The sequence below is a fragment of the Hungatella sp. L36 genome, from assembly GCF_014288035.1.
This window is the reverse complement of sequence record NZ_JACOPC010000015.1, coordinates 57672-173014: the sequence shown is the minus strand read 5'-3', so window position 1 is coordinate 173014 and position 115343 is coordinate 57672. Positions and strand designations below refer to the sequence as shown.

The 115343-nt window shown below is 48.6% G+C and carries 101 protein-coding genes and 1 tRNA gene (1 of these 102 only partly in view); 71 read left to right on the top strand and 31 right to left on the bottom strand.

What is annotated here, in order from left to right:
• Window positions 1-238 precede the first annotated feature (238 nt).
• A complete protein-coding gene (locus H8S80_RS27150) occupies window positions 239-1231 on the top strand; it encodes a 3'-5' exonuclease (protein WP_117633545.1) in 993 nt (330 codons plus the stop codon).
• Here the strand turns inward: H8S80_RS27150 and H8S80_RS27145 are convergent.
• From H8S80_RS27145 to H8S80_RS27125, 5 genes are all read right to left on the bottom strand, one after another.
• Window positions 1228-1938 carry a response regulator gene (locus H8S80_RS27145; RefSeq protein ID WP_002605366.1) on the bottom strand — a complete coding sequence of 237 codons (711 nt, stop codon included), beginning with the start codon at window positions 1936-1938 and terminating at the stop codon, window positions 1228-1230. The two genes, H8S80_RS27150 and H8S80_RS27145, sit on opposite strands and share 4 nt — an antisense overlap.
• Window positions 1931-2983: a sensor histidine kinase gene (locus H8S80_RS27140; RefSeq protein ID WP_243008040.1), complete on the bottom strand. Its 1053-nt coding sequence runs from the start codon at window positions 2981-2983 to the stop codon at window positions 1931-1933. Before H8S80_RS27140 ends, H8S80_RS27145 begins: the two co-directional genes overlap by 8 nt.
• Window positions 2984-3031: 48 nt before the next feature.
• On the bottom strand, window positions 3032-4693 hold the full coding sequence (locus H8S80_RS27135) for a D-alanyl-D-alanine carboxypeptidase family protein (RefSeq protein ID WP_243272855.1): 1662 nt from the start codon (window positions 4691-4693) through the stop codon (window positions 3032-3034).
• An 85-nt stretch (window positions 4694-4778) separates the two neighbouring features.
• Window positions 4779-5474, bottom strand: a complete 696-nt coding sequence (locus H8S80_RS27130; RefSeq protein WP_117633542.1) for a TIGR01906 family membrane protein — start codon at window positions 5472-5474, stop codon at window positions 4779-4781.
• Between the two features lie 29 nt (window positions 5475-5503).
• Complete coding sequence (locus tag H8S80_RS27125) at window positions 5504-6154, bottom strand: trimeric intracellular cation channel family protein (RefSeq protein ID WP_002605362.1); 651 nt, start codon at window positions 6152-6154, stop codon at window positions 5504-5506.
• Window positions 6155-6519: 365 nt separating this feature from the next.
• Here H8S80_RS27125 and H8S80_RS27120 point away from each other — a divergent pair, with 365 nt between their 5' ends.
• The 3 genes from H8S80_RS27120 (at window position 6520) to H8S80_RS27110 (ending at window position 12243) form a co-directional block, all read left to right on the top strand.
• Window positions 6520-7878, top strand: a complete 1359-nt coding sequence (locus H8S80_RS27120) for a citrate/2-methylcitrate synthase (protein ID WP_002605361.1) — start codon at window positions 6520-6522, stop codon at window positions 7876-7878.
• Window positions 7879-8074: 196 nt separating this feature from the next.
• A complete protein-coding gene (locus H8S80_RS27115; protein WP_002605360.1) occupies window positions 8075-8443 on the top strand; it encodes an Hpt domain-containing protein in 369 nt (122 codons plus the stop codon).
• Window positions 8440-12243 (top strand): diguanylate cyclase domain-containing protein, encoded by a 3804-nt coding sequence (locus H8S80_RS27110; protein ID WP_117633540.1) that lies wholly within the window; start codon window positions 8440-8442, stop codon window positions 12241-12243. Before H8S80_RS27115 ends, H8S80_RS27110 begins: the two co-directional genes overlap by 4 nt.
• 82 nt (window positions 12244-12325) lie before the next feature.
• Here H8S80_RS27110 and H8S80_RS27105 read toward each other — a convergent pair whose 3' ends face one another.
• The 10 genes from H8S80_RS27105 to H8S80_RS27060 all read right to left on the bottom strand — a co-directional run bounded on the left by H8S80_RS27105 (window position 12326) and on the right by H8S80_RS27060 (window position 22147).
• Window positions 12326-12946, bottom strand: a complete 621-nt coding sequence (locus tag H8S80_RS27105) for a V-type ATP synthase subunit D (RefSeq protein ID WP_117633539.1) — start codon at window positions 12944-12946, stop codon at window positions 12326-12328.
• 11 nt (window positions 12947-12957) lie between these two features.
• Window positions 12958-14361, bottom strand: a complete 1404-nt coding sequence (locus H8S80_RS27100) for a V-type ATP synthase subunit B (protein ID WP_117633538.1) — start codon at window positions 14359-14361, stop codon at window positions 12958-12960.
• A 14-nt stretch (window positions 14362-14375) separates the two neighbouring features.
• Window positions 14376-16142: a V-type ATP synthase subunit A gene (locus H8S80_RS27095; protein ID WP_002605356.1), complete on the bottom strand. Its 1767-nt coding sequence runs from the start codon at window positions 16140-16142 to the stop codon at window positions 14376-14378.
• A complete protein-coding gene (locus tag H8S80_RS27090; protein ID WP_055657679.1) occupies window positions 16135-16737 on the bottom strand; it encodes a V-type ATP synthase subunit E in 603 nt (200 codons plus the stop codon). The genes H8S80_RS27095 and H8S80_RS27090 overlap by 8 nt, the downstream gene beginning before the upstream one ends.
• A gap of 16 nt (window positions 16738-16753) precedes the next feature.
• Window positions 16754-17062, bottom strand: a complete 309-nt coding sequence (locus H8S80_RS27085) for a V-type ATP synthase subunit F (RefSeq protein WP_002605354.1) — start codon at window positions 17060-17062, stop codon at window positions 16754-16756.
• A 3-nt stretch (window positions 17063-17065) separates the two neighbouring features.
• On the bottom strand, window positions 17066-17494 hold the full coding sequence (locus H8S80_RS27080; RefSeq protein WP_002605353.1) for an ATP synthase subunit C: 429 nt from the start codon (window positions 17492-17494) through the stop codon (window positions 17066-17068).
• 27 nt (window positions 17495-17521) lie between these two features.
• Window positions 17522-19450 carry a V-type ATP synthase subunit I gene (locus H8S80_RS27075; RefSeq protein ID WP_117633537.1) on the bottom strand — a complete coding sequence of 643 codons (1929 nt, stop codon included), beginning with the start codon at window positions 19448-19450 and terminating at the stop codon, window positions 17522-17524.
• Window positions 19451-19465: 15 nt separating this feature from the next.
• Window positions 19466-20515: a V0D/AC39 family V-type ATPase subunit gene (locus H8S80_RS27070; protein ID WP_029467021.1), complete on the bottom strand. Its 1050-nt coding sequence runs from the start codon at window positions 20513-20515 to the stop codon at window positions 19466-19468.
• A gap of 4 nt (window positions 20516-20519) precedes the next feature.
• Window positions 20520-20831 carry a hypothetical protein gene (locus H8S80_RS27065; protein ID WP_002605350.1) on the bottom strand — a complete coding sequence of 104 codons (312 nt, stop codon included), beginning with the start codon at window positions 20829-20831 and terminating at the stop codon, window positions 20520-20522.
• 335 nt (window positions 20832-21166) lie between these two features.
• Window positions 21167-22147 carry an SH3 domain-containing protein gene (locus H8S80_RS27060; RefSeq protein ID WP_117633536.1) on the bottom strand — a complete coding sequence of 327 codons (981 nt, stop codon included), beginning with the start codon at window positions 22145-22147 and terminating at the stop codon, window positions 21167-21169.
• Between the two features lie 228 nt (window positions 22148-22375).
• Between H8S80_RS27060 and trmB the strand changes: the two genes are divergently transcribed.
• The 4 genes from trmB to H8S80_RS27040 all read left to right on the top strand — a co-directional run bounded on the left by trmB (window position 22376) and on the right by H8S80_RS27040 (window position 25930).
• Window positions 22376-23020 carry a tRNA (guanosine(46)-N7)-methyltransferase TrmB gene (trmB, locus tag H8S80_RS27055; RefSeq protein ID WP_117633535.1) on the top strand — a complete coding sequence of 215 codons (645 nt, stop codon included), beginning with the start codon at window positions 22376-22378 and terminating at the stop codon, window positions 23018-23020.
• Between the two features lie 77 nt (window positions 23021-23097).
• Window positions 23098-23250: a hypothetical protein gene (locus tag H8S80_RS27050; protein WP_002605347.1), complete on the top strand. Its 153-nt coding sequence runs from the start codon at window positions 23098-23100 to the stop codon at window positions 23248-23250.
• 107 nt (window positions 23251-23357) lie between these two features.
• A tRNA-Lys gene (locus H8S80_RS27045) sits at window positions 23358-23430 on the top strand.
• 217 nt (window positions 23431-23647) lie between these two features.
• Window positions 23648-25930, top strand: coding sequence for an nSTAND3 domain-containing NTPase (locus tag H8S80_RS27040; protein ID WP_117633534.1), 2283 nt, complete (start codon window positions 23648-23650; stop codon window positions 25928-25930).
• Window positions 25931-25947: 17 nt separating this feature from the next.
• Here H8S80_RS27040 and H8S80_RS27035 read toward each other — a convergent pair whose 3' ends face one another.
• The gene (locus H8S80_RS27035) at window positions 25948-26943 is read right to left on the bottom strand and encodes a LacI family DNA-binding transcriptional regulator (protein WP_002605346.1); all 996 of its coding nucleotides are present in this window, start codon (window positions 26941-26943) and stop codon (window positions 25948-25950) included.
• 502 nt (window positions 26944-27445) lie between these two features.
• Here H8S80_RS27035 and H8S80_RS27030 point away from each other — a divergent pair.
• The gene (locus H8S80_RS27030) at window positions 27446-28417 is read left to right on the top strand and encodes a dihydrodipicolinate synthase family protein (RefSeq protein ID WP_002605345.1); all 972 of its coding nucleotides are present in this window, start codon (window positions 27446-27448) and stop codon (window positions 28415-28417) included.
• A gap of 153 nt (window positions 28418-28570) precedes the next feature.
• Window positions 28571-29818: an Nramp family divalent metal transporter gene (locus H8S80_RS27025; RefSeq protein WP_118033229.1), complete on the top strand. Its 1248-nt coding sequence runs from the start codon at window positions 28571-28573 to the stop codon at window positions 29816-29818.
• Between the two features lie 105 nt (window positions 29819-29923).
• Here the strand turns inward: H8S80_RS27025 and H8S80_RS27020 are convergent, their stop codons facing one another.
• The gene (locus tag H8S80_RS27020; RefSeq protein WP_025531257.1) at window positions 29924-31234 is read right to left on the bottom strand and encodes a sensor histidine kinase; all 1311 of its coding nucleotides are present in this window, start codon (window positions 31232-31234) and stop codon (window positions 29924-29926) included.
• Entirely contained in the window at window positions 31231-31944 is a 714-nt protein-coding gene (locus tag H8S80_RS27015) for a LytR/AlgR family response regulator transcription factor (protein WP_002605342.1), read from the bottom strand. The genes H8S80_RS27020 and H8S80_RS27015 overlap by 4 nt, the downstream gene beginning before the upstream one ends.
• Before the next feature lie 179 nt (window positions 31945-32123).
• On the opposite strand from H8S80_RS27015, the gene H8S80_RS27010 reads away from it, so the two are divergent.
• Window positions 32124-33548: an APC family permease gene (locus tag H8S80_RS27010; RefSeq protein WP_117632933.1), complete on the top strand. Its 1425-nt coding sequence runs from the start codon at window positions 32124-32126 to the stop codon at window positions 33546-33548.
• Window positions 33549-33577: 29 nt separating this feature from the next.
• Entirely contained in the window at window positions 33578-34834 is a 1257-nt protein-coding gene (locus tag H8S80_RS27005) for a metal-dependent hydrolase family protein (protein WP_002605340.1), read from the top strand.
• A gap of 93 nt (window positions 34835-34927) precedes the next feature.
• On the opposite strand, the gene H8S80_RS27000 is transcribed toward H8S80_RS27005, so the two are convergent.
• Window positions 34928-35731, bottom strand: a complete 804-nt coding sequence (locus tag H8S80_RS27000) for an alpha/beta hydrolase (protein ID WP_117632934.1) — start codon at window positions 35729-35731, stop codon at window positions 34928-34930.
• Window positions 35732-36641: 910 nt separating this feature from the next.
• Between H8S80_RS27000 and H8S80_RS26995 the strand changes: the two genes are divergently transcribed.
• The 10 genes from H8S80_RS26995 to atpC all read left to right on the top strand — a co-directional run bounded on the left by H8S80_RS26995 (window position 36642) and on the right by atpC (window position 44865).
• Window positions 36642-36809 carry a hypothetical protein gene (locus H8S80_RS26995; protein WP_002605338.1) on the top strand — a complete coding sequence of 56 codons (168 nt, stop codon included), beginning with the start codon at window positions 36642-36644 and terminating at the stop codon, window positions 36807-36809.
• A 9-nt stretch (window positions 36810-36818) separates the two neighbouring features.
• Window positions 36819-38027 carry an RtcB family protein gene (locus H8S80_RS26990; RefSeq protein WP_117632935.1) on the top strand — a complete coding sequence of 403 codons (1209 nt, stop codon included), beginning with the start codon at window positions 36819-36821 and terminating at the stop codon, window positions 38025-38027.
• A gap of 512 nt (window positions 38028-38539) precedes the next feature.
• Entirely contained in the window at window positions 38540-39202 is a 663-nt protein-coding gene (locus H8S80_RS26985; protein ID WP_002605336.1) for a F0F1 ATP synthase subunit A, read from the top strand.
• Window positions 39203-39255: 53 nt separating this feature from the next.
• Window positions 39256-39474, top strand: a complete 219-nt coding sequence (gene atpE / locus H8S80_RS26980; protein WP_002605335.1) for an ATP synthase F0 subunit C — start codon at window positions 39256-39258, stop codon at window positions 39472-39474.
• A 51-nt stretch (window positions 39475-39525) separates the two neighbouring features.
• Window positions 39526-40026, top strand: a complete 501-nt coding sequence (gene atpF, locus H8S80_RS26975; RefSeq protein WP_025531730.1) for a F0F1 ATP synthase subunit B — start codon at window positions 39526-39528, stop codon at window positions 40024-40026.
• On the top strand, window positions 40007-40510 hold the full coding sequence (atpH, locus tag H8S80_RS26970; protein ID WP_117632936.1) for an ATP synthase F1 subunit delta: 504 nt from the start codon (window positions 40007-40009) through the stop codon (window positions 40508-40510). Before atpF ends, atpH begins: the two co-directional genes overlap by 20 nt.
• 5 nt (window positions 40511-40515) lie before the next feature.
• Window positions 40516-42033, top strand: a complete 1518-nt coding sequence (gene atpA, locus H8S80_RS26965; protein ID WP_002605332.1) for a F0F1 ATP synthase subunit alpha — start codon at window positions 40516-40518, stop codon at window positions 42031-42033.
• Between the two features lie 58 nt (window positions 42034-42091).
• Window positions 42092-42991 carry an ATP synthase F1 subunit gamma gene (gene atpG, locus H8S80_RS26960; RefSeq protein WP_025531734.1) on the top strand — a complete coding sequence of 300 codons (900 nt, stop codon included), beginning with the start codon at window positions 42092-42094 and terminating at the stop codon, window positions 42989-42991.
• A gap of 38 nt (window positions 42992-43029) precedes the next feature.
• Window positions 43030-44436: a F0F1 ATP synthase subunit beta gene (gene atpD / locus H8S80_RS26955; protein WP_002605330.1), complete on the top strand. Its 1407-nt coding sequence runs from the start codon at window positions 43030-43032 to the stop codon at window positions 44434-44436.
• 12 nt (window positions 44437-44448) lie between these two features.
• Window positions 44449-44865, top strand: coding sequence for an ATP synthase F1 subunit epsilon (atpC, locus tag H8S80_RS26950; RefSeq protein ID WP_002605329.1), 417 nt, complete (start codon window positions 44449-44451; stop codon window positions 44863-44865).
• 119 nt (window positions 44866-44984) lie between these two features.
• On the opposite strand, the gene H8S80_RS26945 is transcribed toward atpC, so the two are convergent.
• The 3 genes from H8S80_RS26945 to H8S80_RS26935 all read right to left on the bottom strand — a co-directional run bounded on the left by H8S80_RS26945 (window position 44985) and on the right by H8S80_RS26935 (window position 48771).
• Complete coding sequence (locus H8S80_RS26945) at window positions 44985-45809, bottom strand: GNAT family N-acetyltransferase (RefSeq protein WP_117632937.1); 825 nt, start codon at window positions 45807-45809, stop codon at window positions 44985-44987.
• A gap of 118 nt (window positions 45810-45927) precedes the next feature.
• Window positions 45928-46971, bottom strand: coding sequence for a response regulator transcription factor (locus tag H8S80_RS26940; protein WP_117632938.1), 1044 nt, complete (start codon window positions 46969-46971; stop codon window positions 45928-45930).
• 6 nt (window positions 46972-46977) lie between these two features.
• The gene (locus H8S80_RS26935) at window positions 46978-48771 is read right to left on the bottom strand and encodes a cache domain-containing sensor histidine kinase (RefSeq protein ID WP_117632939.1); all 1794 of its coding nucleotides are present in this window, start codon (window positions 48769-48771) and stop codon (window positions 46978-46980) included.
• A 208-nt stretch (window positions 48772-48979) separates the two neighbouring features.
• On the opposite strand from H8S80_RS26935, the gene H8S80_RS26930 reads away from it, so the two are divergent.
• Genes H8S80_RS26930 through H8S80_RS26915 form a run of 4 tightly spaced genes read left to right on the top strand, consistent with a single transcriptional unit; the run spans window position 48980 to window position 53251 of the window.
• A complete protein-coding gene (locus H8S80_RS26930) occupies window positions 48980-50314 on the top strand; it encodes an ABC transporter substrate-binding protein (RefSeq protein ID WP_117632940.1) in 1335 nt (444 codons plus the stop codon).
• A 36-nt stretch (window positions 50315-50350) separates the two neighbouring features.
• On the top strand, window positions 50351-51211 hold the full coding sequence (locus H8S80_RS26925; protein ID WP_002605324.1) for a carbohydrate ABC transporter permease: 861 nt from the start codon (window positions 50351-50353) through the stop codon (window positions 51209-51211).
• Window positions 51208-52035 (top strand): carbohydrate ABC transporter permease, encoded by an 828-nt coding sequence (locus H8S80_RS26920; protein ID WP_117632942.1) that lies wholly within the window; start codon window positions 51208-51210, stop codon window positions 52033-52035. Before H8S80_RS26925 ends, H8S80_RS26920 begins: the two co-directional genes overlap by 4 nt.
• Before the next feature lie 16 nt (window positions 52036-52051).
• Window positions 52052-53251, top strand: a complete 1200-nt coding sequence (locus H8S80_RS26915) for a M24 family metallopeptidase (protein ID WP_002605322.1) — start codon at window positions 52052-52054, stop codon at window positions 53249-53251.
• Between the two features lie 126 nt (window positions 53252-53377).
• Here H8S80_RS26915 and H8S80_RS26910 read toward each other — a convergent pair whose 3' ends face one another.
• Window positions 53378-54187 (bottom strand): ZIP family metal transporter, encoded by an 810-nt coding sequence (locus tag H8S80_RS26910; RefSeq protein WP_117632943.1) that lies wholly within the window; start codon window positions 54185-54187, stop codon window positions 53378-53380.
• Between the two features lie 209 nt (window positions 54188-54396).
• On the opposite strand from H8S80_RS26910, the gene H8S80_RS26905 reads away from it, so the two are divergent.
• The gene (locus tag H8S80_RS26905) at window positions 54397-55938 is read left to right on the top strand and encodes an NlpC/P60 family protein (protein WP_117632944.1); all 1542 of its coding nucleotides are present in this window, start codon (window positions 54397-54399) and stop codon (window positions 55936-55938) included.
• Between the two features lie 20 nt (window positions 55939-55958).
• The gene (locus H8S80_RS26900) at window positions 55959-57320 is read left to right on the top strand and encodes an MATE family efflux transporter (protein WP_181988019.1); all 1362 of its coding nucleotides are present in this window, start codon (window positions 55959-55961) and stop codon (window positions 57318-57320) included.
• 85 nt (window positions 57321-57405) lie between these two features.
• On the opposite strand, the gene H8S80_RS26895 is transcribed toward H8S80_RS26900, so the two are convergent.
• Complete coding sequence (locus tag H8S80_RS26895) at window positions 57406-59685, bottom strand: sensor histidine kinase (protein WP_117632945.1); 2280 nt, start codon at window positions 59683-59685, stop codon at window positions 57406-57408.
• Between the two features lie 8 nt (window positions 59686-59693).
• The gene (locus H8S80_RS26890; protein WP_002605317.1) at window positions 59694-60389 is read right to left on the bottom strand and encodes a response regulator transcription factor; all 696 of its coding nucleotides are present in this window, start codon (window positions 60387-60389) and stop codon (window positions 59694-59696) included.
• Window positions 60390-60555: 166 nt separating this feature from the next.
• On the opposite strand from H8S80_RS26890, the gene H8S80_RS26885 reads away from it, so the two are divergent.
• The gene (locus H8S80_RS26885) at window positions 60556-60903 is read left to right on the top strand and encodes a helix-turn-helix domain-containing protein (RefSeq protein ID WP_002605316.1); all 348 of its coding nucleotides are present in this window, start codon (window positions 60556-60558) and stop codon (window positions 60901-60903) included.
• A 13-nt stretch (window positions 60904-60916) separates the two neighbouring features.
• Here the strand turns inward: H8S80_RS26885 and H8S80_RS26880 are convergent, their stop codons facing one another.
• Complete coding sequence (locus H8S80_RS26880; protein WP_002605315.1) at window positions 60917-61780, bottom strand: helix-turn-helix domain-containing protein; 864 nt, start codon at window positions 61778-61780, stop codon at window positions 60917-60919.
• A 444-nt stretch (window positions 61781-62224) separates the two neighbouring features.
• Between H8S80_RS26880 and H8S80_RS26875 the strand changes: the two genes are divergently transcribed.
• The 9 genes from H8S80_RS26875 to H8S80_RS26835 all read left to right on the top strand — a co-directional run bounded on the left by H8S80_RS26875 (window position 62225) and on the right by H8S80_RS26835 (window position 73701).
• Complete coding sequence (locus H8S80_RS26875; RefSeq protein ID WP_117632946.1) at window positions 62225-64486, top strand: pyruvate formate lyase family protein; 2262 nt, start codon at window positions 62225-62227, stop codon at window positions 64484-64486.
• A complete protein-coding gene (locus H8S80_RS26870; protein WP_181988020.1) occupies window positions 64467-65405 on the top strand; it encodes a glycyl-radical enzyme activating protein in 939 nt (312 codons plus the stop codon). The genes H8S80_RS26875 and H8S80_RS26870 overlap by 20 nt, the downstream gene beginning before the upstream one ends.
• Window positions 65406-65436: 31 nt before the next feature.
• Window positions 65437-66753 (top strand): ABC transporter substrate-binding protein, encoded by a 1317-nt coding sequence (locus tag H8S80_RS26865; RefSeq protein ID WP_117632948.1) that lies wholly within the window; start codon window positions 65437-65439, stop codon window positions 66751-66753.
• A 29-nt stretch (window positions 66754-66782) separates the two neighbouring features.
• Entirely contained in the window at window positions 66783-67697 is a 915-nt protein-coding gene (locus H8S80_RS26860) for a carbohydrate ABC transporter permease (protein ID WP_243007974.1), read from the top strand.
• The gene (locus tag H8S80_RS26855; RefSeq protein ID WP_117632949.1) at window positions 67697-68518 is read left to right on the top strand and encodes a carbohydrate ABC transporter permease; all 822 of its coding nucleotides are present in this window, start codon (window positions 67697-67699) and stop codon (window positions 68516-68518) included. Before H8S80_RS26860 ends, H8S80_RS26855 begins: the two co-directional genes overlap by 1 nt.
• A 55-nt stretch (window positions 68519-68573) precedes the next feature.
• Entirely contained in the window at window positions 68574-70640 is a 2067-nt protein-coding gene (locus tag H8S80_RS26850; RefSeq protein WP_181988021.1) for a beta-galactosidase, read from the top strand.
• Window positions 70641-71621, top strand: coding sequence for a Gfo/Idh/MocA family protein (locus H8S80_RS26845; protein ID WP_117632951.1), 981 nt, complete (start codon window positions 70641-70643; stop codon window positions 71619-71621).
• 167 nt (window positions 71622-71788) lie between these two features.
• Window positions 71789-72934 (top strand): glycosyl hydrolase family 18 protein, encoded by a 1146-nt coding sequence (locus H8S80_RS26840; protein ID WP_117632952.1) that lies wholly within the window; start codon window positions 71789-71791, stop codon window positions 72932-72934.
• 101 nt (window positions 72935-73035) lie between these two features.
• Window positions 73036-73701: a hypothetical protein gene (locus tag H8S80_RS26835; RefSeq protein ID WP_117632953.1), complete on the top strand. Its 666-nt coding sequence runs from the start codon at window positions 73036-73038 to the stop codon at window positions 73699-73701.
• Between the two features lie 92 nt (window positions 73702-73793).
• Here the strand turns inward: H8S80_RS26835 and thrS are convergent, their stop codons facing one another.
• A complete protein-coding gene (gene thrS, locus H8S80_RS26830; RefSeq protein ID WP_117632954.1) occupies window positions 73794-75695 on the bottom strand; it encodes a threonine--tRNA ligase in 1902 nt (633 codons plus the stop codon).
• Between the two features lie 606 nt (window positions 75696-76301).
• Here thrS and H8S80_RS26825 point away from each other — a divergent pair.
• The 5 genes from H8S80_RS26825 (at window position 76302) to H8S80_RS26805 (ending at window position 82538) form a co-directional block, all read left to right on the top strand.
• Entirely contained in the window at window positions 76302-77336 is a 1035-nt protein-coding gene (locus H8S80_RS26825; protein WP_117632955.1) for a leucine-rich repeat protein, read from the top strand.
• A 124-nt stretch (window positions 77337-77460) separates the two neighbouring features.
• Window positions 77461-78780 (top strand): vWA domain-containing protein, encoded by a 1320-nt coding sequence (locus H8S80_RS26820; RefSeq protein ID WP_117632956.1) that lies wholly within the window; start codon window positions 77461-77463, stop codon window positions 78778-78780.
• A complete protein-coding gene (locus H8S80_RS26815; protein ID WP_117632957.1) occupies window positions 78777-80282 on the top strand; it encodes an ATP-binding protein in 1506 nt (501 codons plus the stop codon). Before H8S80_RS26820 ends, H8S80_RS26815 begins: the two co-directional genes overlap by 4 nt.
• A 184-nt stretch (window positions 80283-80466) precedes the next feature.
• On the top strand, window positions 80467-80679 hold the full coding sequence (locus H8S80_RS26810) for a DUF378 domain-containing protein (protein ID WP_002605301.1): 213 nt from the start codon (window positions 80467-80469) through the stop codon (window positions 80677-80679).
• Window positions 80680-81062: 383 nt separating this feature from the next.
• The gene (locus H8S80_RS26805) at window positions 81063-82538 is read left to right on the top strand and encodes an aldehyde dehydrogenase family protein (protein ID WP_117632958.1); all 1476 of its coding nucleotides are present in this window, start codon (window positions 81063-81065) and stop codon (window positions 82536-82538) included.
• Window positions 82539-82709: 171 nt separating this feature from the next.
• On the opposite strand, the gene H8S80_RS26800 is transcribed toward H8S80_RS26805, so the two are convergent.
• Window positions 82710-83294 carry a P-loop nucleotide/nucleoside kinase family protein gene (locus H8S80_RS26800; RefSeq protein ID WP_034533437.1) on the bottom strand — a complete coding sequence of 195 codons (585 nt, stop codon included), beginning with the start codon at window positions 83292-83294 and terminating at the stop codon, window positions 82710-82712.
• Between the two features lie 174 nt (window positions 83295-83468).
• Between H8S80_RS26800 and H8S80_RS26795 the strand changes: the two genes are divergently transcribed.
• From H8S80_RS26795 to H8S80_RS26750, 10 genes are all read left to right on the top strand, one after another.
• The gene (locus H8S80_RS26795; RefSeq protein ID WP_002605298.1) at window positions 83469-83849 is read left to right on the top strand and encodes a zinc ribbon domain-containing protein; all 381 of its coding nucleotides are present in this window, start codon (window positions 83469-83471) and stop codon (window positions 83847-83849) included.
• A 193-nt stretch (window positions 83850-84042) separates the two neighbouring features.
• The gene (locus tag H8S80_RS26790) at window positions 84043-84648 is read left to right on the top strand and encodes a DUF6064 family protein (RefSeq protein ID WP_117632959.1); all 606 of its coding nucleotides are present in this window, start codon (window positions 84043-84045) and stop codon (window positions 84646-84648) included.
• 471 nt (window positions 84649-85119) lie between these two features.
• Window positions 85120-85920: a CPBP family intramembrane glutamic endopeptidase gene (locus H8S80_RS26785; RefSeq protein WP_117632960.1), complete on the top strand. Its 801-nt coding sequence runs from the start codon at window positions 85120-85122 to the stop codon at window positions 85918-85920.
• 576 nt (window positions 85921-86496) lie between these two features.
• Window positions 86497-87681: a polysaccharide deacetylase family protein gene (locus tag H8S80_RS26780; protein ID WP_117632961.1), complete on the top strand. Its 1185-nt coding sequence runs from the start codon at window positions 86497-86499 to the stop codon at window positions 87679-87681.
• A 135-nt stretch (window positions 87682-87816) separates the two neighbouring features.
• On the top strand, window positions 87817-88158 hold the full coding sequence (locus H8S80_RS26775) for an MmcQ/YjbR family DNA-binding protein (protein WP_117632962.1): 342 nt from the start codon (window positions 87817-87819) through the stop codon (window positions 88156-88158).
• 457 nt (window positions 88159-88615) lie between these two features.
• The gene (locus H8S80_RS26770) at window positions 88616-89914 is read left to right on the top strand and encodes an ABC transporter substrate-binding protein (protein WP_117632963.1); all 1299 of its coding nucleotides are present in this window, start codon (window positions 88616-88618) and stop codon (window positions 89912-89914) included.
• 79 nt (window positions 89915-89993) lie between these two features.
• Window positions 89994-90911, top strand: coding sequence for a carbohydrate ABC transporter permease (locus H8S80_RS26765; RefSeq protein ID WP_117632964.1), 918 nt, complete (start codon window positions 89994-89996; stop codon window positions 90909-90911).
• Window positions 90908-91753 (top strand): carbohydrate ABC transporter permease, encoded by an 846-nt coding sequence (locus H8S80_RS26760; protein WP_117632965.1) that lies wholly within the window; start codon window positions 90908-90910, stop codon window positions 91751-91753. Before H8S80_RS26765 ends, H8S80_RS26760 begins: the two co-directional genes overlap by 4 nt.
• 108 nt (window positions 91754-91861) lie before the next feature.
• Window positions 91862-93670 (top strand): sensor histidine kinase, encoded by a 1809-nt coding sequence (locus H8S80_RS26755; RefSeq protein ID WP_117632966.1) that lies wholly within the window; start codon window positions 91862-91864, stop codon window positions 93668-93670.
• Window positions 93671-93788: 118 nt separating this feature from the next.
• A complete protein-coding gene (locus H8S80_RS26750; RefSeq protein WP_002605288.1) occupies window positions 93789-94523 on the top strand; it encodes a response regulator transcription factor in 735 nt (244 codons plus the stop codon).
• A 92-nt stretch (window positions 94524-94615) separates the two neighbouring features.
• Here the strand turns inward: H8S80_RS26750 and H8S80_RS26745 are convergent, their stop codons facing one another.
• Entirely contained in the window at window positions 94616-95878 is a 1263-nt protein-coding gene (locus H8S80_RS26745) for an ATP-binding protein (protein ID WP_117632967.1), read from the bottom strand.
• Between the two features lie 121 nt (window positions 95879-95999).
• Window positions 96000-96995 carry a LacI family DNA-binding transcriptional regulator gene (locus H8S80_RS26740; protein WP_117621919.1) on the bottom strand — a complete coding sequence of 332 codons (996 nt, stop codon included), beginning with the start codon at window positions 96993-96995 and terminating at the stop codon, window positions 96000-96002.
• Window positions 96996-97309: 314 nt separating this feature from the next.
• On the opposite strand from H8S80_RS26740, the gene H8S80_RS26735 reads away from it, so the two are divergent.
• From H8S80_RS26735 to H8S80_RS26650, 18 genes are all read left to right on the top strand, one after another.
• Window positions 97310-98671 carry an ABC transporter substrate-binding protein gene (locus H8S80_RS26735; protein WP_117632968.1) on the top strand — a complete coding sequence of 454 codons (1362 nt, stop codon included), beginning with the start codon at window positions 97310-97312 and terminating at the stop codon, window positions 98669-98671.
• A gap of 210 nt (window positions 98672-98881) precedes the next feature.
• Entirely contained in the window at window positions 98882-99604 is a 723-nt protein-coding gene (locus H8S80_RS26730; protein WP_333490855.1) for a carbohydrate ABC transporter permease, read from the top strand.
• Between the two features lie 14 nt (window positions 99605-99618).
• Window positions 99619-100458 carry a carbohydrate ABC transporter permease gene (locus tag H8S80_RS26725; protein WP_243007975.1) on the top strand — a complete coding sequence of 280 codons (840 nt, stop codon included), beginning with the start codon at window positions 99619-99621 and terminating at the stop codon, window positions 100456-100458.
• 20 nt (window positions 100459-100478) lie between these two features.
• On the top strand, window positions 100479-101957 hold the full coding sequence (locus H8S80_RS26720; protein WP_117632970.1) for a glycoside hydrolase family 32 protein: 1479 nt from the start codon (window positions 100479-100481) through the stop codon (window positions 101955-101957).
• Window positions 101958-102038: 81 nt separating this feature from the next.
• Window positions 102039-102782 carry a MerR family transcriptional regulator gene (locus H8S80_RS26715; protein WP_117632971.1) on the top strand — a complete coding sequence of 248 codons (744 nt, stop codon included), beginning with the start codon at window positions 102039-102041 and terminating at the stop codon, window positions 102780-102782.
• Window positions 102783-103173: 391 nt separating this feature from the next.
• Window positions 103174-103494: a hypothetical protein gene (locus H8S80_RS26710; RefSeq protein WP_117632972.1), complete on the top strand. Its 321-nt coding sequence runs from the start codon at window positions 103174-103176 to the stop codon at window positions 103492-103494.
• Window positions 103495-103642: 148 nt separating this feature from the next.
• Window positions 103643-104431, top strand: a complete 789-nt coding sequence (locus H8S80_RS26705; protein WP_117632973.1) for an MBL fold metallo-hydrolase — start codon at window positions 103643-103645, stop codon at window positions 104429-104431.
• Window positions 104415-105215, top strand: a complete 801-nt coding sequence (locus H8S80_RS26700) for a threonine/serine exporter family protein (RefSeq protein ID WP_025529767.1) — start codon at window positions 104415-104417, stop codon at window positions 105213-105215. The genes H8S80_RS26705 and H8S80_RS26700 overlap by 17 nt, the downstream gene beginning before the upstream one ends.
• A gap of 2 nt (window positions 105216-105217) precedes the next feature.
• Window positions 105218-105676, top strand: coding sequence for a threonine/serine exporter family protein (locus tag H8S80_RS26695; protein WP_025529766.1), 459 nt, complete (start codon window positions 105218-105220; stop codon window positions 105674-105676).
• A 43-nt stretch (window positions 105677-105719) separates the two neighbouring features.
• Window positions 105720-106991 (top strand): dihydroorotase, encoded by a 1272-nt coding sequence (locus H8S80_RS26690; RefSeq protein WP_117633002.1) that lies wholly within the window; start codon window positions 105720-105722, stop codon window positions 106989-106991.
• 20 nt (window positions 106992-107011) lie between these two features.
• Entirely contained in the window at window positions 107012-107704 is a 693-nt protein-coding gene (locus H8S80_RS26685) for a YjjG family noncanonical pyrimidine nucleotidase (RefSeq protein WP_117632974.1), read from the top strand.
• 55 nt (window positions 107705-107759) lie between these two features.
• A complete protein-coding gene (locus H8S80_RS26680) occupies window positions 107760-108881 on the top strand; it encodes an alkaline phosphatase family protein (RefSeq protein WP_117632975.1) in 1122 nt (373 codons plus the stop codon).
• Window positions 108882-108927: 46 nt separating this feature from the next.
• Window positions 108928-109398: a thioredoxin-dependent thiol peroxidase gene (gene bcp / locus H8S80_RS26675; RefSeq protein WP_002605279.1), complete on the top strand. Its 471-nt coding sequence runs from the start codon at window positions 108928-108930 to the stop codon at window positions 109396-109398.
• A gap of 161 nt (window positions 109399-109559) precedes the next feature.
• Complete coding sequence (locus H8S80_RS26670; RefSeq protein WP_117632976.1) at window positions 109560-110462, top strand: amino acid ABC transporter substrate-binding protein; 903 nt, start codon at window positions 109560-109562, stop codon at window positions 110460-110462.
• Window positions 110463-110477: 15 nt separating this feature from the next.
• Window positions 110478-111128 (top strand): amino acid ABC transporter permease, encoded by a 651-nt coding sequence (locus H8S80_RS26665; protein ID WP_025529760.1) that lies wholly within the window; start codon window positions 110478-110480, stop codon window positions 111126-111128.
• Window positions 111129-111144: 16 nt separating this feature from the next.
• Window positions 111145-111924: an amino acid ABC transporter ATP-binding protein gene (locus H8S80_RS26660; RefSeq protein WP_002605276.1), complete on the top strand. Its 780-nt coding sequence runs from the start codon at window positions 111145-111147 to the stop codon at window positions 111922-111924.
• Window positions 111925-112016: 92 nt separating this feature from the next.
• Window positions 112017-112667, top strand: a complete 651-nt coding sequence (locus tag H8S80_RS26655) for a hypothetical protein (RefSeq protein WP_117632977.1) — start codon at window positions 112017-112019, stop codon at window positions 112665-112667.
• 275 nt (window positions 112668-112942) lie between these two features.
• On the top strand, window positions 112943-114583 hold the full coding sequence (locus H8S80_RS26650) for an ABC-F family ATP-binding cassette domain-containing protein (RefSeq protein ID WP_002605274.1): 1641 nt from the start codon (window positions 112943-112945) through the stop codon (window positions 114581-114583).
• Between the two features lie 82 nt (window positions 114584-114665).
• Here H8S80_RS26650 and H8S80_RS26645 read toward each other — a convergent pair whose 3' ends face one another.
• A protein-coding gene (locus tag H8S80_RS26645) for a putative ABC transporter permease (RefSeq protein WP_117632978.1) crosses the window boundary here: on the bottom strand, window positions 114666-115343 show its 3' portion. Its footprint extends 666 nt past the window's final position; the window shows 678 of its 1344 coding nt (coding positions 667-1344); its start codon lies off the right edge, out of view; it ends in the stop codon at window positions 114666-114668.

Here is a 115343-nt window from a genome sequence, read left to right as displayed (position 1 = left end):
ACCTTTTTCATTGTGGTGCTCCTTTTTGTTACAATTACGTTATAGCACCATTTGTTAGCACTGTCAACAGAAGAGTGCTAATTTTATGCTTTTTTCACAGAAAATTCATATTGTAAATACAATTTAAAGGGCTTGTTCCATAATGACCGTTATTAAGCAAAAAATAATTGTTTGAAATAGGAGGCATGAACTTGTATGAATGGATAAACTATCATATAATAGCACAAAGGAGAATTTTATGAAGAATTATATTGTACTGGATTTGGAATGGAATCAGAGCCCTGACGGAAAAGAGGGGACGATTGACCATTTTCCTTTTGAAATTATAGAAATCGGAGCGGTCCGCCTGGATGAAGCGTTTCAGGAGACCGGGCAGTTTTGCCGTCTGATCCGGCCGCGGGTCTATCCGCAGATGCACTACCGGATCTCCGAGGTAACCCATATGGACATGGCCGAGCTGGAACGCAACGGTGAGACGTTTGTGGCTGTCATCAGGGACTTTCTCCAATGGTGCGGGGACGACTGCGTGTTCTGTACCTGGGGGTCCATGGACTTGACGGAGCTGCAGAGAAACATGGCGTATTACGGCGTGGAGATTCCTTTCGACAAGCCCCTTCTCTATTACGATGTCCAGAAGCTCTACAGCCTTCTTCAGGGAGACGGAAAACAGAAGCAGTCGCTGGATATTACGGCCCGGGAGCTGGGAATCAGGGAAGACCGTCCCTTCCACCGCGCGCTTGACGATGCCCATTACACGGGGCGTGTCATGGCAGCCATGGACTTTGAGCGGGTGATGGAATACTGGTCCACCGATTATTACCGGCTTCCGGAGAGTAAGGAAGAGGAGGTCTACCTCATATTTCCCGGATACTCCAAATATATTTCGAGGACATTTGAGACGAAAGAGGAGGCGATCGCGGACAAGACGGTCACCGATTTAATCTGTTACCGCTGCAACCGTATGCTCAGAAAGAAGGTCCGCTGGTTCTCCGTGAATCAGAAGTTTTACTTTGCCCTGGGCGTCTGCCCGGAGCACGGATACTTAAAGGGGAAGATCCGCATGAAGCGCAGTGACGACGGACGAGTCTACGCCGTAAAGACCATGAAGCTGGTAGACGAGGAGGGGGCACGCCAGATCAGCGAGAAGAAGGAAGAAGCGAAGAAAAAACGCATTGAAAAGACGAAGCACAGAAAACAGAAGACGAATATAAAAATGCGGGGAAGCGATTAATTTTCGCTTTCCCGCATTCTGTATCCAACGCCGATTTCTGTGTAAATATATTGAGGTTCTGCCGGATTGATCTCCAGCTTCCTGCGGATATGAGCCATGTTGACCCGCAGGATCTGATTGTTGCTGTCCGCAAATGGACCCCAGATTCTGCTGATGATGTAATCATAGGTGAGAACTTTCCCGGACTGCTCGGCCAGCAGGGAGACCAGCTTGTACTCAATCTGGGTTAAGTGGACTTCCTTATCCTTCAGCGTGACGAGGCGTTTGTCAAAATCGATAACCAGATCACCGCTGCGGTACGGCGGCTGAACGAGAGTCCCATCCCCGGTGCTGACGGTCGGCTTGCCGTGGCGAAGTGCGGTGCGGATGCGCGCCAGAAGCTCGCTGGTGCCGAAGGGCTTCGTAATGTAGTCGTCTGCGCCGAAGTCCAGGGCCGCGACCTTTTCCTGCTCCTGGGTTCTTGCGGATATGACGATGATCGGGATGTTGGACCAGCTGCGCACATTCTTGATGATGTCGATTCCATCCAGGTCGGGCAGCCCCAGATCCAGAAGGATCATGTCCGGGCAGCAGGCGTTGATCAGAGACAGGCCCTCTTTTCCGCTGACGGCGGTGAGTACCTTGTAATCATGGGTCTCCAGTGCCGCCTCGATAAAACTCAGTATGTTTTTCTCATCTTCTATAATAACGATCGTTAACTTACTCATAGATATCTTCTCCTAACGGTAACGTAAATGTGAACCGGGCTCCCTGTTTTTCATTTGCGGCTGTTATGGTGCCGCCGTGGGCGGTAATGATGGTCTTGCAGATAGACAGCCCGATCCCCATTCCTTTGTGGGAATCTCCGCTGCTGTTCGGGGATGGCGTGTAGCCGTCAAACAGTGTGTCCAGCCGCTCCGGCGGAATTCCGGTGCCGTGATCCGTGATGTCGAACCAGGCCAGACCGTCGTGAACGGTGATATTTAAATCGATGGGTTCATCCGAGTGCGAGTGATAGACCGCGTTTTCCAGCAGGTTTATGATAACCTGCTCGATCAGGGTGGCGTCCATGGGCACCATGATGAATTCATCCGGTACGGTGACATGAACGGTAGCGTCGGGAAGGCGCTTGTGGAACCGCTGTACCGCCTCTGAGGCCACCTCCTCCAGCGGTTCTGAGGATTTCGTCACCTGGGTCTCGGTATCGCGGATTCTGGTGACGCTGAGCAGATTCTCCACCATGTTGAGGAGCCAGTTGGCATCCTCGTTGATGTTAGACACCATGACGGTCTTTTCGTCCTCTGTCATATGGTCCCTGTTTTCCAGGTAGGCGCTGCTGGCGCCGATGATGCCGGTCAGCGGAGTCCGCAGGTCATGGGAGACAGCTCTCAGTAAGTTGGCCCGCATCGTCTCCTTCTCGGCCTCCATCAGGATGTGGTTCTGCTCTTTTAAATGGGTGGTGGTGGTGCTTGTAATACCGGAGATCAGAAGCATGGCAATGAAGGTTACCGGATAGCCATCCAGTGTAAAATCCAGTTCCATAAACGGATACGTAAACACGTAATTCACACAGATAACACCGAAAATGGAGGCTACGATTCCGGGTACATAGCCGTCGGTGTAGCGCGCCGTCAGCATGACCGCCAGCATGAAGACGATCCCCACATTCGTCCGGTTTCCCCCGATAAAGAGAAACAGGGCGGAGCAGGTAGTAGCGGCAAGCAGGAAAACTGATGTGACGACGATATTCCGGATCAGATCTTCTTTTGGCATCTTGCCTTGTCTTTTTATCCTCATTGTCTTTTACTGCCTTTCCGCGGATTATTTGAATTTTAAATGCCGGTTTCCGCGGCCTTTCTTTCGTTTGGACGTGTAGGCACTGCGCCTCTGTTCTATCAGGTTGTTGAATTCATCGGCGGATACGCCGGAATCCTGCAGACGTTTTAACCTCTGTTCATGACGGAAATGGTATTCCTGGGCCTCTCTGTTCTTTCTGAGGATCAGGAATGCGATGAGCGCGCCAAGGAGCACGACGCCGGCGACACTGCCGAGAATGATCCAGGCGATAACCGGTATCTCAAAGGGCCTTAATGCCTTTTCTCTGTAATCCTCCGTCTCTTTAGGAAGCTCTGTCTCGCCCTGAGGGTTCACTCCCTCCGGAGCACTGGTCCCGTCTGATGACGGTGCGGCGGCTCCGTCGTTCTCTCCGCTGCTGGCTGTATCGGGTGCAGCCGCTTCTGTCTGGGCACCGGAGTTCTCCGAACCGTCCGCAGTTTGCCCGGCTCCTGCCGCGGATTCGCCTTCCTTGAGGGCGGCCGGAACCTGATGGGAGGACGCGGCGCTTTCAAACAGCGCCTGGTTGGTCTCCAGATAGGTACAGCCGATCTGGCGTTCATTGTAACGGTAGCAGATTTTGGCAACTGCGTTATCGGGATCGCTGTCTGAGATATCGTAGCTGAGCGTCGCCTCGGCGTCGGAAAATTCGGCCGTTTTCGGAAGAATGATCCGTCCGTCAGGATCTAAAATGAGCGCCGCGGGCTTATCCAGGGTGAGGCCGCCGAAGGTTAAATCACTGCTTACAGGGCTGTATTTCGTCTCGTGATCCGCTGCGCGGACGGAGACAAAGTTCTGGAATCCAAAGTCCAGCAGATTCTTAGTATCGGTCCAGTACTGAGGCGTCGATCCCTTGAGGATGACGGCAATAAGCTTTAAACCGTTCTTTTTGGCACAGGTGACCAGTGTGTTGCCCGCCAGTGTGGTGTAGCCGGTTTTGCCGCCCACGATGCCGGGATAGTAGTACGGCGTACTCTTCTTAAGCATCTTATGGCCAGGATAGATGGTCAGACCTTCCGGGTTAATGGAATTCGGCGGAAGCTTATAATAGGTGGTGGAATCGATTTCCTCGAAGGTGGGATTTAAAAAGGCAGCTCTGGCGATTAACGCCATGTCGTATGTGGAAGTATAGTGTTCCGGGTTGTTTAAACCGCTGGGGTTGGCGAAATGGGTGTCGGTGCAGCCCAGTTCCTTCGCCTTTGCATTCATCATATCTGCAAACGCTTCCGTACTTCCGGCCACATGCTCCGCAAGGGCGTTGGCCGATTCGTTGGCCGATTTTAAAAGCAGGGCGTAGAGGCAGTCCTTGACGGACAGCTTGTCCCCCTCGTTGATCCCCGCGTTGCTGCTTCCCGCTTCCACGTTAAAGACCGCATTGTGGGAGAAGGTGACGGTTTCATCGAGGCTGCATTTTTCAATGACGATCAGTGCCGTCATAATCTTCGTAATACTGGCCGGAAAATACTGGTTGTGAATATTTTGTCCCCAAAGTACGGTTCCGGTGTCCGCGTCTATGACGATACCGCTTTCCGCCTGAACGGAAACACCGGAGGGCCAGTCAGGGGCCGCCAGTGCAGTTTCCGTATATGCGCCCATAAGGAGCATCAGACATAAGAGGAACGCCGACATTCGTTTTATCAATTGCGTCATATCGTGTAATCTCTCCGTATTTTCATTCGGTTTCATAAAAAGGTCCACTTTACAGTATAGGTTATTTCCTGTAACAAGTAAAGGTTCAAACGTTATTTTTCTTTGATTTTCTAAGGAAAAAGAGGGCCAGACCGAAGACAATGACGACACAGAGAAAGAAGGTGATTCCAATATGGAGCACCGTGTCGCTGAAAAATCCCTCCGGTACGATATTGATCAGCATATCCGTGGCGGGGTCCAGAATCCATAAATCGTTGCGGAAGAAGATATGGTGGAACATGATGAAATATTTCGAGAAATCCGTGGAAATGATGGCCGCGAGGATTGCGGTGATGCCGAAGAACAGACCGGTCCCCAGACAGACCGATTTCGGGAATACCCGCTTAAAGTCGGCTTTCAGCAGGAACAGGATGATGACGCAGAGAGCCATAAGAAGCAGGCAGCCGCGGCGGATGGCGAGCGCATCTAAGAAGAGTCCGCGGACATCCTCCATATGGGCGATTTCCCGCTCATTGAAAAATTCCCGTGAAACTCCGCCCATGGTGGTGTCTACATGGAGATCAGCCCGTTTTCCGCGCAGATAGGCCATCATCTGGTCCGTCACATCGAGTAAGTCTTCCATTGTCATGTCCACCGCTTCGGTGACGTTGTATTTCGCGTATTCCTTCTCAAAATAGCCGGGTGTCCAGTAGACGACCGCCTCCACCGAAGTGATTAAGAGCGTAACCATCAGGCAGAGTGAGAAGATGATGCCTGCGGCGTAATGGATCAGTGTTTTCATAGTAAGTCCTCCTGTAAATGGTGTAGCGGTTATTTTTTCGTGGCCGTCGGCAAATTCCAGCAGTAGCGGGTGGCCAGAACCCGGATCAGGATGACGGAGCCGGCGCCGATCAGCATGGCGGCGTCATTGTTCATGTAGTCCTGAAGATACGCGTAGAGAACCGCTCCTGTGATGGAAGCGGAGGCGTAGACGTGTTTCCTCAGTATATAAGGCGTCTCGCCGGCCATGATGTCTCTTAAGAGTCCGCCGCCCACCCCGGTGATCACACCGAGAAAGATAATCAGAAAATGGTAGCGGCCATAGCCGGCCAGCACCGCGGTGTCAATGCCTACCACAGTGAAGGCGCCCAGGCCGACGGCGTCGAAGATGTTCATGACTTTCTCATACATTTCGATGGAGCGGCTGGCCAGAATCATCTGGTTGCGTCGTACAATAACAAACAGTATCATGACCGTAATGAAGGCAAGTAATACATAAACCGGGTCCTTAAAGAGATTTGGCGGCACGTTTCCGATAATGATATCCCGCAGCATTCCGCCGCCTACGGCTGTGGTGACGCCGAGGACGATGACTCCCAGAAGATCCAGCTGCTTTTTGATGGCCACCATGGCTCCGGAAGAGGCAAAGGCGATCGTCCCGACCGCTTCCACGAAAAATAGTAACGACAACTGCAGTTCCATATTCAAAAACCCCCGAATGTTCTATATTAAGCATTTTGTACGGTGAATCAACAAAAGTATACGTTTCTGTTCGAATTTTGTCAATAAATATGAAGGAACGGAAAAAAGTATTTTCTTGTTTTTAACAAGGTAAAGTGGTATAGTGTTATTGGACTAAATGTAAAAAATTGATAAATTTAAAATATTTTGCTTGCATTTTTTCGGAAAATTATTTATTATTGAAAGTGAAACAGTTCAAAAGTGAACAATTGGGAGGTGACCATATCTAACGAAGGCCCAAGGGGGCCGAAGGCATGGGATCGTGCCGGAGGACTTCCGGGAAAGCGGCGGAACTTAATCATTAATTTTAAGAAAGAGGTGTTTGCATGATTGATCAGAAAGAGTTTGTAAAAAATGTTGATGAGTGGTCCAGTATCTGTTTAAATGATGAGAGGATCGACTTGGGGTTATATGAAAAATATGACGTAAAACGAGGGCTCAGAGATAAGAACGGCAACGGTGTTGTGGCAGGTCTTACGAAGGTGTCAAAGATTTTGTCCAGCAAGACTGTGGATGGCGTAAAGATGCCGTGTGAGGGCCAGTTATTCTACCGTGGTTATAATATCTATGACCTGGTAGGGGGCGTGGTGAAGGACAGCCGTTTTGGATATGAAGAGATCGCCTATCTGCTTCTGTTTGGCGAACTGCCGAATAAGGAACAGATGGAACGCTTTTCCCAGACACTCGCCTACAGCCGTACCCTGCCTACAAACTTTGTCAGGGACGTGGTCATGAAGGCTCCAAGCAAGGATATGATGTCCTGCCTGGCAAGAAGCATCTTAACGCTTTCCTCCTACGATGATATGGCCAGCGATATCTCCGTTCCAAACGTGCTGCGTCAGAGCCTGATGTTAATCAGCGTCATGCCGATGTTAGCCGTATACAGTTACCACGCGTATAATCATTATGAGTGTGACGAGAGCATGTATATCCACCGTCCGGATGAGAATCTGTCCACGGCTGAGAATCTGCTGCGTCTGCTCCGTCCGGATAAGAATTACTCCATGGTGGAGGCCCACGTGCTGGATCTGGCGCTGATTCTCCATATGGAACACGGCGGCGGCAACAACTCCACATTCACAACCCACGTCGTCACATCCTCCGGTACGGACACGTATTCGGTAGTAGCGGCGGCACTGGCTTCCTTAAAGGGACCGAAACACGGCGGCGCCAACATCAAGGTCGTTGAGATGATGGAAGACCTGCGGAAGGAAGTTCATGACTTAAAGGACGAGGAAGAAGTAGAATTCTATTTAAGAAGACTGTTACATAAAGAAGCATTTGATAAGAAGGGCTTAATCTACGGCATGGGTCACGCCGTCTATTCCAAGTCCGATCCGCGTGCCGAGATCTTTAAGGGCTTTGTACATCAGCTGTCCGAAGAGAAGGGACGCATGGATGACTTTAACTTATATTCCATGATCGAGCGTCTGGCGCCGCAGGTAATCGCCGATGAGAGAAAGATTTACAAGGGCGTCAGCGCCAATGTGGACTTCTACAGCGGCTTTGTTTACAGCATGCTGGATATTCCGAAGGAATTGTTCACTCCGATCTTCGCAATTGCCAGAATCGTCGGCTGGAGCGCTCACCGGATTGAGGAGCTGATCAACATGGATAAGATCATCCGTCCGGCCTATACCAGCGTGATGATGGAAGAAGAGTATTCACGCCTGGACGAGAGATAGGAATTGAATAATAAGATATGATATAAAACGGCTGCAGACTGCGGAGAGGATCCCGCTGGTCTGCGGCCGTTTTTAATTGCCTGCAGGACAGGATTTCATTGAGTTTTGGGCCTGAAAGCGCTATAATAAAACTACTATTGACCCGAAGGACCAGGACCCGGACGGCGGAACGGATATGGAAAGAGAGGTACAAAGGATGACAGAGGAAACATTGTCAAAGATACAGGAAGCAGAGATGGACGTGGAGGGAGCGCTGGCCCGTTTTTGCGGAAACAGCGCACTGTATGAGAAATTTCTGGGGAAGTTCCTTCAGGATGATAATTTTAAAAAGATCGGAGAGGCGGTCGAGGCGGGGGACAGCCAGGAGATGCTGATGGCAGCCCACACGTTAAAGGGAGTTGCGGGAAATCTGGGCCTTAACGGTTTGATGGAAGCCTGCGCCGAGATGGTCAGTCAGCTGAGAAGTAACAGTATGGAAGGCGCGTTAGCTGCGTACCCGGCGGTGAAGGAGAAATACGGGAAGGTCTGCGAAGCAATTAACAGTATGGAGGGAATCGGTGGATGAAAAAGCGTGATACCCTTCTGATTGTGGATGACATGGAGGTAAACCGCGCTATCCTGAGAAGCCTGTTTGAACGCCAGTATAATCTTCTGGAAGCAGAAAACGGTGAACAGGCTCTGCTTCTTCTTCATGAGTATGAGGAACACGTGGCAGCCATGCTGCTGGACCTGGTCATGCCGGTCAAAAACGGCTATGAGGTCATGGAGGAGATGGGAAAAAGCGGTCTTGTGTCGCGCATACCTGTAATTGTTATCACTTCTGATGATACGGCGGAAAGCGAGGTCCGGGCCTTTGACCTGGGAGCGGCCGATATTATCATGAAGCCATTTGAACCCCATGTAGTAAAGAGAAGGGTACAAAATGCAGTGGATCTGTGCCGCCACAAGCTCCATCTGGAAGAACTGGTGGAGGAGCAGTCGGCCAGTTTAAGGGAGTCCAACGCCATCATGATCGACGCCCTTTCCTCTATCATAGAGTACCGGAGTGTGGAATCGGGACAGCACATACGCAGAATCCGCATGTTTACCAAGATCCTTCTGGAGGATGTGGCGAAGGCCTACCAGGAGTATAATTTAGACAGCAGAACCATAGAGATTATCGCGGATGCCTCCTCGATGCACGACATCGGCAAGATTGCGATTCCCGACTCTATCTTAAACAAGCCGGGGCCTCTGACGAGGGAGGAGTTTGAAGTGATGAAGACTCACACCACAAAGGGGTGTGAGATGCTTTCCGGTCTGGAACGCATGAACGATAAGGAGTATATCGGCTATGCTTATAATATCTGCCGCTACCACCATGAGCGCTGGAATGGAAAAGGGTATCCGGATGGCTTAAAGGGCGACAATATCCCAATCTGCGCACAGGTCGTGGCCATCGCCGACTGTTACGATGCGCTGACGACGGACCGGGTCTATAAAAAGGCGCTTCCGGCGGAGCAGGCGTTCAACATGATTCTGAATGGGGAGTGCGGCGAGTTTTCCCCGCGGCTGCTGGAGTGCTTTAAGAATGTACGTGAGGACTTTGCGGCGCTGTCCAGGGCGTATGCGGACGGCGTCGGCCCGAAGTTTAAGCCGGAGAGAAAAGAACTGAGAAAGCCTGAGACGATCGATGCGGTCAATACTATGGAGCAGGGGCAGATGAAGTATTTAACGCTGCTGCGGTATGTGGATTCCACGGTCATGGAGGTGGATTTGAACACGGGGATCTACCACGTCGTCTACATGCCTAACCGCGATTTTGAACTGCTTCGCTCGGGGAGCCGGTTTGAAGATTCAGTGAGGGCGTTTGCGCAGGGATCGGTCTATCCCGATGACAGAGGCACCGTCCTGGGACTCCTGGGAGATTACATGACGCAGTTCTTCTCGGATGGCCTCATGAAGCGGACGAGGAAATATCGGGTGCTGGACCAGACGACGGGCGCTTATTACTGGTGCTATGCCACCCTTCTTCGGGTGGATATCGGCAATCCGGGTCAGAAAAAGGTGATGCTGGTCTGGCACCGGGCATCGGATGAGCAGCAGGAGGTATTGCTGCCGAGCACGGTGAAGGAAGGCATGTACCGGGGAACCGTTATCAGCCGCCTGGCCGGCGGTGTCATGAAGTGCAGGAATGATAAATGGTACACGCTGGCGGACAACGGAAAAGGGCTGTGTGACTTAATCTGCTGCACAGAGCAGGACCTCAGTGAAAAATACCATAACCGCTATCTGGAGATCATATTCCCGGCAGACAGGGACAGGGTGAGCCAGGAGATGGTGTCGCAGCTGGAGGAGGGCCGAATCACGGAGCTGGAATACCGGCTGGTCACCGAGGAAGGAAAGCTGATCTGGGTGATGGACCGGAGCATTCTCGTGACAGAAGAGGACGGGCTGGAATATATCTATACACTTCTGGTGGATGTTACCCAGTCACATAAGGCGATGGAAGAGCTGCAGATGTCGGCGGAACGCTACAAGATCATACTGGATCAGACGAAGGACGTGATCTTCGAGTGGAAGATTGCCACGGATGAGATCTCGTATTCCAGCAATTGGGAACATGAATACGGGTATCAGCCCATTATGGACGGAATCAGCCGCCGTCTGCCCTTTGCCTCCCATATTAACCCGGATGACATTCCGGATGTGCTTAAGTTTACCAATGATATGATGACAGGAAGGCCCTTCGGCGATGTGGAATTCCGTCTTGCAAACTCCGAGGGGCGGTACTGCTGGTGCAGAGTGCGGGCCACGACTCAGTTTGATACGGCCGGGAAACCGAGGACGGTCGTCGGCATCATTGCAGATATCGACGATGAGAAGCGGGCCACGGAGAAATTAATAGACCGGGCGGAGCGCGATGTTCTGACGAAGCTGTATAATAAACGGGCGGCCAGACATAAGATCAGCCGCTTTTTAGAGCTGAGCCAGGGAAGCGGCTGTTCGGCCATGCTTATGATAGATGTAGATAATTTTAAGCTGGTGAATGACCGGTACGGCCATATGTTTGGCGACGCTGTGCTGACGGAGATGGCTTCCAGGATATCATCGCATTTCCGGGACAGCGACATCGTATCGCGTATCGGCGGTGATGAGTTTATGGTATTTATGCCCGGGATTGGAAAGCATGAGATTGCAATGGAACGGGCGGAGCGTCTGATGGCTTCATTTCAGACCATGTTTAAAAATAATCTTAAGGATGTTCCATTTTCGTGCAGCATCGGTATCGCTTACAGCCCGGAGGACGGCAGTGATTTCCAGAGCCTCTTTCAGAACAGTGACGCAGCCTTATATCAGGCGAAGCTGGAGGGAAAGAACCGCTGTATGCAGTATTGTAAGTCTGCTGTGAATACTGCCTTTGAATTCAAAGAGGAGGCGGACAGGCCGGAGGATGAGCGGGAGAGTGCGGAGCAGAGAGGGCAGGTTACCGTGGCCAAAGTGATCAGCATGACCTTTCAGGAACTGTATGATGCGGCGGATTTCGACCAGGCCATGAATTCCATTCTTGAGATGACGGGAAGACTGTTTCACGTCAGCCGTGTCTATATATTTGAAAACTGCGCCGACAACGAGGAACGCTGCACCAACACGTTTGAATGGTGCAGGGAAGGGATACGGCCGCAGAGGGATGAACTGCGGAACCTTGCCTATGGCGATATGGGCGGTGACTACAGGGATAACTTTAATGAAGAGGGCGTGTTCTACTGCCTTGATATTACAGAGCTGACACCGGAGCTGCAGTGCCTGCTGGCAGATCAGGGGATTGCTTCCGTGCTCCAGTGCTCGATTACCGCGGATGGCGTTTTTAAGGGGTTCGTAGGCTTTGATGAGTGCGGGACGGCGAGAATCTGGACGCAGGAGCAGGTGGACTGCCTCGTGTTTCTGTCGAAAATGCTGTCCACCTTCCTCCTTAAGAAAAGGGCTGAGGATCGGGTGCGGGAATCCATGCTGAATCTGGAGCGCGTTTTAAACAACCAGAACTCCTGGATCTATGTGATCGACGGAGATACGTATGAACTGCGTTATATCAATGAAAAGACGCACCGGCTTGCGCCGGAATCCAGACTGGGTATTTGCTGCTACGACGCGTTCTTTCACCGGGACAAGCCCTGTGAGCGCTGTCCAGTCAGGGAATGCGCGGGAAAGGGCAGCAGCGCGATGGAGATCTATAATCCGGTGCTGAAGGTCTGGACGCTGGCCGATTCCTCACGGATCCGGTGGGGGGACAGGGATGCGTTTCTTCTGGCCTGCCATGATATCTCACCGTATAAGGAGGGTGAGGCGGCGGAAGGGGTTACGCTTCTCAACCTGGAAGACAGATAAATAATACCGCACAGGCAGATCATGATTACAAATCAGGTCTGCCTGTGCGGTATTTTTTAATACGTTTATTTTGTCCGCTGAATCAGGCGCTGGTCTTATTTCTCTTAATAACCTTCAGCCTTGTAAACTCCTCGCGGTCCTTTTCTTCCAGTGCGTTCGTAATATTTCTGGTGAGCGCCTCGTAGCGTGGGATCGTGATGTTCTTAAGCGCGTTGGCGCGCTTCTGTGTCCGCTTGATGCTGTTTGCCAGGCGGTATGCGGAGTTTTCCACCATGGACAGCTTTACCGTAAGCTCCTTCACCTTTTCAAAGTGGTATCTGGCCTCATCTAAGGATTCCTTTGTGCTGTAGTAGGCATACGTCAGATTTAACGGCTTTTCCTCGTGCTGGACGAGGGGAATCTCCGTACCCATGATGCTGCGGGTCTTGATACGCACCGTATCGTCCACAGGGACGGCCGCGGCGATGTCCTGCACATAATTGATACCCAGCTCGATATTGGCCTTCTGAAGGGCCTTGTAGGCCGCTGTGAAGGTGGTGTCGATCTCAGACTGGATTCCCTTGGCCTCCTCGATCAGACCCATCAGTTCCTTGATTAAGATATTCCGCTTTTTATCCATCAGCTCATATCCCTGGCGGGCCAGCGTGAGGGAACTCTTGGCGAGAATTAAATTACCCTTTGTGGGAAATGTATTCGGGTCCATACGCGTCCCTCCTATTCTTCGGAAGCTTCTGCGGTTGTCGGCTTATAGTACTGATCCAGTACCTTGGTGTCGACACGGTCGAGTTCTGCTCTCGGGAGAAGTCCTAAGAGCTCCCAGCCGATGGTCAGCGTCTCTATGATATTACGGTTGGCATGGTTTCCCTGGCCGACGAAGCGGCGTTCGAATTCCTTGCCGAATACCAGATATTTCTTATCGATCGGAGATAACTCGTCTTCACCGATAACAGATGCCAGCGCTCTTGCATCGCCTACCTTGGCGTAACAGGAGAACAGCTGGTTTGCCACACCCTGATGGTCCGCTCTCGTAAAGCCTTCGCCGATGCCATCCTTCATCAGACGGCTCAGGGACGGCAGTACGTTGATCGGCGGATAGATGGACTGGCCGTATAAGTTGCGGTCCAGAACGATCTGCCCTTCTGTGATATATCCCGTAAGGTCGGGGATCGGGTGGGTGATATCGTCGTTTGGCATGGTGAGAATCGGTATCTGGGTCACGGAGCCGTGGCGTCCCTTTACGATGCCCGCGCGCTCATAGATGGCGGCCAGCTCGCTGTAGAGGTAGCCTGGATAGCCTTTTCGGGAGGGAATCTCGCCCTTAGACGAGGATACCTCACGAAGCGCCTCCGCGTAGGCCGTCATATCCGTTAAGATAACCAGGATATGCATGCCCTTTTCAAATGCCAGATACTCAGCCAGCGTCAGCGCCACCTTCGGGGTGATCAGACGCTCAACGACCGGATCATTGGCCAGATTGATAAACATGGCGACGTGGTCGGAAACACCGCTTTCCTCGAAGGTTCGGCGGAAGAAGTCTGCCACATCGTACTTTACACCCATGGCGGCGAATACGACTGCGAACTTCTCGCTGGACTGCGCGTCGTCCCCTAAGGATGCCTGTTTTACGATCTGAGCCGCCAGGTCGTCATGGGGGAGTCCGTTGCCGGAGAAGATCGGCAGCTTCTGGCCGCGGATCAGTGTCATAAGGCCGTCGATGGCCGAGATACCGGTACGGATATAGTCACGGGGATATTCTCTCGTAACCGGGTTTAATGGTTTGCCGTTGACATCCAGGCGGATATCGGAGCTGATGTCGCCGAGTCCGTCGATGGGGTCTCCGACACCGTTGAAGGTACGTCCCAGCATATCCTCGGACACAGCCAGCTCCATGGGACGGCCGGTCAGCCTGGTATGAACGTTTCTTAAGGCCAGTCCTTCCGTTCCCTCGAAGACCTGGATGATTGCCTTGTCTTCGTAGACCTCGATGATACGGCCGATCTTCTTATCGCGTCCCTCTACTGTCATTTCCACAATCTCATCGAAAGCCGCATCCTGGACGCCCTCTAAAACGACCATGGGGCCGTTAATAGCACTTAAGCCTAAATATTCAATTGCCATCTTATGCCGCCTCCTTATGCGTTGCGCTCGATGACGGATTCATAGAAGGCATCAATCTGCTTCCTGTAGTCATCAAACATGTCGAGTCTGTCGTTAGGTACATCGTATTTGATGGAGATGATCTTATCGAAAATCGGATCTTCCTTGAGCACGGACATCGGCATGCCCATGGAGACGAGGGAACGGGATTTCTTATAGAGATAGAGGATTAAATCCATCATTTTAAACTGCTTTTCCATTGGTACGCACGTATCGTCCTTGTGGAACGCATTCTGCTGAAGGAATCCGATTCGGATGACCTTTGAGATCTCCAGAATCAGCTTCTGGTCGTCGGGAAGCATGTCTCCGCCGATCAGCTTGACGATCTCCATCAGGCTGCTCTCCTGTGTCAGTAAAAAGACGATGCGGTTTCTGTAGTCCACAAATTTTTTGTCTACATTTTCCACGTACCATGGGGCTAAGTCGGTTAAATACTCGGAGTAGCTGCTCAGCCAGTGGATCGCCGGGAAATGGCGTTCATTAGCCAGGTTCCTGTCCAGACCCCAGAAGCAGCGGACGAAACGCTTGGTGTTCTGGGTAACCGGCTCGGAGAAGTCGCCGCCCTGCGGGGATACGGCGCCGATGATGGTGACGGAGCCTTCCGTTCCATTCATGTTCTGCATCATGCCGGCGCGCTCATAGAACGCGGATAAGCGGGATGCAAGGTAAGCCGGGAAACCTTCCTCGGCGGGCATTTCCTCCAGACGACCGGACAGCTCTCTTAAGGCCTCCGCCCATCTCGATGTGGAGTCAGCCATGATGGCGACGTTATAGCCCATATCGCGGTAATATTCCGCCAGCGTTAAGCCGGAGTAAAGGCTGGCCTCACGGGCGGCAACCGGCATGTTGGAGGTGTTGGCGATCAGCGTGGTACGGTCCATTAACGGATTGCCGGAACGCGGGTCGATCAGTTCGGAGAACTCCTCCAGAACCTGGGTCATCTCGTTGCCCCGCTCGCCGCATCCGATGTAGATGATGATATCGGCGTCGGACCACTTGGCGATCTGATGCTGAGTCATGGTCTTTCCGGTACCGAATCCGCCGGGGATACAGGCGGTGCCGCCCTTTGCCAGCGGGAATAAGGTATCGATGATACGCTGGCCGGTGATCAGCGGCCGGGAGGCCGGATATCTCTTTAACGTAGGCCTCGGAACACGGATTGGCCATTTCTGAGTCATGGTAAGCTTCTTCTCGGATCCATCCGGAAGCTGAAGCGTTAGAAGTTCATCGTGAATCGTGTAGGAACCATCCGATACCACATCGAGGACGTAGCCCTCCATGTCCGGCGGAATCATGACCTTGTGCACGATGGCCGGGGTCTCTGGAACCTCCGCGATGATGGAACCCGGGAATAGACGGTCGCCCTTCTTTACGGTGATATGGGTTTCCCACTTCTTACCGCCATCCAGGGAATCCACATGGACGCCGCGGTCGATATAGGCGCCGCCGGTCTTAGCGATCTCGGTTAAGGGACGCTCGATACCGTCGAAAATATTGTTCAGGATGCCGGGCGCCAGTGTTACGGAAACCGGTGATCCGGAGGAGGTAACTGTCTCACCCGGCTTTAATCCGCTGGTTTCCTCGTATACCTGGACGATGGTACGTCCGGAGGTGAGGCCGATGACCTCGCCGACTAAGTTGTCCTTGCCGACGTAAACCATTTCATTCATTTTGAATCCGGGGTCGCCCTTCAAATAGATGACAGGGCCGTTGATACCGGAAATAGTGCCAGTATTAATCATTGGTGATACCTCCCTCCAGATCCTTTAAGTTAAAACGGAAGTCCCGTTTTGCCTCCTCCAGCTTTGTCTGAAAGGAGTCGTCAATCAGGATATGCCGGGATGGGATGACGGCCCTTGTGCCGCCTCCGAAGGAGTATTCGCTCACGCGGACGTCGGCGCTGTTGTGGAGCGCCAGCCGGTTAAGCCTGGTCTCGTCCGCCGGATCGATGTAAATGGTAAAGAATTCATTTCCGGCGAATTCTCTGGCGTGGCGGATCTGCTTCTCCAAAAGCTGTGTATATTCGGGAGTTTCCATGTACTGTTCCAGCACATCTTTAAGCTCCACAAAGATCTTGTCTTTCAGTTCTTCCTGTTTATGTCCGAGCTCCCGTTTGATGCCAATCTGCTCCAGGGAAAGCTTCTTGTTCGTCTCGTGTTCGATCCGTTCGCTTTCCAGTTCCACCTGCTGTTCGGCTCTCCGCCTCGCATCTGCCTGATGCTCCGCAAAGGTCTGTTCCAGGGCGGCGGTATATTCATCGAGCATCTTTGCACTGCGGCTTCTCGCATCTTCCATGCAGAAATCCAGGAAATGCTGTAATTTTTCCTCAGTTGTCAAGATGACCACCTCTTTCCTATAGTTTTAATCCGATGGCTTCGTTTACATAATCCGTGATAAAGTTCGGCTTGCGGCCGGTACCATGGCGGTCGGGGATTTCTATGATGAGCGGCAGTTTCCGGTTCAGCTTTACATCGTCGATGATGTCCGGAAATTCCCGTCCGAATTTTTCTGTCAGTAGAACAATTCCGATCTCCTTGTCGGCCAGGACCTTATCCAGCTCCTGTTTTAACTCAGCCTTTTCATGGACGACAGCGCCTTCCACCCCGGCCAGCCTCATGCCAGTCCAGGTATCGATGTTGTCGCTGATTAAATACATTTTCATAGATTATAACTTACCTAAGATCATGAAAGAAATGATCAGACCATACAGACAAACACCTTCGGCAAGACCTACGAAGATCAGTGATTTACCAAGGATGGAACCATCTTCGCTGATGGCGCCAAGAGCTGCGGAAGCAGCTGCGGATACGGCGATACCACCGCCGATGCAGGCCAGACCTGTGGAAAGTGCGGCAGCTAAATATCCCATGCCTGCCACGCCGGAAGCTGCTGCAGCCGGTTCCGCTGCGGCTGCACTGCCGGAGAACATGAAGACTGCGGATACCATCAGGGTGCCGAAGAATAAGAACGCATTAACGCCCAGTGCCTTTTTGTAACGGCCTTTGGACTTTTCACCCATGGCAAATGCGCCGAAAGGAACTGCGATGCTTAAGATTAAAGCTGCTGCTAAGGTTATTTTTACTAAAGTTGACATAATAAGATACCTCCTGATCGATTTAATTTAATTTGTCTTTCCGTATGGTTTAAATGCACGGCCTGTTCCGCGGTAGAAACGGCTGAACAGCTCGTAATATTCAAGACGGAGCACCTGAATGCCCACGATTAAGCCCTCCATGCCGCACACGAATAAATTGCCGAGAACGACAATTGCCCAGTTGGGATTACCGGCTTCTGCGCCGGACAGCATGAGAACAACCTCCATCATGGCCGCATGGCTCACTGCGAAAGCGCCCACTCGGACGAAGGAAAGCGTGTTGGAGAAGTAGCTGAGCAGTACTTCAAACAGTTCGAAAAATCCCTGAACCACAAACATGCCCTTGCCGGCCGGCATGATCTGCGCCTTCTTTTCCAGCACATGGGTAAGCGGCTCCTTGAAGAACATGACGAGAAGCGGAATTCCGAACATGATGACTAACAGAACAGTCGCCGGTACCGGATTGCCCGTCATATATAAAACGATTGTGAGGACCAGGCTCGCGTAGAAGACGAGGCCGGCCACACCGTTGGTGTCAAACCATGTTTTTTCCGGATCGTGATCCCGGAGGCTGTTGATGATGTTAAGCACCATAGTCAGCAGGATGATACCCATGCCGATGGAGACAGCCACGATAAATACCGTGTTCAGCTTGCCGATAAACGGCAGATTTGTCATGTGTTCCATGGGACGCAGCCATACGGCGTCGATAATCGTTTCGAAGCCGAATACGCTTCCGAACATAAAACCGAAGATGGTGGAGAAGAATCCGCAGCAGGAGATGATGGCCGCCAGATTCGCCTTCTTGAACCGGTAAAGCAAAAAGCCGCCGAGCAGGAGGCAGAGTCCCTGTCCCACGTCTCCGAACATGAAGCCGAAGAGGAAGGAGTAGGTGATGCCGATCAGCATGGTCGGATCGATCTCATTATAGGCCGGAAGGCCGTACATCTGGATAAACATTTCAAACGGCTTAAACAGCTTCGGGTTATGAAGCTTTGTCGGCGGTCTGCTTATGATGTTGTTATGGTCATCCTCCACGATGCAGAAGGTCTTTTCGTCGTTCGATATCTCCTTCTGGAACGCCTTGGCGTCCTTTTCACTCATCCAGCCGCACAGAATATAGAAGGTATTGATGTTCTGCTTCGTGCAGGCCGCCAGCTTCCTGACATTAAAGTTTGTGGAGAAGGTGGAAAGCTTCTCATAGGAGGCCAGAAGCTTATCGCGCTGGCTGCCCAGCACCTCGGCCATCTGACTGTGTACCGCGTCGATATCCGCCTGAAGCGCGGAGATCTTGTCCTCCAGGGTGTGAATGGCGTCTAACGGTGTGCCTTCATACTCATCCGGAAGGAAGAACCGCTCGAAATGCATGGAGGAGTAGATCGCATCGATCTGATTGGAAATGGTCTCAGGCACGAAATAAACGACCCAGACGTATTCCTCGTCCTCACGGCACTTATAGAGCACGGTGTCGATAGAGTCGTAAACGTAGCTTTCAAATTTCTTATAATACTCATGGGAAATGCGTCCGAACCTGAATTTAATGTATTTGAAATGCAGGATAGAACTCAAATCATAGTTAAGCCCCGTAAAGGGAACTACCTTGTCTAAGGATTCCTGGAAGGAATCGCGTTCACCGGTGAGCACGGTCTCCTTTTCCGTAAGCTCCGTCATCGTCGTGTCCAGTTTCTTAATGGTGTCGATGGCCTCTTCAATGGAAACTACGGCGGATGTGGTCTTCGGCGCTGTGGCCGGAAGCAGTTCCACCAGCTCGGCGGCACGCTGGTATGTGTCCCTGTACGGGTTAATCTCAATATATGGTCTTAAGTCTTTTACCGTCTTTAATTCTGACAGCGCATTTTCCAAATGAATCTCGTATTTGGACAAATACGTGTCAATGACCCGGTCGATGTCTTCTTTGGGCCCGGTGATACTTAAGAACTTCATCTTTTCTATCACGGATAATAACCCCCTTTACTGGTTCTTTACCACATAGGAGAGAATTTCATCCGGGCTGACGCCGTAACGGATACTCTCTATGACGGTAATAATCTTCTGAATTTCCTCCTCCTTGAAATAGAGGTATGAATTCAATGTGGCGATGGAATATGGATTCTTGCGGCTGGTGGCGCTGTAGATCTTGCCCAGAACTTCCTCGGCCAGCATCTCCAGCTCGGTATTATCCGAGGAGTCCATGTCTTCCAGTCTGCCATAGTACGTCGTCTGCAATGCATGGAAAAATTCATCCAGCGTCCCGGCTTCCACAAGCTTTGTGATCTGCTCCTTCTTTAAATGGAACTCGATGGGAATGAGCAGTGCGTAGATGTCTGCCGGCTGCAGGTTATAATATTTTTTTGAACGGTATATCCACTGAATATTTAAAAGGTCCAGCTTGCTGCCGAAGCAGTCGGTAAGGAGCTTCTGTTCTTTTCGGGAAAGATACTTTCCCTTGACCTTCCAGATGGTTTTGAAATACAAAAGATCCAGATGGATCTCGTAATCAAACAGGGAAGGATGTTCCACATCATCCAAATGGGTCAGCAAATCGTAATAGATCGACCCGTCTAAATTAGAGATAAATTCCTGTACGCTTCCCGACGAGGAAAGCCTTATTAAATCAAGCTTTGAATGCTTCTCGAAAAAGTCCTGGAACACCGATAAGTCTATTTCAGGCTTCTGGTGGCCCAGCGCGTTGCGGAAGCATTTCTTCAGGATATCGATCTCGTAGTGCATGAAATACAAATCCAGGAATTTGCGCTGCGAAAGGTTTGCGAAACGATAGAGCTTTGCAAAATCCTGGTATTGAGACAGAATCAGACGCTGTTCGATGGCGCCGCGGTGCAGCTCGACTCCCTCCAGATTGGAAAAAATCATGCCGTAAGCGGGCAGCCGCCGTAAATATTCCACTGCGTCGGATACTGATTCAAGCGTGGACATCTCGCCGAACTGGCGGTCGGTGATCAGATGGCTCTCCATGGCCCGGACCTTGGTAGTGATGCCGCTGTAGGATAGCAGGCCTCCCATATGATCACTCCTTTGTCATTTTTTTAAATAGTTCCTCAACATATGACCTGTGATGTTCCTGATAACGTTGTTCCATTGCGCGAAGGACGTTCTGGGAATCGTTCCGCTGTTTTTCGAGACGTTCGTTCATCTCGATCTCCATTCTGGCCCGTAGTTCTTCAATCCGTTTATTCGTCTCGGCTTCCAGCTGAGCGTCAAAAGCTGCAGTCCGTTCTTCCATCTCTTTGGCAAATGCTTTCTTGCGTTCATTGGCATCCTCCATGATGGCGGTAGCGGCAGATTCGATCTCGGATATCTTTTCAATAACAGTATCCATATATTGCCCTCCTCTAATTATTATAAAACCCGTAAATGCACAAGTTTCAACTTATAATCATACTACAAATTTAAAAATTTTCCATAGTAAATTTAGAAATAGGACATTAAAAATTATGGAAATTCAATATTTTTTAACTTTCTTGATTAAAAATTATCAATTTCTTGCTTTTATGGAAAAAAATGGTGCACAAAAACAGCGGCGAAAGTACTTTCTTAAAATATAAAAGACCGCGGTGCGGACAGTGCCGTCATATGACGTCTGTCTGCATCGCGGTTCTAAACATTCGTTTTTCGCGGAGTGATTGATCGTACCGTGAATCTGTGATTGAAGTATTACTGGGCTGCAGTTGTCGCTTCTGTCTCGGCATTCGACTGCTGAGGTGCTTCCTCTGCGGCCAGATACTTACTGGATACATAGGCCTGCTTGCCCTCGAACATAATGACCGCCCAATCCTGATCATGGGCCTGGACGTATTCGACCACTGTCCCGGGAACCAGTGTTCCCAATACGGCGCCAGTCTGTGAAGGCTCCGCTCTGACGTTCAGTCTGGGGCTGGCCGTGGTCTTATAAATCTTCGGGGCTTCCGTCGATGGCTCCGGTTCTGTCGCCGGTTCCGGCGCTACTGTCGCTTCGGTGGTAACTTCCGGAGAAGAGGACGGAGCGCTTGTCTCTTTCTTATCATTCTTGCCGCCGAAAAGCTTGAAGAGGCCCATGGCCGCCAGCACGATAACGAGAATAATCAGAAAGATCACTGCCGGTCTCAGCAGATCGTAGGGATCAAATCCTTTTTTCTTTGAGCGCCGCCTGCTCCGGTTTGCCGAAGACGGTCTCTGGCTGCTTCGCTGACCGCTTCTCTGGGGAGACGAACTCCTCTGGCCGGTGCTTCTCTGAGCCGGCTGTGCGGATCTGGCCGCAGGGCGCTGCTGTGGCTTGGCGGGGGTGGTACTGCGGCGTCTGCCGCTATAGATATCTGCAAAGGCAGCAGCTTCCTGGGAAAGAAGCTGATACGCTTCATTCGCATCATAAGGGCTGTCATTCCCATCATGAACAGCTTTGTTGCCGAGTACCCGAATTCTGTGATAGTGGTCTTTTGTGGCCTGGGATATCCAGTGGCCTTCAAACAGCTGGTCGATGCTGTCCGCCAGATCCCCATCTACAATCAAAGCCTTTTCTCCAAGGCAGTTTACCATAAATTCCAGTGCCTGGCGGGATTTGATCATGGCCAGATTATACTGCTTCTGGCCGATGAGACGTTCCGCCTCCCGGACACTTTGCTGGACCCTTGTCCAGTTGTTGTTGTCTGTAGTTCCCATATGCTTCCTCCTTTGCAAAAAACGATCGTATACCAATATACAGATATTATACTAGATTATCTGTAATTGTGCACCTATTATTTTGAAGTTTTTTATTTGTAAGAGAAAAGTAAAAAATAACCAAAAACCAGAATAAATCCCCTCCAAAAGAGCCCGCACTTGCGTTCGAATCGTATTTTATGGTACAATCAGAACGAAAAAATTAAACAGATACTGGAGGATATGAATATGAGATTACGCCATATTCCAGGCTCGGAGGAAGAGATCGCAAACAGCCCTTACGTGGTTTCAAACCCAGAAGAGAAGAAGGGGCGCTGGAGCGAGGTCTTTGGTAATGATAATCCAATTGAAATAGAAGTAGGCATGGGAAAGGGACGATTTATCATGGAACTGGCGTCCAAAAATCCCGGGATCAATTATGTGGGCATTGAGCGGTACTGCAGCGTCCTGCTGAGAGGAATTCAGAAACGCCAGGAGATGGAACTTTCCAATATCTACTTTATGTGTGTGGATGCGAGAGAGCTTTCTGATATTTTCGCTCCGGGCGAGGTAAAGAAGATTTATCTTAATTTTTCCGATCCATGGCCCAAGGACCGCCACGCGAAGAGGCGTCTGACATCGGAACCGTTTATGGAAGTGTATGATAAGATTCTGGCCCCGGATGGTGTCGTGGAGTTTAAGACGGACAACCGCGGACTGTTTGACTATTCCCTGGAAGCCGTGCCTGCGGCTGGATGGGAGATCAGAGAGTATACGTATGACTTACACCATTCCGACATGGCAGAGGGAAATATCATGACGGAATATGAGGAAAAGTTTTCTTCCATGGGGAACGCCATATTCAAGCTGGTTGCGGAACGGAAAAGGAAGTAACCGGGAAAAAGGGACTGGCACGCCGGAGACCGCCTGTCATATAATGGAGTTAACAGGATATGACAGGAGCGGTCCATATGGGAATGAAAGACAAGGTAACCGTAAAACTTCTCCAGGCGACAAGCGATAAGACGGAGCTCAACAAGAAGGCACTGCAATGGAAGAAATCCTTCGTGGAAGTGAACAAAACTCTCGGTACTTCCTCCCCTAAAAAGAAGAAAAATAAATAATTATGAAAGAGTTGTAAATATTTTGTAAAAAAGGGGTTGACTTTTGTCAAACGCAGTTATATAATAACACACGTGTCACCGAGACAGGCACACAAAACTGAAGAGAAGCGCCTTTAGCTCAGTTGGTAGAGCAGTAGACTCTTAATCTATTTGTCCAGGGTTCGAGTCCCTGAAGGCGCACGAAAAAGTTCCGATTTTGCAGACTGAGAGTTGCGGGGTTGGGGCTTTTATTTCGTATTGTCACAATCTGTTTGTTCTCGAAAGAGTGATTTAAGCTGATGAAACATTCCCATTCATAAATAATCCCCCCAAAATATGTTACAATTTAACTAAGGAAACTCTGTTTTTAATAAAATAAAAGCGGAGGGAAAGTGTAATAACAGAGTGAGGACAAGTTATGGAGTATGATTTTAAATCGTTGTTTGACTATGATTTTGAGTTGCTGTGCTGTGATTTGTTAAGTGCGTTATTAAAAAAAAGGATAGAAAACTTTCGCAGAGGAAAGGACTTAGGTATCGATCTGCGATATGCCGGAACGTCTCAAGGGCGAATTGTTGTTCAGTGTAAGCATTTTGCTAATACGCCTTTTTCTGGTCTTTATCGCGCTGTGGTTAAAGAATATCCCAAAATTAAGAAGCTTAATCCTGAGCGCTATCTGCTAATAACATCCTATCCTTTAACACCCGGAGAAAAAGAAAGACTATTTGATGTCTTAAAACCATACTGTAAGTCAATCGATGATATATTGGGTGGAAATGAAGTGAATACTCTTCTTCGTGAGCATCCTGAAGTAGAGCGTGTTCATTATAAATTATGGCTTACCAGTACTGCAGTTTTAGAGAAAATTCTTCATAGTGAGGTTTATCAGCAGAGCGAGATTCTTCAGGAAGAAATTAAAGATAAACTTAAATTGTATGTTCAAAGCCAGACTGCCTATGGAAAGGCTAGAAAAGTACTTGATAATTATAATTGCTGTATTATATCGGGAATTCCAGGAATTGGAAAAACCACGCTGGCTGAGATACTGTTGATATACTATCTTGATCAGGATTATCAAATTGTTAAAATTCAATCGGATATAAAGGAGGCGCTTAAGGCGTATACTCCCGGTGTCAAACAGGTTTTTTTATATGACGATTTTTTGGGAGATACGGCTTTGGAGATAAAGGCTAATAAAAATGAAGGGAAAGAACTGATCTCTTTTATGAAACATATTTCCAGGCAGAAGGGAAAAAAGTTTATCCTGACTACCAGAGAGTATATTCTTAATCAGGCATGCCAAAGTGATGAAGAGCTTGCAAGGCAGGACTTTAAGTATGATAAATGTGTGATTTCTTTGGAGGATTATACGAAAGCTGACCGGGCCCGGATTTTGTATAATCATCTATGTTTTTATAACATTTCTAACGCATGTATTGAGGATCTGTTAGTAAACAAACGGATTATGAATATTATTAATCATCCCAATTATAGTCCGCGGTTGATTGAAAGTGTTATGAATCTTTACCATAGTGGTGGCGGTGGTAAATTTTACGAGTTCTTTATGAATACCTTATCTCATCCGGATAAGCTGTGGGAAAAGTCGTTCTGCCGTCAGATCAGTCCCGCCGCAAGAGACTTATTGCTTCTGGTGTGTTCATTCAGTAGTCCGGTCTCTGTTGCCAGGCTAAAAGAGTGTTATGAACCTTACCATCGTCATAAGACTATTTTGGAAAACCGATCTTTGTCAAGTATCGACTTTAAGGATGCCTTGAGGGAGACAGAAGGAACTTTTATTATAATCGACAGGTCGCATATTTCCTATCATAATCCTTCCGTACGCGACTTTATTCAGGGGTATTTACTGGAAAATGATGTGGAGTATCGGATGCTTTGCGAGGGGGCGCAAGATTTTGATTTAAGCATTCAGCTAGCCGGATTTAATGAAGATTTATGTATTGCTCAACGGAATTCTCTGATTGATGCAGTTAAAAGGACATATAACAGTGGAGTCCAGTATGAGTGCGGCGGATTTCAAGTGATGGGAAACAGGGCAGTTCAATTAGCACGTATTAATAAAAATCTCAAGTTTCCGGAATTTCATAAGATGGTAAAAGAATTCATTGATAAGATACCAGACCTGTTAGAAGAAGAGCAAAAAAATATGACAAACGAAAACTGCTGCTTTAAAGTAGCGCCACATGAATTACGGGAGATACTGGAAGGATTAAAAGCTGCCGGTTACGGAGAGAGTCTGGTACGAATGAAGTATGATAAAGTGTTTGAATATTTACAGGCATGGTTTTTCTGGTCTATCATTTATTCTATAGAGGATTTTATGTTGTTTCGTGACTTATCGTCTGAATGCCCTCTCGAAATTGACGCGTTAAATTTTCCTGATGTTTATCTGGCTTTGGAGGATTTCAGAGACAATATTGCAGAAGAACATATACAGAATATTGATTATGAAAGTGACTGTGATGAATACCTGGAAAGTATAGAAGCATTACAGAGTTTATTTAAGATAGACCTTTCGGGAGCAAGGATGGCAGCCGAGGAACGTTTTTTTGAGCTCCATGATTTTGAAGACGAAGAAGATGATTATGAGTTTAGGGAGGAGAAAAATAACCAGCTGTTTAATGATGGGGTTATTTTAGATATGTTTCAAAGCCTTCTGGAGAGAGGAGAAAGCTACGTATAAGTTAAACCTGGGCCGGTTTAGCTGCTTTCCCTCTCCACCAGCGATGCAGAGAACACCAGATGCTGCACGCTCGGTTTATTATCGGAAGGCGCTTCAATCTCATCGATGACCATATGTGTCGCTTTTTCGCCCATCTCGTGGGCGGGAATCTCCAGCGATGTCATGGTCGTCTCTAAGAGTCCGCCAATGGAGTGACCGGTTAGGCTTACCAGCCGGATCTGCTCCGGAACGCGGATTTTTCTGTCTTTTAGTGCGCGGATCGCCGCCATCCCCTGAATATCCACGGCCGCCATAATGGCGTCCAGATCCGGATTCTGATTCAGAAGATCTTCTGTACACTGATACCCGTATTCAAAATTGTTGCCCGGCATCGGAGAAGTGGCGCAGGTTTCTGTCAGCCCCAGCTCTTCCATGGCCCGGTGATAGCCGTTATAGCGCTCCCGGTAGGGCGCAAGGCTTGTGGTGCCGTTGATCAGGCCGATTTCCCGGCAGCCCTTGGAATAGAGGTATCTGACGGTGTCGTAGCCGCAGGCGTCGTAATCGGCGATGACGCTGCTGATGCTGCCTTCCTGCTTCCGGACGATCTGGGTCACCGCAATGCCTCCGGCGTGAATATCCCGCAGGAGGTGGCCGTTACGCCCTGTACCGGCTATGATAATGCCATCCACGAAACCATTGCGCAGGCGGTTTAAACACTCTTTCTCGATGACCGGGTCATCCTCCGTGTGACAGATGAGCGTCGCATATCCCAGCTTTCGGGATTCCGATTCGATACTCTGGGTAATATCGGCGAACAGCGTCAGATGAAGGCGGGGAACGACGACACCGATGGTATGGCGTTTACCCTGACGCAGTCCCTGGGCGAGAACGTTGGGCTGATAGCTTAATTCCTTCACGGCCGCGAAGATTCGGGCCTTTGTGTCCGGATGGACATAGGAAGTATTGTTCAGCGCCCGGGAAACCGTGCTTACATCGACACATGCCAGTCTTGCAACATCTTTTAAAGTAGCCATAAGATCAATCCTTTTCCATTTATTTTGCAGAACATCATATACAATCGTTTGCCTATAATACCAATATAGTACAGATTAAAGCGGAATACAAGCGAAATACAGGAGAAATACAAAAGAATTACGGAGGAAGATCTAAGCCTCATTCTCTTAAGCGTAACGTAGTCTGTTTTATAAAAAAGACGGTAATTGTGCACAAAAACTGTAGGAATAAACAAAATATACTATGCTTTATGCAATTATTTGTAGGCCGTATGCAATAAATTGCAGGTCGGACCATATCTATTGACCACCGCATTGCGGTATGGTATAAAGGAGCTACAGACATACAAACGATTGCACAAACGAAGTCAAAACACCAGCGCGCGATGGTGAAGTAGATTTCGGGGCAGACCGCTGTGTCAGATGATAATCAAATCGAATAAACAAATTGGATAAAACAGATTGAATAAAGCAAATTGAATAAAACAGATCAGGCTTATAGAATGAAAAGGAGAATAGAGTCATGGCAAAAGTAAAAAATTTTAAAACAGTATTCCCGGCAGTATCCGTACCTTTAAATGATGACTATACAATTAATGAACCGGAGTTTCGTGCCTACCTTCGTTGGATGAAGACTTTCTATAATAAAGGAATCCAGGGACTGGTGTGCAACGGCCATACAGGCGAGATCACAGGCCTTTCCCGTGCGGAACGGAAGCGTGTGGTTGAAATCTGCAGTGAGGAATGCGGCGATATTATGACGATTATCTCCGGAATCAACTGCGAGAATACCATAGAATCCATTGAGATGGCAAAGGAAGCAAAGGAAGCCGGAGCGGACGGAATCCTGCTGATGCCCCCTCACATGTGGCTGCGCTTTGGCATGCATGCGGATGCACCATTTGAGTATGTGAAGGACGTGGCAGAGGGCGCGGATATCGACATCATTATTCATCTCTATCCGGCCACCAGCAAGGCATTCTATCCAGTCGGGACACTGATTAAGATGTGTAAGGAAATCGACCACGTAAAATGCATCAAGATGGGAACCCGTGTTACCTCCATCTATGAGCACGACGTTCGCCTTCTTCGTCAGGAGTGCCCGGATATCTCTCTGATTACATGCCATGACGAGACACTCTGTGTCAGCTGGTTCCCGGGAATGGACGGCGCCTTAATCGGTTTTGCAGGCTGTGTACCGGAGATCATCTGCCCGGCCCGCGAGGTATTTGCCAATCCGGAAAAGCACACATTAAAAGAGGCCCAGGACTGGTCCGACCGGATCTTTCACATTTCACAGGCCATTTACGGCGGCGGCCAGCCATCCGGCGAGGCCCATGCACGGCTGAAAGAGGCACTCGTACAGCGCGGCATATTCTCCAGCGGCTTAATGCGCAAGCCTGTGCTCCCGCTGAACCAGGAAGAGAAGGACTGGATCGCGCTGGGACTTAAGAACAGCGGCATGGAAAAAGTGGACATGAGCCAGTTTCAGTAATCAGTAATGAAATCCAGTAATGTAATTCAGTAATGTAATCCAGTAATAAAATCCAGTAATAGAATCCAGTTGTAAAATCAGAGAATTGAAAGGATTATAAAAAGGCGGCACCGGAGGCAGCCGGCGCCGCCTTTTATCAGGAGAGGTGAGAATATGGGGGAAGAATTTGACCAGACAAAAGTCAAAAAAGCATCAATTCTGGAACTGTTAAAACGTATTGGTCCGGGTATCATTCTGGCGGGGGTCGTAATCGGACCCGGAAACATAACGACATCTGCAATGCTGGGCTCCAACTATGGGTATTCCATGATATGGCTGGTGATTCCCATCGCATTTATGGGAATCACATTTATGCTCACGACATATCGGCTCTCTATGCTTACGGGAATGCCGGTGATCCATGCAATACGGCATTACTATGGAAAAGGGGCGGCAGTGATTGTTGGCATGGCCACATTTTTCTCGTGCCTGTTCTTTACCATGGGGAATATCACAGGTTCGGGAGCCGGTATGAACCTCATCTTCGGAATGAACTGGAAGCTGGGCTCTCTTATTATGATAGCCATTATTCTGGTGTGTTATTTCACCAAAGGGGTTTATTCCAAAGTGGAAAAGCTGATCACGCTGTGTATTCTGGGAATGATCGTCTGCTTTTATGCCACGCTGACGGCCACGGGCGGACCGGCATGGGGAGAGCTTGGCAGGGGGCTTACCCACTGGAAGATCGCGGATGGCTGCCTCACTACGGCGCTGGCCTACATAAGCACCAATGCGGCCATCACAGCGGGCATTTACGGAACGTATCTGGGCGTTGAAAAGAAGTGGAAAAAAGAAGATTTGTTCAACGGAATCATGCTTGCTGACGCCATCGCCCATGTGGCCGCCGTCATCCTGATATCAGGGGCGATAGTTTTAGTCGGCGCGATTGTACTGCATCCGACAGGAACGGCAATCAAGGCTCCGGCCCAGCTTGGCGATCTGCTCATTCCATTTTTAGGCAAAGCCGCGCCGGTCGTCATGGGGATTGCGCTGCTGGCAGCAGGATTTTCCTCACTGCTTGGTAATACGCAGCGCGGCATGGTGCTGCTTGCCGCCGGGATCGATAAGCCGGTGGGGCTGGAGACGAAGTTTATCCGCTGGGGCTGCCTCCTTTGCATCGCTTTTGCGGCAGTCATCTGTTACAGCTACGGCGGTTCCCCCACTCAGCTGATTTTCATTGCCAATATCGCAACTGCGGTCGCTACGCCGTTTGGCGGATTCTTTGTCTGCCGGCTGATTTTCCGCAAAGACGTTAATGCCGGATTAAAGACTCCGCGGGTACTTCAGATCTGCATGGTGATCAGCTACGCCTTCGCTCTGATCATGACGGGCTCCGCTCTCTGGAAGATGTTCTTTCTGTAATCGTGAGAGGCAGTCTGTGGGATGACGGAAATCTATAATAGAAAACCAGGGCAGAGAAAACAATTCTTGTTTCAGGAAAATTGTTTTCTCTGCCCTGGTTTTTTGTCAGCTGCCCAGAAGCATTAACATCACCGTAACCACAAACTCCTTTTCGTTCGGGGTAACCTTCATCTCTCCGTCGTACTTTTCCACCGTCGTGCGAACGTTGGAGAGTCCGATTCCACAGAAATGCTGGCCTTTTTTAACACTTTCATACTGGTTTTCCTTCAGGATGTACTGGCCGTTATAAGAGTTTGTGACCTTAATAATAAGAAAGGACTTCTTAAACAGGATTTCCACGTCAATGAAGCGGTCCTCCGTGTCTCCCTCCATGCGGCAGCAGGCTTCCTGGGCGTTGTCCAGTAAGTTTCCCAGAATAATGCATAAGTCCACGTTGTCAATCGGTAAGTCAGGCGGAACCATGACATTTACTGTCATGCGGATGTTGTTCAGGGAGGCCCGTTCTTTGGCATCGTTCAGCAGGATGCTGATCAAATTGTTCCCAATGTTGACCGTGGAAGACAGGTGCCTGGAATCGGTGTAAATCTCATCGATGTAATGAAGCGCATCCTGATACTGCTCCAGTTCAATGAAGGATGCGATGCAGTGCAGATGGTTTTTCAGATCGTGGCGCATGGCCGCGACCTCGTGTTGAGACTTTTCCACACTCTTGTAATAATCTTTCTGATGCTCCAGAAGCTTGGACGCCATCAGACTCCGCTCGCTGGCCTCGTCGATCATCTCGGTCTTGTCGATCAGATAGAACAGCGCGAAGGACGTACACATGAGAATCCCGGATTCCGATAAATAAAATGGAGCGGTCTGGTTGATGGTCCGCAGATAAAACTGATGTATGACGATAAAGAGGATTCCGGCCGGTGCTAAGTAGGTGATGGCGGAATACAGGTTGTATTTATTGTGGCGGCGCATGCTTCGGAAGTAGATGAACAGCCAGGTAAACAGGATAAAGACGACGCAGGCCGCAATCTGTGACAGAGGGCTCTGAATCAGATTGGAAGGGACCGACGGCAGATCCGCGTGCTTTAGCGCCATGAAAAATGTGGAACAGGCCAGCTTGCATGAGTAATGCAGGGTGACAAAGAGGTACGTCACGAGGATCTTAATCTGAAGCGCATCCGCGAAAAAGAGGCAGGCCAGCAGAAGCGTAAACAAAAGATAGTAGGTCCACGCGGAAAACAGCGGCCAGCGGCCGGCATACGTGACAAGCTGAAAAACGAAATACGAAAAAAGCCCCAGGTAATAGTATTTATTGGGGCGGGAGTTGCGCCTTAAGAAGGCGCGGTACATCTGAAACAGAATCAGTGTCTCGGCACATGACAGAATCGTGTCTAGCAGCAGCTGGTAATAGACCGTCATATGATCTGCTCCTCCATATAATCTAAAAATTTCTGGTTTACTTCCCTGTGGCGGTGGCGGCTTAAGGGAATCACCTCTCCGTTATCCAGCGTTACGGAATCCTTAAAAATGTTGTGAACGTGCTTCAGGTTCACGATAAAGCTCTTATGGACCCTGAGAAAGCCATGGCCTTCCGTCTGCTCCTCGACGGCGCTGATCCGTCCGGTAAAGGTATAGTCGCCCTGTCTGGAGGAGATGTGGATAGACCGGATATCTGATTCAAAATAGAAGATATCTTCCATGGATATGACGGTAGTCCCGCTCTTGCTGGGAAAATGGTAATAAGCCCCCCTCTTTTTATCGATGGAGGCGAATAGGTTCTTTGTAATTTTCTGAAATTCCGGCTTTGATACCGGTTTGACAATGTAGCGGGCCGCATTGATCTTATAGCCCTCGATGGCGTATTCCACAGTTGCCGTCACGATGAGAATGGCCACATTCTGATCCACTTTCCGTATCTTCAAGGCAGTTTCGATCCCATTTAACCGGTCCATCATCATATCGAGGATGATTAAGTCGTACTGTCCTTCCTTTTTATATGCCTGCGCCAGCTCTACTCCGTCGTGGAAGGAGGACAGCTCCAGCGGATAGTGAAATTCAGGTTCTGTCAGATAATCCGTTATTAACTGCAAGTCTGCCGGATTGTCATCACATATTGCAACTTTATACATAAGGCTTCCCCTTTCCGAATCCGTCCGCCGGTGCGAACAGATTAAAAATAGCTAAATCAGGTGCCGTTTCTGACATGAAAAATGTCTTTTCTGCACAGATAATTGACTATAAAATCATAAGAGTTAAAATGGCATTTGTCAAGTGACACATATACCAAATAAAAGGGGGAATTAATTCTATGGCTGGTTCCAAACAGACAGCTCCGGAAGGAACGGGTATGCAGAAAACCCTATCCATCTGGAACTACTTCACAATAGGTTTCGGCGCGATCATCGGGACGGGCTGGGTGCTCTTGGTTGGTGACTGGATGATTATCGGCGGCGGTCCGATCGCTGCAATGATTGCATTTTTCATCGGTGCGTTATTTCTGCTTCCGATTGGCGCAGTGTTCGGGGAACTGACGGCGGCAATACCGATATCCGGAGGTATCGTCGAGTACGTGGACAGAACCTTCGGCAAAAACGTTTCATACATAACGGGCTGGTTCCTGGCACTTGGAAACGGAATCCTGTGTCCGTGGGAGGCAATCGCAATCTCCACACTGGTTTCTGATATGTTCGGCGATATGCTGCCGTTTCTTCGCTCCGTAAAGCTCTATACGATTATGGGGGCCGATGTGTATCTGTTCCCGACAATCATCGCTCTGGGCTTTGCGTGCTACGTTATCTTCTTAAACTTTAAGGGTGCAAGCTCCGCGGCCAAGCTGCAGGCGTTCTTAACAAAGGCGCTGCTGGGCGGCATGCTTCTGGCCATGGCCATTTCTTTTGTAAAAGGCGGCCCGCACAATATTTTACCTGCCTTCGGACAGGTGGATGGAGCCGGTACTTCGACAAGCGCGACAAATATGTTTGCCGGAATTGTGTCCGTCCTTGTTATGACACCGTTCTTCTATGCGGGATTTGATACGATTCCGCAGCAGGCGGAGGAAGCGGCGGAAGGCCTCGACTGGAATAAGTTTGGCAAGGTAATCAGCATGGCGCTTTTGGCTGCCGGCGGCTTCTATATGATCTGTATCTATTCCTTCGGAACTATTATTCCGTGGTCCGATTTTGTAAAGAGCTCCGTGCCGGCTCTGGCCTGCTTAAGAGACATCAACATGTTCCTGTATGTCATTATGCTGGTAATCGCAACCCTGGGGCCGATGGGACCGATGAACTCCTTCTATGGCGCCACCAGCCGAATCATGCTGGCTATGGGACGAAAGGGTCAGCTCCCGGAGAAATTCGCTGAAATCGATCCGAAAAGCGGTGCGCCGAAAATGGCCAACATGCTTCTTGCCTGCTTAACCATAGTCGGACCGTTCCTGGGCAAGAAAATGCTGGTTCCGCTGACCAATGTATCCGCGCTGGCATTTATTTTCTCCTGCACCATGGTGAGCTTCGCCTGTCTGCGTATGAGAACGACGGAACCGGATCTTCCGAGACCGTATAAGGTACCCGGCGGCAAGCTGGGAATCGGAGCCGCCTGCCTGGCCGGTTCCATCATTATTGCATTAATGGTTATTCCGATGAGCCCGGCGGCCTTAAAGCCGGTAGAGTGGCTGATCGTAGCGGGCTGGCTGGTAGTTGGCCTCATCTTAAAAATGTTTTCACAGAAAAAATAATATATCTAAAAATTAAAGGAGGTTTTATCATGAAGAAAGAATTAAAAGATACCGCATTTGTCGGCGGACTGCTGATCGATGGTACCGGTGCAGAACCAATTAAGGATTCCCTGGTTCTGGTAAAAGACGGAAAAGTCGCCTATGCGGGTGCTGGAAAAGAATTTAGTCCGGAGTATGAAATCGTAGATGTTTCAGGAAAGACAATTATGCCTGGTTTAATTGATACACATCTGCATTTCTCCGGTAACTTAACGGATGATGACAGTGACTGGGTACTGGAGAGCGTTGAGCAGAAGGCAGTTGTAGCTGTTCAGCAGGCGCATGAATGTCTGGAGACAGGTCTTACCACAGTTGGTGAGATCGGACGCAACGGACTTGCAATCCGTGATATGGTGGAAGCCGGAATCATGGAAGGACCGCGTGTTGTCGGTACAGGACTTGGATTCTGCCGTACAGCAGGCCATGGCGATTCCCATAAGCTCTTAAAAGAGCATAACGATTTAGGCCATCCGTGGGCTGAGCGTATCGACGGACCGTGGGATTTAAGAAAAGCAGTGAGAAGAAGACTGCGTGATAACCCGGACGCCATCAAGATCTGGGCAACCGGCGGCGGAATCTGGCGCTGGGATCAGAAGCTGGATCAGCATTACTGCATGGAAGAAATCCAGGCAGTCGTAGACGAGTGCAATATGGTAGGAATCCCGGTATGGGCTCACTGTGAAGGCTTCGGCGGCGCATTAGACTGTGCAAAGGCCGGCGTTCATCTGATCATCCATGGCCAGGCTTTAAATGACGAGTGTCTCGATATCATGGCGGAAAAAGGCATCTACTTCTGCCCGACAATTCAGTTCTTACATGAGTGGTTCAAGACATATCCGCCGACATACGTACCGGAAATCCATGACAAGTTCCCGGGCAAGGATGTGGTTGAGAAGGAACTTAACCGTGTTTACGCAAACCTTAGAAGAGCAAAAGACAAGGGCATCGGCTTAACCATCGGTTCCGACTCCTTCTGCTCCAGCCTGACACCATACGGCTATACCGCCATGGGCGAGATGTACTCCTTCGTAGAGTGCGCAGGCATCAGCGAGATGGATACCATCGTTGCCGCTACCAAGGTAGGCGCTGAGATGCTGAAGGTTGCAGACGTAACGGGTACTCTGGAAGAAGGCAAGAGCGCTGATTTACTGGTTATCGACGGCAACCCGCTGGAGAATATCAGAAATATCTGTGTGGAGAACATGAAGGTTATCATGAAAGAAGGACGTTTCGTAAAACGCCACTAAATACAGAAACAGAGAGCCCGCAGAATACGGCGGCCGCGTGTGCGGCACCGTATTCTGCGGGCTTTTGCTGTTAGAGGGCTGACCTGCCCTGCCTTAAATTCTCTTCTCGATCCAGTGGACCGCATCTCCGATTACTTCATCCCGGCAGTATTCATTAAAGATCTCATGGAAGAGTCCGCCGTAAATTTTCATCTGTTTATCTTTGGACGGTGCCTCAGCAAAGAAATCATAAGTATCTTTTACACTTACGAGACCGTCTTTTTCTCCATGAAGCATGAGGACCGGATAGGTAAAGTCCTTGACAGCGCCGTTAAACCAGTCGAGACCGCCGCAGATGGCGTAGCACAGGCCTGTGGTAAAGGTCTTTGTGTTATAGGGATCCTTTCCGTACCAGTCTACGACCTCGGCTACGGAGCAGACACCTGCGCCCAGCTCATTGGGAAGCAGGGTGTGCGGATCCAAGTCCTTCGGAACGCCGGTAATCAGGCCGCCGTTGTCCTTCGTCAGAGCGCCGCTGGTGATCAGGCCGCGCAGCCTCTTATCCGGATATTTTGCACCGTATAGCGCAACTGTGAACCCACCCATACTGTGGCCAATTAAGAAGACCGGCAGATCGGGATTTTCTGCAATAGCCATGTCCACGATTACATTGGTATCATCTAAAAGCTCGTTAAAATCTTCATAATACGTGCGCTCCCCTTCGGAACGGCCATGCCCCCTGTGGTCGAACCTGTATGTAGCGATGCCTGCCTGATGGAAAAGATCTGCGAGATAATCATACCGCCCCTGGTGCTCGCAGAGTCCATGTACAATGACGGCAGCAGCTCTTGCCTGTTCCGGCACTTCTCTGTTAAAGTAAAGCCTTGTTCCGTCAAATGAAGAAATCATTTCTCCCATAAGAAACCTCCTTAATAATAGTTGAATATTCTGTTTTTGCTATGCATCCATCATACCATAAACGGCAGGTTCGTGAAAGACCTCATTCCAATTCCGGGCGTATCTTTATCAATTCGCCTCGGCGAATTGGTGCGAGCGCCCGTCATGCCCCGCATGACAAAATACACTGTGGCGCTCTGCACATCCGCCGGAGGCTTTAGCATTCAGAAGTGGGGGAATCTGCTTCTGAATGTTGAACTGTAATAGGAATCCTTACATAATCCTTACACTTCCAGTCATACCCTTGCATTCCATAACCTTCCATGATAGAGTATTCGAAGAGCCATAATGGTGAGGAATACTGTAATCGAAAGAAAAGAGAAAGGAGGACCTGCGATGAGACGCGGCTATTCATTCTTTATACAAAACCAGTTTATACAGTCACAAAATATAATACAGCTGCATACAGATGATATCATACGGTTTCAACCGACAGCCGACAGGCTTAGTCTTAATATGGTCCATCCTGATCGTTCGCCAATAGGAGGCGAAGAAATCACCTGATGTCCAACCGGAGGAATGTGAAGAGTCCTAAGTAAACTCTACAGAAATCCAGGCGGGAGCACAGGGATTACAGGAAGTATTTGATATCCGGCTGCCTAAAATAACTGGATTTTAGCGGCAGGATCAGAGAACGAGATAAGGACAGAAATATTTAAAGACGTTGGGAGAGCCGGAAGGCTCTTTTTTTATTTCACAGGAAAGTTCTTCCTGTGAAATAAAAACCCTCCGGGAGGATGCGCACTCCGCGCTAAGGAAGTATGGCCGCTGAAGCGACCGCGCTCCGGCGCGAGAGTCCGGATCGCCGGACTCCTTATTCATCTATATTCATAAAAAACAGATTAATATATAAATTTCAGGAGGGATTACAATGAGACAGGTTAAAGAAGAAGTATGTCTTTACTATATGGGCTTTGGCATATGCGCCAGAGGGCTTCATGCAGATAAAAAGGGATGCTGCGCCGGATGCAGCCAGTATAAAGCATCGGGCGTTAAAATCGGTAAAAAAAGCAAAGTGGTAACGGGAAAGAGGGCATAGAGGAAACCGATGAAAACGGTAAAAGGAAAGTACAATGAGGCCATTGTTTATACCGATGTGGCAGAAGACATGGCGCTCCAGCAGATTAAACAGTTATGCGACATGGAATTTGCGGCGGACGCCAGGATCCGGATTATGCCGGATGTCCACGCGGGCGCCGGCTGTACGATCGGTACGACCATGACGATCCATGACAGGGTGGTACCGAATCTTGTTGGGGTGGATATCGGATGCGGGATGGAGACAGTCCGTATCCGGGAGCGCCGGCTCGACCTAAAGAGGCTGGACACGCTGATTCATGAGCGGATTCCGGCCGGATTCCTGGTGAGGGAGAAGACCCATCCCTATTACGGTGAGGCTGACTTAAAGAAGCTTAAATGCCTGGAGCAAGGCGCTGTCAATCTGGAACGCGCGGAGAAAAGCATGGGCACCCTTGGGGGCGGCAATCACTTTATAGAGGCGGATCAGGATGAGGACGGCAATATTTATCTTGTCATCCATTCGGGAAGCCGCCATCTGGGGCTGGAGACAGCCGGTTTTTATCAGGATCTGGCGTATAAGAGCTTAAAGGAGCCGTCACGTAAAACCATTAATCAGATGATCGAATCGTACAAGGCCCAGGGGCGGCAGGGAGAGATTGAGGCAGCTGTCAAGGCGCTGCATGCGTCCGGTGAGACCACGGTTCCCAGGGAGCTGGCATACGTAAGCGGTCAGCAGATGGAGGACTACATTCACGATATGAAGCTGGTCCAGCACTTCGCCCTTTTAAACAGAAAGGCCATGATGGACGAGATTGTAAGCGGAATGGGCCTGACCGTGGAGGAAAGCTTTACGACGATTCATAACTACATCGATACGAAAGCCATGATCCTGAGAAAAGGAGCCGTATCCGCACGGAATGGAGAAAAACTTCTCATTCCCATCAACATGAAGGAAGGAAGCCTGATCTGTGTGGGAAAGGGCAATGAGGAGTGGAACTGGTCCGCGCCTCACGGTGCTGGCCGTCTGATGAGCCGGAGAGCGGCGAAAAAGGCGTTCACAGTGGCCGAGTTCGAACAGGAGATGAAGGGAATCTATACGACGTCGGTGGGCGCAGAAACTCTGGACGAGTGTCCCATGGCTTACAAGGCCATGGATGATATCGTCAAGTACATCGATTCCACGGTAAAAATTCTTCAGGTGATAAAACCAATTTATAACTTTAAGGCAGGAGAATAAGCTATTTAATAGGAAGAGTTTTTCGGAAATATTATAAAAAACATAGATGAGCCATTTGTAAGTTTTGATGGTCAAAATAAAAGGCTGTCCCATGGGGATAGCCTTTTTATCTATCATTTGCAGAATATTAACTTAACGTTTAGGTAGTAATGACGATGGAAATAAAAAACATAAAAAAAACACGGTCAAATTTCACAAAATACTGAAATGATTTTTGGTATAAAATTAAGAAAATTGGGGTTCAAATTAATAAAGTTCATAATTCCTTCATATTTTCCTTAAAAATTTAATAAGAATTTCAGAAATAACTCCGGGAAAATTGTTCCAAATGTTCAAACAATTAGTCTCATTAACGATTTGTTAAGAAGCGGCGGAAAAGTTGACAATTGTTGCAGATGCAAGTATGATACACGGTATACTTAATGTACAAATATCAGTACAAGTATTATAATAGTATTAGAGAGTCTTGAAGAAAGGAAGTGAGCATTACGGAGGACTTAGCAGAGAGGTTAATGGAAGAACTTAACTGCGAAACGGTATTTACCATTCCGGTATTTGGTGGAATTCCTATCGCTGAATCCGTAGTGGTGTCGTGGATTATCATGGCGGTGCTGACCATACTTTCCATCTGCCTGGTGAGAAATTTAAAGGTGGAGAATCCTGGGAAGAAGCAGCTGGCGCTGGAAGTGGCAATCGGCGGCATTTACAAATTCTTTGATGATCTGGTTGGAGAAGAAGGGCGCAGATATATTCCGTATCTGATATCCATAGCCATCTACATCGGCGTTGCGAATCTGATCGGTTTAATCGGCTTCAAACCACCAACCAAGGACTTGAATGCGACTGCGGCACTTGCCCTTATGAGCATCGTATTAATTGAATATGCGGGCTTCCATAAGAAGGGACTTAAGGGATGGGTAAAAAGCTTTGCAGAACCGGTAGCGATTATCGCTCCGATCAATATTCTGGAAATCTTTATTAAACCGTTGTCTTTATGTATGCGTCTTTTTGGCAACGTGCTTGGTTCGTTTGTAGTCATGGAGCTGATTAAGCAGCTCGTAGCGCCAATCATACCGATTCCGTTCAGCATGTATTTTGACATCTTTGACGGACTCATTCAGGCGTATGTATTCGTATTCTTAACTGCCCTCTTTATCAAAGAAGCAGTGGAGTAACCAAAGTGTTGGAGTAATCAAAACAATTAAAAAGAGAAAAGGAGATATTTATTATGTTAACAGCTATTGGTGCAGGTATCGCAGTTTTAACAGGTGTAGGTGCAGGTGTAGGTATTGGTCTGGCAACTTCAAAGGCAGTAGACGCAATCGCAAGACAGCCTGAGGCAGAAGGCAAGATCAGCAAGGCTTTATTACTTGGTTGTGCTCTTGCAGAGGCAACTGCTATTTACGGTTTTGTTATCGCTCTGTTAATCATCTTATTCTTAAAATAATGCCTGACAGACGGAAAGTTAAGAATATAGATAGAAAGGCAGGCGAATTCGATGTTACGTTTGGATTTTAACCTTGTGTGGAACATCGTCAATGTCATCGTCCTGTATCTTCTGCTCAAGCATTTTCTGATTAAGCCAGTGATGGATATCATGAACAAACGCCAGACTATGGTGGATCAAAGCATCACAAATGCGAGGGCATCCGAGTCCCAGGCGTCCGAGCTTAAAAGCCAGTATGAAGAGAAGCTGGCGGCGTCGGCGGAAGAAGGAAAGAAGCTTGTGGAAGAGGCAAAGGCAGAGGCGAAGACTGTACAGGAGCGCATGATAAAAGAAGCCGGAGAGCAGGCGGATAGAATTATCGAAAATGCCCACAAGACGGCGAATGCGGACCAGGAAAAGGCAATGAGGGAAGCGGAAGCGCAGATTGCAGGTCTGGTACTTGCAGCAGCGGCAAAGGTTGTGCAGGGCGAGATGGACGATAGGAAGAACCAGGCACTCTACGACCAGTATATAGCAGAAGCAGGTGATTCTCATGACGCAGGCAGCAAATAATTACGGACAGGTGCTTTACGAATTGAAGGTTCCAAAGGAAATAGTGGAAGAAGCGGAGGTGCTGTTTCGCGAGGTTCCCCAGCTTAAGGAAGCCCTCGTAAGCCCTGTGGTGAAAAAAAGCGAAAAAAACCGCGTCATTGACCGGGTATTTCCAGCAGAGCTGAGGAATTTTCTTAAGGTGCTCTGTGGACATCAGGACATGGGCGAGGTCGAAGATGTATTCGAAGCGTACCATGCCTATGCATGCGAACAGGAAGGCAGTCTGCGAGCAACGTTGTATTATGTGACGGAGCCGGACGCAGAGCAGCTTAAGAAAATTAAGCAGATGCTGATGAAGAAATACCAGAAACAGGATGTGGAACTCCGCCTTGTTAAGGATTCCAGTCTGGGCGGAGGATTTGTGATCCGCACCGGCGATATGGAGACAGACTGGAGTATAAAAGGACGTATGAAACAGTTAGAGCAAATATTGATGCGGAGGTGAGAAGCGTGGGTTCAATCAATTCAGATGAGATTATCTCCATCTTAAGAAGCGAGATTGAAGATTATGACGTACATGCAAGAGACCAGGAGGTCGGCACGGTCATCGGAATCGGTGACGGAATCGCGACGATTTATGGAATTGACCACGCCATGTACGGCGAAATCGTTATCTTTGATAACGGTGTAAAAGGTATGGTACAGGATATCAGACGGGACGACATCGGTTGTATCCTGTTTGGTTCAGATAGAGAGATTAAAGAGGGATGCAAGGTTACGAGAACAAAGAAACGTGCCGGTATCCCGGTTGGCGACGCTTATATAGGAAGAGTTGTCAACGCATTGGGTGCAGCAATCGACGGGAAAGGTGACATCAAGTCCGACGACTACCGCCCGATCGAGAATGAGGCGCCTGGTATCATTGACAGAAAGAGTGTTTCGGTACCTATGGAGACGGGAATCCTGGCAATTGACTCCATGTTCCCCATCGGCCGCGGCCAGCGTGAGCTGATCATCGGCGACCGTCAGACCGGTAAAACCTCGATTGCCATCGATGCCATTTTAAATCAGAAGGGCAAAGATACGATCTGCATCTACGTGGCGGTAGGCCAGAAGGCTTCCACCGTTGCGAAGATGGTCAATACATTAAGCCAGTATGGAGCCATGGATTATACCATTGTTCTGTCCTCAGCAGCCAGTGAACCGGCTCCGCTTCAGTATATCGCTCCCTATTCCGGAACGGCGCTGGCAGAGTACTTTATGTATCAGGGAAAAGATGTGCTGATCGTTTACGACGATTTGTCGAAACATGCGGTTGCTTACCGTGCGCTGTCTTTACTCCTTGAGCGTTCCCCGGGACGTGAGGCATATCCGGGCGACGTGTTCTATCTGCATTCCAGGCTTCTGGAGAGATCCAGCAGACTGAGTGAGGAAAAGGGCGGCGGTTCTATTACGGCGCTGCCGATTATTGAGACACAGGCCGGAGATGTTTCGGCATATATTCCGACAAACGTTATCTCCATCACGGACGGACAGATATTCCTGGAGAGTGACTTATTCTTCTCCGGTATGAGACCTGCGGTCAACGTGGGACTTTCCGTATCCCGTGTCGGCGGCGCAGCTCAGACAAAGGCCATGAAGAAGGCGGCAGGAAGCCTTCGTATCGACCTGGCCCAGTGCCGTGAGATGGAAGTATTTACCCAGTTCAGTTCGGACCTCGATCCGGCGACGAAGGAGATGATCCAGTATGGCAAGGGACTGACAGAGATGTTAAAGCAGCCGCTCTGCCATCCGATGAGCTTACACGATCAGGTCATCAGCCTGGTAGCCGCCAATAACCGGCTTCTTCTCGATGTGGAAGTGTCAAAGATCAAGGGTTTCCAGAAGGAAATGCTGGCATTCTTTGAGCAGAAGCATCCGGAAATCGTGAAGGAGATCGAAGAGAAGAAAGTTCTTTCCGACGAGCTGAAGCAGAGCATTTTAGACGGCGTGAAAGAATTTAAACAGAACACGATGGCGTCATTTTGAGTTGATCTGCAAACTCGAAATGCGGACTGAAACAAATAAACAGAAGCAGGTGTAAGATATGGCAAATGCGAGAGAGATACAAAGCAGGATGAACAGTATCAAGAGTACGATGAAGATTACGAATGCGATGTATACGATTTCCTCGTCAAAGCTTAAAAAGGCCAGAAAAAACTTAACCGATACAGAACCCTATTTCTATGCGCTCCAGAGGACCATTTCCCGAATTGTCAGGCATACACCGGAGATAGAGGACCCTTATTTCGATACGAGGCCGCAGATTAAGCCGGAAGACAAGAAGATCGGGTATATCGTGGTAACCGCGGACAAAGGCCTTGCGGGCGCATACAATCACAACGTATTCAAGATGGTGCAGGAACAGATCGACAAGGGAGGAAATCCCATGCTGTTCGTGGTCGGTGAGCTGGGCCAGCAGTATTTTGTGAGAAAGGGGATTCCGGTAGAACAGGATTTCCGGTATACGGTGCAAAACCCGAATATGAGCCGGGCGAGGATCATTGAGGAGAAAATCGTGGATTATTTCCTGTCCGGGAAACTGGATGAGGTATACATGATTTATACCAGAATGGTCAATGCAATGAAGATGGAGGCCGAGATTACGCAGCTTTTACCGCTTCCGAAGTCTAATTTCAGCGTGCCCCAGGGCATACCGATCGACATCCATCTGGAGGAAATCACGATGAAGCCATCGCCCAAGGCGGTGATCGATGCCATCGTACCAAACTATATAGCCGGATTTATCTATGGCGGTCTGGTGGAATCCTACTCCAGCGAGCAGAATTCCAGAATGATGGCCATGCAGGCTGCCACGAAGAGTGCGCAGGATATGCTGGATGAACTGGCAATCACCTATAACCGGGTCCGCCAGGCTGCCATTACCCAGGAGATCACCGAGGTAATCAGCGGAGCCAAGGCCCAAAAAAAGAAGAAGAAAAAATAACAGAGAGGAGGAGTCCTCACAACTGTGAGAAACAGATTATGAATAAAGGAAAAATCGTGCAGGTTTTAGGGCCTGTTGTAGACGTAGAGTTCGAGGAAGGCGTGGAGCTGCCGTGCATTAAGGACGCCCTTGAGGTAGATAATGACGGAAAACGCTGTGTAATGGAAGTTTCCCAGCATCTGGGAAATAATACCGTTCGCTGCATTATGCTTGCTTCCAGCGAAGGACTCTGCAGAGATATGGAAGTAACGGCCACCGGTTCGGGAATCAGGGTTCCTGTCGGCGAGCAGACACTGGGACGCCTTTTTAACGTCCTGGGTGAGACGATTGACAACGGCGAACCGTTAAAGGAAGGCGAGAAATGGGTCATCCACAGGGATCCGCCGTCATTTGAGGAACAGAGCCCGGTAGCGGAGATCCTGGAGACGGGAATCAAGGTTATTGACCTTCTGGCCCCCTATGCAAAGGGCGGAAAGATCGGTCTGTTTGGAGGCGCCGGTGTAGGCAAGACGGTCCTCATTCAGGAGCTGATTCATAACATTGCAACAGAGCATGGCGGATATTCCATTTTTACCGGTGTTGGAGAGCGTTCCCGTGAAGGTAATGACTTATGGACCGAGATGGGAGAGTCCGGCGTTATCGAGAAAACGGCCCTGGTATTCGGTCAGATGAATGAGCCGCCGGGAGCCCGTATGCGAGTAGCGGAGACGGGACTTACCATGGCGGAATACTTCCGTGATCAGGAGCATAAAAACGTACTGCTGTTCATCGACAACATCTTCCGTTTCGTTCAGGCCGGTTCCGAGGTGTCTGCGCTGCTCGGACGTATGCCGTCCGCTGTTGGCTACCAGCCGACACTGGCCACGGAGATGGGCGAGTTACAGGAAAGAATTACCTCCACCAAGAACGGTTCTGTTACTTCGGTTCAGGCGGTTTACGTGCCGGCCGATGACTTGACGGATCCGGCTCCGGCGACTACCTTTGCCCATCTGGATGCGACGACGGTTCTTTCGAGAAAGATCGTGGAACAGGGTATTTACCCGGCGGTTGATCCGCTGGAATCCAACTCCCGTATTCTGGAACCGGATGTGGTAGGCGAGGAACACTATGAGGTGGCCAGAATGGTTCAGGAGACACTTCAGAAATACAGAGAGCTTCAGGACATCATCGCAATCCTCGGAATGGAGGAGCTGGGCGATGAGGATAAGACCACAGTAAACCGTGCCAGAAAGATCCAGAAATTCTTATCCCAGCCATTCTCCGTAGCGGAGAACTTCACCGGCGTTGCCGGAAAGTACGTTCCTTTGAAGGAGACGGTGCGGGGCTTTAAGGCCATCGTAGAAGGTGAGATGGACCAGTATCCGGAGGCGGCGTTCTTTAACGTGGGAACGATCGACGAGGTAATCGAGAAGGCGAAGACATTAGGAGCCGAGGAAGGCAGATAGAGGTGAGGGCCTGTGAGCGCAAATACATTTTTTCTGCAGATTATTGCAACTGACAAGGTGTTCTTTAAGGGGCCGTGCCAGAAGCTCATCATCCCCCTGTTAGATGGAGAAAAAGAGGTTCTGCCGCACCATGAGGACATGGTAATTGCAGTTACGATCGGCGAGATGAGACTGATGAATGAAAGCGGCGAATGGATTAACGGCGTGGTAGGCGATGGTTTTGTACAGATTATCAACAACCGTGTCACCCTTCTGGTGGATACTGCGGAACGTCCTGAGGATATTGACGAGAGGCGTGCCGAGGAGGCCAGGGAGAGGGCCGAGGAGCAGCTCAGACAGAGTAAGAGCATCCAGGAACATTCGCATTTCGAGGCGTCGCTGGCGAGGTCGCTGGCGAGGCTGAGGCTGAAGCATAAGTATGAGATTTAATAAATAGAGAAAGCTTCTGCAAAGGCACCGGGCAAACGTAATGTTTGACGGGCGGTGCTTTTGCGGAAGCTTTTTCTATACCCGGCAGCAGCCAGGCGGCATGCATCTTCTCTTATTTCTCAATGGGTATCAATACTTTTAATACTTTCAATACTTCTTACCATAGCATACTGCCCCAGTTCCTTAAAACCGATCTTGCGGTAGATGGCGCCGGCCTCCGGGTTATCATAGAAGAGGCAGAGGAATTTCATGCCGTCCGCCAGACAGTCCCGGCATAAACGGTTTACCAGCCGGGTGGCGTATCCGCGGCCTCTGTATTCGGGCAGAGTCGCAACGCTGACGATCATGGCCGACATGGAGTTTTCAGCTGAGGTTCCGGCTACGGCTGCAAGTGTCCCATCTTCAAAGACCCCGTACATCCGACCTTCGTTGGTCATGGAACTCAGAATATCTTCCCGGTTTTCCTCCTCCGTCTTACTCCGCATGGAGAAAAATTCATCGATCTGTTTTAACAGTGCGTAGATAGCATCGATATCATCAGGGACAAGGCGCCTTGCAGGAAAAGCCGGATCATCGGGGATGGCCGGCCGGTCAAGCCTTGCCAGATATGTGGGAACCAGCTCAAGACCCTTTAAGAGCGGTATCAGTGGCTCGATCAGTTCCCGCTTTCCGCTTAAGTTGCGCATCTGGAAACCGGAGAGAAATCCGGCGACTTCAGCCTTGTTGTAGTCTGTGGTATGACTGTAGAACAGGAAATTGTTCCTGTAATTCAGAATAAAGTAGGGAAGTGTCCCCCCTGTCCAGGTGTCGGCCGTGTACACGGAGACGTTTTCCGACTCCAGACCATAGTTTTCCAAATCCCCGATCAGGAAGAGGTTGAATTCCGGTTCCAGAAGGGCATAGGCCATGGCATCGTTAAAATGTGAAGCAGTAAGTTTTTTCATAAATAAATTTTCCCTCCTCAGACTGAATGTCAGATGCAAACAGAACGTGATGGTATTAGTATAGCAGAGGAGGAAAAATTTTCCAAGTGGCAGGTGTTGTCCACTTATTATAATAAAATTATAGAAACTGGTTTCGATATTCCTTGGGAGAGAGTCCCACATGTTTTTTAAAGGTTTGATAGAAATAAGCATAATCTTTAAATCCGGATAAATCAGCGACTTCATTAATTCTATGACAAGGATTTTGCAGAAGTTTTTTTGCGTGTTCCAGCCGGGCTTCAATAATTATATCTATAAAATTTTTTCCTGTCTCCTTTTTAATCAGAGAACTTAAATAGGAGGGATTAACTGAAACAACCTTTGCAACTTCTGAAAGGCTGAGATCCTGCTGATAATGGCTTTCGAGATACTGTAAAACATGGGTAATTATAAGGCTGTAATTTTGTTGTTCTCTTACTGCAAATAGACGAAGCCGGTTAGAGTAGCCCATAAGAAAAGCGGACCATTCCGCCTCACTGTCTGGAACCTGGGTAAAGTGATACAGATCCGTGGTTTCCTGATCGAGGTTAATTTTTTGCGGTGCCAGATTCCAGAAGTAGTGCAGGATAATGGAACAGACCTGACGCATACAGTTAAGCAGTATATCGGAGGAATCATCGGGGGCTTTTTGCACTAGATAAATGGCTTTTCTGTATATAGAAGACAATTTCTCCTCAAATGCTTCCGTGGCATTTTGCTGTAAAAGAAGACCGAGTTCCTGAAAACCCTGTATCATGGAGGGCGCATTTTTTTGAATCTCATCCTTTGCAAGCGCAATTGCCTCTAAAAGCTGACTGTCATGTATTGGTTTTAACAGGAAGGCACAGGCATGCAGTCTGATGGCCGCATGGGCATTTTCGAAGTCCTGATAACCGGTGATAAATATAATCTGAGTTGCCGGCAGGGCTGACTGGACCATGCGCACCATGGATAGGCCATCCAGATCCGGCATTTTGATATCGCTGATAATAATATCGGGACATACAGACTGTATGCAGCTTAAACCTTCCCGCCCGTCGGAGGCATCGCCAACCACCGAGCAGTCGGGCAGCCGCCGCTTTATTGTTTTGGCAATTGATCTGCGAGTCAGTTCATTATCATCAATAATAACTATTTTGTACATATTCAATCACTCCTGGTCTTCTGTACTGTGGTCATGATATAAAGTAGTAGCAATAGGCAGGATGATCCGAATCCGGGTTCCCTCTTCCTGAACGGATTGAATACGAATGCCATATTCCGGGCCGTACAGAAGGCGGATGCGATCCAGAACGGTTACGAGACCTACTTTGGTATGCGATGGAGAACCTGAGGCTTCCGATGAGTATCTGGAATTTAAAATCATTTCAATTATATCCTGAGACATACCGTGCCCATTATCACTCACCTCCAGGATCAGAGTATCATCCTGACTAAAACTGCAAATATGAATGACACCGTGTCTTGAAATTCCTTCAATTCCATGAACAATGGCATTTTCTACTATGGGTTGAAGGATAAATGCCGGAACTGGTATGAAAGAAAGCGAGGGATCCGATTTATAAATAAAGGTTACACGCTCCCGATACATCATTTGATACAGAGTCGTATATTTCCTGACATAGGATATTTCTTCATCCAGTGGAATCAGGCGCTTTTTTTGCCCAATGCTTTCTCTCAGCATGTCACTGAGCAGACAGATCCAGTCACTGATATCATATTCATCTCTAAGTTTGGCCAGACTGCTGATAGAATCCAGAATATTATAAAGAAAATGGGGGTTCAAACGTGCTTGAAGGGCATTATATTGGAACTCAAGCATCTGGTACTCAATCTGCTGTTTTTGCTTTTGTTCCAAAGTAACTTCCCTCATCAGCGTTTTTATTTTTTGACCCATTGTATTGAAATTATCCGCAATGATTGCAAATTCATCGTGACTGGCCGGTACGATCTGTTCATCAAAATTTCCGTTGGAGAATTGTTTCATGCTGTCTGTGAGCAGCTTTAAATTTTGAGAGATATTGCCGGAAATCAGGAAGGCAAGGACAACAGCCAATGCAAATACAGCAAAGCCTATAAAAAGTATCCAATATCCGATTACATGAAGTTTACCGGTCAGCTGAGAAAGGGAAACAATATGAGTAAGAATCCACTGCCCATCAGGAGTATTGTATACGGCGGCGGTATACGTTTCTCCATTCATTCTCACCGTGTGATTCTCAGCTTTGGCAGAGCTGGATACTGCCTCCAGAGCGATTTGCTCGAACGTGTCATGGTCAGAGATCATAGGCTTACGATCCAGGCTGAATATTACAACACTTCCGCCATAGCGGTCAATCGACTGTTCATATACTTTAACCAGGTAATCCCTGTCTATTTCTACAAAGAGGCAGCCGATATACGTACCGGTAGGAAGGTGATAGAGAGCCCGTTTTAATAACAGGTTTCCGTTTGGACAGCTGTCCCACACGCATTGTCCCCATGATTTTTTTATTTCGGGAGCCTCGTTTGTAAAATAGTCTAAACTTTGATCAGATAGAAGATTGGATCCGGCGGTATACAAATGATTATTTAGATCCAGGAAAGCAATGCTTTTATAGTAATCGGTAGAATAGAGGAGATTGTCAACGGCGGACTGGTATGACAAGCGGTTTTGAATCGGCGTATAGTCAGAGACAGGGAGAATCTCATTAAAGGCACCGTCATTCTGATATTTTATAAAGTTTGTCTCCTCAATATTATCGACTTGGGAAGCAAAATTAGAAGCAATCTGACTGGAAATCGCAATGGAGTAATCAGATACATAGCGAGTAATTAACAAATTGCTTACAGCATAATTGGTACCGCTGATACAGAGCGTTGTGAGAAAAATAATAACAAGGAAGGAAAGCAGCAGTTTTTGTTTGAACTTTAGATTTAAATACCATGTTATGAACTTGGACATATGCGTTTCCTCCTGCTTTTATGTTTTTAGAATACCCGGATAGGGATAGAAAGTCAATAATAGAAGTGAAAGTCGTTTATATGTCAATTAAAATCTAAAAATAACTAATAAAATATAGAATTACATATATAGTAATGAAAATAAAAAACAAATATACTATAAATACAACAAATTATGTGCGGCATTATTTGAATAGGAGGGATATGTTATGAGAAAACAGAAAAAAATGATGCTCATGGTCATGGCGGCTTTAGCACTTACTGCATGCGGGTCATCAGAAGAACCCAAACAGGAAATGGCTCAAAGCGAGAGTACTCAGAAACAATCAACAGAAGAAAAAAGTTCTTCCGCAGGAGAGTCAAAGACCGATGAGAAAGTTAAGCTTGTGCTCATGCATTATGCAGCTGAAGAGACAAAGAGGAGTGGAATCGATGCATGGGTACAGTCCGTAACAGAACAGTACCCTGATATTGAAATTGAGGTGCAGGCAGTTACGCCATGGGCACAGTTTGCATCTTCGCTGCAAACGAAAATTGCAGCAGGCGACGCACCGGATATTTTTATGGGGAAACCTTCTCAGTTTATTCAACTGGCAGAAGCCGGACAGGTTCTTGACTTAACAGGGCAGAAGTGTCTTGATAACCTGTCGGAAGTGGATAAGGCGATGGTAAGTGTAGGTGAAAAAGTCTATGGTGTTCCGGTAGACAGATCTATTGCTGGCGTATTTTACAATAAAGATATGTTCGATGAATATCAGCTGAAGGCGCCGACAACTTTAAGCGAGTTTAATGAGATTATCAGGACATTTGAAGAACAGGGCGTAGTTCCTTTTGTAAGAGCTTATAAAGATAATATTTATCCTCGTGTGGATTTTGATAGTTCTTTTGGGAGTATGGTGGCAAAAGAGGATGAGAAGTTTTATGAAAAGATACAAAATGGAGAGAAGAAATTCAGCGATTATCCAATGTTTAAACTACAGGCTGACATTTACGCCGCCCGATTATCCGCTAAAAGAGATGACGATCTTGGAACAGATGCTTCGAGAGCCAACCAATTATTCGCCAGCGGGAAGTATCCTATGTGCATTACCGGTTCCTGGGCAATTGGAGACATAAGAAAAAATAATCCAGATGGAAATTTTGGCTTCTTTACAACTCCCTGGTCGGACCAGGAAGAGGAAAATACACTGCCAATCGGAGTAGATACGGCATTTATGGTTAGTGCACAGACAAAGCATCCAGATGAGGTAATGAAGTTCATGGAACATCTGACATCAGCAGAAGGAGTCCGGCAATGGTATGAAAATGCAAAAGTGCCTACGATTATACCAGTGGAAACAACGGATCTGGATCCAATTTTTGTGGACATGAATGCAATTATAGAATCTGGCAAGGTGGTTAGTAAGGACAGTTATCCTTATTTTAGCGGAGAATATAAATCCAAGTTTGAGAGTGACTTGCAGCTGTTTGCTGCAACGCCGGAAATCGGAGCAGAAGGACTTATTTCAATGCTTGATAAAGATTTTTCGGGAATTTCAAAATAAAATAGAATAAATACCAATAATGGAAGGAAGATGGGAATGAGAAATAAGAAAATGGTTAAAAAGACAATACAAAGCATTTTATTTCTTGCTCCGTGCGCAGTCGTGTTTTTTGTTTTCGTTATCATGCCGTTTTTGCAGGGAATCCCATATTCCTTCCGCAGGTGGGATGGGTTTAGCGCGGATTACACAATCGTTGGATTAGAAAATTATAAAAATGTTTTAACGGATGGGAGCATTGCAGCTCCGGCAGTAAATACAATAAAATTTGCGGCAATGGAGGTAGTATTCAGTAATTTGTTTGGTCTGCTGCTGGCTTTGGGAATTAGCCGAAACTCCAGGTTCCACCGTATCCTGCGTACGATTTATTTTATGCCGTACGTAATCAGTATTGTGCTGGCCTCTTATATCTGGTCTTATATCTTCAGCGATGTCTGTTATTCGATTCTGGGGATGAAAAATCTTCTGGCTTCCCCTAAGACGGTAATACTTGGCTTGGCTATTATCTCGGTTTGGAAAGATACTGGATACTGTATGATTGTCTTCCTTGCTGCGCTTAAGAGTGTTCCGGATGAATATTATGAGGTTGCACGCGTAGAAGGGAGCAGATCGCTTCATACCTTTACTAAAATTACACTTCCTCTGATTGTTCCGGCTTTTACAACTAATGCAACACTGGTTTTGTCGTGGGGGCTGAAGGTCTTTGAATATCCGATGGTGACAACCGGAGGGGGACCGGGAACATCCTCCGAAAGTCTGGCAATGTATATCTATAAAAATATCTTTGTGTATTATAAAGCGGGGTATGGTCAGGCGGCGGCTATTCTCTTTACATTATTTCTTGCTGTAATCAGCTTTCTGGTTGCCAGCTTTTTCCGGAGCAGGGAGGTGGAGGTATGAGTATACTCAGGAAATATTCCATTGGAAAAAATGTGATACTGCTGTTTGCAGCCGCAATTATGTTGTCACCGTTTTACATATCTTTTGTCTATTCAATGAAAACAAGGGAACAGATTACATTTACAGGTTTGAAATTTCCATCAGAATTTCATCTGGAAAACTTCAGCCAGGCAGTTGAGGCATCAAATTTCTATGTAGTTTTAAAGAACAGTGTCATTACAACCGTGCCGACAGTGCTTCTGCTCATCATTATTTGCCCGATGGCAGCCTATGTTCTGGCGCGCAATACAGGAAAGGCTTATAACATTATTTATTCGCTGTTTCTTACGGCACTTTTGATACCGTACCAGTCAGTTATGCTGCCGCAATATATGAATCTAAAACAGGCGGGTCTTTTAAACACATACATGGGGGCTGTCATGGTCCGGGCCGCATTTAATATTTCCTTCAATATTCTGCTGTTTACAAGTTTTGTAAAAACGGTTCCCATAGAATTAGAGGAAGCGGCTATGATTGATGGGGCGGGGATGATGAAAACTTTTTTTCGTATTGTATTTCCGCTGTTAAAATCCGTACTTTGTACTGCCGTCATTATTAACGCACTGTTTTCCTGGAACGATTTTACTATTACATTAAACATATTGATGAAAGAGGGAATGAAGACAATTCCGCTTATGTTATACCGATTCTTCGGTGAGTATAATGTGGAACTAAATCTGGCGTTTGCCGCGTTTACGCTGTCGATGATCCCTATCCTGATATTATACTTTCTGCTTCAGAGGTACATTGTGGAAGGGGTTATGAGCGGCGCGGTAAAAGGCTGATGATTGGAGGGAAATCATGTTAGAGAACAGAAATCAGTTGGAAATAGAGCAAAAACTAAAGAGGGAGATGGAAAGAGAAGGACTTGACGCGTTAATCCTGACAGAGCCGGAGACAATTTTGTATGCCAGCGGTTTTGCCAGCCATTTTCTTTATGATTCCAGGCGAATAGGTACGACTCTGGCTGTTGTGCGAAAAGAAGGGCCTGTCATACTGATCCTGAACGAGATAGAGAAACAGACAGCCGAAAATCAGTGTAAGGATATTAAAATGGAAACGTATCCCGTCTGGATCTATATTGATGGGGTGGAAGATGATGGACTGGAAAAGCCGTCTCAACCGGATATGATGGTACCTGTTAAGATTGCATTAGATTTCATTACGGAGCGGACGGCTGAGGCAAAAATTGGAGTGCAGAGTCCTTCCATACCACATGATATATGGGACTTTCTTTCGAATTGCACGGGAGTGGGAAGCCTGTATAACTGCGAAAAAGTACTTAACAGAGCGAGGGCTATTAAGACAGATTGGGAGATTGGTTTACTGCGCCGTACAGCTAAGATTACTGAAACTGCAATGTTGGAAACCGCATACTGTATTGTTCCCGGGATGAGCGAGAAGGAAATCCTTTCTATATACAGAAATGCTGCGTTCTCGCAGGATCTTGATGTAATTGGTGCCTATACGGTCTCTGGAATAGGCGCAGAGTATTCAATTGTACAGATACCCAGAAATATCTCCGTCAAAGAAAATGATATTCTCAGGCTCGACGGAGGCGCCAATATCTGTGGTTATCAGGCAGATATCGCGAGAACCTTTGTGGTAGGAAAACCAGCAGATAAAGCAGTTCAAATTTTTGAGGCATTATATCGGGCGTTCGATACCGGACGATCCATGATTGGCCCTGGCGTCCCATTTGAACCAGTATTTCATGCCATGCAGGATACCGTGAGAAAATCCGGCTTCGAAAAGTACACGAGAGGTCACTGCGGTCATTCCGTAGGCTGCAATATATTTGTAGAAGAACGGCCATTTGTGGCTCCCGGAGAAGATCAGGAATTTACAGCATTTATGCCTGGAATGGTTATGTCTATAGAGGTGCCGTTTTACAGCGCAGTTTATGGTGCGTTTAATATTGAGGATACAGTCCTGATCACAGAGAATGGATGTGAGTGGTTTACGACAGTAAATGACAGCCTGTTCTGGCCAAGACATTAGTTTAGGGGAAAATGGGGGAAGAGCATAGCAATGCAAAAGAGCGGCAGTAAGTAAAAAGAAGCGAAACGGTCCATAAGAAAAACCGTTTCGCTTCTTTTTCATATAAATATCATCTCATAAATATTATCACCCAAGTGCCACATCCAGTATCATCATAATGACAAATCCCCCCATAACGCCCAGTGTACCGACGTTGGAGTGTTCGCCTAAATGTGCTTCAGGAATCAGTTCTTCCACTACGACATAGAGCATGGCGCCGGCGGCAAAGGAGAGCAGCCAGGGCATCAGAGGCTCGATGGCGCCTGCCACCAGCACCGTGAGGATACCGAAGATTGGTTCTACGATACCTGACATACTGCCGCGGAAGAATGCCCTACCGGTGGAAAGACCTTCCTGACGCAGGGGAAGGGAGATTGCCGCGCCTTCCGGGAAATTCTGAATACCGATACCGATGGCGAGAGCCATGGCTGCGGTGTAAAGCGCCGGATCGTTGCCGTGCTGTGCGGCCAATGCGAAAGACAGGCCGACCGCCATGCCCTCCGGTATGTTGTGAAGCGTAACCGCCATGACTAACAGGGTGGTCCGTTTCCAGCTGGAGGACACGCCCTCCGCCTCGTTGCAGCCCGGATTACTGCAGTCCGGGTGAAGGTGGGGGAGATAGGTATCGAGGGCGATCAGGAAGAACACGCCCAGTAAAAAGCCTCCGGCGGCAGGAATCCAGCCGATACCACCGTTTAAGGAAGCTTCCTCAATGGCAGGAATCAACAGTGACCATACGGAAGCCGCCACCATAACTCCGGCCGCGAATCCCAGAAAAATTCTCTGTACAGATGCATTGACTTCTTTGCGAAAGAAAAAAACTACAGACGCGCCCAGCGTGGTCATTAAAAATGTAAATCCAGTCCCGCCGGCCGCCCATAATAAAGACGTACTCATAATAAAACCTCCTTTCGGTTTCTGAGTTAGCAATTTCTAACCCTATTCAGTATACCATATGACTGCCGACTGTGCAATGGAGGGAGGATACGAAAGTAAAGGCAGAACTGTTACAACTATTCAGCCGTATGAGATAAATTTCCTTCCCTTTTTCCCTATAAATGTGCTAAAATAGACCTGATTCGACAAAAGGAAAGGAATACCGATTTATGAATAAAAAAACACGATGGTACACACCTTTTATACATAAAGTACTTCTGGCCGCGGCTGTCGCGGCGGTTTTGGGAGGCTGCGGAAAAAAGAATGACGCAGGGCAGGAGACACAGGCGCCCGAGCCTTCTTCCATCTCGATCGAGCTGGAGACTGAGAAGAATCCCGAGCCGGTAAAGATCCTGACAATCGGTGAGGAGCCGATACCCGTACTGCCGGATCTTCCGGTTCTGGATGAGAATCCCGTTCCGGAGTATCTCCGAAACGGCGTGGAGCATCCCATTATAGCAAGCCTTCAGCAGCGGCTGATGGATCTTGGATTTATGGACAACGATGAACCGACTCAGTATTTTGGAAATATGACCGAATCTGCGGTCAAGACTTTTCAACGGCAGAATCAGCTGGCGCAGGATGGCATTGTCGGCCCGGAGACGCTGAAGGCAATCATGGCTCCTTCCGCCAAGTACTACGCGGTTTCGAAGGATGTTGATGGTGACGATATCAAGCGGATTCAGAACCGCCTTTACGAACTGGGATATCTGGCTGCTGGGGATCTGGTGACCGGACACTTCGGGGACGATACGGAGGCCGCAGTCATCAAGCTTCAGGAGGTCAACGGACTGAATGTGGATGGCAAGGTGGGTCGGCAGACGATTAACCTTCTGTACAGTGATGAGATCAAACCGAATTTCCTTTCCTATGGAGAGAAGAGCGATGTGGTGCTGGCGTGCCAGACGCGGCTGAAGGAGCTGGGATATTTAACGACCACACCGGACGGCTCGTATGGCGATGATACGGCGGCAGCGGTCAAGCAGTTCCAGGCGCGAAACGACCTGGTGGTTGACGGTTATCTCGGGCCATCCACCCGTGTGGCCTTAAACAGTGCCGAGGCGCAGGCCAACGGCCTGATGCTGGGGGAACAGGGAGAGACCGTTACCCGGATCCAGCAGCTGTTAAATAAATACGGCTATTTATCTTCGGCCAATGTCACCGGCTATTACGGGGAGGTGACGGAAAAGGCGGTGAAGTCTTTCCAGAGCAACAACGGCCTTACCGCAGACGGTTCTGTAGGCCGTCAGACGATGAATAAACTGACGGGAAGCAGCGTAAAGAAGGCGGGTTCAGGCGGTTCATCCGGAGGCAGCAGCGGTTCCAAGGGCGGAACGGTAAAAGGCGGCTCCGGTGTCAGCGGTCTGCTGTCCATCGCCAGATCCAAGCTGGGCTGTCCATACGTCTATGGTGCAAAAGGGCCGAACGCGTTTGACTGCTCCGGCTTCATCTACTACTGTCTGAATCAGGCGGGAGTACGGCAGAGCTATCTGACCTCGGCCGGATGGCGAAGCGTAGGAAAATACACGAAGATTACGAATTTCAACAGTCTCCAGGCGGGCGATATCATCGTCGTAAGCGGCCATGTGGGAATCGTGGCAGGCGGCGGCAAGGTGGTCGATGCATCTTCAAGTAACGGACGTGTCGTAGAACGTGCCTTGAGCAGCTGGTGGAGAAATAACTTTATCTGTGGATGGCGTATATTCGGATAGGAATGGTTCAAAATAAGGGTATGAAAAAAGAGAGAAAAGCAGTAAACATGATAACCGATTCACCGGGCAGTGCGTTGCTTCTGTTCGCTCTGCCGATGATTCTGGGCAATTTATTTCAACAGTTTTATAATATTATGGACTCGGTCGTCGTAGGCCGGTTCGTAAGTGAGGAGGCGCTGGCATCTGTCGGCGCTTCCTATTCCATTACCAATGTCTTTATTGCCATCGCCATCGGCGGAGGCATTGGAAGCTCCGTGGTAGTGTCCCAGTTCCTGGGCGCGAAGCAGCTGGGGAATATGAAGACGGCGATCTCCACGACACTGATCAACTTCCTGACGCTGAGCGTACTTCTCGGCACGCTGGGATTTCTGTTTAACGAGCCGATTTTGGCGTGGATGAACACGCCGGAAAACGTATTTGCCGATGCCTCCGTGTATTTAAGCATTTACTTTGTGGGACTTCCGTTCCTGTTCATGTACAACGTACAGGCGGCTATATTCCAGTCGCTGGGCGATTCCAGAACGCCGCTCTATCTCCTGATCTTTTCGTCGCTTCTGAATATTGTGCTGGATTTGCTCTTCGTAATCCGGTTCCATCAGGGAGTCGCAGGCGTTGCGGTGGCGACGCTGATGGCTCAGGGGCTGTCGGCGGTGATCTCCTTCACCATATTGCTGAAGCGCCTGAAGGCATATGAAGTGACGGAGGCGTTTCATTTTTACGACATGAAGATGATGATCAATATGATGCGGGTGGCGATCCCTTCCACGCTTCAGCAGTCGATCGTCCATATCGGGATGCTTTTGGTACAGTCGGTGGTGAACGTCTTCGGTTCCGCGGTCATGGCCGGATTTGCCGCGGGTACCAGGATCGAGTCGATCTGTATCGTACCCATGCTTGCCATCGGCAATGCCATGTCGACCTTTACTGCACAGAACATCGGAGCCGGGCGGCCGGACCGGGTGAAACAGGGGTATCGCTACTGCTATGCCATGGTCGGATTCTTTGCAGTGGTCATCTGCATAATCATGCAGCTGTGGGGGGATCTCTTCATACGCGGGTTCCTAAACGAGGGAAGCGCTGAGACCGCTTTCCAGACCGGTATGGCGTATGTGCGGTTTATTTCCTTCTTCTTCGTGTTTATCGGCCTGAAGGCGACGACAGACGGTCTGCTGCGGGGCGCGGGAGATGTGGTGGTGTTCACGATTGCCAACCTTGTGAATCTGGCGATCCGCGTGATCGTGGCGGCGGTATTTGCCCCGATTATCGGAGTACAGGCGGTATGGTACGCGGTTCCCATGGGATGGGCGGCAAACTATATCATCTCATTTATGCGGTATCTGACAGGAAAATGGAGCCGGGTTCATTTGATCTCCGGAAAATAAAAAAACAGGAATATTTGCGCGCCGTCTTTCGAAAGGACACCAGCGAATATTCCTGTTTTTTATTCCTTAATTATGAATTCTCCTATTATGAATTCCCCCTGCCATTCTGCCGGGGAAATGCCAGCTGCACTTTAAATAAATCTCCATCGATATAGATGGTAAACTTCCCGCCGAGAAGCTCCGTAAGGCTCTTGGCGATCGACAGGCCCAGCCCGCTTCCTTCCGTGGTTCGAGCCACGTCACCCCGGACGAAACGCTCCGTCAGTTCATCACCCTTGATGTTCAGAGGATTCTCTGACACATTCTTTATAGTGAAGAGTACCTGGCTGTCCCCCGCGATGACATCAACGTATACGCGGCTGTGCTCCATCGCATACTTAAACGCATTGTTATAAAGGTTTTCCAGGACACGCCACAGATGGCGGCCGTCGGCCTGAATGATAACGGTTTCCTCAGGGAAGCTGGATACCAGCTCCAGATGGCGGACCAGAAATTTTTCTTCAAATTCCCCGTTGGTCTGATAGATCAGCTCGACGAAGTCGATGTTGGTCAGCTCGATCTTTAAATTCCCGGAACTGGCCTTGGAGGCTTCGACAAGATCCTCGGTCAGAGTCTTAAGCCTCTGGGACTTTTGTTCCAAAACCTCTAAATAACCCTGAATCTTCGGGTCCTGAAGGTGTTCCCGTTTGATTAAATCCACATAGTTGATAATGGACGTAAGCGGCGTCTTAATGTCGTGGGAGACATTGGTGATAAGGTCCGCCTTCAGGCGTTCGCTGCTTACCTTTTCCTGCAGCGCGGTATCCAGCCCCCGGCTGATATGGTTGATGTTCTCAGCCAGTTCCCGCTCTTTTCCGTCAAACTCTTCTGCATTGATCTTGTATTTGGTGTCTCCGTGGGAGATCTTTAACAGCGCTTCATTAATCTGGTCCGTCTCCCAGGCGTTCTTATACAGCTGATGGAAAACCCATGAGTCCATACAGAGAAGCGCAAGGACGAGAATACCCGTTAAAATCCGGGATTCCATGCTGTCATAAGTGAAATAGACGAACGCGCCGGTCGCGATAATGACACAGTTAAAAATAAAATAACAGATGTAGCCTAAAGCCAGCCGGGTGGTAAACCGGTGGTTTTTGATATAGAGACTGATATTTACGCAGATACGGCTCGTCAGACTGCCCGTCCAGAGCGTTCCCGCCTTATAACGGCGGATCATGCTGAATGCTGCAACAATACCGACTGCATAGAGAATCACCATGCGTGCAGCCAGTTCCCCGTAATACCAGCGGTCTTCCGACAGGAATAAATGGATAACCTTGTAGCCGACGTGTTCTCCCAGAAACAGGGCGCACATGGCGGCTGCGACAAACAGAATCAGACAGGTTTCCGTGGCGATCCGGTCGATTCTTCCCAGAACAACCGCGTCGTGATCGGAATTCTGATGGCCCGTCATACTTACCATGAAATACAGGCTTGCAGCGCATCCCAGAATTCCAATGACCAGGGACACGAGGCCGATGATGAAGAGCAGACGCATATGGTCATAGGATTTGGCCGCTTCAGAGTAGGAATCCTGGACAGGATACGCCGTATTTACAGCCACAACCATGTAGTAATTGCTGTTGTTGTAAGGGTTGGACTTCTCCAGCTGGGCCGATATGGTCTTCAGCGTCGTGTTCAAATTGGTATCGACATACAGGGATTCGCCGGTTACGTAAATATAGCGGCCCAGCGCCTTAAGCTCCTCCGGATTATCAATCACGGTGTTGTTATACAGCTTGGGAGCTTCCGAATCTCCCTTAAAAGATACCCGGAATTTCAAGTTGCTGGGATTCTGAATAAACTTATAGTGAAACGCATAGTAATTCCCTACATGGGCCAGCACTTCTTTTGCCAGTTCGGCCATGGTGGTATAAGATTCTCCCGGCTCGGAATCCTGATGGTCGGGATCGTAGGAACGCCAGTCCACCCGGATGTCCTGTTCACCTTCTTCCGGTGTGTAGCGGCCATCCACCTTAAACTTTTCATTCAGATAATAGCCCATGGACTTGGCCATACGCACCATCTCGTCAACGGTATATTCTTTTACTTCCCCGGGGCCGGTGGTCACACGGACGACAGGCTTGTCATAAGCCAGCTTTCCGTTTGATTCAAATACCTCTTTATATTTGATGTAGTTGAAAATATCGTCGATGTCCGTCTTGAACTGCCGGATGAACTCCGGCGTGTCCTCATACGTCTCGTTGGTAAGCCAGCTGACGCCTTCTCCGTAGTGAGGATTGTTGTACATGATGCTGATGCCCGTCACCACGAGGATGACAAAAAGAATGTGCAGCAGGACTGCATGTTCCTTTTTTCTTTTCATATGCTCTCCTATTGCTTTTCAATCTTGTAGCCGACACCCCAGACCACCTTTAAATAGCGGGGCTCCCGCGGATTGATCTCGATTTTCTCACGAATATGGCGGATGTGAACGGCTACGGTATTATCCGCACCGATGGCCTCTTCATTCCAGATCTGCTCATAGATCTCGTCAATGGAGAACACCTTTCCGGCATTTTTAACGAGGAGCAGCAGAATGTTATATTCAATGGGAGTCAGCTTGATGAGTTCCCCATCAACGGTAACTTCCTTGTTATCATCATTAATTGCCAGACCACCGCATTTATATACCTGGCCGGCAGTCTGCTGGTTCATATTGCCCAGCTGGGTATAGCGGCGCAGCTGGGATTTGACTCTTGCGACCAGTTCCAGGGGATTGAACGGCTTTGTAATGTAGTCATCCGCGCCGATGTTGAGTCCCAGGATCTTATCGGTGTCTTCTGACTTTGCGGACAGAATGATAATCGGAATGCTGCTGGTCTCCCGAACCTTTAACGTGGTTCTGATTCCGTCCAGACCCGGCATCATCACATCCACGATCATTAAATCCACCTGATTATTCTCCAGCAGATCCAGGGCTTCATAGCCGTCATATGCTTTTATCACATTAAAACCTTCTCCGGTCAAATAGATATCTATGGCTTCCACAATCTGTTTATCATCATCACAAACTAATATACTCTGCATGTCAAAACCTCCTTTTCCATTATTATACAACGGGCAGGATAAAATTCACATTACTTTTTTCTGAAGAATCAGGAACAAAACATTTATAAATAGTGGAAAGTACAAATTATATAAGTAATATAGCAGGAGTCTTTCCGCTACAATAAAAAGAAAAAGGATTGATACAATGGGAAAAAACAGAATCTATAGTTTGAGGAGACAGAAAAAAATTCCCCAGGCATTATTGGGAGATTTACTGGGAGTCAGTCAGCAGACCGTCAGTAAGATAGAATCACAGCCGATTCCAGATATCTCATCGGAGCTGCTCTGCCGGATTGCCGACTACTTCGGCGTTACGGCCGATTATTTAATGGAGCGTTCGGAACAGTCCTGTGATTTTAATTTCGCCGACATGGATCCGAGAGAGATCGGGGATTGCCTGACTCCGGATGATAAGAAAATGTGGCTGGAAATGGGGATCCGGCTGGCGGGAAACGAATTTATGGCAAAGCATAAGAAAAAAAGCGGGAAATAATGCCTGGCGGCGGTCAGGGAGCCTGAGACACACTGACTTCACTGGACAGCTCCCTGAATGCTTTGGGCGATAACCCGGTATCCTTTTTAAACAGATGGTAGAAGTGGCTGGTGTTGTCAAACCCCACCTCCTCACAGATCTGTAAAATGGACCGGTTGGTATATTCAAGAGCAAGTTTTGCATTGGCGATGCGGATGTCATTGATAAATTCAGTCGGCGTCTTATTTAAATGCTTTTTAAAGACCCGGCACAGGTATTCAGGACTCTTCTGAGAGATGCGGTAGAGGGCGTTTAAGCCTTCCTGGTAATTCTGCTGTTTCTGCATCTCCAGCGCAAGAAGCCCCAGCCATGTCGGAATGTCGTGGGACAGCTTTAAGTTATAGGAAAGAAAATAGCTGGTAAGGAGATTGACGGTGGCGGCCCTCAAAAGGGTATTAAACCGGACGATGTTGAGCTCGTGCGCAATGGCCAGCTGCTCGAAGGAGGGCAGTAAGTTGTTTAACTCCGCAGGAAGAAGCTGGCGGAAGGGAGGCATCTCGTTCTCCATCAGCTGGTCCGCGTTGCATCCGGTACCAAGAAAAGAAAAACACGAGTCCATGGTGCCTCTGGAAACGAGCAGATTATAAAAACAGAAATCGGAAGACGGATTCTGGAAGCTGTGTATGTCCTTCGGGCGGATGAAGACTAAGGCTCCGGTGTTTACTATCTTTTTCTTGTCATTGATGTGATGTGTGGCGCTTCCCGCGCCTACCAGGAAGAATTCATAATAATTATGGTTATGGGAACGGGTGTCAGCATCCTGAAATGCGATTTTTGTGCAGATCCCGTCTTCGCCTGAGAAGAGCCAGTCCTGCTCTCTGTAAAATTCAATTTTCATCTCTCGGCTCCTTTCGTGTCTTCTGGATTACCAGTCTGCGTTTTCTGATGTTGGAAACAGTATAATAAGAAATCATTATGAGATATAGGCCTTCGCGGTATGCGGAGGGCTTTTTTTTATGTAATTGGAAATTGCTCCTATTACATAAAAAGCCCTCTGGGCAGGATGCGCACTCTTTATTCTGTCATGGGGAGGTCATTCTTACGGTTTCTATGTATGTCAATATAGCACAATAAATAGGGAAAGGCAAGACAAGACAGCGCCCTTTTTTTATGGTACATTTATGCTATCAAAATTACTTAAAACAAGGGAAATAAATAAAAAGTCTATAAAAAGTGCGTTTCTTTCTAAGAATACCGGAGGGAAATACACGGTCTGTCAAGTGCGCCAAAAAAACGCCAGATGGAAGAAAGTGGATAATTTATTACAATGAAGGAGGCAGTTATGAATCATTTTAAGGTGGCCAGCCCCAGAACAAATCTGGAAGTGGAAATTGCATTTACGAAGGCGTACCGAAGGATCCTGAAGAAGTGGCGGGGGAATAAATACAAGATTGAAGCAGAGTGTATGAAGGCCATGTATCCAGCCATCCTCCACCCGATTGAGGAGCAGGATGTTCTGGCGGGGCGCCATGAGTTCGGACCGGTAGGATTCGGAATTCAGCATCAGACCGGGGGCTTCGGATTCTATATCCACGAGGACGAAGTGGTAAAGGAGCTGGAGAACGGAGCCGGAAGCCTGAAATATCGTGAAGACTTAAATGATATGCTGGTATTCTGGAAAAAAGAAAACACGGACCACTATGTGATGGAGCACATGCCGGAACACTTAAAAAAGGCACTGATATCTGACCAGTGGGATAAGCTTCCCATGCCGGCCTGCCCGATTCTCCGAATGGCGGGCTGCTACCTGGACTTTGACAAACTGGTGCTTAAGGGAATTCCGGGGATGGTGGAGGAGCTGGCGGAATCAATGGAGAGGAGCGGGCTGGAGGAAGAACAGATTCAGTTTCTGGGGGCTTCTATCGAGATGTTTGATCTCCTGAAAGAGATGCTTCAATACTACGAGGATCAGGCCGGTGAAATGGCCGAAAGAGCAGAGGGAAAACGGAAAGAAGAGCTGCTGAAGCTTAAGGAGGCACTCTTCCAGAATCAGCGAAGGAAGCCGGAGTCCTATCTGGAGGCGGTCCAGCTGGTATGGATGTACTGCCTTATGACGCCTATCATCGATATCGGAAGATGTGATGTGTTCTTTGGTGACCTTTACTGCCATGACATAGACAATGGGATTCTGACCGAGGAGGAAGCGCTTAAGATTACCCAAAACTTCTTTCAGCTGGTTGACCATCTGGATTGTGAGACAGACGGCCGCGTGATCGTAGGCGGATATGGCCGGCGCAATCCGGAGACGGGGGACCGTTACAGCCTGCTGGCCATTGAGGCTTGCAGAACCGTAAAAGAGGTACTTCCGCAGTTCACACTCCGGTTTCATAAAGACACGCCCGAATCGGTGATGAAGGCCGCGATTCGCTGTATTGAGGAGGGAAGAACATACCCGCTTCTCTATAATGACGACGTGATCGTGCCGGGAGTCATGAGTACGTACGGGGTGTCGAGGGAGATGGCCGAACACTATATTATGCTTGGATGCGGAGAATATGAGTTTGAGCACTACAGTGTGGCAACGCCGAGCGGATCTCTCAACGCTACAAAAATCATGGAACTGGCCGTAAACGGAGGATGGGACCCGGTAGGGGGCTGGGCAATCGGTCCCAGGACGCCAAAGCTTTCCGAATGCGGAAGTTTCGAGGAGTTTTACCGTTACTATCAGGAGCATGCGAAATATTATATAGAGGCCCAGGCGGAATTTGAGGCGTATGAATATGAGATTACAGGCGCCAGGCACCCATTTCTGATGGCATCCGTTCTTTATGACGGCTGCATCAAAAAAGGAAAAGCACTTTTTGAGGGAGGCTGCGAGTACCTGGCGGGAACACTGGAGTTCTATGGCGCGGTCGATGCGGCAGACAGTCTGTGTGCGGTTAAAAAACTGATCTTCAATGAAAAACGGATGACAGCGGAAGAGATGATGGAGGCGCTTGCCGATAACTTTTTAGACTATCCGGCTGCCAGAAAAATGATGCTGGAAGCTCCGAAATACGGCGTGGATCATGAGGAAGCAGATGCATTTTTCGTAGAATTACAGGACTTTTTTAATGAGACGGCAAAGGCCCAGGCAGACCGGGTCGGACTAAAGAGTTATTTGCCGGTTTACATAAATAATGCACAGAATACCACGCTGGCGAGATGGGTGGGAGCTACGCCGAACGGCAGAAAGTCCGGGTGCGCGACAGCCAATGCCAATAACCCGGAATCGGTGGTAGAGACGAAGGGATTGACTTCCATGATTAACAGCCTGCTGAAGCCCTCTCACATAAATCACGCCGGGATGGTACAGAATTTCCGATTCACGAAGGAGCTGTTGGAGCAATCAGAGGATAAGGTGATCGCCGCCATGAAAGATTACTTTGACAGAGGCGGATGCCAGGCGATGATTACCGTAATCGGAAAGGATGATTTGAAAAATGCGATGGAACGCCCCGAGGAGTACGGCGATCTGATCGTGAGGGTCGGCGGCTTTTCGGCCAGATTCGTCATGCTGGAAAAGGATGTCCAGAAGGAGATCTATGAACGGGCCAGCTACTGAGAAAAAAATGGGAAAAATATTTGATTTGCAGCATTTCTGCCTGGATGACGGTCCTGGAATTCGTACCACTGTGTTTTTAAAGGGCTGCCCGCTTCGCTGTATCTGGTGTCATAACCCGGAATCCTACGAGAAAAGGGATACCATCTCGTACAATGAAAGCAAATGTTCGGGATGCGGCGCGTGCGTGGAGGTCTGTCCTCAGAAGGCGCACCGGATTGTGACAGGATTGCACCGGTTTGAGAGAGAGGCATGCACCAGATGCGGCGCATGTACGGAGGTCTGCTGTTATGGGGCGCTGGAGAAAATCGGCAGAACTGTGACCGCGGAAGAGGTAATCGCCGAGGTTAAGAAAGACAGGACGTTTTATGAGAAGCCGAGACCTGGCGGAATCACCATTTCCGGAGGGGAACCGTTATTCCAGCCGTATTTTCTGAGGGAACTGTTGCAGGCGGCCAGGGATGAGGGCATTCATACGTGTCTGGAGACATCAGGCTTCTGTGCCGCTGAACCGTTAAATGCGGTCATTCCTCTCACGGACTTATTCCTGTTTGATCTGAAAGGGGAGAGTGCGGCGTATCCACACTTAACCGGTGTCAGGGCGGAGAAAATATACCAAAATCTGGAGATTCTTCTTGAAAAGAAGTGTCATGTGGTAATCCGGGTTCCGCTGATCCCGGGAATAAATGATACGGAGACCTTTTTCGGCGAATTGGCAAAGCTCTACCGCCGTCAGCCGGGAATTGAGGCATTTGAAATCATGCCGTATCACGGCATGGGAGCCTCCAAGGCGGTACAGGCCGCCGTTGTACAGGGGCTGGGTAAACAGCCTGACGCGACAGAAGATGAGAAAAAGGCATGGCTGGCCGCACTGAAAGGCTTGGGGCTGCCTGTGTTTATCAATTATTTTAAAAACAAATAGCACAAAATGTGCGAGGAAGGGAGCAACAGATATGAAGAAGGTATTGAGTTTGGGGATGGCAGTGGTGTTGGCACTCAGTCTTACGGCCTGTGGAGGCAGGACGGAAAGCAAAGAGACAACTGCAACGCAGGCACAGGGACAGACAGAGTCCGCTCAGAGCGGAAAGGAGACGACGCAGGCCGCCTCCAATGTGGAGCTGGTAGCGACCAGATGGTCCGGAGGACAGTCTGATGATCAGAAGGAGCTTGTAAAGGGGTATACGGCTTCTGAGATTGTGATTGACGATGTGGCATACGATAAGTTAAAGGAAAAGGAAACGCTCAGTATGCAGAAGAGCGGAGGCGGAGACTACGACCTGATCTATGTAGCGGAAGTATGGTGCCCGGATTACGCATCGAATGGCTGGCTTCTTCCTTTAAATGACTACATTGAAAAATATAATGTGGATTTAAGCATGTATAACCAGAGCCTCCTGGACACCATGACAGTAGATGGAAAAATTATGTCGCTTCCGACATTTACGCAGACGTCCATCCTGGCATATGACGAGACTGCCATGCAGCGGTACGGCGGAGAGGTTCCCAAGACCTTCGACGAGCTGATTGCATGCGCCAAATGGTTTAAGGAAAATGAGGGAACCGGAATTGCAGTTCCGGCCATGCAGGGACAGGCGGCAGTCGATTTATTTGGTGCGATCCTCTATTCCTGCGGCGGAGAGTTTATAAAGGATGGCAAGGCTGACTTGGGAAGTGATGAGGCAGCACAGGCGATTACCATCTGGCAGGAACTCTGTAAGTATGCTATGGACGGAGCTTCTACGTGGCATGTGGACGACGTGGGGCAGGCAATGAAGGATGGCGTGGCTCCTATCAGCATCAGCCTGTCCGGCAACTGCTCCGCATACTTAGATCCGGAGCAGTCGGCAGTGGCTGAAACCGTAAAATTCGCCGGTATGCCTGGAGTCGGAGACAAGGATTATGTGGGAACCGCCAATTTCTGGGGCTGGTCTGTAGCGGCAAACAGTGAAAATCCGGATGAAGCATTTCAGGCGGCCGTATGGCTGACGAGCCCGGAACAGGAAAAGTCAGCGTCTCTGGCAAACGGATCTATCTCCGCGCTGCCGGAGCTGGCCGAAGACCAGGAAGTACTGGAAAAGATTCCGTATCTGCCCGCAGTCACAGAGGCCCTTGCGCACGCGAGGATTCTGCCTACGGCAGGAGATTCCTCCACCATGCTGACCGGCTTACAGGCAGTCTTATCAGAGATTGCCACCGATCCGGACACCGATTCGGCTGCGTTAATCAAGTCTTATAACGAGTCCTGCAAAGATTATCAGTTTGGCAGGTAGTGATAAAGGGGATGGGAGGTAAAGTAACAATGAAACGGAGAAGAAATATGCTGGAACAAGGGGATTTACTGCCCGTCCTCCTTCTTCTGCCTAGTATTCTGGTGGTGTTTGTGGTGATGTTCATTCCTCTTTTGTACGGCGTGTTCATGAGTTTTTACAATTATCATATGGGCAGTATTGATCTCAAAGAGGATTTCATAAGCATCAGCAATTATGTCAGGCTGTTTAAAGACAAGGTCTTTTTAAAAGCGGTCGGGAATACGCTGTATTTCACAGCCGCTGCCATTGCCGGGGATTTAATACTCGGTACGGTGATCGCAGTGTGGCTTCAGAGCCTTACGGGCCGGTTAAAGAGTATTCTCCGTCCCATCTGCACCATGCCGCTCCTGGTCTCGCCCATTATCATCGGTCTGATCTGGAAATACATGTTTAATATCAACGGCGGACTCATCTACTGGGTTCTGGGGCTGTTTGGAATCACCTCCAAACAGTTCCCGGGCCTTGCGGGAACGTCCACAGCCATGCTCTGCGCGGTCATAGCACATTGCTGGCAGGTCATTCCCTTTGTTATTGTGGTGCTCAGCTCCGGTCTGCTCAGCATACCGGGCGAGTATTATGAGGCGGCGGAAATAGACGGAGCCGGATTTATACAGAAATTTTTTCATATATCCCTTCCGGGTCTGATTCCGGTTTATATGGTCATCCTCCTGTTTAACGGAGTGGATGCCATCAAGGTGTTTGATATCATCTATGCATTGACCGGCGGCGGTCCAAATAACTCCACCATGTCGCTCAGCCTCTATGCGTATAAGATTGGATTTGATACCTTTGACATGGGGTACGCGATGACGATATCCAATGCCAGCATGATCCTTTCATTTCTGGTATTTGGCATTATCTTTATCCGTTATAATGCAAAAGCACATAAGGAGGGACAGCAGTAATGAAAAAATCAGCAATTGTATGCGGAAAAGCACTGTTTGGCCTGCTTGTGGTGCTTACGGTAGTCTTCCCGATCTATATGATAGTGAGCAATTCCTTTAAGCCAACGCTGTTGATCAGGAAAATGCCGCCGCAGTTTTTCTTTCCCCCGACCCTTCAGCATTATGTGAAGATCCTTAAGCAGGGGAACTTCCTGTCGTATTTTGGCAACTCGTTTATCATTGCCATGTCGACAACGGTTATCAGTATTGTGCTGGGAAGCCTCGCGGCATATGGGCTGGCAATCATGAAATCTAACTGGGGGAACCGCATTTCCACGTTTCTGCTGTTTTCCAAGCTGGTGCCGACGATCACTATTATGATTCCTCTCTATATTATTCTGGACAAGGTGCATCTTCTGGGGACTTATGTGGGGCCCATACTGGCCCATGTGTCGGTAAACGCGCCGTTTGTGGCCTGGCTGGTGCTCGGATTTATCCGGGATATTCCGGGAGACTTATTTGAGGCCGGAAAGCTGGACGGCTGTACGAGAATGCAGGTATTCTGGAAGATTGTATTTCCGCTTCTCTCACCGGCGATCGGATCCGCACTTTTACTGGTCATGCAGTATTCCTGGAACGAACTGCTGTTTTCCATGCAGTACACAAATCTCCACACGTATACGCTTACGGTCGGTGTATCCAGGTTCGTAGGGGCGATTTCGGTAGACTGGGGACAGTCCAGCGCGGCGGCTACCATTGTCATGGTGCCGATTATTATCGCGGGCTTCTTCCTTCAGAAGTATCTCGTCAGCGGGCTGACTGCCGGTGCGGTCAAGGGATAAATATAAAATATCTGATGTTACAGCAAAGAAAGAATGAACGATGGAGGTACAGGACGTGTATTTTGGAGCGCAGTATTACAGGCCGCCATTCCCGGACAGGACGTGTTGGGAGCGCGATTTTTTAAATATGAAGCAGCTGGGATTTCATGTGGTAAAGCTTTGGGCGGTATGGAACGATATTGAGCGGGAACCGGATCATTTTGTGTTCGATGATCTGGACCGGCTGACAGAGCTTGCCGGAAAGAACGGTCTGAAGGTGATTATCAATACGATACCGGAAGGGGCGCCGTACTGGCTGTATGAGGCATACCCGGACTGTCTGTACGAGACTGTGGAAGGAAAGAAAATTACCATGGGCGGACCTGCGAACCTTCCGACAGGGGGATGGCCAGGACTCTGTATGGATAATCCGGAAGTTTCGGATCTGGTGTGCAATTTTATCTTCCGTACAGCAGAGCATTACCGTGACAACAGCAGTGTGATCATCCTTGATGTGTGGAATGAACCGCACCTGGAGCCGATGTTCGATTATAAGAATGAGCTCCTCTGTGCCTGCGGAGCGTCGAAACGGGCGTTCCGGGACTGGCTGAAGGTCAGGTATGGATCGCTGGAGCGTTTAAACGAGGCATGGTTTCGTCGGTATTCCGACTGGGAGGAGATTGTTCCTCCGCCGCGGTTTGGGACATATACGGATATGATGGACTGGAGGCGGTTCTGGTTATACAATCTGGCCGAATGGCTGAAACGGCGTGTGGAAGCGGCGAGACGCGGCGCACCAGGCAAGCTGATTCAGACCCACAGTGCCAGCGCGGATTATATGGGGGCTTCCAGTAACGGCGCGCTGGGTATAGAACTGTCCGATGAATTCCTGCTTGCCCGCGAGGTGGACGTGTTCGGGCTGTCCAGCTTTCCGAAGTGGCTGATGGGAGAGACGAAGCGGGACTACGATCTTTCTCATCTGCTTCAGTCAGAAATTATCTGCGCAGCCTCCCGAGAAAAGGTTTTCTATCAGGCAGAGCTTCAGGGCGGGGCCGGCGTACCGGGATTTCTGGCTCATAAGGTTCCAAAGAGAGAGGATATCCGTATCTGGAACTGGAATACTATCGCGGCTGGGGGGAAAGGCGTGGTGTACTGGCAGTACGCTCCGGAGCCCGCGGGAATGGAATCTCCCGGATTTGGCCTGACAGGCTTTAACGGAGAAAACACGGAGAGAAGTCTGGAGGCGGGCCGCTGCGCCAAGCTCTTCGAAGCGTATGAGCTGGACCGAAGCAGGCCGGTTCCGGCCATAAATGGCATCTACCTTTCCAGAAATGCGGACTTACTGCTCTTTGCAGCAGGCGCCCAGGAAGAGAAATATGCACACAGTATCTATGGTGTCTTTAAGTCCTGCACCGAAGGGGGAATACCTGTGAGATTTGTCCATGGAGACTATATGGAATCCGCGTGGGAAGAGGGCCTGCGGGTTCTGTATGTTCCCATGTCGCTTTCCCTGTCTGACGAAGAGCAGAGCAGAATCCTTGAGTTTGCCGGTATGGGCGGCCGCGTGGTTCTGGAAGCGGCCGCAGGCCTCTATTCGGAGATGGGGGAGATATCTGCGGGTGGATCAAGCTCTCCATGTCCCATGCTGGAAGCCGCTTTTGGGGCGGAGGAGATATCTCTGGACGCTGGGGACGGAGAGATTCCGGTGCTGGATAAAGTGGGCGCTGTCCTGTGTGAAGGCCTGTATTACAGGCAGACGATGAAGGCAGCCCGGGGGAAAGTGACCGGCTGGTTTGAAGACGGAACTCCTGCTATGGCTGAGGTGGAATATGGAAAAGGGGTAATACGGTGGACCGGAACATTTCCAGGGGCAGCAGTAAAGGATGCGGGGAGCCGTGCGGCGGCTGAATTTATACAAAAGCAGTTCAAAGCGGAAGGCTATTCTCTGTTTTCCGTACTTGAGGCGCCGGAGCTGATCGTCAGACTGCTCCAGACGGAGAACGGACCGGTTATGGCAGTTGTAAACCAGACACCGGAGAGCAGACCTCTCTTTGCCAGGGAACGGACAGGGAAGGAGTGGAGCCTGGAGGTCCCCGGATATGATGGAGTGCTGTTAATTTTAGAAACAGGGGAGCAACCATAGATGGGAAAACGAATAGGGATCGTAGGTACCGGGTTTATTGCGATGAAACATTTGGCTGCGTTCAAGGCGCAGAAGAAAGCGGAGATTGTGGGCATGTGTACCTATTCCAATATGGAAAAACTGCATGCCATCTGTGAGGAACACCAGATTATCCCGTTTGCCAGTATGGATGAAATGCTGGAAAAGGGAGAACTGGATGCAGTGGTTCTCTGCAGCGTGACTGCCTGCCACTATCAGGAAATATTAAAGGCCGCCGCTGCCGGGGTCTCCATGCTGGTGGAAAAGCCCGTGGTAGGGGAGACTGAACAGTACCAGCGCGTCAGGCGAGCCATCGAACAGAACCGGGTCATGCTTTTTCCAGGACATAATTTCATGTACCGGAGGCCCCTTTCGCAGATGAAAAAGCTGCTGGACGAGAAGGCGTTGGGAACAATACTCCAGTCCTCTTTCTTCTCAGCGCAGCTTCTGGATACCTCGGGTACAGAAAACTGGAGAAGGCAGAAGGAGCTGTCCTGCGGAGGTGCGTTAATCGACAGCGGACACCACATGATTTACCAGATGCTGTATCTTCTGGGCGTGCCGGCGCGGCTTCAGGCGTTTACGGCTAATCTGCGTTTGCAGGATCTGGATGGCGAAGATACTGCTCAGCTCAATATGCAGATGACGGATGGCTCGCTCTGCGTCATCACGGAGAGCTGGGCATCTGAAGCGGCAGACCAGTTAAACGGGATACGAATTCTGGGGACCGATGGGGAGATGCACTTAACGGATGCACTCTATGTAAATGGGGAAAGACTCTGTGACGCAGAGCCGTACGATCAGACATTTGTTAATCAGGCACAGGCATTTCTCGCCTGCCTGGATGGTACGTCAGAACCGCTGTCGACTCTGGAGGATTCCGAGCATACGCTTCAGATTATACGGGCGGCCTACCGGAGCTCGGCAGAGGGAAGCGTTTACAGAACGAAATGGCATAAGTAACAAATATAAAAAGTAAAGCATATAGCTTGAAAGCTGCTGCAAAAGCGGACGAGGGATCGTCTGTGGAACGGCAGCTTTTTTTGTTAAATGAAAACAACGGGATCACAGGATAACGTGTTTCCCCTCTGCGGCATATATTGTAGTAATACAGATAAAAGGATGCTGACATGCAGATATATGTTGTAAAAAGCGGAGATAATGTAGATTCCATAGCCGCAGAAGCCGGAATTCCCGTGAGTACGCTTCTGTGGGACAATCAGATTGCATATCCATATCGCCTGGCCGTGGGTCAGGCGCTTTTACTAGATAATGAACGAAACGGAAAAATGAAGAGCCCTCTGCACGTAAACGGCTACGCGTATCCATTTATAAACCCGGAGACTTTGGACTGGACGCTTCCTTATCTGACGGATCTATCTGTCTTCTCCTATGGGTTTACGACGGATGGGGACCTGATTCCGCCCATGGCTGACGACAGCTGGATGGTAAATGTGGCGTCGGCAAACGGCGTACGGCCTGTCCTGACGCTGACACCTCTGGGAGAGGACGGAAAATTCAACAATAATCTTGTGACGGTACTGGTAAACAATCCCGATGTCCAGAAAAACCTAATATGGGAGCTGGGGCGTACGATGACGCAGAAAGGCTACGGCGGAGTTGATATTGATTTTGAATACGTACTGGCGGAGGACCGGGTGAAATATGCAGAATTTGTAAAGCTGGTGAGACAGGTGATGAACCTGTTCGGCTATCAGGTGAGCGTTGCACTGGCTCCTAAGACGGCCAGAGACCAGAGGGGGCTGCTTTACGAAGGAATCGATTACCGCCTGCTCGGAGAGGCGGCCAACCGGGTTCTGCTGATGACGTATGAATGGGGATACACATATGGCCCGCCCATGGCAGTGGCCCCGATCAATATGGTCAGACGCGTGGCAGAGTACGCCCTGACGGAAATACCGGCGGAAAAGATCAGCCTGGGAATCCCCAACTACGGCTATGACTGGCCGCTTCCCTACGAGCAGGGGGTGACAAAAGCGGAGACAATCAATAACCTTCAGGCCATCGGAATCGCCATCGATCACGGTGTTCCCATCCAGTTTGATGAGACGGCAATGACGCCGTATTTCCGGTATTGGCAGTCTGGCGTTCAGCATGAGGTATGGTTTGAAGACGTTCGAAGCCTGAGGGCCAAATTTGATCTGATAAAAGAATTGGACTTATCAGGCGCCGGCTACTGGCAGATCATGAACTATTTCCGGGCAAACTGGCTGCTGCTTGCAGATATGTTTGAGATAAATAAAGTAAAAAAATAACTATTTTCTGTTATCATCTTCAATAACTCCTGAATCGTGGTATAATTATGACAGAGTAATGGGTGTAACGTTTATTTTCATGTCTGTTCAGGAGGGATTTTATGATGAAAAAAGGAAAATGCTTTGCAGCATTGCTGCTCACGGCCGTAATAGCAATGGCACCGGTAAACGCGTACGGTATTGAGACAGCAGGGGAGTATTTTGAGATCAGTTCAGAGGAGGCGGGAGCCTTCTTATACGATGGGACGACTGTCATGGCGGGGACTGACGGGGAAATGATTCTAACTAAATCTGAGAGTGGCTGGGTGCGCCGTGCCACGATCAGAACCACCGACATGAACGTCATAACAGCGGAGATTGCTCTGAATGAGGAAGGGTTCAATACAATTCGGTACCATGCAAAAAACGCCGGAAAGGCCCAGTTAATTGTTGTAGTACCCAGCGGAGCCGCTGTGAACATGGGAACTTTTTATGTTATGGACGCCAGGGGAGACGGGACCATAGACGGAGGATGGATACAGGAAAATGACCAGTGGAAATATAAGAAGGGCGATGGAAGCTTTTTAAGCAGTGCCTGGCTGATGGATAAGGGAAAACGTTATTATTTTGGAGAAGACGGCGTTATGGCTGTAAATCAGTGGCTGAAAGGCTGGTTCTGCTGGTATTACGCCGGACCGGATGGGGCCATGATGACCAATACTGTCACGCCTGACGGATATGAACTGGACGACACCGGGGCGTACTATGATCCGACATTGAGCGATTAAGAAAACAGGGAGAACGACGCGATAATATCAACCCGTTCTCCCTGCTTCTTTATTTACTTTCGTTCTTCAATCTCGTTCTTCAATCTCGTTCTTTAATCTCGTTCTTCAATCTCTTTCTTCAGCATTTCGGTAAACGCATCCAATGTCATAGTGACATTTTCACCGGAATCGCGGTAACGGACTGCCACCGTCTGATTCTCCTCCTCCTTCGCTCCTGCCACCAGCATATACGGAACCTTCTCAAGCTGTGCCTCGCGGATCTTGTAGCCGATCTTTTCAGGGCGTTCATCGATCTCACAGCGGATGTGGCTCTTCTTTAAGGCATCATACACATTTTTTGCATATGCTGCATTCTTGTCGGAGATCGGGAGCACCTTTACCTGAACAGGAGCCAGCCATGCCGGGAATTTTCCTGCATAATGTTCGATCAGAATGCCGATGAAACGCTCAATGGAGCCCAGCAGTACTCTGTGAATCATGATTGGGCGGTGTTTCTCGCCATCCGCGCCTGTATATTCCGCCTCAAACCGCAGCGGAAGCTGGAAATCAAGCTGTATGGTACCGCACTGCCAGGTGCGGCCTAAGGAGTCCTCTAAGTGGAAATCGATCTTCGGACCGTAGAAGGCGCCGTCGCCTTCGTTGATGATATATTCATATCCCATCTCATCAAGCGCTTCTCTTAAGCTGTTTGTCGCCATCTCCCAATCCTCGTCGCTGCCCATGCTGTCTTCCGGGCGGGTGGAGAGTTCGACGTGGTATTTAAAGCCAAACATATTGTAGACCTCGTCGATGAGGCGTACCACGCCTTTGATTTCATCGGTGATCTGATCTGGCGTCATGTAGATATGGGCATCGTCCTGTGTGAAGCAGCGAACCCGCATGAGGCCGTGGAGCGCGCCGGATTTTTCGTGGCGGTGTACCAGGCCGAGTTCTCCCATACGCAGCGGCAGATCACGGTAGGAACGCGGCTGGGATTTGTAAACCAGCATACTGCCCGGACAGTTCATGGGCTTGATTGCAAATTCCGTATCGTCAATGGTTGTTGTATACATGTTTTCCTTGTAATGATCCCAATGGCCGGAAGTCTCCCACAGAGAGCGGTTTAACATGATGGGAGTGGCGATTTCCACGTATCCCTCGCGCTCATGGATCTCACGCCAGAAGTTTGTCAGCGCATTTTTTAACACCATGCCCTTCGGCAGGAAAAATGGAAATCCCGGGCCTTCGTCCATGATTGTAAACAGACCCAGTTCTTTTCCCAGTTTCCGGTGATCACGCTTTTTCGCTTCCTCAATTCTGGTTAAATATTCCTCTAAATCGGAGGCCTTGGGGAACGATGTGCCATAGATTCTGGTCAGCATCTTATTGTGCTCGTCACCGCGCCAGTAAGCGCCGGCGATGGAGGTCAGCTTAAATGCCTTCACAGGACCAGTAGTCATTAAATGCGGCCCCGCACAGAGGTCGGTATATTCGCCCTGACGGTAAAAGCTGATGGTTTCTTCTTCCGGAAGATCCTCGATAAGCTCAACCTTGTAAGGCTCATCCTTCTCCTTCATGAGGGCGATGGCTTCCTCACGCGGAAGCGTAAAATACTCCAGTTTTAAGTCTTCTTTGACGATCTTCTTCATTTCCGCTTCCAAAGCTTCTAAGTCCTCCGGAGAAAATGGTTCCGGGCGGTCGAAGTCATAGTAAAATCCGTCCGCGATAGACGGCCCGATGGCCAGCTTAGTCTCCGGAAACAGCCTTTTGACGGCCTGTGCCAGAATGTGGGAAGTGGTATGGTGGAAGGCCGCCCTGCCGCCTTCGTCTTCAAAGGTCAGGATCGTAAGCCCGCAGTCTCCGGATACAATGGTACGCAGATCCGCCGGGGTTCCATCGATCTCCGCAGCGCACGCCTTTTTTGCCAGGCCGGCGCTTAAGGATGACGCAATCTCATAGACGGACAGCGGGCTGTCAAATTCTTTTACTTCTCCATTTTTTAAAGTTACTTTCATGATGATCCTCCTTATACTCTGAGATTTATGATGCTTTTTCGTGAGACGTGATTGTTTCAATCCACATTTGTTTATTCCCGCGAGCAACGAGCCAAACGGACACGCTGGCGCGTCCATTTGGCGACTGCCGCGAGGGTCAAATACCCCGCCGCTCGCGACGTTGCAAATTTGATGCCCCGTTGCTTGCGGCGGGGTTTTTGACTGTTGAAAAGAACAAAAAACACCCCTGGACAGAATAATCCTGTCCAAGGGTGCATGAATGTCGGATGCACGGTTCCACCTTGATTTTTCACTCGTGTCCAAACGTGAGACACTGCTTCCTTAACGCAGAAGATACGCCGCCATTGGTTTGACGGTGCTCGGGAGTGGTGTTCGCCATACTGTACGGAAAACGGCTTTCAGCAGGTATGCCGTTTTTCTCTGTCTCGCATTTAGAATGGGTACTGGTTCCGTCATTGCAGTTCGATTTGCTCTTATGATTCTTAGGTTATACCTTTCTTTTTTGTTTGTCAAGAGAAAATTTATCCATTGCAATTTTGATTCGTTTCTGTTATATTCATCTGTTATACAATAGATCCGTATAACAGAAAGGCAGGACGTCTGTTCATGTTTTTATATCAGATAAAGAACGAAGCAATCGCAATACTCGGCTGCAGAAGCTATGACGGCCTGGTCGAGATTCCTGAGACAATAGATGGAAAACCGGTAACAGAGCTGGCGGCATACGCTTTTTCCGAGGGCTGGGGACGGCGGGAAATGCTAAAGGCAGCGGGAAAGATTCTGCTGGCCGACGCCGAAGGGAATGCACAAAACGGAATGGAAGCGGAGATGAATGCCTCCAGTCCCGAGGCTGTCGAACTGCCGCCGGTGGCATGCTGCGGCCACTTAAAGGAAATCATTCTTCCGCGGACGATTAAAAAAATCGGCAACTACGCATTCTATAACTGTTTTGAACTGAATACGATCCGGTGCTATAGTACGATCGAAGATGTAGGGTCCGGCCTGTTTACCGGTTGTGCCGGCATCAGACATATGGATATTCACATAATTCCAGGCCACCGTTCCTGTTTTAAGGAACTGATATCAGAATTGAGACAGGAACTTTATGTAAACTATTATACAGAATCGGAATTAACTTCACCACCTGCAAAATCAGCTCTCCAGGCAAAACTGGTATTTCCGGAAATGTTTGAGGAATCCGTGGAAAATACACCCGCCCGCATCATCATGCGGGAAATGCATGGATGCGGCCACATGTACCGCTACTGTTTCGAGCAGACCGAATTCCGTTTTTCCAAATACGATGCGCTGTTTCCCCATATCAAAGTTCAGGAGCCGGAGCGGGTCGTCTGCTCCCTTGTAATGGGGCGGCTTAAGTATCCTTTGGAATTGATGGAACCGCATCGAGGGGCGTATGAGGAGTATCTGAGGGAACACATGGGTGGGGCCGCGGAATGTGCACTGGCAGCGGGAGACACGGAAACTTATTCCTGGCTGGCGGTCCATTATGCGGACCGGAAGGAAACGCTGGATGAGATGATCGAACTGGCCGGCCGGGAAGGTGAGACGGAGGTACTGAGCGGCCTGATGGATCTGCGCCACCGGCGTTTCCCGGCAAAAAAACGGTCATTTTCGCTGTAGGCATGTAAAGCAGGAAAATGACAGAAAGAAAACAATAAAGCAGCAAAACAATAAATCAACAAAACAATAAATCAATAAAACAATAAATCAATAAAACAATATAAAGAAAGGCAGGTGAAGCCATATGATAGATCCTTTGCGGCAGCAGCAGCTCGACGAGCTGGAAGAGGTAGAAATCTGCCACGATATTCTGACAAATTCCAGAAATGAACTGTATTTAAATTTTCGCTATCTGGACGTGGCCTTAAGCAGCCTTGGATTTCTGGCGGACCGCGCAGGGCGCGGAGTGGAAACGGATGGATTTCTCATCTATTACCAGCCGGAGCATTTGATGAGTATGTATAAACGGGGGAGGGTTTTGATTAACCGGGCCTTTCTTCACATGGTATTCCACTGCCTGCTGGGCCATATGGATACGCGGGGAAAACGGGCGGTCCCGTACTGGAATCTGGCCTGTGACATTGCCATAGAATCCATCATCGATGAATTTTATGTAAAGAACGTTTACCGCCATCAGTCGGTTTACCGGAGAGAAGTATACGCGAAGCTGAAGGAAAAGCTCCGGGTCCTGACGGCGGAGGGCATCTATAAGTCGCTTCAGGACATGGATTTAACCGAAGAGGAATACGAGCGCATGGCGGCAGAGTTTTACGTGGATAACCATGAACATTGGGAGAGGGAAGAAGATCCCAGGATTCGCCAGGAGCGCCAGAATAAGTGGCAGAATAACAGAGAGAAGATGCAGACGGAGATGGAATCCTTCGGCGAGAAGGACGCGGAGGACTCCAGAAGCCTGTTGGAGGCCGTGCGGGTTGAAAACCGGGAACGGTATGATTATAAGCAGTTTCTGCGCAGGTTTTCCGTACTTCGTGAGGAGAACGAGGTGGACCAGGATTCCTTCGACTACGTGTTTTATACGTATGGAATGGAGCTGTACGGCAATATGCCGCTGATTGAACCGCTGGAATCGAAGGAGGTTCACCGCATTGAAGATTTTGTGATCGTGGTGGATACTTCGATGTCCTGCTCCGGGGAGCTGGTGCGGCGGTTCCTGGAGGAGACGTATTCCGTGCTCTGTGAATCCGAGAGCTATTTCCGGAAAATCAATATCCACATCATACAGTGCGATGAGACGATCCGGTCTGATGAGACGATTACCAGCCAGGACGAAATGAAGGCCTATATGGAGAACTTTACTATATCGGGACTGGGCGGAACTGATTTCCGGCCGGCCTTTGAATACGTGAATGGACTGATGAATCAGGGGAAATTTAAGAAACTCAAAGGGCTTTTATACTTTACTGACGGAAAGGGAATATACCCTGTCCGAATGCCCGCCTATGACACGGCCTTTGTCTTTGTGGAAGGGCAGTATGAAGATGTATCCGTCCCCGCGTGGGCGATGAAAATTATCCTGACAGAGGAGGAAATCAATCAATTATGAATATAAAACGAGCCAAGGAAGAGATAAAAGATACCATTGAGGCGTATCTGCTGAAGGACGAGTACGGCGCCTATGAAATCCCATCTGTCCGTCAGCGTCCGGTTCTGTTAATCGGACCGCCGGGGGTGGGCAAGACGCAGATTATGGAGCAGATTTCGCGGGAATGCGAAATTGGGCTGGTGGCCTATACCATTACCCATCACACCCGGCAGAGTGCGATTGGACTTCCGTTTATCGTTAAGAAAGAGTATGGCGGTAAGCCGTACAGTGTGACGGAGTACACCATGAGTGAGATCGTGGCATCCATTTACAATAAAATCGAACAGACCGGTCTTTCGGAGGGAATTCTGTTTATCGATGAGATTAACTGCGTTTCGGAGACGCTTGCGCCTGCCATGCTGCAGTTTTTACAGTGTAAGACATTTGGAAACCATCAGATTCCGGAAGGCTGGATCATAGCAGCGGCCGGTAATCCGCCCGAATACAACAAATCCGTAAGGGATTTTGACGTGGTGACCCTGGACCGGATTAAAATGATTCACGTGGAGCCGGACTACGAGGTTTGGAAGCAGTATGCGTATGAACAGTCGATCCATCCCGCCATAATCTCCTATCTGAACGCGAGGCCGGAATCATTTTGCCGGATTGAGACAACGGTGGACGGCCGTCTGTTTGCTACTCCGCGAGGCTGGGAAGATTTATCACGATTTATTGAAGTATATGAAAAACTCGGAAAAAAGGCGGATCGGGAGGTGATCGGACAGTATCTCCAGTACCCGAAGATAGCCAAGGATTTCTCCAATTACCTGGAACTCTATTATAAATACCAGGACGATTACCAGATCGATGAAATTTTAGCAGGATCGATCCGGGAAAATCTCTGCAATAAGCTAAAGCATGCCCAGTTTGACGAGAAACTGAGCGTAATCGGCCTCCTGCTCTCGAAGCTGAACAGCGGATTTAAGCAGGTGGTAAAAGATGCGGAAAAGCTGGAAATTTTAATGGCGGAGTTAAAAAAGCTGCATGATGGAAGTCTGGACGGAGATATGGAGGAACGCTTCCTCACGGTGCAAAAGGAATTCAAACAGGTCTGGGAAAAGAAGCGGGAAGCCGGACTTTTAAACCGTCAGAGCGATTACCTGCACCGGGATGTGGAACGGATTCTGGAGCAGTATAAAAAAGAGCTTCGTTTCGCGGAAGCACCGGATCCGGAGGCGGCGTGGGAGACGGTAAGGTCTTACTTTGGCCGTGAGCGGGAGCGGTATGAAAAACGGTTCGACGAGAGCGGAACCATGCTGGAACACGCCTTTGATTTTATGGAAATATCCTTTGGAGACAGTCAGGAGATGGCGGTGTTTATCACCGAACTGAATACGAATTACTACAGCATAAAATTCCTTCAGGAATATGAGTGCCAGAGATATTACCAGTATAACGAGCGCCTTCTGTTCAACCGCCGGGAGGATGAGATAAAGGAACGGATCGACCATCTGGGAAAATGACAGGTGGTGCGGATTGTCTGTTAATTTAGTACAAAGTGTATAAAAACCCAAAAACTTCCCCATAATAAAAAAAGAAAGCCACTTCAATGAGAAAGGAAATCATTTTCTCCTCTGAGAGGCGGCAGTTATCGCACGCAGGCGGGGAAAAAAAGCCGCCGGGTGCTCACAACAAGGAGGTAGTGCCATGGGTAACAAAGCATTGGACTATACAGCCCTTACCATCGCCATTATCGGCGCGGTAAACTGGGGTCTGGTAGGCTTCTTCAATTTTAATCTGGTGTCATTCCTTTTCGGCAGCATGTCCTGGATTTCCAGAATCGTGTATGCGCTGGTCGGAATCTGCGGATTATACCTGCTCACCTTTTATGGTCGCTCAGAAGTAAGTACAGAAAGATAGTAACAGGAAAATGGCGGGAGAATTGCCAGGGCCTTTGAGGCTTCGGCGATTCTCCTGCTTTTTTGTGCAGCAGGAAAGTGCTCCTGTTACACAAAAAAGCCCTCCGGGCAGGAGGCACACTCCGCGCTATGGAAATATGGCCGCTGAAGCGACCGCGCTCCAATTTTTTACCTAAAAAATATTTTGATAGTTAATTAACGATCAAAACACAATTTTGTCAGAAAATGTATATTATACACAAAAATAATTCGATTAATTGTGAATAAAATATCTATTGTTGCCATTGTTTTCCAAAACTGTTATACTGGAGACAGAACAAAAGAGTGCGGCAGGGCCGCGGAGAATGCCCTGCATCAAATTTTTTATTAGAAAGGAGACGTTATATGGAAAATGCAGCAAGAGAGAGCTATAACCTGTACATCAACGGCCAATGGGTCGACGCATCCGATGGCGGTACATTTAAATCTTACTGTCCGGCGAATGGGGAATATCTGTCCACATGCGCGGAAGCTACGAGAGAGGATGTAGACGCCGCGGTAGATGCCGCATGGGCCGCGTGGGAGAGCTGGAAGAAGACGACGCCTGCAGAGAGGGCGGATGCACTGTTAAAGATTGCAGATGTGATTGATCAGAATAAGGAGAGACTGGCTCTTTTGGAGACGCTGGACAATGGAAAACCGATTAGAGAGACCATGACGATCGATATTCCGTATGCATCCGATCATTTCCGTTATTTCGCCGGAGCGGTGAGGACGGAAGAGGGAGAGGCGGCCATGCTGGATGAGAATACGCTGAGCCTGATCTTAAGGGAACCGATCGGTGTCGTGGGCCAGATCGTGCCGTGGAATTTCCCATTCCTGATGGCGGCCTGGAAGCTTGCGCCTGTGCTGGCAGCAGGGTGCTGTACAGTATTTAAGCCTTCCAGCTATACTTCCTTAAGCGTGCTGGAGCTGGCGAAGCTGATCGACGGAATTCTGCCTCCTGGTGTCTTTAATATTGTGACAGGAAGAGGTTCGAAGTCGGGGCAGTATATGCTGGAGCATCCGGGTTTCCGAAAGCTGGCATTTACAGGATCATCCGAGGTGGGATGCCAGGTAGGATGCGCGGCTTCGGAGAAACTGATACCGTCCACGCTGGAGCTGGGCGGCAAATCGGCTAATATTTTCTTCCCGGACTGCAAATGGGATATGGCGATGGACGGACTGCAGCTGGGGATCCTGTTCAACCAGGGGCAGGTATGCTGTGCCGGATCCCGTGTATTTGTGCATGAAGACATTTATGACAGATTCGTGGAAGAGGCTGTGGAAAAGTTTAACAGCGTAAAGGTTGGCCTTCCGTGGGAGGCGGACACAATGATGGGATCTCAGATCTATGAGGCTCATTTGAATAAGATTCTGGACTACATAGAGATTGGAAAGAAGGAGGGAGCAAGGGTAGCCTGCGGCGGTGAACGAATCACGGATGGAGAACTGGCAAAGGGCTGCTTCTTAAAGCCGACGCTGCTTGTAGACGTGACAAATGATATGCGGGTGGCGCAGGAAGAGATCTTCGGACCGGTGGCGGTTGTGATGAAATTCAAGGATGAGGAAGATGTGATCCGTATGGCCAATGAGAGTGAGTACGGTCTGGGCGGCGCTGTGTGGACCCGGGATATCAACCGGGCTGTCCGTGTCTGCCGTGCAATCGAAACAGGCCGTATGTGGGTGAATACGTATAACGCAATTCCGGCCGGAGCGCCGTTTGGCGGCTACAAGAAGTCGGGGATCGGCCGTGAGACCCATAAGGTTATTCTGGAGCACTATACCCAGATGAAGAACATTATGATTAATCTGTCTGAAAATCCATCAGGATTCTATTGATTCGATGCATGAACTGAAGCGGAGACGGCGGAGAGGTGAAACTTTGACGCTTAGCGTGTGTAAGTGTATTATAATCTGCGAAAGGTAAAGAACTGCCGGACAGACTGCCGGATACAGGAATGGAGATGAGATTCCTTGTATCCAGCGGGTCTGTCCGGCAGTTTATCCTGTTTAGCCATTCTCTTCCAGTATCCCAACAATTCTTTTCATAGATTCCTGGTATTCCTGATCGGTCGAGTTATAGAATAAAAGAAGATCATCGTCAGAGCTGTCCGGCCGGTCAATGGCTGAAGGAATCGAAAAATCCACACCACTGATATATTTATCCCAGTTTTCCAGCTTCCATGTGTCCCGGCTGGAGTTGCGGTGTATCATGCGCTGATGGCAGATCTCAGGGGCAGTCACGACCCAGATGATCTCCAGGCGGGCGTTCTTCATTGCCAGCCGCTTCCGGAACTGATCCATATATTCCGGGTTCCGTATTTCGCGGGTAAACGGCGCATTAATCAGGACAATATCGTCATAATCCAACGCCTCCATGGCAATATTAATGATAGCCTCATATTCATAATTGCGAATATTGGATTCAAAAAAGTCGGAACTCCGGTTGCGTTCCTCACCTGCCACATCGAAAATGCGGTTAGACAGGACGATCAGGGTATCTTTGTCCAGATAGACGACGTGCTTCAGATTTTTTGCCAGTTGTTTCGAGATGTAGGTTTTCCCGCATGCCGGCGGTGAGGTTACCAGTATCATTTTTTTCAAGACAAATTCCTCCTCTTGCGGCCTGTAAATGGCAGACTGTGTTGATTTACGCCTATTATAAATGGTTTGCCTGTAAAAGTTCAAGGCGGTTTTCTGTAAAGATTAATAGCAGAACAGATAAAATATGGTATAATAAAATAAATTTACTTGAGAAGGAGATTCTTTATGTTTTTCGTCTTTGGAATCAGTCAGGGAAAGAAGGCGCTGGAATACGCGAAGACCGTTATCTGCGCTCAGTGCGGCGGTTATGGGAGATATCAGGTTTTTATGACCTACTCTTATTTCAGCCTCTTTTTCATTCCCATCATAAAATGGAACCGGCATTATTACGTTCAGATGTCATGCTGCAGTACCATCTATGAACTGGATCAGGAGGTGGGAAGGCGTCTGGCGCATGGAGAACAGCCGGATATAACCGAAAAGGATTTAACGCTTGTGCAGGCTGGTCGCAGAGTGTCCGGATGGAACCGGAAACGGTGTGAAAACTGCGGGTATGAGACCGAAGAGGACTTTGAATACTGCCCGAAATGCGGAACGAAGCTTTAATAAGAGTCGGATGCCAGGCTTTTAATGAAATGGTGTCCCATTTAGTGCCCCAATATAGTAAAAGCCTGTGAGAAGCCTTAAAGCGATATATCTGGGTTTGAAGGAATTGTATTGAGCTTGTAGAATAAAATAAATGAAGATGGGGTAATGCGCATTTGGCAAATATTACGCAGGTAAAGGTAGGTGAACCATTATGGATGCAACTGCTTTTTGGAAAGTAATTGGTGAATACAACAGCCAGACTATAACAGTTCAAATCATATTGATGCTGTTTCTTGTACTTGGACTAATACTGTCTTATACAGGTAAAATAAAGTGGAGTGCAAAACTGGTTCTTGGTGTCGCTAACTTATACATTGGGATTGTGTTTTTTGGCGTATTTGGAACAGAACCAATTCAATTTTTTTTCGCGCTGCCGCTGTATTTGTGCTGCGGAGGACTGTTATTATTTGAGTGCATTAAAAACAAAGATGATGTTTTGGAAAAACCCAAGAGATGGCAAAGTATCTTGCTGTTACTGTTCGTTTTGTATCCCGCGATTTCATTTCTTTTAGGCAACACTTTTCCCCAAATGGTAACTTACATAATGCCATGTCCCATAGTAAGTGTCAGCATTGCAGTTTACTCCGGTTATCGCAGAAAGAATAGATTTTTACTTTTGCTGTTGACGATTTGGGGGCTAACCGGGATAAAATCACTAATATTTAGCGCATATGAAGATATTATTTTATTAGTTGCTGGAATATATGGTGTCTGCCTTATTTTTAATAATTATAAGGGGCGGAGCGCCAATCGGTAATGCGTATTCCTGGTATAACGCGTATACCTTATTTTGCCGGTAACATGAGTGGCAAGCAGGGCACAACGGTACACACCTTTGTGCTTTTTCCTATTTGGGATCCCCATGAATGCCCCCTTGTCGGGGCGGCTGCGCTCCTTACGGAGCTATAAAACTGGCGGCCTATTGTGGCCTTAGTGCCAGCGTTTAGTCCGTTTGGAATGGAGCGTTTCGCATGTATCATTTCTACGACTGGAAAGAAAGTTTGTGGTGTCCAAAGTGGTATCCCAATAAAATAACAGTTTGAGAGAAGCCTTAAAGCGATACATCCAGGTTTGACAGAATTGTATTGAAATCGTAGAATGAAACAAATGGCAACGGGTTCATGCACAATAGGCGAACAGGGTGAACATGAATGCAAAAATTATACTTATGCTTTGTTAAATGCAATATGAATATGTGCATCAAATTGTTAATATTAGGAGTGAATTCATGACAGATAAAAAGATTGCAATTCAATTTACAGTAGTAACATTCATCATTGCTTATGCAACGGCAGGTGCGCTTATTTTTTTGGGTCAGTTTGGTTATAGAGTCTATAACTTTACAAATACATTTGGACAATTTGCGTCAAACATCCCTTTTGCCATATATATTTTGTCGCCGGGGATTGCATCTTATTTTGTACTAAAGAAAAACAAGCGAATTACCAGCTTCAGAGGATGGCTGAAAAACGTATTTTATGTAAAAGGCAATATCTATCCCTATTTATTTGTTATGTTCGGATTGGTGATATATTTTGGCATACACCTTGCTGTTTCGGGACACGCATTAACAGAGTTTCCGCTGTATGTGTTTTTACTTTCTTTGCCGGGCAATCTTATTATCGGCGGTTTAGAGGAATCAGGCTGGATGTATGTATTGCAGCCAATGCTTGATAAAAAGTACGGCTATCTTCTCTCATCCGTATTTACCGGAATAATTTGGATTTTTTGGCATATCCCTCTTTTTTTCATTCCGGGAACGAATCATGGAGATGGGCTAATTGACTTTGGTATGTTTGCTGTTCAATGTTTGGCTTTCCGATTTTTCTTTGGAGCAGTCTACAAAGTATCAGGCAAAAACCGCATATTCATGTGTGTGTTGTTTCACACGATGTTTAATGCGGCATCTGCTGTTTTTGGAACGATAACGATGAACTGGACTGGCACAATCACTGCAAATACTGCGATTATTTTTGCCTCAATAGTAACTGTTCTAATGTATTACAAAAGACATCGGCAACTATTATGAGTGTACACACTCATACTCTTTTCACAATTTATGTACCACTCAAATTGTGAAAATCCGCTTGTTGGATGTGCCCCCCAATCCCCGTATGAACGCCTCTTGGCGGGGCAACTGCGCGCCCGTCGGATGCTGGTCGAGCGGTATTTAGATTGCCCCAAATAGTGCCCGGCTTGTTCTATTGCCTTGCAAAGAGCTATGGGAAGAAAATTAGCGGATATGCGACAATATGGGTTTCATGCAGGTTTACGGGGTGTCTTAATAATACGGGGTAAGAGCTTTTAAACCGTTTTTTCGGCTTCAAGCAATAAAAAATAAAGATAAAGATAAATATAAAGATAAAGAAGGGCTTCCCAGTCAGCGGGAAGTCTTTTTTTGTAATTGAAAAGCGCCTCTATCACACAAAAAGCTGCCCGTACTTCCAGTAGATTCCTCTATCTGATTTACCATTTTCAGTGGTATAATACGTTTGAATTTTAATAATGTTTAAAAAGTTTCATGTAGTTGAAACTTTTTTGAATGTTGGCACGTCTAAAGGATAGATATAAGAAAAAAGACAGAAAAAAGACAAGAGGTAACCGAATGAAAAGAGTACATATGAAAATTAAGGCGCTGATGCTGGCGCTTCTGGTGTTTTCAGGCACCATCCAGGCTCCGGTGCAGGCGGTAATCGCCCGGGCGGAAGAGCCTGTAAAAATAAGCTATCAGGCGTTTAATAACCCTACTGCATGGAGTGATAAGCAGGCAGACGATTCGCCGTATACAGCCCCGGAGGGAACCTATATGACCGGATTTCAGGCTGAATTACTGAATCAGCCGCAGAACGTCACCGGAGGTCTGACATATCAGGTGGAGGTGGGCGGCACTGGCTGGACGGAATGGACGGCGGGAAGTGTCATGGCCGGCCGTACAGAGGGAGATGCTCCGCTTACTGCATTCCGGGCGAGGCTGACCGACGGACTGAGCAGTCTGTATGACGTCTGCTATACGGTCCAGCAGAATGGAGCGTGGACTCCCTGGGTGAGAAACGACGAGGGGACAGCCGGTCAGGAGGGAAGCGGACTTAAAATAACGGGAATACGCATGACGATTGTCACAAAGGGCGCGGCGATACCTGGAGAAAAAGCAGCCGTACAGGGCATTGACCCAAACCGCCCTATGATAGCGCTGACATTCGACGACGGCCCTCACGCACCTGTCACCAACCGGATTCTGGACAGCCTGGAAGCGAACGGAGGACGGGCCACTTTCTTCATGGTGGGAAATCGTGTGACAGGAAAGGCAAATAAGGCGGCGGTAGCGAGGATGGCCGCACTGGGATGTGAAGTAGCCAATCATACGTATGAACATAAAGCAATTACAAAACTGGGAGCAGAGGGAATTAAGTCACAGCTGGCACGAGCCAATGACAGCATACGTCTGGCAGGCGGTGTATCCCCTGTACTCATGCGGCCGCCGGGCGGAGCGAAGAGCGACGCGGCCATGAAGACCGTCGGTTCCATGGGGATGTCTGCGGTGCTGTGGTCTATCGACACCCTGGACTGGAAGACGAAAAATAAGCAGAAGACCATCGATGCGGTCATCGGCCATGTAAAAGACGGAGATATTGTGCTGATGCACGATTTGTATGGAGCAACCGCGGACGCCGCAGAGGTTATCATTCCAAAGCTGAAGGAAATGGGATTCCAGCTGGTGACAGTGAGCGAGCTGGCCAGCTACAGAGGCGGTATCCAACCGGGAAAGGTGTACAGCAGATTCCGGCCATAATATCATTGTAGAACCGCCGGAAATACAGTATAATTAATACGCCCGGCTCATCTGCATCGACAACACGCAGCGCCGGTAAATCCCCCGAAACTGTTCCGGCACAGTTTTGGAATCAAGGAAAGACGGGTATCTGCTATGGCGTTTAAGACGAAGAAAGATTTAATTAAGCATTGTCTGACTTATCCGGACGTTTACGAGGACTATCCGTTTCACGATACGGAATGGGCTGTGATCCGGCACAGGAAGAATAAAAAGGTATTTGCATGGATCTATACGCGTGAGGAAAAGACCTGTGTGAATGTAAAATGTGATCCCGAATGGACAGAATTCTGGAGAAATGCATTTCCGGGCGTTCTGCCCGGGTACCATCTTAATAAGAAGTACTGGAATACAATTTTACTGGATGGTACGGTCCCGGATCCGGATATAAAAAGAATGATTGGCGAGAGCTTTGATCTGACAATGGAAAAGCGATGAGGCAGGCAGACCCTGTATCATCGCTTTTTTATGTATTTGGATTCGGTCAAAGTAAAGTGCATGGAATTCAGATGCCGATATAGCGTATATTTTGGTGTTTTTTCTCCCCTTAACAAGGTTAAATGTTGCCTGATTTGGGATTGGATATTTATGTTTCATGCTTTAATTTTAAAATCGACCTTTTGACACCCTAATCGTATTTGGAAAGTACTTCTATTACATAAATAGCCCTCCGGGCAGGATACGCACTTCGCGCCAGGGAAATATGGTTGCCGGAGCTCGCTTTTCATTGCTGAAATGCCTTCTCCCGCCGCTCCCGGCATTTAATATGAAAATATTACACCCTTTTAGAAATTTAGTCTCTGTTTTTTCCATATAACCGATGGTAGAATTTAACTATCAAATAAAAAGCGCGCGCAGAGAGTTGAATATAAGACAAAACAGGGAGGTTTCAATCATGAAGCATAAATTAGTATCGGTGGTACTGGCGGCGGCCATGCTGGCATCGTCTTTAACGGGCTGTGGTTCCAAAGCGGAGACAACGGCAAAAAATGACAGCGGCGCCATTACATTAAAAGTATTCTCGAACCTGCCAGACAGAAAAAATGGTCAGGGCCTGGTGGAACAGATGATTATCGATGACTACATGAAGGAAAATACGAATGTGAAAATCGAAGTGGAAGCTCTGGACGAGGAAGCGTATAAGACGAAGTTCAAGGCATACTCCATGGAAGGCATGCCGGACGTCGTCAGTATCTGGGGACAGCCGTCCTTCCTGGACGAGGTGCTGGATGCGGGAGTGCTTGCTGAGTTAAATGAGGCAGACTATGCGGATTATGGCTTTATCTCCGGTTCCCTGGAAGGCTTTAAGAAAGATGGAAAGCTGTATGGCCTTCCCAGAAACACAGACGTGGCCGGCTTCTATTATAATGAGAAAATGTTTAAGGACAACGGCTGGGATGTACCCGCAACGTATGATGAATTATTAGACCTGGCTCAGAAAATCAGCGGCGCGGGGATTACACCGCTGGCCATGGACGGCGGAGACGGCTGGCCGATGGCAATCTATCTGTCTGATATCCTCTTTAAACTGACCGGCGACTATACGGGCATTGTCAGCAACGCAGTGAGCACAGGGGACTTTACGGACCCGGCATTCAAACAGGCGACAGAGATTTTAAAAGAGACGGCGGACGCCGGCCTGTTCCAGAATGGTTACGATTCCCAGGATTACGGAACGGCCATGAACTTGTTTACCAACGGCCAGGCGGCCATGTTCTACATGGGAAGCTGGGAGGCTTCCATGGCCATGAACGAAGACATCCCGGAAGAGGTCAGAACCAATATCAGAGTCTTCACCATGCCGACGATTGCCGGCGGAAAAGGTGCGGCTACAGATATTGCGGCTTGGAACGGCGGCGGTTATGCGGTGTCTGCGAAATCTGAGGTAAAAGAAGAGGCGATCAAATTCTTAAACTATATGTATCAGCCGGATAAGTTATCCAAGTATGGCTGGGAGAACGGCGTAGGCATGTCGGCCCAGGATCAGACCAGCTACATGAGCGGGAAAGAGACAAAGCTTCAGATGCAGTTCGTAGAAGCAGTAAACGGGGCCTCCAGAGTATCCGGGACACCGGTCAATGACTGCGGCCCTTCCGCATTCAAGACCAGTATTGAAAGTGAAATCCAGAGCGTTTCCAACGGCACAATCACCGTGGATGAGTTCCTTTCTAAAATCGGCGAAGCATGCAAATAACGAACAGAGAAAAAGTATAAGCTGATTACGGCCGCCGGAGAACAAACCGGCGGCCGTAATTTTCAGAAAGGGGAAGTTTATGAAAAAATTATACAGCAACAAACTGGTCATCCTAAGCCTTGTCCTTCCGGGCCTGCTGTTGTTCGTGTTTGCGATTCTGGCCCCCATTTGCCTCAGTGTCTATTACGGATTTACAGACTACTCCGGAATGGGTTCCTACAATTATATCGGGCTGGAGAATTATCACAGACTGATGAAGGATCAGGTTTTCTGGACCTCCCTCAAGAATTCGCTCCTCTTAGCCATCGGCTTTATCTGCATTCAGCATCCGCTGGCGCTGATCGTGGCGGCAGTGCTGGATAAGCTGGGAGGACGGGGAGAAGGTTTTTTCCGCTGCGTGTACTTTGTGCCCAATGTTATCTCCGTAGCGGTTATCGCATACCTGTGGAAATTTATCTATAATCCCGATTTCGGCCTGTTAAACAATATCATCAAGCTGTTGGGCGGAGACGGCGGAATCAACTGGCTCAGCCAGGGCAGGGCCATCTGGTCGGTACTGATCGTACTGATTTGGCATGGATTTGGATGGGGAATGTTAATTTACTACACGGGAATCAAAAATATAGACCCCACCCTGTATGAGGCGGCGGCCATTGACGGGGCCAATCAGAAAACCACATTCTTGCGGATCACCCTTCCGCTGATGAAGCCGGTGATTCAGGTAAATGTGACCATGGCGGTCATATCCGCATTAAAACAGATGGAGACCGTGTACCTGCTTACCAACGGCGGGCCCGGCAACAGCACGCAGTTTGCTGCAAATTACTTATATCAGCAGGCGTTTAAAGCGTTTAAGTATGGCTACGGTAATGCCATCGGCGTCATTTTCATCATCATCTGCCTGGTGGTTACCATTTTACTGAACACCGTTTTCGCTGACCGCGATGAAGATGCGGGAAGGAGAAGCGGATTGAGCAGAAGGAGGGCGAAATCATGAACCAAACGGATATAAGAACGTTTTCCTGGAAAAAAACGCTTCTTTGGGCGGTGCTGATTCTTGTGGCGGTCGTTCAGATCTTCCCCTTAATCTGGCTGGCAGATTTTTCCCTGGCAAGCAGCAATGAGATGTTTACCAGCGGACTTCTCGTAATCCCGAAGAAGATCCAGTGGGGGAATTATGTTAAAGCTTTTATAGATGGTCATTTTCTGTTATACTTAAAAAACAGTATCCTGATAAACGGACTGGCGGTCATCCTGGTGCTTCTCGTATCGATTATGGCAGGCTTCGCATGCCGCAGAATGAACTGGAAATTAAGGGGCCTTGTGAAGACGCTTCTGCTCATGGGGATGATGATTCCCATTCATGCGACGCTGCTTCCAAATTATAAGATATTCAATCAGCTGGGACTGACCGATACCATCTGGGCGCTGCTGATCCCGTACGTGGCATTTTCGCTTCCCCAGGGACTGTTTTTGATGTCCAGCTTCATGGAATCCATTCCGGTAGAGCTGGAGGAGGCGGCAGTCATGGACGGATGCGGGATCTACCGGATCGTTTTCCGGATAATCACGCCCATGATGAAATCGTCCATCGCTACGGTGTCGATCATGACGTTTCTGAACAACTGGAATGAATTTATGATGGCCAGCACCTACTTAAGCTCGCCAAAATGGAAGACGCTTCCATTCTCGGTTCTGGAGTTTACCGGCCAGTATTCATCCAATTACGCCGTGCAGTTTGCGGTTATGGCTCTGACAGCGGCACCGGCAGTGATTGTATATATTCTGCTGAATAAACATATTACGAAAGGTGTGGCCATGGGAGCGGTCAAAGGCTAGCGCCGCCCGGCGTAAATACGCCAGGTAGCACTAGGCGCGCCCAGAAAAAAGGCGGATAGTTTAACCGGTGGAACACCCGGATCAGAATGATTATAAGGAAGTACGGCCATGAGGAAGATAAAACAGTGGGTAAATCAATTAAGTGTAAAAATGAAACTGATTTTTTATGGATATTTGATTATCACGCCGGTGTTGATTCTCATATGCGCCGTGCTTCTTTTTTATAACTATAATAAAGACCTGGAGAGCAGACTGGAAAATGACAGGAGCAGTGTCAATGCTCTGGCGGAAAGTATTTTTGTCCTGCAGTCCGATATTAAGGATTTCTCCACCTATTTCTGCATTAACGACGAGGTGCATGCCCTGCTGACCGCGAAAAATGCGGAGGAGCTGAACAAGAATGCAAAACTCTGGCTGGAGGAGGCGCCCATGCAGATCGTGCAGGACATGGTGGCGCTGAAAGGCCATATCAAGACCATTGGCATTTACCCGGAAAACGGGGTGCGCCCTTATCTGCGCTGTATGGATGCCAGCGCCTACGTGCCGGACCTGGAGACCGTTAAGAAGACGGAGGTTTACCGGGATACGCTGGACAGCGACAACGGGATCTTATGGCGGAGTGTGAGCAAATACGATAAAGAAACTTATAATACCAACCGTTCTGATAAGGTAGTCTTATATAGGGGAATCTTCGACCTGACTCAGAAGAAGACGCTGGGGTATATTGTCATCGGTGTCAGCCAGGAGGTCTTTCAGGAGCTGGGGGAGGGGATCCTTCACAGTGACAGGGAAGGCGTGCTGATTCTGGATAAATTCGGCGGTGAGCTCTCGAGAAGCGGCAGCATTCCAAAACAGGTGGCCGAATACTTAAAGTCAGACGATTTTATAAAAGAGGACTACCGGGAACGCAAACACAACTTCACATTTGGAGATTATCAAGTGGTGTGCAGCCAGAAAGAGAAGAATTCCAGCATCGTTGTCAAGGTGGTGCCCCGGTACAGCAGGCAGATGCAGCTGACGGATATCGCCTATATGCCGATTACCCTGATGATCGGAGTTTTGCTGGGGCTCCTTCCCCTGCTCCTCATCATTTCCAATATCGTGACCAGGCCGTTAAAACGGGTCAGCGAGGCCATCGTCAAATTCTCGACCGGTGATTTTGACCAGCGGGTGGAGGTGGAAACGAGGGATGAAGTCGGAGAGGTTGCGGAATGCTTTAACAAAATGGTGGAAGACATCAAGTCACTGATTGACGAAAATTACGTCATTACTCTTCAGGAAAAAGAGAGCGAGCTGGCCGCACTTCAGGCTCAGATTAACCCGCATTTCCTGTATAATACGCTGGATTCCTTATACTGGCAGGCAACGGAAGCGGATAACGACGAGATTGCGGAAAGCATTCTGGCGCTGTCACAGCTGTTCCGTCTCGTTTTAAGCCAGGGGAAGAAGGAAGTCACGGTAGCCCAGGAGATTGAACTGGTCTCCAGGTACTTACAGATACAGAAGATGCGTTTTTCCAGGCGGCTTCACTATGAAATCAATGTGGCAGACGAGGTGAAGGCGGTATATATCCCCAAGCTGATCCTGCAGCCATTTGTGGAAAATGCCATTGTTCACGGGTTTGAAAATGTCAGCACACCCTGTTATCTGACGGTAACCGGACGTCTGGATAAGGGAAAGATCCGGTTTGAGATAAAGGATACGGGAATCGGCATGCGCCAGGACCAGATCGACGATATCTGGGAGGAGGAGCCGGCTCAGTATGCCCGTCAGAGAATCGGGCGGTATGCCATTAAAAATATCAAAGAGCGTCTCGAACTCCGGTATCACGGCGATTTCGAACTGGAGATTCAGAGTGATGTGGGAAAGGGTACCAGAGTGATTCTCTGTATTCCTTTTGAGACGCCGCTCCACTAAGTTCGTGAAAGACCTCACTATACCCGATAAAGCGGGGCACGCTGAGTGGAGATGACATGTATCGCACGTAAGAGACCAAAATACGGTCTCTAAGTGCTTATAACGAGGAGGAACGGAAGTGTCGGTAAAGCTGTTGGTCGCAGATGACGAAGAGGTAATCCGCCGTGGTGTGGCGAAATATATCCGGCTCCATACGGACCGGTTTGACAAGATATATGAGGCTGAAAATGGCCAGGAGGCGATCGACCTGCTCTTAAAGTATCAGCCGGACATTCTGCTTCTGGATGTCCAGATGCCGCTGAAAAATGGCCTCGATGTGATGAAGGAAGCGGAGCGGGCGGGCCTGCATCCCATCGTAGTAATCTTAAGCGGATACGATGAGTTTAAATACGCGCAGCAGGCGCTGCGTTTCGGGGCAAAGGAATACTTACTAAAACCGGCGCGGGCCGCGGATATATTAAAGTGCTTAAACCGGCTGGTGGATGACAGCCTGGGGCTGGAAGAGCCGTGTGTCCAGGAAGAAGAGAACGGGACCAACCAGCTGGTAAAGCGGGCTAAAGAGTACATTGCCGAGCACTACATGGAAAATATCACGCTCAGCGACACCGCGGAGATCCTGGGAATAACCGGAGGCTATCTCTCCACGCTGTTCCAGAAAAGCCTCCAGTGCGGATTTATCGACTACCTCAATCGGGTGCGCATCGAAAGGGCATGCTGCTATCTGGAGCAGAATTACTTTAAGACGTATGAGATTGCGTATAAAGTGGGATTCCGGGATGAGAAGTATTTCTCTAAGGTGTTTAAGAAGGTGATGGGGATGTCGCCGAAGGAGTATAGGATGTCGGTGGATTAGATAGCACTTGTACCATGAGGCGCTATAAAAAGCAGCGGAGAGCAGGAACGGCTTATGCCGTTTACTGCTTCCAACCGCTGCTATAAGATGAATTAAATCAGCCATGCTGGAATATACCAGTTTTTGTCATCAATCGGTATCATGTCTGCGGGCATGCATATGACAGCACCAGTTCCAATCGTCGTTTTCAAGTGGGAAGCACCAGAAAAAACATTCTCTTCGCTGGGTTCCTTTTCAATTGGAGACAGGACGGAGAAATTCTTAACGGCATCCTTTGGGGCAGACCCTTTTTTAATTTCTACAGGTGTGAGAATCCCATCCTGATAGATCAGCAGGTCAATTTCTTTTTTGTTGCTGTCCCGATAAAAGTAAAGGGGCGGCTGTTTTCCGGCGTTGATGTAGCTTTTATAAATCTCTGAAACAACCCAGGTTTCAAAGAACTGTCCAGCCATTGCGCCGCGTTCTAAGGTTTCGGGACTGCTCCACTTTGTTAGATGGGCACATAAACCAGTGTCCAGAAAGTACATTCTCGGTGCTTTAATAACCCGCTTTAAAGCATTGTTAGAGTATGGCTGTATCAGAGCTACTAAGCCGGAAGATACCAATATAGAAAGCCACTGCTTTGCGGTCGGCGCCGATACGCCAACTTCTCCGGCAATGGTTTCATAGTTTACATTGGTGGCAGTTCTTGCAGCAATTACAGACATAAAGTTTAAAAAGGCAGATTCATCGGCTACCTGTGTCAAATCCTTAATATCCCTGCTGATAAAGGTTTCCAGATAAGATTCGTAATACTGCTCCAGATTAACAGCCTCATTTTCGTATAACCGGGGCATAGATCCTTTGAAAATCCTGGAATATACATCATAGATCATCATCGGTTCCATATCATCCATTCGTTTTATCAGCGTTGGAATATCCACCCGGAACGGAGGAAAATGATTTCCTGAAATCTCGCTGTTGGAGAGCCCTGCCATCCTGACTATTCCTGCCCGCCCGGCAAGGGATTCCGTGACTCTTTTCATCATATGAAAGGTCTGAGAGCCGGTAAGCCAAAAATCCCCCGGTCGCTTGTGACGATCTGCATAAATCTTAATGTAGTCAAACAGTTCCGTAGCATACTGTACCTCGTCAATCAGTACAGGCGGCTGATATCGCTGCAAAAACATTTCGGGGTCCCTTTTGGCAAATGCCCGAATGGTTGGGTTATCCAGAGATACAATTTTCCGCTCCTTTTCTGCCATACGGCTTAAAAGAGTAGTTTTACCCACCTGGCGTGGGCCTGTTACAATTAAAACAGGGAAGGTCTGACTGATATTTTTTATTGTGGGTTCAATCGTTCTCTCATAATACATAGTTTATCGTACCTCCTGATTGTAGTATATCCACCATATGGACTTTTATGCAGATAAAAAGTGCGATTTTATTTTTGCATAAATATATCTTGAAGTCAAGAGGTGTAAGTAGAAGTATCATCTATATTTCTTTGTTTCCCCTGTTGAGTTCCTTGACCGAAGAACGTTCAATAAAAGTGGTGTCCAGAAATATGTGACGGGGGGCGTCTCCAGGAGCATTCTTTTCGAGCAGATGATCCAATAGGAAACGGCTTATTTCGGTACCAATGTACTGAATGTTATGTCCAATGGTTGTGATGTTTTCATATTGTGACAGCGGATTTTCGTCGTAGGCGATAACACTTATATCATCAGGAATTTTATAATGCAGTTTCTTTAAGACAATCATAAGGGCCGTAAGAACATCCTGAGTAACGGCAATGATTGCGGTGGGCCTGTATTTTGTGATGGCATCTTCAATGATGGAAGCGGAGTTTTCCAATGGAAGAGGCGATATATAATTACCTTCATACGAATCAATTCTATTAACTGCCAGAGTATGCAGTAAACCCTCTTTTCTGTCTTCTGTAGGGCAGATAAGCATAATATTCCGATGGCCTCTGTCGATCAGATATTGTGTCAGTTTGCTTGTAGCGGCGTAATCATTACACATGATAGAGTCGAATTGTTGATAGGCATTCCCGAGAACCTGAAGGGAATAGACATTTGAAGAATTCAGTAATTCAAGTACATCGGAATCTTCAAACAGCGGGGTGAAGGCAATGGCCTCTACACGTGCGGCAAGAAGCGTTTGCAGATTTTTTAAAAGGCTGCGTTCATAAGTGCTGTTAAATGACAGAATGACCTTATAGTTGAATTTTTCCAACTCTGTCGTGATTACGGCAGCAACCTGGTAGAAAACAGGATTAAAAATGTTGGTAATGACGAGACCAACGGTACGGGAACGGTTAGATTTTAAGCTGCGGGCAACTGTATTGGGGATATATCCCAACTGCCTTGCGGCATCAAGAACTTTTCTTGCAGTGATATCTGTCACGGCATTGCTGTCGGAATATACTCTGGATACCGTCGCTACGGAAACGCCGGCCAATTTTGCAACATCTCTACTGGTTACCAAATTTACACCACCTTAGTTAAATTATCATAAGTAAAACATGCACATAAATAGTTTTGAGACAATGTGCACAAAATATATTGACAAAAGATGTCCGAAATGATATTATCTGAATATAAATTATACTATTAATTGGCTTTTTAGTAAAGAAAAAAACAAAAAAATATTAAAAAGTCTATTTTTTTTAGAAAAGTTGTATACGTTTACATTTTGCTGATTATTAAAATGGGCGATGAAAGGAGGGACAAATTATTTTTTTGGTAAAAAATGTAAACGTATACATTTTAAAACATATGACTAAAAGGAGAAGATAATCTATGAAAAAAAGAATGGTGAGCAGTTTACTGGCAGTGGCAATGATAACGACCCTTCTCGGAGGCTGTGGTACGAAACAGGGGGAGACTACAAAGACGGAACAGGCTGTTGCAGAAACAGAAAAAACAGAAGGAAATACCGATGCGGCTAAGGAATCGGAAGTTTTAGCAGGTGGCACGGAGGTAGAGCTGTCCTTTTGGTATCCAATCAGCCAGGAATCAGAGGCCAACTGGTATGCAATGATGGTTCAGAAATTTAATGAAGAGTATGCGGGCAAGATAAAGATACTTGAAACTGCTAATACACGGGGAGAGTCCTTTGCCTATGAGGATAAAGTCAGCGCTGCCGCTGCAACGAACAGCCTTCCGGATATTCTGATGGCAGATGGACCAAATGTGGCGAGCTATGCATACTCCAATATGTTTATTCCGATAGAAGATTATTTTACGGAAGAGGAAATGAAAGATTTTCTTCCATCGACAATCGCTCAGGGAACGTATGACGGCCATTTCTATGCAGTAGGTATGGGGGAGGGAATTATTAATATTTATTATAATAAGGATATGCTGGATGCAGCCGGTATTACAGCTCCTGAAAAGATTGAGGACGCATGGACATGGGACGAGTATTATGAAGTCTGCAAAAAGTTGACCAAAGATGGTATCTATGGGGGGAATTTTATTCAAGAGAAGAGCGGTGAATGGATTATTGTGGCATTCCAGCCATTTTTAGTTGCGAATGGGGCACAGCTGCTTTCCGACGATGGCAGCAAAGCGGAGGGATATATAAATTCAGAGAAGGCCATCCAGACGGGTATCTATCTCCAGAAGTTTGCAGATGAGGGGCTGATCAATGTCGATCCTACAGCGACAGAGTTTCAGGAAGGCAAATGTGCAACCAAGCTGGCGGGAGCATGGATTATACCAACGCTTGAACAGGCTGATTTTAATTGGGGGGTAACGTATATTCCGCAGAAAGAGGCTTATGCGGGAAGTACATCAGGCGGCTGGACAGTAGGCGTTACGCCAAACTGCCAGAATGCAGATGCAGCCATGGAATTTATTCATTACTTATCCAGTCCTGAGGCCTGTGCAAGCTTTACCGTAGACGGACCGGCTTACCCGCCAGTGCGGTATTCTGCGTATGATTTACTCGATATTTATGATGATGGACCGAATAAGATCATAAAGGAAACTTTATTTGAAGAAGGTCATGCACGTCCGGCCACACCAAACTATCCAATCTTTACACAGAAATTCTCAGAAGCGTTTTACGACATTCTGTTAGGTGCTGATGTGAAGACTTCTCTTGATGATATTGCAAACTCCTTCGATAAAGAGTGGGAAGCAACGTATGCAAAGTAAATAATATGGGAAGGGAGGAAGCCTGGTGAAATGGGTGAGGCAAATTTTAGAAAAATGAAATCCAGCTATTCCAGGAGACAGAGAAATACAGCCTATATTTTTGTAGCACCGGCGTTAATATTACTCTTGCTATTCCTTATTATACCTGCATTTATGGCTTTGGGGTTTAGCTTTACAGACTTTTACGTCCTGGCACCAGATCGTATGGAGATGGTGGGAGTGGATAATTACGCTTCATTGCTCTCGGATGAACTGTTTTTTAAATGTTTACGAAATACTTTTTATTTTACAGTAGTAATTGTGCCGGTTGAAGCAGTAATCGCCATGGGTCTGGCTATTTTAGTAAATCGAAAGATTGTTGGACGGACATTTTTCAGAACCGCCTATTTTGCTCCTGTGATTTCATCATTAACCGTCGTATCCATTTTGTGGGTATGTTTATACAACCCGAATGACGGTCTGTTTAACGCAATTCTGAACATGGTCGGGCTGCCTAGTCAGCGCTTTTTACGAAGCGCTGACCAGGCAATGAATTCTATTCTGGTCATGTCAATCTGGCAGGGAGTTGGCTATCAGATGATCATCTTTATTGCAGGATTAAATGGAATATCACAGGAACTTTATGAGGCGGCGGCCATCGACGGGGCGAATTCCGTGAAGAAGTTCTTCTATATTACACTTCCAGGATTAAGAAATGTGATCTCATTTATTGTGGTTTACGTAACGATTCAGGCATTTAAGGTATTTACACAGCCTTATATTATGACCTTCGGAGGGCCTCAGAACAGCACCAGGACGTTGGTATACTATATTTACCAGCAGGGCTTTCAATATAAGAAGGCTGGCTACGCATCTGCCATGGCAGTAGTCTTTTTCCTGATTGTGGTATTGGTGTCCATGGCGCTTAAACGTCTTTTAATTGAACGGGACTGAGAGGAGGAACGAGAGTGGGAATTAAAAAAAGCAGACTGCTTAACCGAATACTGATGTATACACTCAACATTTTTCTTGCCGTCGTGTTCCTGGCTCCGCTTGTATGGATGGTGGTATCATCAGTAAAACCTGAGGTCAACATATTTGCAGATATGACTTCCGTGAGGGCATTTCTGCCCATTAGCGGGAGCCTCGATAATTACCGGTCTATCCTGGAGAAGGGGGAGATCGTGAGAACAATGCTTAACAGCCTTTATTACGTTACGATTATGATCGGATTGGGATTAATCGTTAATTCCATGTGCGGTTTTGCTCTTGCAAAGCTTCAATTCAGGGGGCGTGATTTTTTGTTCAGCTTGATTGTAGCACTTATTATTATTCCGTTGGAAAGCATTATACTGCCGTTGTACTTTATGATCTTTAAGTTCAAGATGCTGAACACTTTTTCTGCACTTATAGCGCCGTTTACGGCCAACTGCTTCAGTATCTTTCTGTTTCGTCAGTTTTTCGTGGATATTCCGGATTCACTTCTGGAGGCAGCATATATTGATGGAGCGTCTCCTTTAAAGGCATTTTTTAAGATTGTGCTTCCTTTGTCGTTCCCGGTGTACGCGACCGTGTTGATTCTGCAGTTTATCGAACACTGGGGAGACTTTTTATGGCCGGTTTTGGTGACCGACGACAGGACAAAGACCGTGCAGCTGGGACTTCAGACGTTGTTTACGGCCCCTCCAGTTCACTATGGACCAATTTTTGCGGCGTTGACATTAAGCACGCTTCCGGTAGTAGTCATGTTTATTTTCTTCCAGAAGTATTATGTACAGGGTATCGCCCAGTCGGGGATAAAAGGATAGGAAAGGATTACAGAATAAAAATGGGCAATGTAAATAAGAATATAGAAGAAGCTGCGAGGGCGACAGCCTATGTTATGGAGCGGCATGAGGAAATTAAGAATAACCCGCTGAGACAAAAGTATCATTTTGAGGTTCCGGCTGGCTGGTGCAACGATCCTAATGGTTTTTCCATCCTGGGTGGAAAATACCATTTGTTTTACCAGCATATGCCATATGTATCAGAACCAGGTGATTATAAGATGTATTGGGGGCATGCAGTCAGTGAGAATCTGGTAGACTGGGAAGACCTTCCGGTAGCATTGGCACCTGTTGACGAATGTGATGGGGGAGGCTGCTGGTCTGGCTGTGCGCTGGAACTTGATCAGAAGGTATATTTAATGTATACGGGACTCGATGCCCGGAATGGTATGCAGCAGGGGCAGTGTATGGCTGTCAGCGATGATGGGATACATTTTACAAAGACAGAGGACAGTCCTATTTTGGCTGATACTCTTTGCGAAGCAGATAAGAAGGACTTCAGAGACCCTTACATTTGGCGTCAGAACGGGGAGTGGAATATGATTCTGGGATCTACAAAGGATCATTTTGCACAAGCACTCCTTTACCGCTCAAATGACTTAAAAAACTGGCGTTTTATCAATACAATGGCCGAGAGTCTGGGAGAATTGGGGTCTGTATGTGAGTGCCCTAATTTCTTTGAAATTGGGGGAAAACATATCCTGTTTATTTCGCCGCACGGGTTGAATCTAAGAAAGTCGGTATATTTAACCGGGAACTTCGATTATCCGGCCGGAAAGTTTTTCTGGGATACGTATGGGGAAATTGACTGGGGAATGGATTACTATGCACCGCAGGTAATTAAAGACGGAAACGGCCGCTGTATTATGATTGGCTGGATGAACAGCTGGAACTGGATGCCGTGGTGTGACGGCACCTATTATACATCGAAAATGGGCTGGTGCGGTGGAATGGCACTGCCCAGAGAACTGCGTCTGGATGAACTGGGACGGCTGCATTTTGAGCCTGTACAGGAGCTAAAGAATTATCGGACTGAACCGGCAGAAATGGTTTCCGAAACTGCAGGCGAAGAGGGGATCTCCATAGAAACGGCAGATAATTCCCATTGTGAAATGATAATTGATTTTAACTTGAAGGGGACGACGGCTGAAATCATCCAGTTGGAGGTTAAGAGCAATGAAAAGGAGAAGGTTCTTGTAAACTTAAACCTGAAGCTTGGAGAAATAGAATTTGACCGTTCCCATACCTTTGACCATTTGAAGAGTAAAAGACGCTGCTCTTTCCGCTCGGTCAGTGAAACGGCCTGCCGTATTCATGTGTTTATTGATTCCGCATCGGTGGAGTTGTTTACCGATGACTATATGACCTGTATGACAAATACAGTTTATGTTCCAGAAAATGCAGACCGTATTAAAATACGCGGAATAGGCGGTATGGTTAAGATTTTAAAGGTTCAGTCCTGGGCGATCAAAAAAAATTGAAAATTTATATTTCTAAAAAAATATCTCTTGACTCTCACGCTGCGTCATACGTTATAGTAAAAAATGAAGGCGGTGATAACTATGAGACTGACAGTAAGCGAGACAGCAAAATTAACAAATATCAGTGTGCGCACACTCCATTACTATGATGAAATAGGGCTGCTGAAACCAACCGACACGACGGAGGCGGGGTACCGTTATTACGACGAGGAGGCGCTTACAGCGCTGCAGCAGATTTTGCTGTACCGGGAACTGGATTTTCCTCTGAAGGAAATCAAAGACATGTTGTCGAAGCCTGACTATGACCGCCAGGAAGCACTTGCGGCCCATAAGTCGCTGCTCTTGCTGAAGATCGAGCGGCTGCGCCGGCTGACCGGACTGGTGGACAGTATGATGAGAGGAGAAAACACCATGAGTTTTCAGGAATTTGATATGCACGAGATAGAAGAAGCAAAGAAAAAGTACGCGAAAGAAGCGAAGGAACGCTGGGGTGACACGGAGGCGTACCGCGAAAGTGAAAAGAAGACTTCCCACTACGGAGAGGAAAAGTGGAAGGCTTTAAACGGAGAAATGAGTGATATTTTCCGGGAATTTGCGGAGTGCGCCCAGGCTGGTGAGACGCCTGAGGGCAGCCGTGCGGCCGGATTAGTGGAGCGGTGGAGGAGCCATATCACCGAAAACTACTACGAATGCACCCTGGAAATCCTGGAGGGACTGGGAAAAATGTACGTGGGGGACGGACGTTTTAAAGAAAATATCGACCAGTTCGGCGAACACACAGCCGAATTTATGAGCCGGGCGATAGAAAGCTACTGCAAACGGTAAATAATGGAAAATGGGCTGAAAAGCGCCGCAAACGTGGTAAAAACACAAAAACACAGGAAAATAGCAAAAAAGTACACAAAAAACGCTGCGCCATAGCATTGTATAATAGTGCATAATGACATGAAATAAAGAACGCCTAAAAAAGTACAGTATGGTTACAAGAGTATATTTTCATAGTTTTCAGTTTAGAACCTCTTTTGTCAATTGTAATAAATTTTAAGAAATCGGGTGACTTTTAATTAAGAAAAAAATCACAGAAAGAACATTGACTTTAAACGTTTGGAGTGATAAACTGACTCTCGACTTGAGGGCATAGGACAACCGAAAGTCATGACACAATTCTAAGACATAACAAAAAGACACCTATGTAGTCGCAAGGAGGAGAACAATTATGAAACTGACAGCAAAGAAACTCGTACTTACAGGCATCGCGGTATTAACTATGGCATCAATCTCTGCATGTGGCAGCGGTACAACTGCTGAGACAACTGCAGCAACAGAAGCTGAAGTTACAACAGAAGCAACAACAGAAGCAGTTACAACAGAAGAAGCTGCAGATGAGACTACTGAAGGAGAAGCTGCAGACGCAGAGTCTACAGAAGCAGTAGATTCTGAGGATGCTTCCGCAGAAGAGTCTTCTGAAGAAGTTGAAGCTGCATCTCTTGAAGACGCAGAAGCAGTAACAGAAGAAGCTACAACAGCAGCGAACTAATCAGAACTGACATAAGCTGTTACAGCAAAAAAGCAATTTATTTGGGCGGAGACGAGTGTCTCCGCCCTTTCTGATTATAAAAGAAGAAAAAAGTTGACAAACGCTTTCCGTTATAACAGAATAGGGATAACGGGAAAGGAGGCGTCACATGAAGATTACTTATATCCATCACAGCTCTTTTTTAGTGGAGCTGGAATCGGTTTATCTGCTGTTTGATTATACGGAGGGAACGATTCCCGGGATGAAGCGGGAAAAACCACTTCTGGTATTGGCAAGCCACAGGCATGGAGACCACTATTCGCCTGTGATTTTTGATTTGATAAAGGAACATGGAAACGTCAGGTTTGTCCTGTCCAACGATATCTGGAGGAAGCGCCTGCCGGAGGAGGTGCGGCCGCTTACGGATTCCCTAAAGCATGGGGAGACGGCGAAGTACAGGCTGGAGAACGGTATAATCCGGCAGCTCACGGGAACTCCGGAGAATCAGATAGAAGATGGAGTGATATCTGACGCCTGTTTGACCATCCATACTTATAAATCGACGGATGAAGGTGTGGCGTTTCTGATTGAGGCGGAGGGCAAAACCATCTATCATGCGGGAGACTTAAATAACTGGAGATGGGAGGGCGAACCGGATAACTGGAACGACTCCATGGCTAAAAAATACAGTGCTCAGATTGATAAAATGGCCGGAATGCACCTGGATGTGGCTTTTTTGCCGCTGGATCCGAGGCAGGAGGATGATTTTTATCTGGGAATGGACGAATTCCTGCATAAAGTGGATGTGAAACATGTATTTCCCATGCATTGCTGGGGAGATTATTCTGTGATAGGGAAGATCCGGGCACTCGGCTGTTCGGCCGGTTACAGAGACAGGATTGAAGAGATTACTGGGGATGGGGAGGTCTTTACAGAGGAAGATGAACGTTTCGTGTGAGTTAAGCGGGGAGGAACAGCGGGAGATCCTGGACGCCGCCATGCAGGCGGGCCACATTCTGCTGGAAAATGGAGCCGAGATTTTCCGGGTGGAGGAGACGATCGACAGAATTTGCCACTATTACGGAATCGAGTCGGGAAACGCATTTGTGTTGAGCAATGGGATTTTTATTACCTCGGGAAATGAGAGGGAAGAGATCTTTGCAAAGGTCCAGCATATCCCGGTGAGCGGAGTCCATCTAAACCGGGTGGCCGCGGTGAACCAGCTGTCCAGGGAGATCGTGGAGGGGCGGTATACCATAGGCGAAGTGAGGGAACGGCTGGATGAGATCCGCGTCATGCCCGGAAAGACGAAGACCATGCAGATCCTGGCCTCCGGTGTGGGAAGCGCATGCTTCTGTATGCTGTTCGGGGGCAATTTCATGGACAGCGCGGCGGCTTTTGTGTCGGGCGTGCTCCTGTATTTTTACGTGCTGTATATCAGCGGCCCGCATTTATCGAAGATTGTGGGAAATATCGGAGGAGGTGCACTGGTGACCTTTCTCTGTTCCGTGATGTATCTGCTTTCCGTAGGGCAGCACTTGAATTTCATGATTATCGGTTCCATCATGCCTCTGGTGCCGGGAGTGGCGTTTACCAACGCCATACGGGATATCGCAGATGGGGACTACATCTCCGGATCCGTGCGGATGCTGGATGCTCTGCTGGTATTTTTCTGTATTGCCATGGGCGTTGGACTTGTGTTCAGCCTGTTCCGTGGGCTGACGGGAGGTGTGATGCTGTGACACTGCTCATTTCTGTGGCGGCGGCCGTCGGAGGGACGGTATCATTTTCCCTCCTGTTCGGGGTTCCCACAAAGTATTATCCATACTGTGGACTGATCGGCGGAGCCGGATGGGCCGTTTACTCCATTTTGATTCAGAGCAGCACCGCGCCGGCTGCTGCGCTCTTTGCCACGATCGTGGTGATCCTGCTGTCGCGGCTTTTTGCGGTCAGGGAACGGTGTCCGGTCACCATATTTCTGATTTCGGGCCTCTTTCCGCTGGTACCCGGCGCGGGGGTGTACTGGACCGCCTATTATATCGTGACAAATGAGCTGGACAAGGCGTCCCAGACCGGTTATATGGCCCTTAAGGTGGCGGTGGCCATCGTCCTGGGGATCGTGTTTGTGTTTGAACTGCCGCAGGGGATATTCAGGGTGTTTTCGAAGAAAGAAGAGAAACAGGGTAATCCGCGAAGCCGGTAACAGGCCCGGCGGAGTGCTCATCATAAGGAGGTACGGCATGAGGATGCTGATTAAAAATATCCGGATTGTGAGTCCGGGAAATGGACTCGACAGAACGGGTTCTATCGTAATTTCGGACGGAACCATTCTTCGCGTGGGAGACTGCGCGGAGACGGACGGTGAATTTGACACGGTCATCGACGGCAAAGGGCTCGTCGCGGCGCCGGGACTCGTGGATGTACACGTGCATTTCCGGGATCCGGGGCTTACGTATAAAGAAGATATTCATACCGGCGCTGCCGCTGCGGCAAAAGGCGGTTTCACGACGGTTGTCTGCATGGCGAATACGAAGCCGCCGGTGGATAATGTGGAGACGCTCCGGTACGTTATCGAGGAGGGAAAGAAGACCGGGATTCATGTGCTTCAGGCCGCCGCGGTGACAGTGGGACTCGCCGGGAAGGAACTGACCGACATGGAGGCGCTGAAGGCCCATGGGGCGGCAGGCTTTACTGACGACGGGATACCGATCATGGATGAGAAGCTTTTAAAGACAGCCATGGAGGAGGCGGCGTGTCTGGATCTTCCGCTAAGCTTCCATGAGGAAGACCCGGCGTTTATTGTCAACAATGGAATTAACCACGGCGCTGTCTCGGACGAGCTGGGGATCTATGGCTCACCGGCACTGGCGGAGGATTCTCTGGTAGCCCGCGACTGCATGATCGCCCTGCACACAGGGGCCGCGGTGGACATTCAGCATATCAGCTCCGAGGGAGCCGTGCGGATGGTGAAGCTGGCGAAGGAGCTGGGAGCGCGGGTATACGCGGAGGTTACGCCGCACCATTTTACACTGACGGAAAACGCGGTTCTGGAGCATGGGACTCTGGCGAAGATGAATCCGCCTCTCCGGACGGAAAGGGACCGCCAGGCCATTATAGAGGGATTAAAGAACGGCAGCATCGATATGATTGCCACGGATCACGCCCCGCACAGTGCAGAAGAGAAGGCCAGACCGCTGACGCAGGCGCCCAGCGGGATTATCGGGCTTGAGACGGCGCTGGGGCTGGCAGTCACGAATCTGGTTCGCCCGGGCCATTTAAGCCTGCTTGAGCTGATGGAGAAGATGAGCCTGAATCCGGCGAAGCTCTACCATCTGGATTCCGGTTCCGTGGAAGAAGGTAAGGCGGCGGACCTGGTGCTGTTTGATCCGGAGGAAGAGTGGACCGTAGGGGAATTTGCGTCGAAATCCTCTAATTCCCCGTTTACCGGAAGCAGACTGTACGGAAAAGTAAAATACACGATCTGCGGCGGGAAAATCGTTTATCGGGACGGAGAATAAGGCCGGAGGGGGAAGATTTGATGAATAAATATACGACTATCCTTTTCGATGTGGACGGAACGCTTCTCGATTTCGATTCCGCGGAGGAAAATGGGCTTGCCAGTGTGTTTAAAGAGTATGAAGAAAGCGGAGCATACCGGACAGCGGATTTAATCGGGACGTACCGCAGGGTGAACCGCGATCTGTGGGACGCCTATGAGAAAGGTCTCATCACGAAGGACCATATTACGGATACCAGATTCGGCGCCGTATTTGAGGCCCACGGCATTACTGCCGACGGGATACAGACCGAGCACAATTACAGGGAAATCCTGAATCATACGGCGATTGTCATGCCGGAGGCCGTGGAGGTGCTGGAGTATTTGCAGGATCGGTATGACCTGTATGTGGTGACAAACGGTTTTACGGAGACTCAGAAGATGCGGATGGCGGATTCCGGTCTGGACCGGTACTTTAAGAAATCCTTTATTTCAGAGGAAGTCGGGTATCAGAAGCCGCAGAAAGAGTATTTTGACTGCTGCTTTGAGGCCATGCTGGGAGCGGAGAGAGAACGGACCCTGATCGTGGGAGACTCCTTAAACTCGGATATAAAAGGTGGAAATACAGCGGGAATCGACACCTGCTGGTTTAATCCGCAGGGGGCTGTTCTTACCGCTGGTGTCAAGGTTGACCGGGAGATCCGGTCGCTTAAGGAGCTGAAGGAATTTTTGTAGTCAGCAGGCGGAACTGCCTGATAGATTGTCTGATTTGTGTAAAGGGAGGGCGTGCATGGGGATAAATGGAGGTGAAAACGGAATGTTTGTGGATTATGACCACAGCATTGTGAGTCTGAGCTGTTCGATACTGAAGCATTATGGGGCAGAATACCACCATAAGACGTTCGAACCGATGGATGAGCTTCTTCAGCACCCATACAAGCATGTGGTGATTATGCTGTTTGATGGCCTGGGGATGGAGGTGCTCCGCCGCCATCTGCCTGAAAACAGTTTTTTAAGGAGCCACGCGCTTGGGGAACTGTCCTCGGTCTTTCCGCCGACCACCACGGCCGCGACGACTTCCATCGAGAGCGGCTTAACACCGGCGGAACACGGATGGCTCGGCTGGAATCTGTATTTCCCTGAACTGGGCGATATCGTTTCGCTCTTTCCCAACACCCGGAGAGGTACGCAGGAGCAGGCCGCAAAGTTCCATGCGGCGAGACAGTATCTGCGGTACCGAACGGTCTATGAGAAAATAGAGGAGACGGGGAATGCAAAAGCATATGTCGTCTCTCTGTACGGCTCCGCCAGAATTACCAAATATGAGGAGCTGTTTGACACGGTAAAAGGCCTGTGCGGGAAAGAAGAAAGAAACTATATTTATGCCTACTGGGGTGAACCGGATTATACGATGCACGACGCCGGATGCTGTCATGAGTCGGTTACTGAAATTATCAGGGACATTGACCAGCGCGTTGAGCGGCTCTGCCGTGACCTCGAGGATACGCTTCTCATCGTGACGGCCGATCACGGTCACGGAGATACCGGATATTTCCTGATCCGGGATTATCCCGAACTGGACCGGATGCTGGAGCGCCCGCCTGTGATAGAAGCCAGGGCGGCGTCCTTCTATGTGAAACAGGAATACCTGGCGCAGTTTCCGGATCTGTTTAAACGGCTCTTTGGGGATCAGTTTTTGCTGCTGTCCAAAGACGCGGTTCTGGGGCAGAATATATTCGGAGGCGGTGTTCCCCATCCGAGATTGCCGGAGCTTATGGGCGACTATCTGGCGGTAGCGGTAAGCTGCATGGGGATCAATTACGAAGACAGCGACAGTAAATGGAAGTCCAATCACTCAGGCTTTACGGAACGGGAGATGAAGGTTCCTTTTATCGCGGTGGAAAAAAGGTAACGAATGAAATGAATCAACATTATGAGCAAATAAGGAGGTACAAAATATGCTGCAGGCAGGAACAAAAGCACCAGATTTTACATTGAACGATAAGGACGGCAATCCCGTAACACTCTCCTCTTTTCTGGGGAAGAAGGTGGTTCTCTATTTTTATCCGAGGGATAACACACCGGGCTGCACCCGTGAGGCGTGTGCCTTTGCCGGCGCATATGCGGGATATCAGCAGAGGGGCGTGGAAGTCATCGGAGTGAGCAAGGACAGCGTAAAGAGCCACAGCAGCTTTGCCCAGAAACATGAACTGCCCTTCATTCTGGTATCCGATCCGGAGCTGGAGGCCATAAAGGCGTATGACGTCTGGCAGGAGAAAAAGCTTTATGGAAAAGTGTCCATGGGCGTTGTCAGAAGCACCTTTGTGATCGATGAGAATGGTGTGATCGAAAAGGTCTTCGAGAAAGTAAAACCGGATACGAATGCACAGGAGATCCTGGAGTATCTGGATGAAAAGGCAAATGCATAAAGAAGGTACGCCGAAAAACCGGGGGCAGTGACAGCCTCCGGTTTTTCGCTGTTTACAGGCTGCGTTCCAAATCAAAGAAATTATAAAAAATCTTCTTTACAGAAATACTTTAGTGTGCTACCATGGTAGCACATGAAAATGCAGAGGAGGAAACAACAATTATGAAGAAGAGCGTTATGGTAATGGTGGCAGCCCTGGGGCTGATGGCAATGGTATCCGGGTGTTCCGGACAGGCGGCCGGTAATACGGCGGCGGAGACAGCAGAAACGACTGGAAAAGCGGCGGATACGACGGCAGTGGAGGCTGATGCGGATACCAGTGCGGATACGAAGGCACCCGAGGCGGAGGCTTCTGAGGCAGGAGCCGCGGGCGGTACATTTACAGTAGGATTTGATCAGGAATTTCCGCCTATGGGGTTTGTGGGCGATGATGGAGAGTACACCGGTTTTGACCTGGAGGTGGCAAAGGAGGTCGCTGAACGTCTCGGACTGGAGTTTGTTCCCCAGCCGGTTGACTGGGCGGCAAAGGATATGGAGCTGGAGTCCGGTAATATCGACTGTATCTGGAACGGATTTACCATGACAGGCCGTGAGGACGATTATACATGGTCGGAAGCCTATATGGCGAATCAGCAGGTATTTGTGGTGACAGCGGAGTCCGGCATCAAGACTCTGGCGGATTTGGCCGGAAAGGTAGTGGAGGTTCAGGCGGAGTCCTCCGCGGAAGCGGCATTAAAAGACGATCCGGATCTGACGGGGACATTTGGGACGCTTCAGACGACACCGGACTATAATACGGCCTTTATGGATTTACAGATGGGAGCGGTCGATGCCATCGCCATGGACGAGGTAGTGGCCCGTTTCCAGATCGAGCAGAGACAGGTTGATTTCATCGTATTGGATGAGACGCTTGCCGCGGAAAACTATGCGGTTGGATTCAAGAAGGGAAATGACACCTTAAAGGATCAGGTTCAGGAACAGCTGGAAGCACTGGCGGCAGACGGTACCCTGGCGAAGATATCCGAGAAGTGGTTCGATAAAGATATCACAACGATTGGTAAATAGAGACAGGGGAAGACCATGACTTTAACGAAGATTTTTTCACAGCTGGCAGGAGGCATGTGGATCAGCATCCAGATATTTTTTGTGACGCTTATTTTTTCCCTGCCTCTGGGACTTTTCATATCCTTTGGCAGGATGTCGAAAAATCCTGTAATCAGAACCATTGTAAAATTTTATATTTCAGTCATGAGAGGGACCCCTCTGATGCTGCAGCTGATGGTGGTTTATTTCGGCCCATACTATCTGTTCAAAATAAAAGTGGGGAATAATTACCGCCTCTGGGCGGCCTTTATCGGCTTTGTCGTCAACTACGCGGCATATTTTGCGGAGATATACCGGAGCGGGATCCAGTCCATGCCGGTTGGCCAGTATGAGGCGGCGAAGCTGCTGGGATATTCGAAGACACAGACATTTTTCCGGATTATATTTCCGCAGGTGATGAAACGGATTCTCCCCTCGGTAACGAACGAGGTGATCACGCTGGTCAAGGACACCTCCCTGGCATTTACCATCAGCGTCCTGGAGATGTTTGCGGTGGCAAAGGCACTGGCGTCCTCCCAGACAAGCCTGATTCCGTTTGTGGCGGCGGGCCTGTTCTACTACATATTTAATCTGCTGGTGGCTGTCATCATGGAAACCGTGGAAAAACGGCTGAATTACTATCAATAAGGGGAGGAGAAACCATATGTATCTGCTGGAAATGAATCATATCAAGAAATCATTTGACGGCCAGGGCGTACTGAAAGACATCTCCTTAGCGGTAGCGGAAGGCGAGATTGTCTCCATCATCGGTCCGTCCGGATCGGGCAAGTCCACGCTGCTTCGCTGTGCGACGATGCTGGAGCGGATGGACAGCGGCGAGCTGCTGTACCTGGGCGAAAAGGCGGCCTGGAACGGCCCTGACGGAACCGCCGTCTATGCAGGAAAGGAAAAACAAAAGGAAATCCAGGGAAATTACGGCCTCGTTTTCCAGAATTTTAACTTATTTCCCCATTACAATGTGCTGAAAAATATCATCGACGCGCCGATCCATGTGCAGAAGCGAAAATCAGAGGAGGTAATCCGCGAGGCGTACGACCTGCTTCGCAAGATGGGACTGGAGGACAAGGCGGAGGCATACCCCTGCCAGCTCTCCGGCGGCCAGTGCCAGCGTGTTGCCATCGCAAGGGCTCTCGCCTTAAACCCCAAGATCCTGTTCTTTGACGAGCCCACCTCTGCGCTGGACCCGGAGCTTACGGGCGAGGTGCTGAAGGTGATCCGTTCTCTGGCCGATTTACAGATCACCATGGTGATCGTGACTCATGAGATGGCATTTGCCAGAGACATCTCGGACCGCGTCATCTTCATGGCGGATGGGCTGATCGTGGAAGAGGGGACGCCGGAGGAGGTTTTCGCCTCCAATAATGAGCGCACGCAGAACTTTTTGGGCCGGTACGGGGATGGCTACGGTTCTCTCAAAAATTAAGAAAAAAGCAAAGCAATTTTCACAATCGGATGATATACTATGAGCACTTGACAAAGCTACTTATGGTACATAGCAGAAAGAAGAGGATGCGAATGAAACGAACACTGATTGTGATAATGGCGCTCTGCGCGGCCCTTGCTTTTACGGCCTGCGGAAAATCTTCCAGTAATACAGAGACGACACCGGCACCCACCACAGCGGAACCGGAGACGAAGGAACCGGCGACGACACCGGCCGCGACGCTGGAGGCGCCGGGCAACACTGCGGAGTTTAAGATTTTGACGTGCAGCGTGGAATCGGTATCGGATACGCTGGAGGACATGACGGTCAAAAACGGCGATACGGAAGTGAAATTTAACTTAAACGGCGTGGTGATCGAGACCACCTATGAGCTGAAGGAGGGGACCTCTGTCTCCATCATTTACAAGGGAGAGATCTCCGGAGACGACGCCGCCAATGCAAAGATTGTGCTGGTGCTGGATGCCCAGGAGAATATGGAAGTGAAGACCATGACCGGAAGCGTAACGGACCAGGCCATGAGCAGCTTTACGATCCGGGACGATAAAGGGGAAGAAACAGGCTTCTTAAAAGATAACTGCGAGGGCCTTAATACCGGCGTTCTCGGCCAGGCCACAGACGACAGCAACGGCAGCGGCGCCAGGGTAAAAGTAACGTATGTGACAGTGACCTACGATGCGGGCAGCGAGTCCAATTTCCCGCTTAAAGTAGAGTCCGCCAAATAGATTTTAATGGTAGCATAGCTACTATGTCATTCTGGGTTTTGTATTCTGGACTCAGAATGTGGATTGAAATAATGCATCCAGCTGAAAATCACCGGATTTACAGGCTTTTTTGATAAAAGGCTTGCAAATTCGGGATTTTCATGTAAAATAAGAGAGATGAGAGACGGGGCCTTATGAGCCCTGTTTTGTGTGAGCGGAAACTCCCGCAGCGGGTGCCTGCTCACTGGAAATAATGACAGAGCGAGCGGCGGTTATAAGAAAGGAATTTATTGGGAATGATTAGTGCGAATAATGTAACCTTACGTATTGGCAAGAAGGCATTGTTTGAAGATGTAAATATTAAATTTACGGAAGGCAACTGCTACGGCATGATCGGTGCCAATGGTGCAGGAAAATCAACGTTTTTAAGAATTTTATCAGGACAGCTGGAGCCGACGAGCGGCGACATCGTGATGACACCTGGCCAGCGTCTTTCCTTCCTCCAGCAGGACCATTTTAAATATGACGAGTACCAGGTTCTGGACACCGTTATCATGGGAAATGCCAGACTGTATGAGATTATGAAAGAAAAAGATGCCATCTATATGAAGGAAGAATTCACAGATGAAGACGGCATCAAGGCGGCTGAGCTGGAAGGCGAGTTTGCCTCCATGGACGGCTGGGAAGCGGAGTCCGACGCGGCCAACTTATTAAACGGCCTTGGAATCGAGACAGAGTTTCACTACAAATACATGAAGGAATTAAACGGCGCCCAGAAGGTAAAGGTACTGCTTGCCCAGGCGTTATTCGGCAACCCGGATATCCTGCTTCTCGACGAGCCGACGAACCATTTGGACCTCGATGCCATCGCATGGCTGGAGGAGTTCCTGATTAACTTTGAAAACACGGTAATCGTGGTATCCCATGACCGTTATTTCTTAAATAAAGTCTGCACCCAGATCGCGGATATCGACTACGGCAAGATTCAGCTGTATGCCGGTAACTATGATTTCTGGTATGAGTCCAGCCAGCTGATGGTGAAGCAGATGAAAGAGGCAAACCGGAAGAAGGAAGAGAAGATCAAGGAGCTGCAGGAATTTATCCAGCGTTTCTCCGCCAATGCTTCCAAGTCCAAGCAGGCGACCTCCAGAAAACGTGCTCTTGAAAAGATCGAACTGGATGATATCAAGCCATCCAGCCGTAAATATCCGTATATTGATTTCCGCCCGGCCCGTGAGATCGGAAACGAAGTGCTGACCGTACAGAATTTATCCAAGACGATCGACGGCGTGAAGGTGCTCGACAATATCTCCTTTATCTTAAACAGAGAAGATAAGGTAGCCCTGGTTGGCCCCAACGAGCAGGCGAAGACGGTTCTGTTCAAGATTCTTTCCGGCGAGATGGAACCGGATGAAGGCGATTATAAGTGGGGACTGACCACAAGCCAGTGCTATTTCCCGAAGGACAACAGCGCGGAGTTCAACAACGATGACACCATCGTGGACTGGCTGACACAGTACTCTCCTGAAAAGGAAGCGACCTATGTCCGCGGATTCCTGGGACGTATGCTGTTTGCGGGAGAGGATGGCGTGAAGAAGGTCCGTGTCTTATCCGGTGGTGAAAAGGTCCGCTGTATGCTTTCCAAGCTGATGATCTCCGGCGCCAACGTGCTGATGCTCGACGAGCCGACCGACCATCTGGACATGGAGTCCATCACGGCGTTAAACAACGGCCTGGTGAAGTTCCAGGGCGTGCTGCTCTTTTCCTCCCGTGACCATCAGATCGTGGAGACGACCGCTAACCGTATCATGGAGATCGTGAACGGCCAGCTGATCGATAAGATCACCACGTACGACGAGTACCTGGCCAGCGATGAGATGGCGCGTAAGAGACAGGTATTTACACTGACCGATGAGCAGATGCAGGAGAATGAATAAAGTAAGTGAATAAAGTAAGACTTATCATAAAGTAAAGAATCGCCTGGGGATTATCTCTCCAGGCGATTCTTCCGTTTGCATGCTATTCCTTGACAATGGCGTTCGGGTAGATCCACTCCATCCTCTTATCCGGAAAATGATCATCCAGGAAGTAGTCGATGGAGTTGGCGGCTTCCCGGCCCGTCTGCCGGTCCGAGTAGCGCGCCAGTGCCATGGCTGAAATCACGATGTTTACCGTCATGAAGACGATCATGCACCAGCTTAATAATTTCCCTGCCTTGACCGGAACCCGTTCAATGAGACCCGAGATGCGCGGATAAAGAAGCTTGATCCAGATGACGGCCGCCAGGCCCCAGAAGAAGCAGTACAGCAGGTTGATTCTACCTCCCAGGTTGAAGGGCAGTTTGCTGTAATCCCAGAATACGGTGCCGAAGGCGATCTCCGTGAACACGCTGCAGATGTACTCATAGGCGCCGCCTACCACAGTACCGAATAGGAAAATATACCGGTCGTCACGGTCCTTATACTTATGAAGCATCATGGTGAGGACCACAACGCCCAGCCCCCACACGACGCTGAAGGGTCCATAGACAACACTGCTGCGGCTCATCAGGATTCCGGAGGTGACGTAGCAGAAGATCGTCTCAGTGATATCTCCCAGGAACGCTCCGATAAAGAACAGCCATACGAGCTTATGGAACGAACAGCCGTCGGCGAAGACGGCTGGAGCTGCCTCGCAGGAACGTGTTTTTGCTCGGGA

Bases quoted from the DNA above. Each gene is read 5' to 3' on its own strand.
- H8S80_RS27150 (WP_117633545.1), top strand. From the start codon at position 239: ATGAAGAATTATATTGTACTGGATTTGGAATGGAATCAGAGCCCTGAC.
- H8S80_RS27145 (WP_002605366.1), bottom strand. From the start codon at position 1,938: ATGAGTAAGTTAACGATCGTTATTATAGAAGATGAGAAAAACATACTG.
- H8S80_RS27140 (WP_243008040.1), bottom strand. From the start codon at position 2,983: ATGCCAAAAGAAGATCTGATCCGGAATATCGTCGTCACATCAGTTTTC.
- H8S80_RS27135 (WP_243272855.1), bottom strand. From the start codon at position 4,693: ATGACGCAATTGATAAAACGAATGTCGGCGTTCCTCTTATGTCTGATG.
- H8S80_RS27130 (WP_117633542.1), bottom strand. From the start codon at position 5,474: ATGAAAACACTGATCCATTACGCCGCAGGCATCATCTTCTCACTCTGC.
- H8S80_RS27125 (WP_002605362.1), bottom strand. From the start codon at position 6,154: ATGGAACTGCAGTTGTCGTTACTATTTTTCGTGGAAGCGGTCGGGACG.
- H8S80_RS27120 (WP_002605361.1), top strand. From the start codon at position 6,520: ATGATTGATCAGAAAGAGTTTGTAAAAAATGTTGATGAGTGGTCCAGT.
- H8S80_RS27115 (WP_002605360.1), top strand. From the start codon at position 8,075: ATGACAGAGGAAACATTGTCAAAGATACAGGAAGCAGAGATGGACGTG.
- H8S80_RS27110 (WP_117633540.1), top strand. From the start codon at position 8,440: ATGAAAAAGCGTGATACCCTTCTGATTGTGGATGACATGGAGGTAAAC.
- H8S80_RS27105 (WP_117633539.1), bottom strand. From the start codon at position 12,946: ATGGACCCGAATACATTTCCCACAAAGGGTAATTTAATTCTCGCCAAG.
- H8S80_RS27100 (WP_117633538.1), bottom strand. From the start codon at position 14,361: ATGGCAATTGAATATTTAGGCTTAAGTGCTATTAACGGCCCCATGGTC.
- H8S80_RS27095 (WP_002605356.1), bottom strand. From the start codon at position 16,142: ATGATTAATACTGGCACTATTTCCGGTATCAACGGCCCTGTCATCTAT.
- H8S80_RS27085 (WP_002605354.1), bottom strand. From the start codon at position 17,062: ATGAAAATGTATTTAATCAGCGACAACATCGATACCTGGACTGGCATG.
- H8S80_RS27080 (WP_002605353.1), bottom strand. From the start codon at position 17,494: ATGTCAACTTTAGTAAAAATAACCTTAGCAGCAGCTTTAATCTTAAGC.
- H8S80_RS27070 (WP_029467021.1), bottom strand. From the start codon at position 20,515: ATGGGAGGCCTGCTATCCTACAGCGGCATCACTACCAAGGTCCGGGCC.
- H8S80_RS27065 (WP_002605350.1), bottom strand. From the start codon at position 20,831: ATGGATACTGTTATTGAAAAGATATCCGAGATCGAATCTGCCGCTACC.
- H8S80_RS27060 (WP_117633536.1), bottom strand. From the start codon at position 22,147: ATGGGAACTACAGACAACAACAACTGGACAAGGGTCCAGCAAAGTGTC.
- trmB (WP_117633535.1), top strand. From the start codon at position 22,376: ATGAGATTACGCCATATTCCAGGCTCGGAGGAAGAGATCGCAAACAGC.
- H8S80_RS27050 (WP_002605347.1), top strand. From the start codon at position 23,098: ATGGGAATGAAAGACAAGGTAACCGTAAAACTTCTCCAGGCGACAAGC.
- H8S80_RS27040 (WP_117633534.1), top strand. From the start codon at position 23,648: ATGGAGTATGATTTTAAATCGTTGTTTGACTATGATTTTGAGTTGCTG.
- H8S80_RS27035 (WP_002605346.1), bottom strand. From the start codon at position 26,943: ATGGCTACTTTAAAAGATGTTGCAAGACTGGCATGTGTCGATGTAAGC.
- H8S80_RS27030 (WP_002605345.1), top strand. From the start codon at position 27,446: ATGGCAAAAGTAAAAAATTTTAAAACAGTATTCCCGGCAGTATCCGTA.
- H8S80_RS27025 (WP_118033229.1), top strand. From the start codon at position 28,571: ATGGGGGAAGAATTTGACCAGACAAAAGTCAAAAAAGCATCAATTCTG.
- H8S80_RS27020 (WP_025531257.1), bottom strand. From the start codon at position 31,234: ATGACGGTCTATTACCAGCTGCTGCTAGACACGATTCTGTCATGTGCC.
- H8S80_RS27015 (WP_002605342.1), bottom strand. From the start codon at position 31,944: ATGTATAAAGTTGCAATATGTGATGACAATCCGGCAGACTTGCAGTTA.
- H8S80_RS27010 (WP_117632933.1), top strand. From the start codon at position 32,124: ATGGCTGGTTCCAAACAGACAGCTCCGGAAGGAACGGGTATGCAGAAA.
- H8S80_RS27005 (WP_002605340.1), top strand. From the start codon at position 33,578: ATGAAGAAAGAATTAAAAGATACCGCATTTGTCGGCGGACTGCTGATC.
- H8S80_RS27000 (WP_117632934.1), bottom strand. From the start codon at position 35,731: ATGGGAGAAATGATTTCTTCATTTGACGGAACAAGGCTTTACTTTAAC.
- H8S80_RS26995 (WP_002605338.1), top strand. From the start codon at position 36,642: ATGAGACAGGTTAAAGAAGAAGTATGTCTTTACTATATGGGCTTTGGC.
- H8S80_RS26990 (WP_117632935.1), top strand. From the start codon at position 36,819: ATGAAAACGGTAAAAGGAAAGTACAATGAGGCCATTGTTTATACCGAT.
- H8S80_RS26985 (WP_002605336.1), top strand. From the start codon at position 38,540: ATGGAAGAACTTAACTGCGAAACGGTATTTACCATTCCGGTATTTGGT.
- atpE (WP_002605335.1), top strand. From the start codon at position 39,256: ATGTTAACAGCTATTGGTGCAGGTATCGCAGTTTTAACAGGTGTAGGT.
- atpF (WP_025531730.1), top strand. From the start codon at position 39,526: ATGTTACGTTTGGATTTTAACCTTGTGTGGAACATCGTCAATGTCATC.
- atpH (WP_117632936.1), top strand. From the start codon at position 40,007: ATGACGCAGGCAGCAAATAATTACGGACAGGTGCTTTACGAATTGAAG.
- atpG (WP_025531734.1), top strand. From the start codon at position 42,092: ATGGCAAATGCGAGAGAGATACAAAGCAGGATGAACAGTATCAAGAGT.
- atpD (WP_002605330.1), top strand. From the start codon at position 43,030: ATGAATAAAGGAAAAATCGTGCAGGTTTTAGGGCCTGTTGTAGACGTA.
- H8S80_RS26945 (WP_117632937.1), bottom strand. From the start codon at position 45,809: ATGAAAAAACTTACTGCTTCACATTTTAACGATGCCATGGCCTATGCC.
- H8S80_RS26940 (WP_117632938.1), bottom strand. From the start codon at position 46,971: ATGTACAAAATAGTTATTATTGATGATAATGAACTGACTCGCAGATCA.
- H8S80_RS26935 (WP_117632939.1), bottom strand. From the start codon at position 48,771: ATGTCCAAGTTCATAACATGGTATTTAAATCTAAAGTTCAAACAAAAA.
- H8S80_RS26930 (WP_117632940.1), top strand. From the start codon at position 48,980: ATGAGAAAACAGAAAAAAATGATGCTCATGGTCATGGCGGCTTTAGCA.
- H8S80_RS26925 (WP_002605324.1), top strand. From the start codon at position 50,351: ATGAGAAATAAGAAAATGGTTAAAAAGACAATACAAAGCATTTTATTT.
- H8S80_RS26920 (WP_117632942.1), top strand. From the start codon at position 51,208: ATGAGTATACTCAGGAAATATTCCATTGGAAAAAATGTGATACTGCTG.
- H8S80_RS26915 (WP_002605322.1), top strand. From the start codon at position 52,052: ATGTTAGAGAACAGAAATCAGTTGGAAATAGAGCAAAAACTAAAGAGG.
- H8S80_RS26910 (WP_117632943.1), bottom strand. From the start codon at position 54,187: ATGAGTACGTCTTTATTATGGGCGGCCGGCGGGACTGGATTTACATTT.
- H8S80_RS26905 (WP_117632944.1), top strand. From the start codon at position 54,397: ATGAATAAAAAAACACGATGGTACACACCTTTTATACATAAAGTACTT.
- H8S80_RS26900 (WP_181988019.1), top strand. From the start codon at position 55,959: ATGAAAAAAGAGAGAAAAGCAGTAAACATGATAACCGATTCACCGGGC.
- H8S80_RS26895 (WP_117632945.1), bottom strand. From the start codon at position 59,685: ATGAAAAGAAAAAAGGAACATGCAGTCCTGCTGCACATTCTTTTTGTC.
- H8S80_RS26890 (WP_002605317.1), bottom strand. From the start codon at position 60,389: ATGCAGAGTATATTAGTTTGTGATGATGATAAACAGATTGTGGAAGCC.
- H8S80_RS26885 (WP_002605316.1), top strand. From the start codon at position 60,556: ATGGGAAAAAACAGAATCTATAGTTTGAGGAGACAGAAAAAAATTCCC.
- H8S80_RS26880 (WP_002605315.1), bottom strand. From the start codon at position 61,780: ATGAAAATTGAATTTTACAGAGAGCAGGACTGGCTCTTCTCAGGCGAA.
- H8S80_RS26875 (WP_117632946.1), top strand. From the start codon at position 62,225: ATGAATCATTTTAAGGTGGCCAGCCCCAGAACAAATCTGGAAGTGGAA.
- H8S80_RS26870 (WP_181988020.1), top strand. From the start codon at position 64,467: ATGAACGGGCCAGCTACTGAGAAAAAAATGGGAAAAATATTTGATTTG.
- H8S80_RS26865 (WP_117632948.1), top strand. From the start codon at position 65,437: ATGAAGAAGGTATTGAGTTTGGGGATGGCAGTGGTGTTGGCACTCAGT.
- H8S80_RS26860 (WP_243007974.1), top strand. From the start codon at position 66,783: ATGAAACGGAGAAGAAATATGCTGGAACAAGGGGATTTACTGCCCGTC.
- H8S80_RS26855 (WP_117632949.1), top strand. From the start codon at position 67,697: ATGAAAAAATCAGCAATTGTATGCGGAAAAGCACTGTTTGGCCTGCTT.
- H8S80_RS26845 (WP_117632951.1), top strand. From the start codon at position 70,641: ATGGGAAAACGAATAGGGATCGTAGGTACCGGGTTTATTGCGATGAAA.
- H8S80_RS26840 (WP_117632952.1), top strand. From the start codon at position 71,789: ATGCAGATATATGTTGTAAAAAGCGGAGATAATGTAGATTCCATAGCC.
- H8S80_RS26835 (WP_117632953.1), top strand. From the start codon at position 73,036: ATGATGAAAAAAGGAAAATGCTTTGCAGCATTGCTGCTCACGGCCGTA.
- thrS (WP_117632954.1), bottom strand. From the start codon at position 75,695: ATGAAAGTAACTTTAAAAAATGGAGAAGTAAAAGAATTTGACAGCCCG.
- H8S80_RS26825 (WP_117632955.1), top strand. From the start codon at position 76,302: ATGTTTTTATATCAGATAAAGAACGAAGCAATCGCAATACTCGGCTGC.
- H8S80_RS26820 (WP_117632956.1), top strand. From the start codon at position 77,461: ATGATAGATCCTTTGCGGCAGCAGCAGCTCGACGAGCTGGAAGAGGTA.
- H8S80_RS26815 (WP_117632957.1), top strand. From the start codon at position 78,777: ATGAATATAAAACGAGCCAAGGAAGAGATAAAAGATACCATTGAGGCG.
- H8S80_RS26810 (WP_002605301.1), top strand. From the start codon at position 80,467: ATGGGTAACAAAGCATTGGACTATACAGCCCTTACCATCGCCATTATC.
- H8S80_RS26805 (WP_117632958.1), top strand. From the start codon at position 81,063: ATGGAAAATGCAGCAAGAGAGAGCTATAACCTGTACATCAACGGCCAA.
- H8S80_RS26800 (WP_034533437.1), bottom strand. From the start codon at position 83,294: ATGATACTGGTAACCTCACCGCCGGCATGCGGGAAAACCTACATCTCG.
- H8S80_RS26795 (WP_002605298.1), top strand. From the start codon at position 83,469: ATGTTTTTCGTCTTTGGAATCAGTCAGGGAAAGAAGGCGCTGGAATAC.
- H8S80_RS26790 (WP_117632959.1), top strand. From the start codon at position 84,043: ATGGATGCAACTGCTTTTTGGAAAGTAATTGGTGAATACAACAGCCAG.
- H8S80_RS26785 (WP_117632960.1), top strand. From the start codon at position 85,120: ATGACAGATAAAAAGATTGCAATTCAATTTACAGTAGTAACATTCATC.
- H8S80_RS26780 (WP_117632961.1), top strand. From the start codon at position 86,497: ATGAAAAGAGTACATATGAAAATTAAGGCGCTGATGCTGGCGCTTCTG.
- H8S80_RS26775 (WP_117632962.1), top strand. From the start codon at position 87,817: ATGGCGTTTAAGACGAAGAAAGATTTAATTAAGCATTGTCTGACTTAT.
- H8S80_RS26770 (WP_117632963.1), top strand. From the start codon at position 88,616: ATGAAGCATAAATTAGTATCGGTGGTACTGGCGGCGGCCATGCTGGCA.
- H8S80_RS26765 (WP_117632964.1), top strand. From the start codon at position 89,994: ATGAAAAAATTATACAGCAACAAACTGGTCATCCTAAGCCTTGTCCTT.
- H8S80_RS26760 (WP_117632965.1), top strand. From the start codon at position 90,908: ATGAACCAAACGGATATAAGAACGTTTTCCTGGAAAAAAACGCTTCTT.
- H8S80_RS26755 (WP_117632966.1), top strand. From the start codon at position 91,862: ATGAGGAAGATAAAACAGTGGGTAAATCAATTAAGTGTAAAAATGAAA.
- H8S80_RS26745 (WP_117632967.1), bottom strand. From the start codon at position 95,878: ATGTATTATGAGAGAACGATTGAACCCACAATAAAAAATATCAGTCAG.
- H8S80_RS26735 (WP_117632968.1), top strand. From the start codon at position 97,310: ATGAAAAAAAGAATGGTGAGCAGTTTACTGGCAGTGGCAATGATAACG.
- H8S80_RS26730 (WP_333490855.1), top strand. From the start codon at position 98,882: ATGGTGGGAGTGGATAATTACGCTTCATTGCTCTCGGATGAACTGTTT.
- H8S80_RS26720 (WP_117632970.1), top strand. From the start codon at position 100,479: ATGGGCAATGTAAATAAGAATATAGAAGAAGCTGCGAGGGCGACAGCC.
- H8S80_RS26715 (WP_117632971.1), top strand. From the start codon at position 102,039: ATGAGACTGACAGTAAGCGAGACAGCAAAATTAACAAATATCAGTGTG.
- H8S80_RS26710 (WP_117632972.1), top strand. From the start codon at position 103,174: ATGAAACTGACAGCAAAGAAACTCGTACTTACAGGCATCGCGGTATTA.
- H8S80_RS26705 (WP_117632973.1), top strand. From the start codon at position 103,643: ATGAAGATTACTTATATCCATCACAGCTCTTTTTTAGTGGAGCTGGAA.
- H8S80_RS26700 (WP_025529767.1), top strand. From the start codon at position 104,415: ATGAACGTTTCGTGTGAGTTAAGCGGGGAGGAACAGCGGGAGATCCTG.
- H8S80_RS26690 (WP_117633002.1), top strand. From the start codon at position 105,720: ATGCTGATTAAAAATATCCGGATTGTGAGTCCGGGAAATGGACTCGAC.
- H8S80_RS26685 (WP_117632974.1), top strand. From the start codon at position 107,012: ATGAATAAATATACGACTATCCTTTTCGATGTGGACGGAACGCTTCTC.
- H8S80_RS26680 (WP_117632975.1), top strand. From the start codon at position 107,760: ATGGGGATAAATGGAGGTGAAAACGGAATGTTTGTGGATTATGACCAC.
- bcp (WP_002605279.1), top strand. From the start codon at position 108,928: ATGCTGCAGGCAGGAACAAAAGCACCAGATTTTACATTGAACGATAAG.
- H8S80_RS26670 (WP_117632976.1), top strand. From the start codon at position 109,560: ATGAAGAAGAGCGTTATGGTAATGGTGGCAGCCCTGGGGCTGATGGCA.
- H8S80_RS26665 (WP_025529760.1), top strand. From the start codon at position 110,478: ATGACTTTAACGAAGATTTTTTCACAGCTGGCAGGAGGCATGTGGATC.
- H8S80_RS26660 (WP_002605276.1), top strand. From the start codon at position 111,145: ATGTATCTGCTGGAAATGAATCATATCAAGAAATCATTTGACGGCCAG.
- H8S80_RS26655 (WP_117632977.1), top strand. From the start codon at position 112,017: ATGAAACGAACACTGATTGTGATAATGGCGCTCTGCGCGGCCCTTGCT.
- H8S80_RS26650 (WP_002605274.1), top strand. From the start codon at position 112,943: ATGATTAGTGCGAATAATGTAACCTTACGTATTGGCAAGAAGGCATTG.